General features: G+C 72.5%; 99 protein-coding genes, 1 tRNA gene and 1 pseudogene (1 of these 101 running past the window's edge). 42 read left to right on the top strand and 59 right to left on the bottom strand.

The window, feature by feature from the left end:
- The first annotated feature begins 49 nt into the window (after positions 1 to 49).
- Positions 50 to 667 carry an alpha-ketoglutarate-dependent dioxygenase AlkB gene (locus JOD66_RS19030; RefSeq protein ID WP_204838390.1) on the top strand — a complete coding sequence of 206 codons (618 nt, stop codon included), beginning with the start codon at positions 50 to 52 and terminating at the stop codon, positions 665 to 667.
- Between the two features lie 16 nt (positions 668 to 683).
- Here the strand turns inward: JOD66_RS19030 and JOD66_RS19025 are convergent, their stop codons facing one another.
- The 6 genes from JOD66_RS19025 to JOD66_RS19000 form a co-directional block, all read right to left on the bottom strand.
- Positions 684 to 1,079 carry a VOC family protein gene (locus JOD66_RS19025; RefSeq protein ID WP_204838389.1) on the bottom strand — a complete coding sequence of 132 codons (396 nt, stop codon included), beginning with the start codon at positions 1,077 to 1,079 and terminating at the stop codon, positions 684 to 686.
- 83 nt (positions 1,080 to 1,162) lie between these two features.
- On the bottom strand, positions 1,163 to 1,903 hold the full coding sequence (locus tag JOD66_RS29215; protein ID WP_204838388.1) for a hypothetical protein: 741 nt from the start codon (positions 1,901 to 1,903) through the stop codon (positions 1,163 to 1,165).
- Between the two features lie 2 nt (positions 1,904 to 1,905).
- Positions 1,906 to 2,697, bottom strand: coding sequence for a 3'(2'),5'-bisphosphate nucleotidase CysQ (locus tag JOD66_RS19015; RefSeq protein WP_204838387.1), 792 nt, complete (start codon positions 2,695 to 2,697; stop codon positions 1,906 to 1,908).
- 619 nt (positions 2,698 to 3,316) lie between these two features.
- On the bottom strand, positions 3,317 to 3,919 hold the full coding sequence (gene pth / locus JOD66_RS19010) for an aminoacyl-tRNA hydrolase (RefSeq protein WP_204838386.1): 603 nt from the start codon (positions 3,917 to 3,919) through the stop codon (positions 3,317 to 3,319).
- A gap of 95 nt (positions 3,920 to 4,014) precedes the next feature.
- On the bottom strand, positions 4,015 to 4,659 hold the full coding sequence (locus tag JOD66_RS19005) for a 50S ribosomal protein L25/general stress protein Ctc (RefSeq protein WP_204838385.1): 645 nt from the start codon (positions 4,657 to 4,659) through the stop codon (positions 4,015 to 4,017).
- Positions 4,660 to 4,859: 200 nt separating this feature from the next.
- Positions 4,860 to 5,285, bottom strand: coding sequence for a MarR family winged helix-turn-helix transcriptional regulator (locus JOD66_RS19000; protein WP_239545335.1), 426 nt, complete (start codon positions 5,283 to 5,285; stop codon positions 4,860 to 4,862).
- A 74-nt stretch (positions 5,286 to 5,359) separates the two neighbouring features.
- Here JOD66_RS19000 and JOD66_RS18995 point away from each other — a divergent pair, with 74 nt between their 5' ends.
- Positions 5,360 to 5,995 carry a maleylpyruvate isomerase family mycothiol-dependent enzyme gene (locus JOD66_RS18995; RefSeq protein WP_204838384.1) on the top strand — a complete coding sequence of 212 codons (636 nt, stop codon included), beginning with the start codon at positions 5,360 to 5,362 and terminating at the stop codon, positions 5,993 to 5,995.
- Positions 5,996 to 6,069: 74 nt separating this feature from the next.
- Positions 6,070 to 7,242, top strand: a complete 1,173-nt coding sequence (locus tag JOD66_RS18990) for an ATP-binding protein (protein WP_204838383.1) — start codon at positions 6,070 to 6,072, stop codon at positions 7,240 to 7,242.
- Positions 7,243 to 7,594: 352 nt separating this feature from the next.
- Here JOD66_RS18990 and JOD66_RS18985 read toward each other — a convergent pair whose 3' ends face one another.
- The 6 genes from JOD66_RS18985 to JOD66_RS18960 are packed head-to-tail and all read right to left on the bottom strand — an operon-like array spanning position 7,595 to position 14,124.
- The gene (locus JOD66_RS18985) at positions 7,595 to 8,575 is read right to left on the bottom strand and encodes a ribose-phosphate diphosphokinase (protein ID WP_204838382.1); all 981 of its coding nucleotides are present in this window, start codon (positions 8,573 to 8,575) and stop codon (positions 7,595 to 7,597) included.
- A 34-nt stretch (positions 8,576 to 8,609) separates the two neighbouring features.
- Positions 8,610 to 10,100, bottom strand: coding sequence for a bifunctional UDP-N-acetylglucosamine diphosphorylase/glucosamine-1-phosphate N-acetyltransferase GlmU (gene glmU / locus JOD66_RS18980; protein WP_204838381.1), 1,491 nt, complete (start codon positions 10,098 to 10,100; stop codon positions 8,610 to 8,612).
- A gap of 58 nt (positions 10,101 to 10,158) precedes the next feature.
- Complete coding sequence (locus tag JOD66_RS18975) at positions 10,159 to 10,815, bottom strand: response regulator (protein ID WP_443678781.1); 657 nt, start codon at positions 10,813 to 10,815, stop codon at positions 10,159 to 10,161.
- The gene (locus tag JOD66_RS18970; protein WP_239545333.1) at positions 10,812 to 12,035 is read right to left on the bottom strand and encodes a sensor histidine kinase; all 1,224 of its coding nucleotides are present in this window, start codon (positions 12,033 to 12,035) and stop codon (positions 10,812 to 10,814) included. Before JOD66_RS18970 ends, JOD66_RS18975 begins: the two co-directional genes overlap by 4 nt.
- Positions 12,036 to 12,049: 14 nt before the next feature.
- Positions 12,050 to 13,387, bottom strand: coding sequence for an FtsX-like permease family protein (locus tag JOD66_RS18965; RefSeq protein WP_204838379.1), 1,338 nt, complete (start codon positions 13,385 to 13,387; stop codon positions 12,050 to 12,052).
- Positions 13,384 to 14,124 (bottom strand): ABC transporter ATP-binding protein, encoded by a 741-nt coding sequence (locus JOD66_RS18960; protein WP_204838378.1) that lies wholly within the window; start codon positions 14,122 to 14,124, stop codon positions 13,384 to 13,386. The genes JOD66_RS18965 and JOD66_RS18960 overlap by 4 nt, the downstream gene beginning before the upstream one ends.
- 245 nt (positions 14,125 to 14,369) lie before the next feature.
- Here JOD66_RS18960 and JOD66_RS18955 point away from each other — a divergent pair, with 245 nt between their 5' ends.
- Positions 14,370 to 14,549, top strand: coding sequence for a DUF5999 family protein (locus tag JOD66_RS18955; RefSeq protein ID WP_204838377.1), 180 nt, complete (start codon positions 14,370 to 14,372; stop codon positions 14,547 to 14,549).
- Between the two features lie 35 nt (positions 14,550 to 14,584).
- A complete protein-coding gene (locus JOD66_RS18950; RefSeq protein WP_204838376.1) occupies positions 14,585 to 14,983 on the top strand; it encodes a DoxX family membrane protein in 399 nt (132 codons plus the stop codon).
- Between the two features lies 1 nt (position 14,984).
- On the opposite strand, the gene JOD66_RS18945 is transcribed toward JOD66_RS18950, so the two are convergent.
- From JOD66_RS18945 to cysS, 5 genes are all read right to left on the bottom strand, one after another.
- Positions 14,985 to 15,063: transfer RNA gene (locus tag JOD66_RS18945), tRNA-Gln, on the bottom strand.
- 121 nt (positions 15,064 to 15,184) lie between these two features.
- Positions 15,185 to 15,694, bottom strand: coding sequence for an LppU/SCO3897 family protein (locus JOD66_RS18940; protein WP_204838375.1), 510 nt, complete (start codon positions 15,692 to 15,694; stop codon positions 15,185 to 15,187).
- A gap of 111 nt (positions 15,695 to 15,805) precedes the next feature.
- Positions 15,806 to 17,308: a metallophosphoesterase gene (locus tag JOD66_RS18935; RefSeq protein ID WP_307823605.1), complete on the bottom strand. Its 1,503-nt coding sequence runs from the start codon at positions 17,306 to 17,308 to the stop codon at positions 15,806 to 15,808.
- Positions 17,305 to 18,279, bottom strand: coding sequence for a 23S rRNA (guanosine(2251)-2'-O)-methyltransferase RlmB (gene rlmB / locus JOD66_RS18930; protein WP_204838374.1), 975 nt, complete (start codon positions 18,277 to 18,279; stop codon positions 17,305 to 17,307). The genes JOD66_RS18935 and rlmB overlap by 4 nt, the downstream gene beginning before the upstream one ends.
- A gap of 2 nt (positions 18,280 to 18,281) precedes the next feature.
- Complete coding sequence (gene cysS, locus JOD66_RS18925) at positions 18,282 to 19,676, bottom strand: cysteine--tRNA ligase (RefSeq protein ID WP_204838373.1); 1,395 nt, start codon at positions 19,674 to 19,676, stop codon at positions 18,282 to 18,284.
- Between the two features lie 137 nt (positions 19,677 to 19,813).
- On the opposite strand from cysS, the gene JOD66_RS29590 reads away from it, so the two are divergent.
- Complete coding sequence (locus JOD66_RS29590; protein WP_204838372.1) at positions 19,814 to 21,055, top strand: C39 family peptidase; 1,242 nt, start codon at positions 19,814 to 19,816, stop codon at positions 21,053 to 21,055.
- Positions 21,056 to 21,058: 3 nt separating this feature from the next.
- Here JOD66_RS29590 and JOD66_RS18915 read toward each other — a convergent pair whose 3' ends face one another.
- Entirely contained in the window at positions 21,059 to 22,594 is a 1,536-nt protein-coding gene (locus JOD66_RS18915; protein WP_204838371.1) for a molybdopterin-dependent oxidoreductase, read from the bottom strand.
- 52 nt (positions 22,595 to 22,646) lie between these two features.
- Between JOD66_RS18915 and ispF the strand changes: the two genes are divergently transcribed.
- The 3 genes from ispF to JOD66_RS18900 all read left to right on the top strand — a co-directional run bounded on the left by ispF (position 22,647) and on the right by JOD66_RS18900 (position 24,866).
- On the top strand, positions 22,647 to 23,123 hold the full coding sequence (ispF, locus tag JOD66_RS18910) for a 2-C-methyl-D-erythritol 2,4-cyclodiphosphate synthase (RefSeq protein WP_239546563.1): 477 nt from the start codon (positions 22,647 to 22,649) through the stop codon (positions 23,121 to 23,123).
- 91 nt (positions 23,124 to 23,214) lie between these two features.
- Positions 23,215 to 24,129, top strand: coding sequence for an alpha/beta fold hydrolase (locus JOD66_RS18905; RefSeq protein WP_204838369.1), 915 nt, complete (start codon positions 23,215 to 23,217; stop codon positions 24,127 to 24,129).
- Positions 24,126 to 24,866, top strand: a complete 741-nt coding sequence (locus JOD66_RS18900) for an IspD/TarI family cytidylyltransferase (protein ID WP_204838368.1) — start codon at positions 24,126 to 24,128, stop codon at positions 24,864 to 24,866. The genes JOD66_RS18905 and JOD66_RS18900 overlap by 4 nt, the downstream gene beginning before the upstream one ends.
- On the opposite strand, the gene JOD66_RS18895 is transcribed toward JOD66_RS18900, so the two are convergent.
- Both JOD66_RS18895 and JOD66_RS18890 read right to left on the bottom strand, forming a co-directional pair.
- Positions 24,856 to 25,977 carry a sensor histidine kinase gene (locus JOD66_RS18895; protein WP_204838367.1) on the bottom strand — a complete coding sequence of 374 codons (1,122 nt, stop codon included), beginning with the start codon at positions 25,975 to 25,977 and terminating at the stop codon, positions 24,856 to 24,858. The genes JOD66_RS18900 and JOD66_RS18895 overlap by 11 nt on opposite strands.
- Complete coding sequence (locus tag JOD66_RS18890) at positions 25,970 to 26,629, bottom strand: response regulator transcription factor (protein WP_204838366.1); 660 nt, start codon at positions 26,627 to 26,629, stop codon at positions 25,970 to 25,972. Before JOD66_RS18890 ends, JOD66_RS18895 begins: the two co-directional genes overlap by 8 nt.
- A gap of 88 nt (positions 26,630 to 26,717) precedes the next feature.
- Here JOD66_RS18890 and JOD66_RS18885 point away from each other — a divergent pair, with 88 nt between their 5' ends.
- Positions 26,718 to 27,281, top strand: a complete 564-nt coding sequence (locus JOD66_RS18885) for a M15 family metallopeptidase (RefSeq protein ID WP_204838365.1) — start codon at positions 26,718 to 26,720, stop codon at positions 27,279 to 27,281.
- Positions 27,282 to 27,296: 15 nt separating this feature from the next.
- On the opposite strand, the gene JOD66_RS18880 is transcribed toward JOD66_RS18885, so the two are convergent.
- Positions 27,297 to 27,884 carry a glycosyltransferase family protein gene (locus JOD66_RS18880; RefSeq protein WP_204838364.1) on the bottom strand — a complete coding sequence of 196 codons (588 nt, stop codon included), beginning with the start codon at positions 27,882 to 27,884 and terminating at the stop codon, positions 27,297 to 27,299.
- 44 nt (positions 27,885 to 27,928) lie between these two features.
- Positions 27,929 to 28,414: a CarD family transcriptional regulator gene (locus tag JOD66_RS18875; protein ID WP_028654642.1), complete on the bottom strand. Its 486-nt coding sequence runs from the start codon at positions 28,412 to 28,414 to the stop codon at positions 27,929 to 27,931.
- A 230-nt stretch (positions 28,415 to 28,644) separates the two neighbouring features.
- Here JOD66_RS18875 and JOD66_RS18870 point away from each other — a divergent pair, with 230 nt between their 5' ends.
- The 3 genes from JOD66_RS18870 to JOD66_RS18860 all read left to right on the top strand — a co-directional run bounded on the left by JOD66_RS18870 (position 28,645) and on the right by JOD66_RS18860 (position 31,123).
- Positions 28,645 to 29,658 carry a UbiA prenyltransferase family protein gene (locus JOD66_RS18870; RefSeq protein WP_204838363.1) on the top strand — a complete coding sequence of 338 codons (1,014 nt, stop codon included), beginning with the start codon at positions 28,645 to 28,647 and terminating at the stop codon, positions 29,656 to 29,658.
- 68 nt (positions 29,659 to 29,726) lie between these two features.
- Positions 29,727 to 30,377, top strand: a complete 651-nt coding sequence (locus JOD66_RS18865; protein ID WP_204838362.1) for a copper chaperone PCu(A)C — start codon at positions 29,727 to 29,729, stop codon at positions 30,375 to 30,377.
- Positions 30,377 to 31,123 carry a phosphoglyceromutase gene (locus JOD66_RS18860; protein WP_204838361.1) on the top strand — a complete coding sequence of 249 codons (747 nt, stop codon included), beginning with the start codon at positions 30,377 to 30,379 and terminating at the stop codon, positions 31,121 to 31,123. Before JOD66_RS18865 ends, JOD66_RS18860 begins: the two co-directional genes overlap by 1 nt.
- A gap of 141 nt (positions 31,124 to 31,264) precedes the next feature.
- Here JOD66_RS18860 and JOD66_RS18855 read toward each other — a convergent pair whose 3' ends face one another.
- The gene (locus JOD66_RS18855) at positions 31,265 to 31,828 is read right to left on the bottom strand and encodes a TetR/AcrR family transcriptional regulator (RefSeq protein WP_307823603.1); all 564 of its coding nucleotides are present in this window, start codon (positions 31,826 to 31,828) and stop codon (positions 31,265 to 31,267) included.
- 106 nt (positions 31,829 to 31,934) lie between these two features.
- Here JOD66_RS18855 and JOD66_RS18850 point away from each other — a divergent pair, with 106 nt between their 5' ends.
- Positions 31,935 to 33,362 carry an MFS transporter gene (locus JOD66_RS18850; protein WP_239545331.1) on the top strand — a complete coding sequence of 476 codons (1,428 nt, stop codon included), beginning with the start codon at positions 31,935 to 31,937 and terminating at the stop codon, positions 33,360 to 33,362.
- Between the two features lie 129 nt (positions 33,363 to 33,491).
- On the opposite strand, the gene phoU is transcribed toward JOD66_RS18850, so the two are convergent.
- On the bottom strand, positions 33,492 to 34,145 hold the full coding sequence (phoU, locus tag JOD66_RS18845) for a phosphate signaling complex protein PhoU (protein ID WP_204838359.1): 654 nt from the start codon (positions 34,143 to 34,145) through the stop codon (positions 33,492 to 33,494).
- 122 nt (positions 34,146 to 34,267) lie between these two features.
- Here phoU and JOD66_RS18840 point away from each other — a divergent pair, with 122 nt between their 5' ends.
- The 3 genes from JOD66_RS18840 to JOD66_RS18830 are packed head-to-tail and all read left to right on the top strand — an operon-like array spanning position 34,268 to position 37,135.
- Positions 34,268 to 35,476: a sensor histidine kinase gene (locus JOD66_RS18840; protein ID WP_204838358.1), complete on the top strand. Its 1,209-nt coding sequence runs from the start codon at positions 34,268 to 34,270 to the stop codon at positions 35,474 to 35,476.
- On the top strand, positions 35,473 to 36,150 hold the full coding sequence (locus tag JOD66_RS18835; protein ID WP_141004123.1) for a response regulator: 678 nt from the start codon (positions 35,473 to 35,475) through the stop codon (positions 36,148 to 36,150). The genes JOD66_RS18840 and JOD66_RS18835 overlap by 4 nt, the downstream gene beginning before the upstream one ends.
- Positions 36,151 to 36,193: 43 nt before the next feature.
- Entirely contained in the window at positions 36,194 to 37,135 is a 942-nt protein-coding gene (locus tag JOD66_RS18830; RefSeq protein WP_204838357.1) for a DMT family transporter, read from the top strand.
- 9 nt (positions 37,136 to 37,144) lie between these two features.
- Here the strand turns inward: JOD66_RS18830 and JOD66_RS18825 are convergent, their stop codons facing one another.
- From JOD66_RS18825 to JOD66_RS18780, 10 genes are all read right to left on the bottom strand, one after another.
- Positions 37,145 to 38,422 (bottom strand): Glu/Leu/Phe/Val family dehydrogenase, encoded by a 1,278-nt coding sequence (locus tag JOD66_RS18825; protein ID WP_204838356.1) that lies wholly within the window; start codon positions 38,420 to 38,422, stop codon positions 37,145 to 37,147.
- Positions 38,419 to 39,261: a carbon-nitrogen hydrolase family protein gene (locus JOD66_RS18820; protein ID WP_204838355.1), complete on the bottom strand. Its 843-nt coding sequence runs from the start codon at positions 39,259 to 39,261 to the stop codon at positions 38,419 to 38,421. Before JOD66_RS18820 ends, JOD66_RS18825 begins: the two co-directional genes overlap by 4 nt.
- A 29-nt stretch (positions 39,262 to 39,290) precedes the next feature.
- Positions 39,291 to 40,301 (bottom strand): LLM class flavin-dependent oxidoreductase, encoded by a 1,011-nt coding sequence (locus JOD66_RS18815; RefSeq protein WP_204838354.1) that lies wholly within the window; start codon positions 40,299 to 40,301, stop codon positions 39,291 to 39,293.
- A 93-nt stretch (positions 40,302 to 40,394) separates the two neighbouring features.
- Complete coding sequence (locus JOD66_RS29585; RefSeq protein ID WP_204838353.1) at positions 40,395 to 42,005, bottom strand: thiamine pyrophosphate-binding protein; 1,611 nt, start codon at positions 42,003 to 42,005, stop codon at positions 40,395 to 40,397.
- A 103-nt stretch (positions 42,006 to 42,108) separates the two neighbouring features.
- Positions 42,109 to 43,467 (bottom strand): aminotransferase class III-fold pyridoxal phosphate-dependent enzyme, encoded by a 1,359-nt coding sequence (locus JOD66_RS18805; protein WP_204838352.1) that lies wholly within the window; start codon positions 43,465 to 43,467, stop codon positions 42,109 to 42,111.
- A gap of 5 nt (positions 43,468 to 43,472) precedes the next feature.
- Complete coding sequence (locus JOD66_RS18800; RefSeq protein WP_204838351.1) at positions 43,473 to 44,036, bottom strand: amino acid synthesis family protein; 564 nt, start codon at positions 44,034 to 44,036, stop codon at positions 43,473 to 43,475.
- 221 nt (positions 44,037 to 44,257) lie between these two features.
- Entirely contained in the window at positions 44,258 to 45,043 is a 786-nt protein-coding gene (locus JOD66_RS18795) for an IclR family transcriptional regulator (protein WP_204838350.1), read from the bottom strand.
- A 94-nt stretch (positions 45,044 to 45,137) separates the two neighbouring features.
- A complete protein-coding gene (locus tag JOD66_RS18790) occupies positions 45,138 to 46,013 on the bottom strand; it encodes an ABC transporter permease (RefSeq protein ID WP_204838349.1) in 876 nt (291 codons plus the stop codon).
- 1 nt (position 46,014) lies between these two features.
- Positions 46,015 to 46,935: an ABC transporter permease gene (locus JOD66_RS18785; RefSeq protein ID WP_204838348.1), complete on the bottom strand. Its 921-nt coding sequence runs from the start codon at positions 46,933 to 46,935 to the stop codon at positions 46,015 to 46,017.
- Between the two features lie 27 nt (positions 46,936 to 46,962).
- Positions 46,963 to 47,772: an enoyl-CoA hydratase/isomerase family protein gene (locus JOD66_RS18780; RefSeq protein ID WP_204838347.1), complete on the bottom strand. Its 810-nt coding sequence runs from the start codon at positions 47,770 to 47,772 to the stop codon at positions 46,963 to 46,965.
- A 265-nt stretch (positions 47,773 to 48,037) separates the two neighbouring features.
- Here JOD66_RS18780 and JOD66_RS18775 point away from each other — a divergent pair, with 265 nt between their 5' ends.
- The 3 genes from JOD66_RS18775 to JOD66_RS18765 are packed head-to-tail and all read left to right on the top strand — an operon-like array spanning position 48,038 to position 51,371.
- Positions 48,038 to 49,396, top strand: a complete 1,359-nt coding sequence (locus JOD66_RS18775; RefSeq protein WP_204838346.1) for a dihydroorotase — start codon at positions 48,038 to 48,040, stop codon at positions 49,394 to 49,396.
- A gap of 60 nt (positions 49,397 to 49,456) precedes the next feature.
- Positions 49,457 to 50,359, top strand: a complete 903-nt coding sequence (locus tag JOD66_RS18770) for a carbon-nitrogen hydrolase family protein (protein WP_141800278.1) — start codon at positions 49,457 to 49,459, stop codon at positions 50,357 to 50,359.
- 7 nt (positions 50,360 to 50,366) lie between these two features.
- Positions 50,367 to 51,371, top strand: coding sequence for an LLM class flavin-dependent oxidoreductase (locus JOD66_RS18765; RefSeq protein ID WP_204838345.1), 1,005 nt, complete (start codon positions 50,367 to 50,369; stop codon positions 51,369 to 51,371).
- Positions 51,372 to 51,438: 67 nt separating this feature from the next.
- Here the strand turns inward: JOD66_RS18765 and JOD66_RS18760 are convergent, their stop codons facing one another.
- A complete protein-coding gene (locus JOD66_RS18760; protein ID WP_204838344.1) occupies positions 51,439 to 53,562 on the bottom strand; it encodes an acetate--CoA ligase family protein in 2,124 nt (707 codons plus the stop codon).
- 114 nt (positions 53,563 to 53,676) lie between these two features.
- Between JOD66_RS18760 and JOD66_RS18755 the strand changes: the two genes are divergently transcribed.
- On the top strand, positions 53,677 to 54,711 hold the full coding sequence (locus JOD66_RS18755; RefSeq protein WP_204838343.1) for an ABC transporter ATP-binding protein: 1,035 nt from the start codon (positions 53,677 to 53,679) through the stop codon (positions 54,709 to 54,711).
- Positions 54,708 to 55,820 (top strand): ABC transporter ATP-binding protein, encoded by a 1,113-nt coding sequence (locus JOD66_RS18750; protein ID WP_204838342.1) that lies wholly within the window; start codon positions 54,708 to 54,710, stop codon positions 55,818 to 55,820. The genes JOD66_RS18755 and JOD66_RS18750 overlap by 4 nt, the downstream gene beginning before the upstream one ends.
- Before the next feature lie 81 nt (positions 55,821 to 55,901).
- Here the strand turns inward: JOD66_RS18750 and JOD66_RS18745 are convergent, their stop codons facing one another.
- From JOD66_RS18745 to JOD66_RS18725, 5 genes are all read right to left on the bottom strand, one after another.
- On the bottom strand, positions 55,902 to 56,744 hold the full coding sequence (locus JOD66_RS18745) for a bifunctional 5,10-methylenetetrahydrofolate dehydrogenase/5,10-methenyltetrahydrofolate cyclohydrolase (protein WP_204838341.1): 843 nt from the start codon (positions 56,742 to 56,744) through the stop codon (positions 55,902 to 55,904).
- 57 nt (positions 56,745 to 56,801) lie between these two features.
- Positions 56,802 to 58,277: an NAD-dependent succinate-semialdehyde dehydrogenase gene (locus tag JOD66_RS18740; protein WP_204838340.1), complete on the bottom strand. Its 1,476-nt coding sequence runs from the start codon at positions 58,275 to 58,277 to the stop codon at positions 56,802 to 56,804.
- An 11-nt stretch (positions 58,278 to 58,288) separates the two neighbouring features.
- On the bottom strand, positions 58,289 to 59,188 hold the full coding sequence (gene purU / locus JOD66_RS18735) for a formyltetrahydrofolate deformylase (protein WP_204838339.1): 900 nt from the start codon (positions 59,186 to 59,188) through the stop codon (positions 58,289 to 58,291).
- 5 nt (positions 59,189 to 59,193) lie between these two features.
- Positions 59,194 to 61,647, bottom strand: coding sequence for a GcvT family protein (locus JOD66_RS18730; protein ID WP_204838338.1), 2,454 nt, complete (start codon positions 61,645 to 61,647; stop codon positions 59,194 to 59,196).
- 94 nt (positions 61,648 to 61,741) lie between these two features.
- Positions 61,742 to 63,280, bottom strand: coding sequence for an ABC transporter substrate-binding protein (locus JOD66_RS18725; RefSeq protein WP_204838337.1), 1,539 nt, complete (start codon positions 63,278 to 63,280; stop codon positions 61,742 to 61,744).
- A 215-nt stretch (positions 63,281 to 63,495) separates the two neighbouring features.
- Between JOD66_RS18725 and JOD66_RS18720 the strand changes: the two genes are divergently transcribed.
- The 4 genes from JOD66_RS18720 to JOD66_RS18705 all read left to right on the top strand — a co-directional run bounded on the left by JOD66_RS18720 (position 63,496) and on the right by JOD66_RS18705 (position 67,441).
- Positions 63,496 to 64,698, top strand: coding sequence for a pyridoxal phosphate-dependent aminotransferase (locus tag JOD66_RS18720; RefSeq protein WP_204838336.1), 1,203 nt, complete (start codon positions 63,496 to 63,498; stop codon positions 64,696 to 64,698).
- 262 nt (positions 64,699 to 64,960) lie between these two features.
- On the top strand, positions 64,961 to 65,374 hold the full coding sequence (locus JOD66_RS18715; protein ID WP_204838335.1) for a YciI family protein: 414 nt from the start codon (positions 64,961 to 64,963) through the stop codon (positions 65,372 to 65,374).
- A complete protein-coding gene (locus JOD66_RS18710; RefSeq protein WP_204838334.1) occupies positions 65,371 to 66,537 on the top strand; it encodes an RNA polymerase sigma factor in 1,167 nt (388 codons plus the stop codon). The genes JOD66_RS18715 and JOD66_RS18710 overlap by 4 nt, the downstream gene beginning before the upstream one ends.
- 79 nt (positions 66,538 to 66,616) lie before the next feature.
- On the top strand, positions 66,617 to 67,441 hold the full coding sequence (locus tag JOD66_RS18705; RefSeq protein WP_204838333.1) for a hypothetical protein: 825 nt from the start codon (positions 66,617 to 66,619) through the stop codon (positions 67,439 to 67,441).
- Between the two features lie 50 nt (positions 67,442 to 67,491).
- Here the strand turns inward: JOD66_RS18705 and JOD66_RS18700 are convergent, their stop codons facing one another.
- The 3 genes from JOD66_RS18700 to mshA are packed head-to-tail and all read right to left on the bottom strand — an operon-like array spanning position 67,492 to position 70,075.
- The gene (locus JOD66_RS18700; RefSeq protein WP_204838332.1) at positions 67,492 to 68,322 is read right to left on the bottom strand and encodes an isocitrate lyase/PEP mutase family protein; all 831 of its coding nucleotides are present in this window, start codon (positions 68,320 to 68,322) and stop codon (positions 67,492 to 67,494) included.
- A complete protein-coding gene (locus JOD66_RS18695; protein WP_204838331.1) occupies positions 68,319 to 68,798 on the bottom strand; it encodes a type III secretion system chaperone family protein in 480 nt (159 codons plus the stop codon). Before JOD66_RS18695 ends, JOD66_RS18700 begins: the two co-directional genes overlap by 4 nt.
- Complete coding sequence (gene mshA / locus JOD66_RS18690; RefSeq protein WP_204838330.1) at positions 68,795 to 70,075, bottom strand: D-inositol-3-phosphate glycosyltransferase; 1,281 nt, start codon at positions 70,073 to 70,075, stop codon at positions 68,795 to 68,797. The genes JOD66_RS18695 and mshA overlap by 4 nt, the downstream gene beginning before the upstream one ends.
- An 89-nt stretch (positions 70,076 to 70,164) precedes the next feature.
- On the opposite strand from mshA, the gene JOD66_RS18685 reads away from it, so the two are divergent.
- Entirely contained in the window at positions 70,165 to 70,914 is a 750-nt protein-coding gene (locus tag JOD66_RS18685) for an SDR family NAD(P)-dependent oxidoreductase (RefSeq protein WP_204838329.1), read from the top strand.
- Here the strand turns inward: JOD66_RS18685 and JOD66_RS18680 are convergent.
- Complete coding sequence (locus JOD66_RS18680; RefSeq protein WP_204838328.1) at positions 70,901 to 71,974, bottom strand: nucleotidyltransferase family protein; 1,074 nt, start codon at positions 71,972 to 71,974, stop codon at positions 70,901 to 70,903. The genes JOD66_RS18685 and JOD66_RS18680 overlap by 14 nt on opposite strands.
- 294 nt (positions 71,975 to 72,268) lie before the next feature.
- Between JOD66_RS18680 and JOD66_RS28560 the strand changes: the two genes are divergently transcribed.
- The 3 genes from JOD66_RS28560 to JOD66_RS18665 are packed head-to-tail and all read left to right on the top strand — an operon-like array spanning position 72,269 to position 73,941.
- Entirely contained in the window at positions 72,269 to 72,700 is a 432-nt protein-coding gene (locus JOD66_RS28560) for a lasso peptide biosynthesis B2 protein (protein WP_275580072.1), read from the top strand.
- A 7-nt stretch (positions 72,701 to 72,707) separates the two neighbouring features.
- Entirely contained in the window at positions 72,708 to 73,694 is a 987-nt protein-coding gene (locus tag JOD66_RS18670; RefSeq protein ID WP_204838326.1) for a phosphoenolpyruvate carboxykinase (ATP), read from the top strand.
- Positions 73,687 to 73,941: a PqqD family protein gene (locus tag JOD66_RS18665; protein ID WP_204838325.1), complete on the top strand. Its 255-nt coding sequence runs from the start codon at positions 73,687 to 73,689 to the stop codon at positions 73,939 to 73,941. Before JOD66_RS18670 ends, JOD66_RS18665 begins: the two co-directional genes overlap by 8 nt.
- A 121-nt stretch (positions 73,942 to 74,062) precedes the next feature.
- Here the strand turns inward: JOD66_RS18665 and JOD66_RS18660 are convergent, their stop codons facing one another.
- Positions 74,063 to 74,752, bottom strand: a complete 690-nt coding sequence (locus JOD66_RS18660) for an aspartate/glutamate racemase family protein (RefSeq protein ID WP_204838324.1) — start codon at positions 74,750 to 74,752, stop codon at positions 74,063 to 74,065.
- A 66-nt stretch (positions 74,753 to 74,818) separates the two neighbouring features.
- Between JOD66_RS18660 and typA the strand changes: the two genes are divergently transcribed.
- Positions 74,819 to 76,723: a translational GTPase TypA gene (gene typA, locus JOD66_RS18655; protein ID WP_204838323.1), complete on the top strand. Its 1,905-nt coding sequence runs from the start codon at positions 74,819 to 74,821 to the stop codon at positions 76,721 to 76,723.
- Between the two features lie 264 nt (positions 76,724 to 76,987).
- Here typA and JOD66_RS18650 read toward each other — a convergent pair whose 3' ends face one another.
- The 4 genes from JOD66_RS18650 to JOD66_RS18635 form a co-directional block, all read right to left on the bottom strand.
- Complete coding sequence (locus tag JOD66_RS18650; protein ID WP_204838322.1) at positions 76,988 to 78,205, bottom strand: acetyl-CoA C-acetyltransferase; 1,218 nt, start codon at positions 78,203 to 78,205, stop codon at positions 76,988 to 76,990.
- A 26-nt stretch (positions 78,206 to 78,231) separates the two neighbouring features.
- Complete coding sequence (locus JOD66_RS18645; RefSeq protein ID WP_239545328.1) at positions 78,232 to 78,969, bottom strand: SDR family oxidoreductase; 738 nt, start codon at positions 78,967 to 78,969, stop codon at positions 78,232 to 78,234.
- 74 nt (positions 78,970 to 79,043) lie between these two features.
- Positions 79,044 to 80,531: a DUF6297 family protein gene (locus JOD66_RS18640; protein ID WP_204838320.1), complete on the bottom strand. Its 1,488-nt coding sequence runs from the start codon at positions 80,529 to 80,531 to the stop codon at positions 79,044 to 79,046.
- A complete protein-coding gene (locus JOD66_RS18635; protein WP_307823602.1) occupies positions 80,528 to 81,160 on the bottom strand; it encodes an ABC transporter ATP-binding protein in 633 nt (210 codons plus the stop codon). The genes JOD66_RS18640 and JOD66_RS18635 overlap by 4 nt, the downstream gene beginning before the upstream one ends.
- A 239-nt stretch (positions 81,161 to 81,399) precedes the next feature.
- On the opposite strand from JOD66_RS18635, the gene JOD66_RS18630 reads away from it, so the two are divergent.
- Positions 81,400 to 83,004 carry an ABC-F family ATP-binding cassette domain-containing protein gene (locus JOD66_RS18630; RefSeq protein WP_204838319.1) on the top strand — a complete coding sequence of 535 codons (1,605 nt, stop codon included), beginning with the start codon at positions 81,400 to 81,402 and terminating at the stop codon, positions 83,002 to 83,004.
- A gap of 59 nt (positions 83,005 to 83,063) precedes the next feature.
- Here JOD66_RS18630 and JOD66_RS18625 read toward each other — a convergent pair whose 3' ends face one another.
- Both JOD66_RS18625 and JOD66_RS18620 read right to left on the bottom strand, forming a co-directional pair.
- Positions 83,064 to 84,395 (bottom strand): phospholipase D-like domain-containing protein, encoded by a 1,332-nt coding sequence (locus JOD66_RS18625; protein WP_239546532.1) that lies wholly within the window; start codon positions 84,393 to 84,395, stop codon positions 83,064 to 83,066.
- A 420-nt stretch (positions 84,396 to 84,815) separates the two neighbouring features.
- Positions 84,816 to 90,731 (bottom strand): CLIPPER-2 domain-containing protein, encoded by a 5,916-nt coding sequence (locus JOD66_RS18620; RefSeq protein WP_204838317.1) that lies wholly within the window; start codon positions 90,729 to 90,731, stop codon positions 84,816 to 84,818.
- Positions 90,732 to 91,007: 276 nt separating this feature from the next.
- Between JOD66_RS18620 and JOD66_RS18615 the strand changes: the two genes are divergently transcribed.
- The 3 genes from JOD66_RS18615 to JOD66_RS18605 are packed head-to-tail and all read left to right on the top strand — an operon-like array spanning position 91,008 to position 95,835.
- Positions 91,008 to 93,386, top strand: a complete 2,379-nt coding sequence (locus JOD66_RS18615; protein ID WP_204838316.1) for an isopeptide-forming domain-containing fimbrial protein — start codon at positions 91,008 to 91,010, stop codon at positions 93,384 to 93,386.
- A gap of 55 nt (positions 93,387 to 93,441) precedes the next feature.
- Complete coding sequence (locus JOD66_RS18610) at positions 93,442 to 94,929, top strand: SpaH/EbpB family LPXTG-anchored major pilin (RefSeq protein ID WP_204838315.1); 1,488 nt, start codon at positions 93,442 to 93,444, stop codon at positions 94,927 to 94,929.
- Between the two features lie 6 nt (positions 94,930 to 94,935).
- Positions 94,936 to 95,835, top strand: a complete 900-nt coding sequence (locus JOD66_RS18605; RefSeq protein WP_204838314.1) for a class C sortase — start codon at positions 94,936 to 94,938, stop codon at positions 95,833 to 95,835.
- 11 nt (positions 95,836 to 95,846) lie between these two features.
- Here JOD66_RS18605 and JOD66_RS18600 read toward each other — a convergent pair whose 3' ends face one another.
- Positions 95,847 to 97,382: an MFS transporter gene (locus JOD66_RS18600; RefSeq protein ID WP_204838313.1), complete on the bottom strand. Its 1,536-nt coding sequence runs from the start codon at positions 97,380 to 97,382 to the stop codon at positions 95,847 to 95,849.
- Positions 97,383 to 97,879: 497 nt separating this feature from the next.
- Here JOD66_RS18600 and JOD66_RS18595 point away from each other — a divergent pair, with 497 nt between their 5' ends.
- The 6 genes and pseudogenes from JOD66_RS18595 to JOD66_RS28550 all read left to right on the top strand — a co-directional run.
- Entirely contained in the window at positions 97,880 to 99,340 is a 1,461-nt protein-coding gene (locus JOD66_RS18595) for a sugar transferase (protein WP_204838312.1), read from the top strand.
- Positions 99,341 to 99,378: 38 nt separating this feature from the next.
- A complete protein-coding gene (locus tag JOD66_RS18590; RefSeq protein ID WP_204838311.1) occupies positions 99,379 to 100,155 on the top strand; it encodes a DUF4422 domain-containing protein in 777 nt (258 codons plus the stop codon).
- A 110-nt stretch (positions 100,156 to 100,265) separates the two neighbouring features.
- Positions 100,266 to 100,892, top strand: a complete 627-nt coding sequence (locus JOD66_RS18585) for a pseudaminic acid biosynthesis-associated methylase (protein WP_204838310.1) — start codon at positions 100,266 to 100,268, stop codon at positions 100,890 to 100,892.
- A gap of 10 nt (positions 100,893 to 100,902) precedes the next feature.
- Complete coding sequence (locus tag JOD66_RS29580) at positions 100,903 to 102,318, top strand: DUF6418 domain-containing protein (RefSeq protein ID WP_204838309.1); 1,416 nt, start codon at positions 100,903 to 100,905, stop codon at positions 102,316 to 102,318.
- Positions 102,302 to 103,618, top strand: a complete 1,317-nt coding sequence (locus JOD66_RS18575) for a hypothetical protein (protein WP_204838308.1) — start codon at positions 102,302 to 102,304, stop codon at positions 103,616 to 103,618. The genes JOD66_RS29580 and JOD66_RS18575 overlap by 17 nt, the downstream gene beginning before the upstream one ends.
- A pseudogene (locus JOD66_RS28550) lies at positions 103,597 to 104,589 on the top strand (acyltransferase family protein); the annotation flags it as partial. The gene JOD66_RS18575 and the pseudogene JOD66_RS28550, both read left to right, overlap by 22 nt.
- Positions 104,590 to 104,655: 66 nt before the next feature.
- Here JOD66_RS28550 and JOD66_RS18570 read toward each other — a convergent pair.
- A complete protein-coding gene (locus JOD66_RS18570; protein ID WP_204838307.1) occupies positions 104,656 to 105,717 on the bottom strand; it encodes a glycosyltransferase family 2 protein in 1,062 nt (353 codons plus the stop codon).
- Positions 105,717 to 106,967, bottom strand: coding sequence for a lipopolysaccharide biosynthesis protein (locus JOD66_RS18565; protein ID WP_204838306.1), 1,251 nt, complete (start codon positions 106,965 to 106,967; stop codon positions 105,717 to 105,719). Before JOD66_RS18565 ends, JOD66_RS18570 begins: the two co-directional genes overlap by 1 nt.
- Positions 106,968 to 107,092: 125 nt before the next feature.
- Here JOD66_RS18565 and pseI point away from each other — a divergent pair, with 125 nt between their 5' ends.
- Positions 107,093 to 108,133 carry a pseudaminic acid synthase gene (gene pseI / locus JOD66_RS18560; protein ID WP_204838305.1) on the top strand — a complete coding sequence of 347 codons (1,041 nt, stop codon included), beginning with the start codon at positions 107,093 to 107,095 and terminating at the stop codon, positions 108,131 to 108,133.
- Here the strand turns inward: pseI and JOD66_RS18555 are convergent.
- The 5 genes in view from JOD66_RS18555 to JOD66_RS18535 are tightly spaced (at most 2 nt apart) and all read right to left on the bottom strand, a layout consistent with a single transcriptional unit that may run on beyond the window.
- Positions 108,084 to 109,619, bottom strand: a complete 1,536-nt coding sequence (locus JOD66_RS18555; protein WP_204838304.1) for a bifunctional UDP-2,4-diacetamido-2,4,6-trideoxy-beta-L-altropyranose hydrolase/GNAT family N-acetyltransferase — start codon at positions 109,617 to 109,619, stop codon at positions 108,084 to 108,086. The two genes, pseI and JOD66_RS18555, sit on opposite strands and share 50 nt — an antisense overlap.
- Positions 109,619 to 110,347, bottom strand: coding sequence for a cytidylyltransferase domain-containing protein (locus tag JOD66_RS18550; protein WP_204838303.1), 729 nt, complete (start codon positions 110,345 to 110,347; stop codon positions 109,619 to 109,621). The genes JOD66_RS18555 and JOD66_RS18550 overlap by 1 nt, the downstream gene beginning before the upstream one ends.
- A complete protein-coding gene (locus JOD66_RS18545) occupies positions 110,344 to 111,468 on the bottom strand; it encodes a DegT/DnrJ/EryC1/StrS family aminotransferase (protein ID WP_205126455.1) in 1,125 nt (374 codons plus the stop codon). Before JOD66_RS18545 ends, JOD66_RS18550 begins: the two co-directional genes overlap by 4 nt.
- Complete coding sequence (pseB, locus tag JOD66_RS18540; protein ID WP_204838302.1) at positions 111,468 to 112,457, bottom strand: UDP-N-acetylglucosamine 4,6-dehydratase (inverting); 990 nt, start codon at positions 112,455 to 112,457, stop codon at positions 111,468 to 111,470. Before pseB ends, JOD66_RS18545 begins: the two co-directional genes overlap by 1 nt.
- Positions 112,458 to 112,459: 2 nt before the next feature.
- Positions 112,460 to 113,189, bottom strand: the 3' portion of a protein-coding gene (locus JOD66_RS18535) for a tyrosine-protein kinase domain-containing protein (protein ID WP_204838301.1). 650 nt of this gene lie beyond the right edge of the window; only the last 730 of its 1,380 coding nucleotides appear in the window; its start codon lies off the right edge, out of view; the stop codon is at positions 112,460 to 112,462.

The raw sequence follows: 113,189 nt of genomic DNA, 5'->3' as shown, positions 1-113,189 counted from the left end.
ACTCGGCGCGCATCCGAACACCTGTTCGACCAGGCGCTATCGTGGGCGCATGACGGTCGACTTCCAGACCAGCCTGTTCGACGCCGCGGCGAGCGAGGTCGCCACCGAGCGCCGGGTGCTGAGCGCCGGCGCCTGGGTCGACGTGGCCCGCGACTGGCTGCCCGACGCCGACGACGTCTTCGCGACCCTGGTCCGCGAGGTGCCGTGGCGCGCCGAGCGGCGGGCCATGTACGACCGGGTCGTCGACGTACCCCGCCTGGTGTTCACCTACATGATCGGCGACCCGCTCCCCCACCCGGCGCTGAGCGACGCCCGCGAGCGGCTGAGCCAGCGGTACGCCGACGAGCTCGGCGAGCCGTTCCGCACCGCCGGCTGCTGCTACTACCGCGACGGCCGCGACAGCGTGGCCTGGCACGGCGACACCATCGGCCGCGGCTCCACCGACGACACCATGGTCGCGATCGTCTCGGTCGGCGATCCGCGCCGGCTGCACCTGCGCCCGCGCGACCCGGAGCGGCGCGACGAGGCGTTCGCCGTCGAGATGGGCCACGGCGACCTGGTGGTCATGGGCGGCTCCTGCCAGCGCACCTGGGAGCACGCCGTGCCCAAGGTCGCCTCGGCCGGACCGCGGATCTCGGTGCAGTTCCGGCCACTGAACGTGTTCTAGGTGTACCCGGGTACACCTAGGAGCCTTCCAGCTCGGCGAGGGAGCGGACGACGCAGAACTCGTTGCCCTCCGGGTCGGCGAGGGTGACCCAGCCGCTGCCCGGGCCGCGGATCCCGCGGTGGTCGGCGACCTGGACCGCGCCGTACCGGAGCAGCCGGTCGATCTCCTCGTCCCGGGTGCCGGAGCGCGGGCGCAGGTCGAAGTGCATCCGGTTCTTGCCGGTCTTGCGCTCGGGGACCTCGATGAACAGCACCTGGTGGCCGCTCTCGGGGTCGATGATCATGCACTCCTCGTGTCCCGGCTCGTTGGGATCGCCGGGCAGGTCGGTGTAGCCGATGACCGGCTTCCACCACTCCGAGAGCTCGAAGGCGTTGGCGCAGTCGATGGTGGTGTGCGAGATGAAGGACGTCACCTGCCCACCCTTGCCCGACCCGGGGGCGTGGGCAACCCGTTTCGGCGCAGGGAGTGGGCTCAGGGAGTGGCTCAGGGGGTGGCTCAGGGGGTGATCGCGGGGGACGGAGTGGTCGGCAGCGAGGGGGTCGGGGTCGGGGCGACGGTGTCGCTGGGCGTCGCCGACTCGGTCGGGGTCGCCGGCGTGCTCGGCGTGGCCGGGTCCGTGCTCGGCGTGGGTACGCCGGTGGTGGGCTCGGTGGGCGAGGGGGTCGGCGTCGGCGTCGGCGTCTCCTCGGCCGGGAGCTCCTGCTTCCGCGGCCGGTCCCCGCTGTCGCCGCGGTCGCCGAACACGCCGCCGATGGAGGTCCGGTCCTTGCCGTCGGTGCCGCCGGTCAGGGTCGACACGCTGCGGCCGGCGATCAGCTCGACCGCGCTGATCACGACCACCGCGATCACGAAGATCACGGCGGCGAGCAGGGCGATCCGCTTCCACGGCAGCGCCGCCCAGCGGCTGCCGGCGGGCGCCGGCACGGGCTCGTCGCCCTCGACCTGGTCGAGCACCTCGGTCGCCTCGACATGGCGGTGGGCGCGCGCCGCCTCCCGCTCCAGCGCCGCCGCCTGCACCTCAGCTACCCGGCGCCGGCTGGACTCGATCCCCTGCTTGTAGAGCGCGGTGCTGACCGTGGCGATGACGCTGCCGAGCGCGGCACCGATCAGCGTTCCGGCGGCACCCAGGGTCGACAGCAGGACGGCCACCGTGACGGCGGCCCCGGCGCCCGCGAAGGTGGCGGGCCAGTCGATGCTCGGTCCGCGTCGTACGCGCTCGTCGGTGTCGCCGGTCACCGTCAGTCGGTGCCGTTCGCGGAGATGAAGGCCAGGATCTTCTCGGACAGCTCGGGGCGGCACACGATCACGTCGGGCAGGTAGACGTCGGACTGGTTGTAGACCAGCTCGCTGCCGTCGACCCGCGAGGTGAACAGGCCCGCGGCCCGGGCGACCGCGACCGGCGCGGCGGAGTCCCACTCGTACTGGCCGCCCGCGTGGACGTAGGCGTCGGCGACGTCGCGCACCACCGACATCATCTTCACGCCGGCCGAGCCCATCGGCACCAGCTCGGCGTCGAGCTCCTTCGCGAGCGCCTCGACGAACGCCGGCGGGCGGGTGCGGGAGACCGCGATCCGCGGCCGCTGGGAGGTGCGGGCAGGGACGACCGGCGGCGTACCGGTGTTGAAGGTCTCCCCGAGCGCGGGCTGCGCGACCGCACCGGCGACCAGCTCGCCGTCCTGCCACAGCGCGACGTGGACGGCCCAGTCGTCGCGCGGCGGCTCGGAGAACTCCCGCGTGCCGTCGAGCGGGTCGACGATCCACACCTTCGCGGCGGTGAGCCGGGCGTCCTTGTCGGCCGCGCTCTCCAGCGCCTCCTCGGAGAGGACGGCGTCGTCGGGGCGGTAGGTCGCCAGCAGGTCCATGAGCAGCACGTGGGCCGCCCGGTCGCCGGCGTCCTTGAGCTCCTTGCCGACCAGGCCCTCGGCACGCACCTCCAGCAGGCGGCGGCCGGCCTCCTCGGCCAGCCAGGCGGCGAGGAGGTGGTCGTCGGCGACGACCTCGGAAGCGGGGGTACCGGGCTCGAAAGTCACGCCGCCAGCGTAGTAGGCGGCCACGAGGCGCGGCACGCGCCTCCGGCCGCGGGTCGGTCGACGCGGGAACCACGAACGCCGCAGCGCAGGGAGCGAGGAACGAGCGACCGGAGCGGAGGGGGGCGGGTTTCCGCGTGCCGACCGGCTTGCCGCCATCCCGAGGCGGGACCTACGCGACTCGACCGCGTGCGCGGCAGCGCGGCGCGAGGCACGAGCGACGCGCTCGCGCCATCCAGCCCAGGAGTCGGTCGACGCGGGAACCACGAACACCGCAGCGCAGGGAGCGAGGAACGAGCGACCGGAGCGGAGGGGGGCGGGTTTCCGCGTGCCGACCGGCTTGCCGCCATCCCGAGGCGGGACCTACGCGACTCGACCGCGTGCGCGGCAGCGCGGCGCGAGGCACGAGCGACGCGCTCGCGCCATCCAGCCCAGGAGTCGGTCGACGCGGGAACCACGAACTCCGCAGCGCAGGGAGCGAGGAACGAGCGACCGGAGCGGAGGGGGGCGGGTTTCCGCGTGCCGACCGGCTTGCCGCCATCCCGAGGCGGGACCTACGCGACTCAACCGCGTGCGCGGCAGCGCGGCGCGAGGAACGAGCGACGCGCTCGCGCCATCCAGCTCAGCTGTTGAAGCGGGACTGGGTCTTCTCGAGGCCGTCGGCGATGAGCGACTCGACGGCGTCGGCGGCCGAGTCGATCTGGAACGGCAGCTCCTTGCGCTCGGTGGTGCCGTAGTTGGACAGCACGAAGTCGGCGACGTCCTGGCGGCCCGGGGGGCGGCCGATGCCGGCCCGGACCCGGTAGAAGTCGCCGGTGCCGAGCGAGGAGCGCATCGACTTGAGGCCGTTGTGGCCGTTGTCGCCGCCGCCCTTCTTGATGCGCAGCGTGCCGAAGTCGATGTCGAGCTCGTCGTGGATCGCGATCACCCGGTCGGCGGGGACCTTGTAGAAGGTCGCGAGCGCCTTGACCGGTCCGCCCGACTCGTTCATGTACGAGCGGGACTTGGCCAGTACCACGCGCGAGGCCGGGGTGCCCGGGGCACCGAGCCGGCCCTCGACGACGTCGGCGCGGCCGGTCTTGTGGGCGCGGAAGCCGCTGCCCATCCGGCGGGCCAGCTCGTCGACGACCAGGTAGCCGATGTTGTGGCGGTGCCCGGCGTACGACGGGCCGGGGTTGCCGAGCCCGACGACGAGCCAGACGTCGGCGCTGGTCGCGTCGCTCACGGAGGTCTCCTCGGCGTCAGGTGCGGCGGGGCTCCCCGGCGCGGGGGTCCGCGCCGGGGAGATGAGTCGGCCCAGGTACCACCTGAGCCGGCCGATCACTCGGAGTCGCCACCCTCAGCGGCCTCGGCCTCGGGCTCGTCCTTCTCGATGCCGGCCTCGGCCTCGGCCTCCTCCAGCTCGGCCTCGGCCTGCTCGGCGGTCTGCGCGGCGGTCACGTTGACGACCAGGGTGTCGGCCTCGGTCAGCAGGGTGACGCCGCTGGGCAGCTCGACCTGGCCGGCGAGGATCTGGGTGCCGGCCTCGGCGCCCTCGATGCTGACCTCGAACTGCTCGGGGATGTGGGTGGCCTCGGCCTCGACCTGGATGGTGGCGTTCTCGGTGACGACCAGGGTCTCGGGGGCGGCGTCGCCCACGACGTGCACGGGGACGTCGACGGTGACCTTCTCGCCACGCTTGACCGCGACGAAGTCGACGTGCTCGAGGACGCGGCGCACCGGGTCGACCTGGACCTGCTTGGTGAGGGCGAGCTGCGACTGGCCGTCGAACTCGAGCTCGAGGACGGCGTTGGCGCCACCGTGCTTGATCGCCATCATGGTGTCGTGGCCCGGCAGGGTCAGGTGGACCGGCTCGTTGCCGTGGCCGTAGACGACGGCGGGGATCTTGTGCTCGCGGCGGATGCGGCGGGCGGCGCCCTTGCCGAACTCGGTGCGGACCTCGGCCTGGATCTTCTCGGTGCTCATGGGGATCTCCTGATCGTCGCGTGGTGGTGGCGGCTGCTCGGAGACGAGAAACGCCGCGCTTCCCTCACCCGGTGACCGGCAGGGCGCGCGGCGTCATGGAGACAGACCGGCCCAGTCGATCACGGAGTCACAGAAGCGGGTGCTCCCTCGCCGAGGCAACCGGAGAAGACTACTCGCGCGGGTGCGTCCGGGCGAAATCGTCACTGGTAGGGATCGGTGATCTCGCGCAGGTCGGCGAGCGCCTCCTTGAGGACCGCCATCCGCTCGGGGCCGAGGTGGCGTGTCCACTCCCGCTCGATCGCCCGCTCCTCGCGCCGCGCGACCCGCTGCACCTCGCGGCCGCGCGGCGCGATCACCACGAGCCGGGCTCGGGCGTCGGCGGGGTCGGGCACCCGGTCGACGTACGCCGCCCGCTCGAGCTGGTCGACGAGAACGCTCGCGCTCTGCTTGGTGATCCGCGACTGCTCCGCCAGCTCGGTCACCCGGATGCCGTCCTCGCTCAGCCGGGCGGCGACCCGGGCCATGGCGGGCGTGAGGTCGCTGAAGCCCGCGGCGGCGACGGCGTCGGAGACCCGCTGCTCGACATACCGCGCCCCGATGAACATCAACAGCGCCGGATGCGCCATCGCGCTCCCCCTTGACGAACTGGTCAGACAGACTGACTATATCAGTCAGGGAGACTGACCATCCGGGAGTCGACATGGACAAGGCCGCGATCTGGGCGCACATCCACACCGAGCGCGCCGCGCTCGCGGCCACGCTGGCCGAGCTCGACCCGGCCGACTGGGCGCACGACACGCTCTGTCCCGGCTGGACGGTCCACGACGTCGCCGCCCACGTGATCTCCACGCCGCAGATCGGCTGGGGTGCGATGCCGGGGATGATGGCGCGCAACCTGGGCCGCGGCTACAACACGATGATCTTCCGGGAGGTCAAGCGGCTCGGCGCGCGCGAGACGAGGGAGAGCATCCTCGGCGACTTCGAGCGCTTCGCGACCAGCACCCACCACGTGCCGACGACGACCTCGGTCGAGCCGCTGATCGACGCCCTCCTGCACCATCAGGACATCGTCCGGCCGCTCGGGCGGCGGCGTGCCATGGCCCCGGAGGCGGCGGCCGTCGCCGCGGACCGGGTCCGGCGCCTCGCGTTCCTCATGGGGACCGGGCGGCTGGTCCGCAGCGTCCGCCTGGTCGCCACGGACGTCGCGTGGGACCGCGGCACCGGCCCCACCATCACCGGACCGGTCCAGGAGCTGCTCATGCTCGCCTCCGGACGCATGCCCGACCCGGCCCTGGTGGACGGCGAGGGGCTGGCACTGGTCGCGGCCGGCCGCTGACGGCAGTCGCCCGTCTTCCGATACTTTCTTATACTTCAGCGAAGTATAAAGAGGTATCAAGCTGGAGGCGCGCCATGCCGAGCAATCCCTACACACCCGGTCAGGTTCCCCGCATCCTCGCCGGACGGGTCGAGGAGATGCGCCGCATCGAGGGCCTGCTCGCCCGGGTGGCGACGTACGGCGAGCTCGGCGGCCCGCTACTGGTCTTCCACGCGCCCCGCGGGATCGGCAAGACCTCGCTGCTCCGTGCGGCGCAGCAGCGGGCGAACGAGTCCGGGTTCGTCACCGCGTGGGTGGCCAGCTCCCGCGACCAGCCCCTCCTGTCGGCCATCGCCGAGAGTGTCGCCCGCTCGCTCGAGCGGGCCGACGCAGTCCCCACCGGCGCGGCCGGCGGACGCTGGCGCGGACAGCTGGACCGCCTGACCCTCGAGGTCGGCGTACCCGGGGCCAAGGTGCAGGCCCAGCTGTCCCGCAGGGAGTCGGCCGCTCCGCCGCACGCCGCGATCGCCGGGCTCGAGTCCCTGCTCCACGAGGCGGCGACCTCGGTGCGCACCCGCCGGGGCGCCGGACTCCTCCTGCTCATCGACGAGCTCCACACCGCCTCCGCCGCCGAGATGGCGGTCCTGCTCAACACGCTGCAGAACCTCGACGGCGAGCGCGCGGACAACCCGCTCGCCACCGTCGCGGCCGGCCTGCCCGTCACCCCGGAGGCGCTCACCAGGGCCGCGACCTTCGGCGAGCGCAGCAGCTTCGTCTCGCTCGACCGCCTCTCCGACGTCGACGCCCGGGCCGCCGTGGTCGACCCGGCCGCGGCCGAGGACGTCGCCTGGTCGGACAGCGCCCTGACGGCGATCGTCTCGGAGTCCCGCGGCTACCCCTACCTCCTGCAGCTGCTCGGCAGCACCACCTGGGACGCCGCCGCGCCCGCCGCCGGATCCCGCCTCACCCTGACCCACGTGAAGCGCGGACTGCCCGTCGCCCGCGACCAGCTCGATGCCATGCACCGCGCACGCTGGGGCGCGGCCTCTCGGCTCGAACAGCGCTTCCTCGCCGCGATGGCGGCCGCCGGCGACGGCAACGTCACGCGCGCGGCCATCGCCGCCGGCATGGGCGTCGACTCCCGCTCCATCAGCGTGCCCCGGGAACGGCTCATCGAGAAGGGCGTGATCGAGCCCGTCGGCCACGGGCTGGTGCGGTTCACGCTGCCCGGGTTCGGCGCGTTCGTGCGGGGGCTCGACGAGGCGTGAGGGTCGGACTGGCGCGGGGTTGGTGCGCCGCGTCAGGGACTCACGGTGTTGGTTTTGGCTCGCTGCGCTCGCATGTCGGGCGCCCTTTTGACGCGTGATCTTCCCTCGCTGCGCTCGCTTCCTCGCTAGCGCTCGGTCGCTCGCTCCGCTCAGTCCAGATCACGCGGGGCGCCCGACGACATTCAGCTGAATGACATTCGCAGGCGCATGACATTCGGCCGAGCCCCGTCGCGCGCGCCGCGTTGCCTGGACGGAGCGCAGCGAGCGACCGAGGAACGAGGGAGCGAGCGGAGCGGAGGAAGGCAACGCGCAAAAGCGCGCGCGACATGCGAGCGAAGCGAGCCAGACAAACTCACGCGTGGCCGTCGAACATCGACGTCACCGAGCCGTCCTCGAACACCTCGCGGATCGCCCGGGCCACGAGCGGTGCGATCGACAGCGTGGTGAGCTTGTCGAACTGCTTCTCCGGGGCGACGGGCAGCGTGTTGGTGATGACGACCTCGGTGGCCGAGCAGTTCTTCAGCCGGTCGACGGCGGGGTCGGACAGGATCGCGTGGGTGGCGGCGATGATGACGCCGGCGGCGCCCTCGGCCATCAGCGCCTCGGCGGCCTTCACGATGGTGCCGCCGGTGTCGATCATGTCGTCGGTGAGCACGCACATGCGGCCCTTGACGTCGCCGACGACGCGGTTGGCGACGACCTCGTTGGCGACGTCGGTGCGCCGGGTCTTGTGGATGAAGGCGAGCGGCGCGCCGTCGAGGCGGGCCGACCAGCGCTCGGCGACCTTGATCCGGCCGGCGTCCGGGGAGACGACGGCGAGCGGCTGGTCGCCGTACTTCTCCTTGATGTAGTCGGTGAGGACCGGGAGTGCCATCAGGTGGTCGACGGGGCCGTCGAAGAAGCCCTGGAGCTGGTCGGCGTGCAGGTCGACGGTGATGATCCGGTCGGCGCCGGCGGTCTTGAACAGGTCGGCCATCAGCCGGGCGGAGATCGGCTCGCGACCGCGGTGCTTCTTGTCCTGGCGGCTGTAGCCCCAGAACGGCATGACCACGGTGATCCGTTTGGCGGAGGCGCGCTTGAGCGCGTCGACCATGATCAGGTGCTCCATGATCCACTCGTTGATCGGAGTGGTGTGGCTCTGGATCACGAAGGCGTCGCAGCCGCGCACCGACTCCTCGTAGCGGACGTAGATCTCCCCGTTGGCGAACTCGTAGGCCGAGGTGGGGACCAGGTCCTGGTCGAGGATCTGAGCGACCTCGTCGGCCAGCTCGGGGTGTGCCCGTCCGGAGAAGACCATCAGGTTCTTCTCGGTCGTCCGCTTCAGACCGCTCACGCGCGTGACTCCCCCTGGTCGCCGAAGGTGGTGACTACGATTCTGCCCGCTCGGCGGGGTCGTCCCCAAGTCCGGGTCCGTTTTCGGACTGTTCACCCGTGGCCGCCGCCACAGCGGCCGCCGCGGCGTCGCCCTGGGCCGTGCCGGCGCGGCGCGACAGCACCCAGCCCTCGAGATTGCGCTGGGGGGAGGTGCTGACCGCGAGGGCGCCCGCCGGCACGTCCCGTCGGACGACGGTGCCGCCGCCGGTGGAGGCGCCGTCGCCGATGGTGACCGGCGCGACGAAGGTGTTGTTGGAGCCGGTCTTGGCGTGCCTGCCGACGACGGTGCGGTGCTTGGCGACGCCGTCGTAGTTGGCGAAGATCGTGCCGGCGCCGATGTTGGTGCCCTCCCCGATCTCGGCGTCGCCGACGTACGACAGGTGGGGCACCTTCGCCCCGTCGCCGATCCGGGCGTTCTTGGTCTCGACGAAGGCGCCGATCTTGCCGTCGGCGCCGAGCAGGGTGCCGGGCCGCAGGTAGGCGAACGGCCCCACCGACGCGCCGGCGCCGATGACGGCGAGCTGTCCGTGGGTCCGTACGACGCGCGCCCCCGCCCCGATCTCGCAGTCCTCGAGCGTGGTGTCGGGTCCGATCACCGCGTCCTCGGCGACCACGGTCGCGCCGAGCAGCTGGACCCCGGGCAGGATCGTCACGTCGGGCGCCAGCACGACGTCGGCGTCGATCCAGGTGGTCGCCGGGTCCATGACGGTGACGCCGTCGCGCATCCAGCGGGTGACGATGCGCCGGTTGAGCTCGCGGCCGAGGTCGGCGAGCTGGGCGCGGTCGTTGGCGCCCTCGGTCTGCAGGGCGTCGTCGATGGGGTGCGCGGTGACGACCAGGTCGGCGTCGCGGGCCAGCCCGATCGCGTCGGTGAGGTAGTACTCGCCCTTGGCGTTGTCGTTGCCGATCCGGGCGATGGCGTCGGCGAGGAAGGCGGCGTCGAAGGCGAGGATGCCGGAGTTGATCTCGGTGATGGCGCGCTGGTCGTCGGTGGCGTCCTTCTCCTCGACGATCGCCTGGACCACCCCGGCGTCGTCGCGGACGATCCGGCCGTAGCCGGCCGGCTTCTCGACGATGCCGCTGAGGATGCTGACCGCGGCCCGGGCCGCTCGGTGGGCCGCCGCGAACTCCCGCAGCGTCGCCGCCTCGAGCAGCGGCGTGTCGCCGTTGGCGACCAGCACGACGCCGTCGGTCGGCGCGCCGGCGAGCGCCTCGAGCGCGATCCGCACGGCGTGGCCCGTGCCGAGCTGCTCCTCCTGCACGGCGAGCACCGCGTCGGGACGCAGCTGGCTGACGTGGGGCGCGACCAGCTCGCGCTGGTGACCGACCACGGTGATCAGCCGGACCGGATCGAGGGCGCCGACGGCCGTCAGCACATGCTCGATCATCGAGCGCCCCGCGATGCGGTGGAGGACCTTCGGCGTCTTCGACTTCATGCGGGTGCCGCCGCCGGCGGCGAGGACGATCACGGTCAGGTCGGTCACGGGAACACCCTAGGCCGCACTCTCGACGGAACCGGCCACGGTGCGGCGGGGAGGCGCCCTACCGCCCGTCCAGCCAGGCCAGCACCGCCAGTACCCGCCGGTTGTCGTCGGAGGCCTGGGGCAGGTCGAGCTTGGTGAAGATGTTGTTGATGTGCTTGCCGACGGCCTTCTCGGTGACCACCATCCGCGCCGCGATCGCCGCGTTGGAGCGCCCTTCGCCCATCAGGGTGAGCACCTCCCGCTCCCGCTCGGTGAGCCGGTCCAGGGGCCGGGACCGCGCCGAGACCAGCGCGGCGACCACCTCCGGGTCGAGCACGGTGCCGCCGGAGGCGACCTGGTGGACCGCCGCGAGGAAGCCGTCGACGTCGGCGACCCGGTCCTTGAGCAGGTAGCCGATCGCGCCCTCGCCACCGGCCAGCAGGTCGCGTGCGTAGAGCGGCTCCACCCACTGGCTGAGCACCAGCACCGGGAACGCCCGCCGGGTCGTGCGCACCGCCGTGGCCGCCTCCAGGCCCTCGGTGGTGTGCGTCGGCGGGAGACGTACGTCGACCACCGCGATGTCGATGTCGTCGCGGCTCAGCGCCCGGGCCAGCGAGGGCGCGTTGTCGACCGCCTCGACCACCTGGATCCCACCGGACTCCAGGATCCGGGTCAGGCCGACGCGCAGTAGGGCCTGGTCCTCGGCGAGCACGGCGCGCAGGGGTGGCTGCGTCACAGCGGCAGGCACGGCACCTCCATCCGGACCGTGGTCGGTCCGCCGTCGGGACTGTCGACGGCCAGGGTGCCGTCGAAGGCGGCGAGTCGGCGCGCGACACCGGCCAGCCCCGACCCCGCGGCGTCGGCGCCACCGCGGCCGTCGTCGCCGGCGACCAGGCGGAGCCGGCCGTCGACGTACGTGCCGGTCACCCAGGCCCGGCTCGCCGCGGCGTGCTTGACCGTGTTGGCGAGGCACTCGGCGACGGCGAAGTAGGCGGCGGACTCGACCGGCGCGGGCAGCCGAGGCAGCTCGACCGCCACCGCCACGGGGACGGGCAGGGCGACCGCCAGCGCCTCGACCGCACCGGCCAGGCCGCGGTCGGCGAGCACGGGCGGGTGGATGCCGCGGACCACGGAGCGCAGGTCGTCGAGCGCGTCCATCGTGGTCTCGCGGGCCTCGCGCAACAGGGCGGCCGCGGCCTCCGGGTCGGTCTGGAGCAACTTCTCGGCGAGCCCGACGCTCATCCCGACCGAGGCGATCCGGGCCTGGGCGCCGTCGTGGAGGTCGCGCTCGATCCGGCGCACCTCGGCGGCGGAGTGGTCCAGCGTCTCGGCTCGGGACTCCTCGACCTGCCCCACCCGCTCCTCGAGCTCGGCGACCCGGTCGTGGCCGAGGATGGCCCGCTCGGCGCGCGCCCGGGCCCGGACCAGCGGCTCCACGGTCACCCACCACGCCAGCAGCAGCGGCCCGCTGAACACGAACAGCAGCACCCAGGCCCAGTCGCCGGCGGTGAAGGCCAGGATCAGCCAGGTGATCGGCGTGGTCAGCAGCAGCACCGGCAGCGCGGACAGCACGAAGCCACCGGTCGCGGCGAAGCAGAGGAAGCCGAAGTCGCGCCACCGGGCCGGGTCGCGCAGCCAGTACGCCGGCCGGACCAGGGCCACGCCCCGGCCCGGCGCGTACGACGCCGCGATGTCCTCCCCCAGCAGCCGGCCGCTGGAGCGGCGGTGCACGCCGGTCAGCGCCGCGGTCGCCGGCACCACGCCGAGCGCCAGCAGGAAGCCGACGCCGGCGAGGCCGAGCGGGATGCAGAGCAGGCTGAGGATGGCGAGCAGCAGCCCGGGGACGAAGGAGACGGCGTACGCGGCGGCCACCAGGCTCAGCCGCAGCCGCTCCCGCAGCCCGGCCTCGTCGACCGGCGTCACGGGCAGCGGTCGGATCGGAGCCAGCACGTCCATCGTGGCCAAGTCTGTCATCGCGCGAGCTCTCGGGCCGCGGACCGCACCGCACCACGCGCCGATCCGAGCGTCAGCGCCACGATCGCGGCGATCACGACCGGCGCCAGCCACAGCCCACCGTCGGGGACGACGCCCTCGTGCCGGGCCACCGCGAACGGGACGACCGTGGTGAGCGCGGCCAGGGTGCCGAGGACCACGCCGACGGCCGCGACCACGCCCGCCTCGGCGACCACCGAGCCGCGGACCTGGCGCGGCGTGGCGCCGAGGAGGCGGAGCCGGTGCAGCTCCTCGCGCCGATGGGCGATGGTCGCCACGAAGGCGTTGACCACCATGATCGCCGCGAACAGCGACACCATCCCGACCACGACGTTGTTGAGCAGGGTGATCGTGTCGCTGTCGGCGTTGCCGCCGGGCAGGGTGCGCCGGTCGATGTCGACCAGCATCAGGGTGCCGACGGCGGCGGAGGTGAGCACCACCACCGGGGCGAGCACCCCGGAGAGCAGGTGCGCCCGCCGCGCGGTGTTGTAGGACGCCAGGTGGGCCGTCGCGGACGAGCCCGCCAGCAGCCGCACCGGTGCGGCGCCCCAGCGCAGCAGGACCGGCGCGAGCACGGCCAGGCCGACGCCGACCAGGATCGAGCTGGAGCCGCTGGTGGACATCGCGGCGTACGGGTCGGCGTCGTGGGCGGTGACGGTGATGGTGATGACCGCCATCGCCAGGCCGTAGCCGACGAGCAGCAGCGCGATCGCGACCCGCCACCAGCGCATCCGGCCCTGCTCGCTCGCGCTCGCGCGGGCCACGATGCCGGCGGGGCCACGGGTCGCCCGCCGCGCCGCGACCGCGGCGGCCAGCGCCGAGACGGCGAGGACGAGGAGGGCGGCGCCGGCGACCGCGGCCGGCCCGCCGTCGTACCGGGTGCGCTCGGAGACCAGTCCGCCCGAGCGGATCAGCCCGAAGAGCGCCCGGCCGGAGAGCGCCGCGAGGAGGGCACCGGCCATGGCGGCGGTGACGGCGACGGCGCCGGTCTCCCGGGCGATCAGCCGCCGCGCCTGCCGGGGCGTGGCGCCGATGGTGCGCAGCAGCCCGATCTCCGTGGCGCGCTGCGTCGTGGTGATGCCGACCGTCGAGGCGACCGAGAACAGCACGATCACGGCGCCCCAGCCGCCGACGACGGCGCCGAGGATGACCAGGGTGTCGGCATCGCTGCCGGAGGCGGCGCCCGCCGACTCGGCGAGGGTGGCGAAGGAGCCGATCAGCAGGGTGCCGAGCAGGACCGCGAGGAAGGTCGCGACCGCGGCGCGCGGGCGGTGGCGCAGGCTGCGCAGGGCCAGGGCGTTCGTCGCGGTGCTCACGCCGACACCAGCTGGTCGAGGTGGGCCAGCTGACCGGCGACCGCCTCGGCGGTGGGGTGGGCCATCCGGCCCGCGACCCGGCCGTCGACCAGGAAGACCACCTCGCCGGCGTACGACGCGGCGACCGGGTCGTGGGTCACCATCACCACGGTCTGGCCGAGGTCGACGACGCTGCCGCGCAGGACGCCGAGGACCTGGCGTGCGGTGACCGAGTCGAGGGCGCCGGTGGGCTCGTCGGCCAGCAGCACGTCCGGTGTGGTGAGCAGCGCCCGGGCGATCGCGACCCGCTGCTGCTGGCCGCCGGACAGGCTGGCCGGCAGGTGGTGGGCGCGCTCGGCGAGGCCGACCCGGTCGAGCAGGTACCGGACCCGCTCCCGGTCCACCCGCCTGCCCGCGAGCCGGCTCGGGAGGGCGACGTTCTGGGCGGCGGAGAGGTACGGCAGGAGGTGGAAGCCCTGGAAGACGAACCCGATCCGCTCCCGGCGCAGCCGGGTGCGCCGCTCCTCGTCCCAGTCGGTGACGTCGGTGCCGCCGACCAGCACCCGGCCGCCGGTCGGGCGGTCCAGGCCCGCGGCGCAGGCCAGGAAGGTGGACTTGCCGGAGCCGGACGGCCCCATCACGGCGGTGAAGGTGCCCCGCCGGAAGGCGAGGTCGACGCCGGCGAGCGCGGCGACGGCGTTGTCGCCGGCGCCGTAGGTGCGGGTGAGGCCCTGGACCTCGAGTGCGATGTCGGACATGGCTGCTCCTGGGGTGCGGAATCTGGTGTCTCCGACGCTAGGAACCAGGAGCCTCCGGCTCGATGGGCCTGGCCTGCCGATCCGGGGTGGGGTTTTCCCCACCCCTCCCGCCGCCTTCTGCGCCGCGCTCCGGCTACGGGACGGCAACGGGATCTGCACAGTTCGGCGAAAGTGCGTGCATCCGCGGCCGATCAGGCGTATCACGGAAGCTGGAAGAGTTTGAACGATCGAAAGGGAGCACGACGATGTGTGACCACTCACCCGAGTGCCCGGCCGCCGGGGACCCCGACTGCTGCACCGCCCACGTGACCGCCGACCACAGCGAACAGGGCTGGTGCCGGCTGTGCAACGGCGTGATCCTGTTCGACGACGGCGCGTACCTCACGCCGGAGGGGCGAGCGATGTCCCTGCCGCAGTCCGCCTGAGGGAGTCCGCGGAGGCGGGGCGTACCGTCGAGGGCATGCGCCCGACCGCACGACGGCTCGCCCGCCTCCTGACCGGCACCACCTACCTCCTGCTCGGCCTCGACGCCCTGCGCACCCCCGGCGCCCGGGTGAGCGCCGCCGGGCCGCTGCTCGCCACCCTGCGTGGCGTCGTACCGCTGCCGGAGGACGACACCCTCCTGGTGCGCGCCAACGGCGCCGCGCAGGCCGCTGGCGGCGCCGCGATCGCGGCCGGCGTACTCCCCCGCACCGCCGCCCTCGGCCTGATCGGCTCGATGGTGCCGACCACGCTGGCCGGGCACGCCTTCTGGGCGGTGGACGACCCGGCCGTGCGCAAGCAGCAGCAGGTGCAGCTGCTCAAGAACCTCGCCATGATCGGCGGGCTGGTCCAGGTCGCGCTGGACCGAGGTGAGTGAGCTCCCCGGGTAGGAGTCGAACCTACGTCGCTTGTCCTGATTCAAAGTCAGGCGGGCCCTGCCGGCAGACCAACCGGGGATCGATCGCGCGCCCAGCCTAGAGCCCGCCAGGAATTGGTGCCGCGTCGCATCTGACGAATGGGTCACGCAGAGCGTCGATTTCCAGCCCGTTCGTCAGATGCGACGGCGTCAACTCGAGGCTCAGGCAGCCGGGCCGAGGCAGAGGAGCGTCTTCTGCGCCTTGTCCTCCAGCGGCTGGGAGCCGTTGGCGCACTCCTCGCCGGCCTTGCCGACCGAGACGACCTTGACAATCGAGGTGTTGCCGGCTCCCTCGGTGCAGGCCACCTTGGTCGCCGGGGTGGACATCCCACCGAGGTCGAAGCAGTCGCCCTTCTTGGCGTTGAGCGCCAGGCACAGGTCGGCGACGTTGCCGGAGTTCGAGGTGCCGACCGAGATCGTGTAGTTCAGCTCGGCGTCGTCGCAGTTCCCCTTGTCGCTGACGATCTTGTAGACCGCCTCGGCGTCCCCGCAGTCGACCTCCTTGTGGTCGGCGTCGAAGCTGGAGCCCGACATGACCAGGCACTCACCCACGTCGGGTGCCTTGGCCTGTTCGATCTTCTCGGTGCCGAAGTACTTGATGCCACCGATCACCGCCGCGACGATGATCGCGACGCCCACGCCGCCCAGCTTGAGCAGCAGACTCTTCCCCATTTAAGGACTTCCCTTTCCAGGTCCGGGCGATCCCGAGCCACCCACAACGAAACGGGACCTCCCTTCCCCCGGTGAACCATCACCAAACACACCCGGTGGGATCGAGCCGGCTCAGTAGGTCAGCGCCGCCCAGGGATCGACGTCGTAGCGGCCGTTGGGCTGGAGGGTGACCGACTGGATGCCCGCCGGCCGGCCGTCGCGATAGGTGACCAGGGCGATGCTCGCGGGGCGGCGCAGCTTGCTGCCGATCGCGATGGCGTACGCCGCGCCGCCGGTCGTGCCGAGCGTGTAGGTGTAGCCGATCCGGCCGTCCTCGGCGGTCACCTCGGTCGGTCCGGTCTGCACGTGGATGTGCCCGCCGAGCACCAGGTCGACGCAGCCGCGGGCGAGCGCGGGCTTGGCGATGTTGGCGTCGTGGACCAGGAGGGTGTTGACCCGGTCGCCGTCCTCGTCGGCGGCGCAGGCGGCGTCGGCGAGCAGGTCGGCGACCTCGGCGAAGCTGAGCCCGGTCTGGTCGCGCCAGTCGCCGAGACCGCTGGAGCGCGGGTCGTCGACGCCGAGGATCCGCGAGCCGCCGGGCCCGTCGATCACCTCGTCGTCGAAGTAGGTCCAGCCCAGGTCCTCGAGATGGCTGCGCACGAAGCCGCCGTTGTCGTGGTTGCCCGCGACCGCCCAGCGGCCCTCGAAGTCCTTGAACGAGGCGGCCAGCGAGTCGAGCGAGAAGGCCTCCCAGCGGCTGCCCGTCGACGTGTCGTCGCCGGCGTCGAAGACCGCGGTCGCGCCGCCCGCGTCGGCGATCGCCCGGGCGACCTTGTCCATGCCGACGTTGTCGTGGCGGTCGGAGACCAGCACCACGACGGTCTCCCCCTCCTCGGGCTCGCGCAGCTCGAGCATCGCGGCGTCGTCGGCGGCCTCGGAGTAGAACCGCAGGCTCTCGTCGTAGCTGCTGATCCCGCTCTCGATCAGCCGCCGGGACTGCGCCGTGGTCGCGTCCGCCATCACCTCGACGGAGTCCAGCTCGTCGGGCAGCGGCACCTCCGGGCCGAGGAAGTCGGCGAGCGGCGTCCAGTGCTGCGCGGGCGGGTCGCTGCGGCCCCAGCCGTAGGGCACGACGCCCGCGACGGTGAGCGCGAGCGCCAACCCGGTGACGGCGAACCCGCGCCGGGTCAGCAGGCCGGCGTACAGTTCCTGACGGCGGGCCCGGCCGACCAGGCCCCAGACCAGCAGTGGCACGGCGCCCAGCACGGCTCCCTGCACCAGCGCGGCGTACGCCATCGCCTCGACCGTACGCCGGGCGACCTCGATCTGGCCCTCCGGCTGGGAGGCGATCGCGGCGTACCGTGACGTCAGCTCCTCCAGGGTGTCCGCATCGGTCTTCCCGAGCTCGACCTCGACCCCGATCGGCACGCCCGACGGCATCCGCAGGTCGGGCAGCACCGGCCCCATCCGCGCGACGACCTCGCCGGACAGGTTCGGGCTGAGGCTCGCCTCGTGGCTGGCGATCTCGACGGTCCGCTCGCTGTGGAGGAAGATCGCGAGCGCGATCGCCGCGGACAGGACCAGCCAGGTCCCGACGTACGCGAGGACCTTGAGGAGGCGGCGGGGCGAGATCACCCGCGTGCGCGGGCCTCCGCGACGGCGTAGAGCGCCACCGACGCGGCGACGCCGGCGTTCAGCGACTCCAGGACGCCGGCCATCGGGATGGACATCAGCCGGTCGCAGCTCTCGGCGACCAGCCGGGACAGGCCCTCGCCCTCGGAGCCGACGACCAGGACCAGCGGGCCCTCGACGAGGTCGGCGTCCGCGGTCAGCTCGGGCAGCGTGAGGTCGCCGTCGGCGGCGAGGCCGATGACGAAGCACCCGGCCTCCTGGTACGCCTTGATCTGGCGGGTCAGGTTGACCGTCTGGGCGACCGGGCAGCGGGCGGCCGCGCCGGCCGAGGTCTTCCAGGCCGCGGCGGTCATCGAGGCCGCGCGCCGCTCGGGGATGACCACGCCGTGGGCGCCGAAGCCGGCCGCGCTGCGCACGATCGCGCCGAGGTTGCGCGGGTCGGTGATCGAGTCGAGCATGACGACGAGCGGCTTCTGGCCGAGGTCGTCGGCGGCGTCGAGGAGGTCGTCGGGGTGGGCGTACTCGTACGCCGGGATCCGGGCCGCGAGCCCCTGGTGGACCGCGCCGTCGGTGAGCCGGTCGAGCTCGCCGCGGCTGACCTCGAGCAGGCCGACACCGTGCTCGGCGGCGAGCCGGAACACCTCGCGCAGCCGGCCGTCGCGCTCGGCGCCCTCGGCGACGTAGACCGAGGTCACCGGCACCCGCTCGCGCAGCGCCTCTACCACCGGGTTGCGCCCGGCGATCCACTCGTCGCCCCCGCTCTTGCGCCGCGGGCCGCCGCGCTGCGCGCCGGCGCGCTTGTCGGCGCGCTTGCGGGCCTCGGCGATCTTGTGGGCCTTGTGGTACTCGCGGTCGACGGCCTTGGGCGTGGGGCCCTTGCCCTCCAGCCCGCGGCGGACCTTGCCGCCCGTCCCTCCGGTCGGCTTCTTGCTCGACTTGCGGATCGCGCCCTTGCGGCTCGAGTTTCCGGCCATGCTCAGCTCACGCTCCAGGTGGGTCCGTCGGGGGTGTCGGTGACCTCGATGCCGGCCGCCTTGATCCGGTCGCGGATCGCGTCCGCGCGGGCCCAGTCCTTGTCGGACCGCGCCTGGGCACGCTCCTCGAGCAGGCCGGCCACCAGCGCGTCGACGGCCGTGGTGAGCCGCTCCTCCGCGCCGGACGCGCCCGCGCCGGCCCACGCCGGGTCGGCCGGGTGGACGCCGAGCACGTCGACCATCGCGGCGACCGCACCCGCCGTGGCGGCGGCGTCCTCGCCGGCGGCGAGCTGGCGGTTGCCCTCGCGCACCGTGTCGTAGAGGACCGCGACCGCGGCCGGCGTACCGAGGTCGTCGTCGAGCGCGGCGGCGAAGGCCTCCGGCAGGGGGCCGGGCTCCGGGGCGCCGGCGCGGTCGAGGAAGGAGACGATCCGCTGGTAGCCCGCGGCGGCCTCGTCGAGCGCCTCGAAGCTGAACTCGACGTGGGAGCGGTAGTGGGCGGCGACCATGTAGAACCGCAGCTCCGCGCCGCTGACCCGCCGCAGCACCGACGGGATGGACAGGGTGTTGCCGAGCGACTTGCTCATCTTCTCGCCGGCGGTGGTGATCCACGCGTTGTGCATCCAGTACGACGCGAACGCGCCGCCCGCCGCGCGCGACTGGGCCTGCTCGTTCTCGTGGTGGGGGAAGCGCAGGTCGACGCCGCCGCCGTGGATGTCGAACGCGTCGCCGAGGTACTTGCCCGCCATCGCGGAGCACTCGATGTGCCAGCCCGGGCGGCCGCGGCCCCACGGGCTCGGCCAGGACGCGGTCTCCGGCTCGGAGTCCTTGCGGCCCTTCCAGAGCGCGAAGTCGCGCGGGTCGCGCTTGCCGCGCGGGTCGGCGTCGGCGGCGGGCTCCATGTCGTCGACGCCCTGGTGGGTCAGCTCGCCGTACGACGGCCAGGAGCGCACGTCGAAGTAGACGTCGCCACTCCCGTCGGCCGCCGGGTAGGCGTGCCCGCGCTCGACCAGCCGCTCGATCAGCACGATCATCTCGGGGATGTGACCGGTCGCCGCGGGCTCGTAGGTCGGCGGCGCGACGTTGAGCGCGGCGTACGCCTTGTCGAGCTCGATCTTCATCGCGTAGGCGAGGTTGTACCAGGGGCGACCCTGCTCGGCCGACTTCGCCAGGATCTTGTCGTCGATGTCGGTGATGTTGCGGATGAACGTGACGTCGTAGCCGCGGTGGCGCAGCCAGCGCTGGAGCACGTCGAAGTTGACCGCCGAGCGGACGTGACCCACGTGGGGCTCGCTCTGGACCGTCAGCCCACAGACGTAGAGACCCACCCTGCCCTCCTGGAGGGGCACGAAGTCACGTACTTCGCGGGTCGCGGTGTCGTAGAGCCGGATGGTCACCCCGCCAGTCTAGGGATCCGTGCGGGTCCGCCTCACATCGTCGCTCGCGGTTGTGACCAAGGGCGGGTTCAGGGGGTCGTGCCCACCCGGGCGACGTCCGTGTGACGCAAGTGACGGATGTGACGTACCGTTGACCGGTGCGCCGGTCCTTCCCCGTTCCCGTCGTGTCCCTGTCCCTCGCGCTGGTCGCCTGCCTGGCGGCCGGGCTCGCCGTGGTCGCCGACCGCTCCGGCAACGATCACGCGAGACGACACGGCTCCGAGGCGGTCGCCGCGGCCGCGGTGTCCGAGCGGCAGGTGCACCTGCAGCGGCTCACCCCGCAGACCTGGAAGCCGACGGCGACCGAACGACGCTACGGCCGCAGCTACCTCGGCACCCGCTGGAAGAGCCCGTGGGTCTCCCCCGGCTTCGACTACACCGAGCTGATCGCCTCCTGGTCCGCGCGGACGCCCGGCTCCAGCTGGATCGAGGTCGAGGTCCGCGGCCGCACCGCCGGTGGCGCGCGGACGTCGTGGGACTCGCTGGCCCGGTGGGCCGCGAAGGACAAGGTCGTCAAGCGGCGCTCCGGTGGCGCCCAGACCGACGACGGCACCCGGCTCGCGACCGACACCTGGAAGACGCCCGGGCTGGCGGCGTACCGGATCCGGGTCACGCTGCGCCGCGAGGCCGGCCGGAAGGCGCCGCGGGTGGACCTCGCGACCGTGCTGACCTCCCGCCTGCCCGCCACCCCCGGCGCGGTCTCGGCGCCCGGCGTGGCCCGGGGCGTCGAGCTCGCCGTCCCCCGCTACTCCCAGATGATCCACACCGGCCACTACCCGCAGTGGGGCAACGGCGGCGAGGCGTGGTGCTCGCCGACGTCGACCTCGATGGTGCTCGGCTACTACGGCCGGCTGCCCGGTCCGGGCGGCTATGCCTGGGTGCCGGCCGGCCACCCCGACCCGTGGGTCGACGCGGCGGCCCGGCTGACCTACGACCACGCCTACGAGGGCACCGGCAACTGGCCCTTCAACACCGCGTACGCCGCCCGCCGGCTCGGCGCGGGCGGCGAGGCCTTCGTCACCCGGCTGCGCGACCTCACCGACGCCGAGCTGCTGGTGCGCTCGGGCATCCCGCCGGTGATCTCGATCGCGTTCGCCCGCGGCGAGCTGTCGGGCGCGCCGATCTCCGCGTCCAACGGGCACCTGCTGGTCATCGTCGGGTTCACCGCGACCGGCGACGTGATCGTCAACGACCCGGCGGCGGCCAACGCCGACGGCGTCCGACGGGTCTACCCCCGGGCCCAGCTCGAGCGGGTCTGGCTCCAGGCGTCCGGCGGCACGGCGTACGTCATCCACGACGCCGCCCACCCGCTGCCGGCCGCGCCCGGCGGCAACTGGTGAGGGTCAGCCCGACACGCTGATGTCGATGGTGTGCCACCCCGTCGCGCCATCCGGTACGACGTCGGCGACCGCGCCGGTCTGGATCCGCCCCTGCTCGTCGATCGCGCGCACCCGGAGCTGGTGCTTGCCGGGCGCCACGTCGACGACGGCGCGCCACTGCACCCAGGTGTCGGCGTTCGGCGTCGCCGCGAGGACCGCACGCTGCCAGCGTCCGCCGTCGACCTGCACCTCGACGCCGGAGATCCCGGTGTGCTGCATCCAGGCCACGCCCGCGCAGACCAGCTCGCCGGCCGGTACGTCGGCCCCGTCGCCGGGCACCTCGATCGTCGACGCGATCTTGACCGGTCCCTGCGCGGACCAGCCCTTGTCGGTCCAGTACGCCGTGAAGTCGTCGAAGCGGGTGACCTCCATGTCGACCACCCACTTGCAGGCCGAGACGTAGCCGTAGAGGCCCGGGACGATGGTGCGCACCGGGAAGCCGTGCTCGATCGGCAGCGGCTCGCCGTTCATCGCGACCGCCAGCATCGCGTTGCGCTCGTCCATCAGCGCCGCCAGCGGGGTCCCGCAGGTCCAGCCGTCCTCGGAGGTCTGCAGCACCGCGTCGGCGCCCGGCAGCGGCTTGGCCTGGGCGAGCAGTCCCGCCAGGCGCACGCCGCTCCACCAGGCGTTGCCGATCAGGTCGCCGCCGACCTCGTTGGACACGCAGTTGAGGGTGATCCAGTCCTCGGTGATCTCGCGAGCCACCAGGTCGGCGTACGTCAGCCGGATCTCGCGCTCGACCATGCCGTGGATCCGCAGCTCCCAGTCGGCCGGCGCCACGGTCGGCTTGATGATGGCCGTGTCGATCAGATAGAAGTCGTCGTTCGGCGTCTGCCAGGCCTTGACCCCCTCGACGCCGACGGTCACCCCGTCGGGCACGGCCGGAGCGGTGACCCCCTCGATGCGCAGCAGCCGGCGGCTCTGCTCGGCCCGGCGGCGCGCGTTGCCGGCGATCCGACCGGCCAGGCCGCCGGCCACCGACACGGCCGCGATCGCGCCGGAGAGCAGCAGGAACCGGCGCCGGGTCGGGAGCACGTCCTCGCGGGTCGCGGCGTCCTCGGCGAGCTCCCAGCGCCGCAGCCACTCCGCGAGCAGCGCGAGCACCACCAGCCAGCACAGCAGGCCGACCACGACCGGCGCGAGGTCGATCAGGCTCGGCGTCGGCTTGGCGAGGACCGCGACCACGGCGACGCCCGCGAGCACGACGTACCCGGTCACGGCGGCCCACCAGCGCCGGTGGGCCAGCCGGCCGAACCAGCCGAAGAGCAGCGCGAGGAGCACCAGGATCCCGACGACCAGCACCTTCTTGTCGGAGGTGTCGAAGGTGTCGATCGCCCACTTCGCGACCGGACCGGGGGTCAGCGCGATGACGCCCTCGGCGACCGCGACGAGCGGCGAGTCCCGGACGTGCAGCAGGGCGGCCGCGGCGTAGCTGACCGCCAGGCCGACGGCCCCGGCGAGCAGCCCGGCGACCGGCCACCAGGCGCGGGAGGTCCTCACCCGGCCGATTCTCTCTCACGGCCCGGGTCTCGGGCATGATCGGGCCGTGAACCTGCGCATCGGCATCGGCTCCGACGTCCACCGCCTGGTCCCCCGCGGCCCGCAGGACCCGCCCCTCGCCCTCGGCGGCCTGACCTGGCCCGACGAGGAGGTCCGCCTCGACGGGCACTCCGACGCCGACGTCGCCGCGCACGCGGCGTGCGACGCCCTGCTCTCGGCGGCCGGTCTGGGCGACCTCGGCAGCAACTTCGGTACGGCGGAGCCCGCGTGGGCCGGCGCGAGCGGCGCCGCGCTGCTCGGCGAGACCCGCCGGCGGGTCGAGGCGGCCGGGTTCTCGGTCGTGAACGTGGCGGTCCAGGTGATAGGGAACCGGCCCAAGGTGGGCCCGCGCCGCGCGGAGGCGGAGGCCGCGCTCGGCGAGGTGCTCGGCGCCCCCGTCTCGCTGTCGGCCACCACCACCGACGGGCTCGGCCTGACCGGGCGCGGCGAGGGGGTCGCCGCGATCGCGACCGCACTGCTGTCCGCCTGACGGCTCGCTCTTCCCGCGACATGCTGTCGCAAGGCGGTCCCGGCATGGCAGGGTGGGGCGCCGACACCGACCGGGCGACATGGGGGAAGCGATGTCCGAGCACACCGTGATCACCGAGGACGGCCTGCGCCTCCACGTGACCGTCCGCGGGCGTGACGACGCGCCGCTCTCGGTGCTCCTCGCGCACTGCTGGACCGCCGAGGAGTCGGACTGGCACTACCAGGTCACCGACCTGCTGGCCCGCTACGGCCGCGACGTCCGGGTGATCACCTGGGACCACCGCGGACACGGCCGCTCCGACCGCGCGCCCGAGTCGGCCTGCACCATCCCCCACCTCGCCCGCGACCTCGGCCTGGTCGTCGACACCTATGCTCCCGAGGGGCCGCTGGTGATCGCCGGGCACTCGGTCGGCGGGATGACGATCACGGCGATCCCCGAGGAGCGGCCGGACCTGATGCCCCGCATCGTCGGCGCGCTGTTCGTCAGCACCACCAGTGGCGAGCTGTCGAAGGTGACCCTGGGCCTGCCCGCGGTGGCGGGCGCGCTGCTGCGCGACCGGCTGCCGTTCCTCCTGGCGAACCGGTCGCGGATGCTCAGCCTGAGCCGGCGGGAGAAGTTCCCGACCATCGAGCGACAGATCACCCGGCGCTTCCTGTTCGGCCGCCCCGCCCGCTCCCGCGACGTGGCGCACGTCGTCGACCAGCTGGTGCACGCGGCGCCGGACACGATGTCCGGCTTCTTCAAGGACATGATGGGTCACCACCGGATCGGCAACCTGTCGGCCTTCGACGACATCCCGACGACCGTCCTGGTCGGCACCCGCGACCTGCTCACCCCGCCCGAGCACGCCGCCAAGATCGCTCGCGGCATCCGCGGCGCCCGGCTCCTGGTCGCTCCCGACGCGGGGCACTACCTGCCGTTCGAGCGCCGGGCGCTGGTCAGCGACGAGCTGTTCACCCTCGTCGACCGGGCGCTGGCGCGGTCCTCACTAGGCTTCGCGGGGTGAGCACCGACCCGACCGGCCCGACCGACCCGACCGGCCCGACCGCGGCCGTCGTCGTCCTGGCCGCGGGCAGCGGCTCCCGCGTGGGCGCCGAGGTCAACAAGATCCTGCTCCCGCTCCGCGGCCGGCCGGTGCTGGCCTGGTCGGTGCTGACCGCGCTCGAGGTGTCGGGCGTGGACCCGGTCGTCGTGGTCCACCGTCCGGGCGAGCGGGCCGACGTCGGGACCGCGCTGCTGCCCGTGATCGGCGAGCGGGAGGTGCTGCTCGTCGAGGGCGGCGCGACCCGGCAGGAGTCCGAGCAGGCGGCGCTGGCGGCGCTCGCCCCGCGGGTGGCCGAGGGCCGCGTCGACGTCGTCGCGATCCACGACGGGGCACGACCGCTGGCGGGGGTGAGTCTGTTCGAGGTGGCGATCGCGACCGCGCGGGCGTACGGCGGCGCGGTGCCCACGCACGCACTGGGCGGCCTGCTCCCCCGCGACCCGGCCGCCGCGCCCGCCCCGGGCGGGCCGGACGCCCGACTGGTCGGCGTCGCCACCCCGCAGGCGTTCCGGGCGGCCCCGCTCGTCGAGGCCTACCGGGCCGCGGCCGCCGCCGGCTTCGACGGCACCGACACCGCCGCGGCGTTCGCGCGGTTCGCGCCCGCGGAGCACGAGGTGCGGGCCGTGCCCGCCGACCCGGGCAACATCAAGGTGACCTTCGCCGAGGACCTCGCGATGGCCGCCCGGCTGCTCAGCCCGTAGCCGGCCGCGCGGTCGGCAGCCGCACCGTCGCCAGCAGCCCGCCGGTGGGCAGTGCGGCCAGGGCCAGGGTGCCGTCGTGCGCCTCGGTGATGCTGCGGGCGATCGCGAGCCCGAGCCCGACGCCGGCGTGCGCCTGCTGGGTGCGCGCCCGGCCCCGCTGGAAGGGCTCGGTGAGGGTGTCGACCAGGTCCGGGTCGAGGTGCGGCCCGGTGTTGACCACGCTGAGGACGGCGGCCGCCGGCTCGTGCCGCGTGGTGATCCGGACGCTGCCGCCCTCGGGGAGGTTGTGGACGATCGCGTTGTGCGCGAGGTTCGTCGCCAGCTGCAGCAGCAGCGCCGGCTCGCCCTGGGTGACCGCGAGCTCCCCGGCCGTCTCCAGGACGACGCCACGCTCCTCCGCGAGCGGGAGCAGCGTCTCGGCCGCCTCCTCGGCGACGAGCGAGAGGTCGACCTCCTCCCGGGGGAACGAGCGGCGGTCGGCCCGGCTCAGCACGAGCAGCGCCTCGGTGAGCTCGATCGTGCGGGTGTTGACGGCGTACAGGCTCTCCACCAGCCGGGTGCGGTCGCGGGTCGGGTCCTTGCGGGCCAGCTCCAGCAGGGTCTGGGTGATGGTCAGCGGCGTGCGCAGCTCGTGGGAGGCGTTGGCGGCGAAGCGCTGCTGCTCGGCGAGGTGCGCCTCGAGCCGCGCGAGCATGCCGTCGAAGGCGTCCGCCAGCTCGCGGAACTCGTCGTCGCGCCCACGCAGGCCGATCCGATGGCTGAGCGAGCCGCCCGCGGCCCGGCGGGTGGCCTCGGTGATCCGGCCGAGCGGCGCCAGGATCCGCCCGGCGAGCAGCCAGCCGCCGCCCAGCCCGCAGACCAGCAGGAAGCCGAGCACCGCGGCCGCCTTGGGCCAGAACGCGGTCCACAGGTCGGAGCGCCCCGGGATGAACAGGTACGGCGCGCGCGGGTCGTCGTACGGCGTCGTCACGGCCTGGTCCGGCACGTAGCGCAGCAGGAATAGCCACACCACCGCCAGCAGCAGCGCGCCGGCCAGCAGCACCAGGCCGGCGTAGCTCAGCGTCAGCTGCAGCCGGACGCTCGGGCCGCGCCGTCGCGCGGGCCTAGACATCGATCCGGTAGCCGACGCCCGGCACGGTCGCGATCACCCACGGCTCGCCGAGCCGCTTGCGCAGCGCCGAGACGGTGATCCGCACGGCGTTGGTGAACGGGTCCGCGTTCTCGTCCCAGGCCCGCTCCAGCAGCTCCTCGGCACTCACCACGCCACCCTCCGCACCCATCAGCACCTCGAGGACGGCGAACTGCTTCCGGGTCAGCCCGACGTAGCGTCCCTCACGCTGGACCTCGCGGCGGAACGGGTCCAGGCGCAGCCCCGCGAGCTCGCGCACCGGCGGCCGGTGGTGCGCGCGACGCCGGTCGAGCGCGCGCAGGCGCAGCACCAGCTCCGCCAGCTCGAACGGCTTGGTGAGGTAGTCGTCCGCGCCGAGCGCGAAGCCCGACGCCTTGTCGTCGAGCCGGTCGGCGGCGGTGAGCATCAGGATCGGCATGCCGCTGCCGGACGCGACGATGCGGCGCGCGATCTCGTCACCCGACGGGCCGGGGACGTCGCGGTCGAGGACGGCGATGTCGTAGGCGTTGACGGCCAGCAGGTCGAGCGCCGCGTCGCCGTCCCCGGCGACGTCGGCGGCGATCGCCTCCAGGCGCAGCGCGTCCCGGACGGCCTCGGCCAGCAGAGGCTCGTCCTCGACGATCAGCACCCGCACCTCGCCGATGCTACGAGGCGGCGGATATCGCCGGCATATCGGAAAACCGATACGCCCCGGCAACGTCGCTCTCCCTTGACTGCTCGTCATGGCCTCCTTCCCCGCCCCCCGCTCCGCCTTCCTCCTGCTCCTCGTGGTCCTCCTGCTCGGCGCCGTCGGCTACCGCTCGCTCGGCTCGACCTCGTCCGCGGCCGACTCGGGACCCGTCGGCGACGGCGAGCTGCCCGACGGCACCTCGGTGTACGACGACGAGCACGCCGGCGTGACCGAGCTCGACCCGGACCTGCTGCGCGCGCTGCGCCGGGCCGCGAACGACGCGGTCGACGACGACGTCGACATCGTGGTCAACAGCGGCTGGCGCTCCCGCGCCTACCAGCAGCGGCTGCTCGACGAGGCGGTCGCGACCTACGGCTCCCGGGCCGAGGCGGCGCGCTGGGTCTCCACGCCGGACGCCTCCCCGCACGTGTCCGGCGACGCCGTGGACGTGGGGCCCGCGCGGGCGGCCGCCTGGCTGGACCGGAAAGGCGCCCGCTACGGCCTGTGCCGGATCTACGACAACGAGGCCTGGCACTTCGAGCTGCGGCCGGACGCGGTCGACGAGGGCTGCCCGCGGCGCTATCCCGACCCGACGTACGACCCGCGCAACCGCTGAGCGCGCTCAGCGGGCTCAGCGGGGATCGGTCAGCGCCTCCAGCACCCGCAGGTCCGCGTCGGAGGCGACCCGCCGGGCCTCGGGCGGCGCGTCGACGAGCAGCACCCGGTCGTCGCCGTACCGCTCACGCAGGTCGCTCACCAGTGTCACGAAGTCGGTCGACGGGAGCTCGCCGCCCAGGTCGGCGACCACCGCGGCGGGCAGCACCACGGGCGAGCAGACCGCGACCAGGGCGGCCCGGTCGACCGTCGTACCGACCACGTCGCCGTGCAGCTCCTTGACCGTGTCGGTCACCGGGCGCACGCCGACCACGATCCGGTCCTCGACCGCGGCCCGCTCGGCGCAGCGGCGCAGGAAGTCCGGCGGCGTCATCGGGCACAGCGGATCGTGGAGCAGCAGCGGCTGCTCGAGCTCGACCACCGCCTCCGCCGGCACGGTCTGGTCGAGCAGGTCGACGCCCGCCTCGCCGGCCGCCCACGCGGCGGCGGCCACCAGGGACTCGCCGTGGATCAGGTGGAAGGGCAGGGCACCGCGGCCCTCCTCGACCACGATCCCCGCGACGGGGGCGAAAACGTCGACGGCGTCATACGGATGCGGGTTCATCGGAACCCACCGTATGACGCCGTCGGCGTACTGCTACAGGTGCGTCAGGACGCGAGCACCTCGTCGAGGATGGTCTCGGCCTTGTCCTCGTTGGTGTTCTCGCAGAGTGCGAGCTCGGAGACCAGGATCTGACGGGCCTTGGCGAGCATCCGCTTCTCGCCTGCCGACAGACCGCGGTCGCGCTCGCGGCGCCACAGGTCGCGCACGACCTCGGCCACCTTCATGACGTCGCCACTGTGGAGCTTCTCGAGGTTGGCCTTGTAGCGCCTCGACCAGTTGGTCGGCTCCTCGACGTGCTCCGCGCGGAGCACTCCGAAGACCCGGTCCAGCCCGTCCTTGTCCACGACATCCCGAACACCCACGAGATCGAGGTTGTCAGCCGGAACGCGGACCACGAGGTCCTGCTGGGCGACAATCCGAAGCACGAGGTACTGCCGTTCCTGGCCCTTGATCGTCCGCATCTCGATGTTCTCGATGACAGCGGCCCCGTGATTGGGGTAGACGACCGTTTCGCCGACGGTGAAAGTCATATGAGCAAAACCCCTTCCTAGGGTGTCCTATCTTACCACGCCTTCAACGACTCTCCGAATGCGTTTGCGCAGGTCAGGGGCACAATCGGCGGCTTGACAACGGGGCGGTCCTGTGGTGCGACCTTGTCGCCCGGCTGTGGGACAGGTCACCTGGAGGGGTACGACGACCGGTCCCGCCCGATCGGCGGGCCCGCCCCCATGCTGGTCGGTCGTGGTCAATACTGCTCGCCATGGCGAAGATGCAGCGCTGGCGACGCGGCCGCACCTCGGAGGAGGGGACGCTGGTCGAGGAGTCCCCCGTGGAGGCCTCCGCGGAGGCGTCCGCGGAGGCTTCGGAGGAGACCGCTGAGGAGCCCGCCGAGGAGACCCTCGTGGTCGATCTCGACGACGTCTCCGAGGACGAGGCGGTGGTCGAGGAGGCCGAAGAGGCCGAGGAGGAGGCCGAGGATGAGGCCGTCGAGCCCGAGGCCGAGCGGCCCCCGCTCCCCCACGTCCCGGACCGCTCGGGCGCGAGCGGCTGGCTGTTCGGCGGCCGCAACCCCGCCGACGTGGTCCCGCTGCAGTTGCTCCAGGCCGCGCACGCCAAGCAGGCCGTCACCACCGCCCTGGCGATGGGCCTGGTCGCCGCGGTGGCCGGCCGCCCGGCGCGCGAGGCGGGCGTGGTCCTGCTGACGGTGCTGGTCGGCCAGACCATCCTCGGCTGGCACAACGACATCGTCGACCGTCAGCGCGACCAGGCGCACGGCCTCGCCGGCAAGCCCGTCGCCGCGGGTCGGCTCGAGGTCGGGACCGTGTGGTACGCCATCGTGGTCGCCTTCCTGCTGCTCATCCCGCTCGCCACGACGACCGGCGTGCGCGCCGCCGCCTACTACCTCGGCTCGGTGGCGGTGGCGATGCTCGGCAACATCATCCTGCGCACCGGCTTCTTCTCCTGGTGGTCGTGGGCGGCCTCGTTCGCCCTGCTGCCGGCGTACCTCTCCTGGGGTGGGTGGGGCGGCAAGGCCGTGGGCAGCGCACCCGAGCCGGCGATCGTCGCGCTGGCGGCGCTGCTCGGCGTCGGCATCCACTTCATGCGGGCCGTGTGGGGCCTGGTCGCCGACCACGAGGACGGGTGGACCTACCTGCCGCTCAAGCTCGGACTCAAGCTCGGCGCCACCCGCCTGCTCGCGCTGTCCACGCTGTTCACCGTCGGCGTCGTCGTCGCGCTGGTCGTCGTCGGCGCCCGGGTGGGCCTGAGCCGCTGACCGGCCCGGCGCCGCACAACGCTAGAGTGAGCCCGCTTCGACCCAACCTGACCCGGAGGCCTTCCGACATGCCCCACCTGCGCCGATCCGCGCTCGCCGGACTGCTGCTGGCGGTCGTCCCCGCCACCGCCCTGAGCGCGTGCGGTTTCGACTACCCCACCGACCGGGTCAACACCATCGCCGGCGGCGTCAACGACCGCACGGGCGACGTCGACGCGCTCGGCATCCGGGTGCTCGCCACCCAGAAGGGCGAGGGCCGGCTGATCGGCGCGCTGTCCAACAACGTGCGCAAGGACATCTCGCTCGACGCCGTCTCGTCCACCGAGGGCGTGTCCTCGGGCGACTTCGAGCCGGTCGAGGTCGCGGGCCGCGGCACGGTCAACCTCGCCACGTCGGCCGTCGTACCGCTGAGCGGCAACTTCACCGCCGGCGACGTCATCGCGCTGGACCTCGGCTTCAGCGACGGGACGACGCTGAGCCTCGACGTACCCGTCGTCAAGCCGTGCTTCCAGTACACCCAGGTCCCCACCGACCTGCCCAGCGAGACCGCCTCCGCGAAGGCCACCGGCAGCGCGGCCACCGGCAGCGCGGCCACCGGCGGCGCCGCCGCCGACGCCGCCGCCAAGGACGAGGAGAGCGACTCCGCCCACGCCGAGGAGACCGGCGACGCGACGTTCAGCTGCGCCGACGAGGCTCCCGAGCCCGAGAGCGCGCACTGATGACGTTCACCCTCGTGCTGCTCCGCCACGGCGAGAGCGAGTGGAACGCCAAGAACCTCTTCACCGGCTGGGTCGACGTCGCGCTCACCGAGAAGGGTCGCGGCGAGGCGGTGCGCGGCGGCGAGCTGCTGGCCGAGGCCGGCATCCTGCCCGACGTCGTCCACACCTCGCTCCAGCGCCGGGCGATCAACACCGCCGCCCTCGCACTCGACGCCGCCGACCGCCACTGGATCCCGGTGCGTCGCTCCTGGCGCCTCAACGAGCGCCACTACGGCGCCCTGCAGGGCAAGGACAAGGCCCAGATCCGCGACGAGTACGGCGAGGAGCAGTTCATGCTGTGGCGCCGCTCCTTCGACACCCCGCCGCCGCCGCTGGCCGACGACGACCCGTACTCCCAGGCCGCCGACCCCCGCTACGCCGACCTCGGCGACGAGCTGCCCCGCGCCGAGGCGCTCAAGCAGGTCATCGACCGGCTGCTCCCCTACTGGGACGCCGGGATCGTGCCCGACCTGCGTGCCGGCCACACGGTCCTGATCGCCGCCCACGGCAACAGCCTCCGCGCGATCGTCAAGCACCTCGACCAGCTCAGCGACGCCGACATCACCGGCCTCAACATCCCGACCGGGATGCCGCTGGTCTACGAGCTCGACGAGGACACCCTCGCGCCGACCGTCCCGGGTGGGCGCTACCTGGACCCCGAGGCCGCGGCGGCAGCCGCGGCGGCGGTGGCCAACCAGGGCCGCTGACCCGGCACAAAGTGGCTCTGGTTTTGCGCCGACCCGGCAGAAACTAGCCCCGAAATCGCGCCGACCCGGCAGAAAGTAGTCTCGCTGAGGCCACTTTCTGCCGGGTCGGCGACTTTTTCGAGCCAGTTCGGGCCGGGTCGGTCAGCCCGCCAGCACCCCGTCGGCGACGACGGCCAGCATCGACCGAGCCGCGGCGGGATCGAGCTCGCTGTTGTCGACGACGGCGGCGACGCCGCCGACCAGCCGACACAGCTGCAGCGCGTCGACCTCGCCCCGCAGCGCGCCCTCGGCGCTCAGCGCGTCGATGACCCGCTGGTTGGCGTTGAGGTAGGTGCGGCACTTCGCGGCGAAGGGCGAGCCCTCGTCGCCGAGCGCGCTGGTGATCCGCCAGGCGGCGCCCTTGTGGCGGGTGAGGAACTCGACGTACGCGTCGAACCAGGTGAGCATCCGCTCACGGGGGGTGCCCTCGCCGGCGAGGGCCTTCTCGGCCGCGGCGTTGACGGTCTCGACCCAGGCCTGGATGGCGGCGTCGTAGAGCGCCTCCTTGGTCGGGAAGTGGCGGTAGAGCGTGCCGACGCCCACGCCGGCGGTCTTGGCGACCTCGTCCATCGAGACGGCGTCGTAGCCCTTCTCGCGGAACAGCTGGCGGGCGATGTCCGCGATCCGCTCACGGTTGCGTACGGCGTCGGCGCGCACTCGGATCACCTTTTCCCTTGCTAAACGGAGACACCCTCCGTATCGTGGAGGACTAACCGGAGTCATCCTCCGCTAAGTGTACGTCGGCCGCCCCGGCCAGAACAGGACAGCACCCTTGTCTCCCACCACGCTCACCCCCGCGGCACCCCGGGCCACCGCCCGGACCACGTCCGCAGGCATCGCCATCGTCCTTCTCGCCCAGCTCATGCTGGTCCTCGACTCCGCCGTGATGAACGTCGGACTCCCCCACATCGCCACCGACCTCCACTTCGGCGCCGCGTCGCTGTCGTGGGTCCTCAACGGCTACGCGCTCGCCTTCGGCGGCCTGCTGCTCCTCGGCGGCCGGCTGGGCGACGTCCTCGGCCGGCTCTCGGTCTTCTGGGCCGGCCTGGCCGTGTTCACTCTCTTCTCGCTGCTCGGCGGCCTGGCCACCGAGCCCTGGATGCTCGTCACGGCCCGCGCCCTGCAGGGCGTCGGCGCCGCGATCGCCGCGCCCGCGGTACTCGCGCTGATCACCACGACCGCCCGCGACGACGCCGCCCGCAACCGGGCCCTCGCCGCCTTCACCGCGGTCTCGTCCGGCGGCGCCGCGCTCGGCATGCTGCTCGGCGGCGTCCTCACCGACCTGCTCAACTGGCGCTGGACGCTGTTCATCAACGTGCCGATCGGCCTCGCGGTCCTGCTGACCGTACGCCGGCACGTCGTCGACACGCCCCGCCGTCCCGGTCGCTTCGACGTCGTCGGCGCGATCACCTCGACCGGCGCCGCCGCCACGTTGGTCTGGACGCTCATCAAGGCGCCCGAGCACGGCTGGCTCTCCGCGCCCACCCTGATCGGCCTGGCGCTGGCCGCCCTGCTTGCCGTCGTCCTGGTCGTGACCGAGGCGCGGCACAGCCACCCGCTGCTGCGCCTGGGCCTGCTCCGCAGCCGCACCCGGGTCGCCACCCTGCTCACCATGGCCGCGCTGTACGGCGGCATGATGGCCACCTTCTTCCTGATGGTGCAGTACTTCGAGGACGACCTCGGCTACGGCCCGCTCCAGACCGGGCTGGCGTTCTTGCCGATCCCGCTCAGCGTGTTCACGATGTCGCGGATCACGCCGCGGCTGATCGCCCGGTTCAGCCAGCCGCCGATCATCGTGGCGGGGGCGATCGGCGTACTCACCGGCTTCGTGATCCTGAGCCGGATCGACGCCTCCACGGGCTACTGGACCGGCGTGTTCCCGGCCCTGCTCGCGATGGGCATCAGCATGGGCGGCAGCTTCATGCCGATCACCTCGCTGGCCCTGCAGGGCGTCGAGCCCGAGCACGCCGGCTCGGCCTCGGGACTGCTGCAGACCATGCAGCAGCTCGGCGGCGCGGTCGGCCTGGCCGTGATCGCGTCGGTGTACGCCTCGCACGCCGTCCCCGGCGACTTCCTCGCCGGCGCTCACGCGGGCTTCGCGGCGGCCTCGGTCATCGCGGCGATCGGGCTGGCCAGCGCGGCCACGCTCCTCGCCCGGCCGCGCATGGTCGCCGTGGAGGCGCGACCCGTCACGAACTAGCCCGAAAATCCCGCCGACCCGGCAGAAAGTTGCTTCGCGCACGAGGCGACTTTCTGCCGGGTCGGCGCAATTCCGGAGCTACTTTCTGCCGGGTCGGCGCAAAACCCGAGCCAGCTTCTGCCGGGTCGGTCAGGCGGCCGGAGCGGGGTTGTGGCCGGTGACGACGAAGATCACCCGGTTGGCCACGGAGACGGCGTGGTCGGCGATCCGCTCGTAGTAGCGGCCCAGCAGCGCGATGTCGACCGCGGCCTCGACGCCGTGGACCCACTCGTCGCCCAGCAGCTCGGTGAAGCTGCGGCGGCGCAGCTGGTCCATCTCCTCGTCGTCGCGGCCCAGGGCGATGGCGGCCTCGACGTCGCGCCCGGCGATCACCTCGGTGACCCGGGCGACCATGTCCTCGGCGACCTCGGCCATCCGCTCGAAGGTCGGCCGCACCTCGTCGGGTACGGCGACATCGGGCACCCGGAGGCGGGCGATCTTGGCGACGTGGACCGACAGGTCGCCCATCCGCTCGAGCTCGGCGACCATCCGGAGGGCGGCGACGACAGTGCGCAGGTCGCCGGCGACGGGCTGCTGGAGCGAGAGCAGGGCGAAGCAGGAGTCCTCGACCTTCTCGCGGGCCCGGTCGATCTCGGCGTCCTGGCTGATCACCTTCTCCGCGATCGAGGAGTCGCCGGTCATCAGGGCCTCGGTGGCCTCGCCGACGGCCGCCTGGACGCGGCGGGAGATCCCGGCCAGGTCGTCGAAGATCGCGTCGAGCTGGTCGGTGTAGGCATCACGCATGGGCCCGAGCGTACGGAGCCGAGGTGTCCAGCAAGCGAGGTGCGGTGAACGCGGGATGAACATCGCGAAGCACGGGCTCGCTGATTCGGAACCCGGGCCCGCGCTCGCCGTACGATCGAGGTGTGGACCCGACGACGCAGGCCTTCCTGGCCGCGCTCCTCGGCGCCCTCGTGGCGGGCGGGGCCATGCTGGCATGGCATCTCAGCGACCGCCAGCAGCGGGTCTACCTCGCGCCCGAGGAGCCGCTGCTCCCCGACGGGGTGGCGGCGGTGCTCTCGGTGCTGCGCAGCAGCGCGGTGGTGGTCGACGAGTCGGACGCGGTCGTGAAGGCGTCCGCGCCGGCGTACGCCATGGGCTTCGTGCGCGGGACCACGCTGCTCTCCGACGAGCTCGGCGGCCTGATCCGTCAGGTACGACGCGACGGCCAGATCCGCGAGACCGAGCTGATCGTGCCGCGCGCGACCGGTACGCCGCGCCATGTCACCGCCCGGGTGGCGCCGTTGGGCTCGCGGCTGGTGCTGGCCCTGGTCGAGGACCGCACCCGCGAGCGCCAGGTCGACGCCGTACGCCGCGACTTCGTCGCCAACGTGAGCCACGAGCTGAAGACGCCGGTGGGTGCGATGCGCCTGCTCGCCGAGGCGGTGCAGGACGCGTCCGACGACCCGGAGGCGGTCTACCGCTTCGCCTCGCGGATGCTCACCGAGAGCGACCGCCTCTCGCGGCTGATCCAGCAGATCATCGAGCTCTCCCGGCTGCAGGGCGACGAGCCCCTGGACTCGCCGGTGCCGGTCTCGATCGACGACGTGGTGGCGTCCGCGGTCGACTTCGTCGACATGAACGCCAACGCCAAGGACATCCAGCTCATCGCCGAGGGCGAGGAGGGGCTGAAGGTGCTCGGCAGCGAGAAGCAGGTCAGCGCCGCCGTCTCCAACCTGGTGGCGAACGCCGTGGCCTACTCCGAGCCCAACTCGCGCGTCGTGGTGACCCGCAAGCGGGTCGGCCACAGCGTGGAGATCTCCGTCATCGACCAGGGCATCGGCATCCCCGAGGCCGAGGTCGAGCGCATCTTCGAGCGGTTCTACCGGGTCGACCCGGCGCGGCACCGCTCGACCGGCGGCACCGGCCTGGGGCTGTCGATCGTCAAGCACGTGGCCGCCACCCATGGCGGCGAGGTGCGCGTGTGGTCCGTGGAGGGGCAGGGCTCGACCTTCACCCTCTCGCTGCCGCAGCACCAGCTCCACGAGCCGGACGGGCCGTACCTGCGGCTCGCGCCGCTCGCGTCCACCCCGGAAGCGCCGGGCGGACGCACGAAAGATCAGGAGGACGCATGACCCGGGTACTTGTCGTCGAGGACGAGGAGAGCTACAGCGACGCGCTGGCCTACCTGCTCCGCAAGGAGGGGTTCGAGGTCGCGATCGCGGCCGACGGCAACGAGGCGCTCAAGGAGTTCGACCGCAACGGCGCCGACATCGTGCTGCTCGACCTGATGCTCCCCGGCATCCCCGGTACCGAGGTGTGCCGCACCATCCGGCAGACCTCGAACGTCCCGGTGATCATGGTCAGCGCCAAGGACGACGAGGTCGACAAGGTGGTCGGGCTCGAGCTGGGCGCCGACGACTACGTCACCAAGCCGTACTCCCCGCGCGAGCTGGTCGCCCGGATCCGCGCGGTGCTGCGCCGCGGGATCGGCGACGAGCTGCTCCCCGACACCCTCGAGGCCGGGCCGGTGCGGATGGATGTCGAGCGCCACGTCGTGACCGTCGACGGCACCGAGCAGCGCCTGCCGCTCAAGGAGTTCGAGCTGCTCGAGATGTTCCTGCGCAACCCGGGCCGGGTGCTGACCCGCGGTCAGCTGATCGACCGGGTGTGGGGCTCCGACTACGTCGGCGACACCAAGACCCTCGACGTGCACGTCAAGCGGCTGCGGGCCAAGCTGGAGCCGGAGCCGAGCGAGCCGAAGTTCCTGGTGACCGTGCGCGGCCTGGGCTACAAGTTCGACGTCTGAAACTCGCGCGACCCGCGGGGTCCTCGCCCTCTACGGTGGGCAGGTGCCCGACACCCCGACCGAGACCGGTGACGCCAGCCTGCTTCCCCTCGCCGCGGTCGGGGTGACGCTCGTGCTGTGGGCGAGCGCCTTCGTCGGCATCCGGCATCTCGCCCACGACTTCTCGGCGGGACCGCTGTCGCTCGGCCGGCTGGCGGCCGGCGCGCTCGCGCTGGCCCCGGTCGCGCTGGCGCAGGGCCTGCCGCGGCCCACCCGGCGCCAGTGGGTCTCGATCGTGACCATCGGCGTGCTCTGGTTCGGCATCTACAACCTCTCGCTCAACGCCGGCGAGCAGCGCGTCGACGCCGGTACGGCCTCGATGCTGCTCCAGGTCTCCCCCGTCCTCATCGCGGTCCTGGCGGCGCTCTTCCTCGGCGAGCGCTTCACCGCCCAGCTCGCCGCCGGGCTGGCCCTGGCGTTCGCCGGTGTCGTGGTGATCGGCCTGTCCACCTCGGGCGGCGACGACAGCGGCGACCTGCTGGGCGTCGTGCTGTGCCTGGTGCCGGCCGCCGTCTACTCCATCAGCGTGATCCTGCAGAAGCCTCTCGTCGCCGAGCTGTCCGCGGTCCACGTCACCTGGCTGGCCTGCACCATCGGCGTCGTGACCTGCCTGCCGTGGGCGGGCCGGCTGGTCACCGAGGTGGGCGACGCGCCGGTGTCCTCGACGCTGTGGCTGGTCTATCTCGGGGTGTTCCCCACCGCGATCGCGTTCACCACCTACGCCTACGCCCTGCGCCACATGACGGCCTCGGCGCTCGGCGTCACGACGTACCTGGTGCCGCCGCTGACCATCGTGATGGGGCTGGTATTCCTCGACGAGGTCCCGCCCGTCATCGCGTACGCCGGCGGCGTGCTCGCGCTGCTCGGCGTCGGGGTCGCGCGCCGGGCCCCGGCCCGCAAGGCCGTCGTCGCGCCGGCGGTGCCGGGTCGGGACCCGGTGGCCTGAGCGCCCCGCTCAGGGGTACAGCCCGCGTCGCCGGTGGGCCTGGGCGACCGCCTCGACGGCCAGGCAGGTGGCGGCGGAGCGCAGCGACAGGTCGCGTGCGGCGGCGTAGTGCCGCACCCGCTCCCATGCGCCGAGCATCCGCTCACGCAGCCGGGCCTCGACGTCGTCCTCGCTCCACCAGTAGGCCTGGTTGGCCTGCACCCACTCGAAGTAGGAGACGACCACGCCGCCGGCGTTCGCCAGGATGTCCGGTACGACGAGCCGCCCGGCGGCCTCGAGGATCCGGTCGGCCTCGGGGGTGGTGGGCCCGTTGGCGCCCTCGACGATGACGGCGGCCCGCACCCGTGCCGCGTTGTCGGCACGGATCACGCACTCCACGGCGGCCGGCACCAGCAGCTCGACGTCCTCCTCGACGAGGAGCTCCCCGTCGAGCGGCTCGGCGCCCGGGAAGCCGACGACCGTCCCGGTCCGGTCGACGTGGTCCTCGAGGGCCGCGAGGTCGAGGCCGCCCGCGCAGCGGATCCCGCCGTACTGGTCGGACACGGCGGTGACGGCGACCCCGGCCTCGGCGAGGAAGCGGGCCGCGCCGCGGCCGACCTTGCCGAAGCCCTGGACCGCGGCGCGCGAGCCGGCGGCGTCCAGTCCCCGCTCGGCGAGCGCGGCCAGCGCGACGTGCACCACGCCGCGCGAGGTGGCGCTCGCCCGGCCGAGGGAGCCACCCAGCGAGATCGGCTTGCCGGTCACGACGCCCAGCACCGTGTGGCCGGAGCTGACCGAGTAGGAGTCCATGATCCAGGCCATGGTCTGCTCGTCGGTGCCGACGTCGGGAGCCGGGATGTCCTGCTCCGGCCCGATGATCGGCATGATCTCGCTGGTGTAGCGGCGGGTGACCCGCTCGAGCTCGCTCGTCGAGTAGAGCCGGGGGTCGATCCGGACGCCGCCCTTCGCGCCGCCGTACGGAACGTCGAGCAGGGCGCACTTCCAGGTCATCCACATGGCCAGCGCGCGCACCTCGTCGAGGTCGACGTCGGGGCTGAAGCGCAGCCCGCCCTTGGCCGGTCCGCGGGACAGGCTGTGCTGCACCCGGTGGCCGGTGAGCACCTCGACGGTGCCGTCGTCGCGCCGCAGCGGGACGCTCACCGTCATCTCGCGTCGCGCGGTCGCGAGCATGTCGTAGAGGTGGTCCTCGTAGCCGAGGACGTCGATCGCCGCGCGCAGCCGGCTGTGGGCGTCGGCCAGCGGGTCGGCGGCCTCGGTCACCGTGGGCGCGGGACCGACCGTGGTCACGACCGCTCCGTGGGTGCTGTCTGGGCGCCGCTCACCCGGCCGTAGAGCTCGGGCCGGCGATCGCGCAGGAAGGGCCGGCGCCGCCGGATCTCGTCGACCTGGGCCAGGTCGACCTCGGCGATCGCGAGCCCGTCGGCGTCGTCGGGCGCGGTCGCGAGGACCTCGCCGTTGGGCCCGTAGACGGCGGAGAGGCCGAAGTACTCCTTGACGCCCTCGACCCCGTGTCGGTTGGCGCAGACGACGAACATCGAGTTGAACACCGCGTGGGCGCGCAGCTCGAGCTGGAAGACCTCCTTCATCGGCGCACTGGCCGAGGCGACCGGGACACACAGCACCGAGCCGCCGTCGAGGGCGACGGTGCGGCTCAGCTCGGGGAAGTGCCGCTCGTAGCAGATCACCGTCCCGACCCGGGTCTGTCCGGTGTCGACGACCTCCGGCGGGGTCTCCCCAGGGCGGAAGTAGAACTTCTCCGGGAAGCCGTTGGAGAACGGCAGGTGGGACTTCCGGTAGACCGAGCGGCGCTCGCCGTCGACATAGGTGCAGGCGGTGTTGTGGTAGACGCCGGGAACCGCACTGGCCTCGAACACCGACGACACCACGGTGATCCCGTGGCGCCGGGACGCCTCGGCGGCCATCGAGTTCGACGGCCCGTCGAGCCCCTCGGCGTGGACGAAGTAGTCGGGGTCGGGCTCGGGCTGCACGAACGGCACCGCGAACATCTCGGGCAGCAGGACGATGTGGGCGCCCTGGGCGGCGGCCTCGTCCACGAGGGCCCGCGCCCGGCTGATGGTCTCGGACCGGTCGGCGCCGGCCTTGAGCTGGACTGCGGCGAGCTTCATCGCGAGGTTCTCCCGTCGAGGTCGAGACGTCAGGCCCGCGCGGCCTGGGCGAGGCGGGTGAGCGTGCGCTCCTTGTCACCCAGGGTGGAGATGATCGGGCAGCGCACGCCCGCTTCGTGGTAGGAGACGAGCTTCTCGAAGGCCTGGTCGGTCGTGCCGCACGCCGTCACGTTCTGCACCAGCTCGTTGGGCACCAGCGTCATCGCCTTCTTGATCTGCTCGGGCGTGGCGGGCCAGCCGGCGATCTCCTGGAGCCGGTCGACCAGCTCGCGCTCGACACCGCAGTGCTCGGCGATGTGCGGCTGCTGGCACAGGTAGAGGGTCAGGAACGCCTTGCAGGCGTCGATCGCCTCCTGCGGGTCGTCGTCGTTGACGCTGCAGGACACGATCTGGGTGAGGTCGATCGAGGTACGCCCGTCGGTCCGCTTCGCGAGACCGCGGTCGATCGCGGCCACCGCCCCCTCCATGTACGACGGCGGCAGCAGGAAGTCCATGTGCACGCCGTCCGCGATCTCGCCGGCGAGCTCGAGCATCCTGGGCCCGACCGCCCCGATGTAGATCGGTACGTCGACCGGCCGGTTCTCCCGGTACATCGAGTCGAAGCGCACGCCGCGCATCTGGACGAACTCGCCCTCGAACTCGACCAGCTCGTTGCGGAAGAACGCCTGGCACACGCCGATGTACTCGCGCATCGCCTTGATCGGCTTGGTGACCGGCTGGCCGACCTTGGTCGCGAGCGGCTCCCACCAGGCGCCGATGCCGAGGATGGCGCGGCCCGGGGCGACCTCGTCGAGGGTCTTGAAGGTGACCGCCATCAGCGCGGCGTTCCGGCTCTTGTTGTTGAGGACGCCGGTGCCGATCTTCACGTTCTCGGTGCGGCTGGCGATGATCGCGGCGGGGACGATCCCGTCCCGCGACAGCCGCCCCTCGGCGACCCAGACCGACTCGAAGCCGTTCTCGTCCGCGACCTGCGCCTGCCAGTAGGTCTGCTCGAGGCTGAGCCGCTCACCGACGTGGATTCCCAAGGGCAGCGATGTCATGGTCACTCCTCCACTCGTGGTTCGATAGTTGAACCATTGGTTCGTAATATGGTGGTGCGCGCCCGATCTGTCAACACCCTCGGGCGCGGCGGCTCAGCCGGGATCGGCCACGTCCACGTCGGGATCGCAGCGCACGTCCAGCAGCAGCGGCCCGGCGCCGTCGGCGCCGAGACCGGCCACCTGCGCGGCCACGAGCTCCAGGTCCGCGCGGGTGCGCACGGTCGCGGCGCGGGCGCCCAGCGCCCGGGCCACCTCAGCGAGGTCCGGCCACGCCCGCCGGGCCGGCGCCGGGTCCTCGCCGTCGAGACGCAGGTGCCGGTACTCCATGCCGTAGGCGCCGTCATTGCAGACCACCACCAGCAGCGGGAGCCCGAGCCGGACCGCCGTCGCGAGCTCGACCAGGCTCATCACGGCGCCGCCGTCGCCGAGCACGGCCACGGTGGGTCGCCCCGAGCCGACGGCCGCACCGAGCGCGGTGCCGAGCCCGAGACCGATGGAGGCGAAGCCGCAGGTGTGGGCGAAGCGCTCCGGGCTGCCCACCGACAGCAGTCGCCACGGCGCGTAGACGAAGCGCCCGGTGTCGGTGACCACCACCCGCTCCGCGGGCAGCACCCGGTCCAGCCAGCGCATCACCGGGCGCGGGTCCAGGGTGTCCGGGCCGTCCGCTCCGGCGACCGGCCGCTCGGCCGCCGCACGCAGCAGCCGGTCCAGGTCCGCGCGGTGCGCGGTGGCGGGCCGGTGCTCCGCGGCCGTGAGCTGCTCGCGCATCGCCACCACCGTCCGGCGTACGTCGCCCACCAGGCCGACCTCGGCGGCGGTCGAGATCCGGGCCGGGTCCCGGTCCACCTGGACGACGGGGCGGCCGCGCACCAGCGCGCCGTCGACCGTGGTGTAGCGGTTGAGCCCGGCCCCGAGCACCAGCAGGCAGTCCGCCGCCTGCACGGTCTCGAGCGCGACGTCGGTGGCCAAGGTCCCGACGACGCCGAGGTCGAGGGGCTCCCCCGCGAACAGGCATTTCCCGAGCAGCGTGGTCCCGAGGGGCGCGCCGAGGATCCGGCCGAGGTCGCGGATCTCCTCCCGGGCGTCCAGCGCACCCCGCCCGGCGAGCACGACCGGGCGCCGGGCGCCGGCCAGGACGCCGAGCGCCCGGTCGAGCTCATCCTCGTCCGGCACCCCCGGCCGGGGCGGCGGGACGAGGCGCACGGGCGGCCCGTCGGCGACGTCGATCCGCTGGAGGGGCACCGGGAGGTCGAGGACCACGGGCCGGCACTCCCGCTGCGCCCGGTGCACGGCCCGGGCGACGTCGGCGGCCGCGTCCGCCGCGGCGCCGACCCGGAGGTAGCCGGCCCCGGCGAGGCCCGCCAGGCCGCGCAGGTCGAAGCGCTGCAGGTGGTCGTCACGGGGAGGCGTGTCGCCGGTCAGCAGCAGGAGCGGCGTCCGGGCCCGCACCGCCTCGGTCAAGGCGGTCAGCGCGTTCGTCGCACCCGGACCGTGCGTGACCGACGCGACCCCGAGCCGGCGGCCGACGCGGGCGTAGCCGTCGGCCATGCTGACGGCCGCACCCTCGGTCGTCGCCGCGACCACGACGCCGCCGAGCCGGTCGAAGTCGATGAGGGGGCGCAGGTTGCCCTCGCCCATCAGGCCGAAGATCCGCTCGACGCCGAGCTCTCGCAGCGCCAGGGCGACCCGCTCGTGCGCCTGCACGCTCACCCCTCGCTCGCGGCGGCTCGGTCGTCGTGGCCCACGGTGGATCCCTCCTGGTCGGTCGGCTGCCCGGCCGACGGCCGGGCAGCCTCGAGGCGCTCGCTCAGGACACCCCGGCGGCGTCCGCGTGCACCAGGACGTCGTCGAGGATGTCGAGCGCGAGGTCGATGTCCTCGGCGCCGATCACCAGCGGCGGCGTCAGGCGCACCACGTTGTTGTTGGCCGACAGGTAGAGACCGCGCTTCTTCGCGGCGGCCACCACGGCCTGCATCGGCGCGCCGGCCTCGCCGACCGGGTTGAACGGCACCAGCGGCTCGCGGGTGGCCCGGTCCCGGACCAGCTCGAGGCCCTGGAACAGCCCGAGCCCACGCACCTCGCCGATGGAGGGGTGCCGCTCGGCCAGCCGGTGCAGGCCGGCGTTGAGCCGGGCGCCCATCTCCCGGGCGTTCTCGATGATCCGCTCCTCGCGCATGGCCTCGATCGAGGCGACGCCGCTCGCGCAGGCCAACGGGTGGCCGGCGTAGGTCAGCCCGCCCCAGAACTTGTTGCTCATCAGCCAGTCGGAGATCCGCTCGTTGACGGTCATCGCGCCCAGCGGCACGTAGCCCGAGTTGAGGCCCTTGGCCGTGATCAGGATGTCCGGCGTGACATCCCAGTGGTCGCAGGCGAACCACTCGCCGGTGCGCCCGAACCCGGCCATCACCTCGTCGAAGATCAAGATGATCCCGTAGCGGTCGCAGACCTCGCGGATCGACCGGAGGTAGCCCGGCGGCGGCGGCAGGATGCCGTTGGTGCCGGTGACGGTCTCGAGGATCACCGCGGCCACGGTGTTCGGGTTCTCGTACTGGAGGATCTCCTCCAGGTGGGGGGCTCCCGAGCAGACCGGGCACGGGTCGGGGTGCCCGGCCGGGCACCGGTAGGTGTAGGGGTCGAACATCCGCACCACCCCGGTGGGGCCGGGCTCGGCGTACCAGCGACGGGGGTCGCCGGTCAGCGCGATGGCGCCGGCGGTCGCGCCGTGATAGCTGCGGTAGCGCGCGACCACCTTCTGTCGTCCGGTGACGTGCCGGGCGAGCCGGATCGCGTTCTCGTTGGCCGCCGCGCCGCCGGTGGTGAAGAAGGACATCTTCAGGTCACCGGGCGTCACCTCCGCCATCAGCTCGGCGAGCTGGGCCCGCGAGCGCTCGGCGTAGTTGGGGCCGATGTAGCACATCTCGGCCGCCTTGGACCGGATCGCCTCGACGATCCGGGGGTGCTGGTGGCCCAGGTTCATGTTGACCAGCTGGGACTGGAAGTCCAGGTAGCGGTTGCCCTCGTGGTCCCAGAACCACGCTCCCTCGCCCCCGGCGATCGGCGTCGCGTTGACGGCGCCCTGGTTGGACCAGGAGTGGATCACGTACGCCTTGTCCGCGGCGCGGATCCGGTCGGCGTCCCAGGTGGTGGCCACCTCGCTCGTCGTCATGGCCGTCAGCTCGCCGCGGTCTCGGCACCGAAGGTCGCGAGGCGGGACAGCGGACGGCCCGTGCTGGCGGCGACGCAGCCGACGAGGATCTCGTTCGGGAGCGGGGCGCCCGGCACCTGCAAGGTCACCGTCTGGTGGTGCGAGCGGGTCTTCGCGTCGGTCTTGTGCTTGAGGGGTACGTCGATCGGGTCGCCGGGCAGGCCGACCTTCTCCGCCGCCGGCAGCAGCTCGGTGCCCTCGGCCGCGTTGCGGAAGACGTTGCCGAAGCGCAGGTTGTGGATCAGGGCCGAGCCGTGCTCGACCTCCCCGCCGATGCCGACGAGCGCGACCTTGCCGAAGGCCTCGACGGGCGCGCCGAGCAGCTCGACGCAGGCCGGGCCGGTGAGCTGACCGATCTCCTCGGCGATCTCGTCGGCGAGGGTCACCAGGTCCTGGACGTAGCCGGAGCCGTACGGGTTCTCGATCACGATCCCGACGAAGGCCAGCCGGTGAGTGGGCGAGACGTCCTGCCCGTTCTCCCGCTCGGTCACCTCCAGGTGCCGGATCGTCTTCCGCACCTTCAACGTCATCTCTCTTCACCTCTCGCCTCGCTGGTTCGTTAGTCGAACCGATGGTCCAGATACTGACGATGCGGCGAGGCCTTGTCAAGTGACTTCGCGGACACACCGCGGATACCTCGGCGATACCTGTCACGCCGCCCGGACGACACCCGCCCGACACCGCGACCGGCGTCCGGGCGCGCGAACGCGGCCCGGCCGGTTCCCCGGCGGGCCGCGGTCGGTCCGGCGCGCTACACGCGCAGGTCGGTGGGCAGCTGCAGGTCGGTGTAGGTCAGCAGCTCGCCCAGCTTGCGGGACGCCTCGAGCAGCCGGGGCGACACCTCGGCCACCCATTCGGGGGTCAGCCGGAAGCTCGGGCCGCCGATCCACACGGCGTACGGGTAGCTGTCGCCGACCCGCACCGGCGCGGCGACGGACGTCGCGCCCTCCTCGAGCTCGTCGCGGGAGTGGGCGTAGCCGCGCTCCCGGATCTCCTGGAGCATGGCCACGAACGCCTCGGCACCGCCGAGGGACGCCGGGCCGTGGCGGTCGATGTCCTCGACGTACTCGTCGAGCTTGGCCTTGTCGAGCATCGCCAGCAGCACCTTGCCGGTCGACGTCGACCAGACGGGCTGGGTCCGTGGCACCGGCTTCATGGTCTGCCCGATCAGCCGCGGGCCGGCGGCCTGCGCGACGACCATGACGTTGGGCGGGTGCAGCACGTCGAAGCCGCAGGTCTCCTGGGTGTCGGCCGCGAGGTCGGCGAGCACCTGGCGCATGTGCCGGTAGCCGCCGTTGCTGTCGAGGAAGCCGCCGACGATCGAGAGCAGGCCGAGGGACACCTTGTAGCGGCGGGTGTCGGGGTCGAGGGTCAGCCAGCTCTCCCTCTCGAGGACGCTGAGCACGCGGTAGCAGGTCGCCTTCGGGATGCCCGACTCCCGCGCGATCTCGCTGAGCCCGACGCCGTTCGGGTGAGCGGCGACGGCCCGCAGGACCCAGATCGTGCGGCGCACGAGTCCCGATTCGTTGGCTGCCATGAGGTCCCTCCATGGTGATGTCGGCCGAACACTAGCGCAGGTGAGCCAACGCGCCGCCCGATCGGCAGGTTCCGACAGCACGTCGTCAGCGGCATCACCGCAGGGTCGGATCGAAGGTGTCGCGCAGGCCGTCGCCGACCAGGTTGAGGCTCAGCACGGTGATCAGGATGGCGATTCCCGGGAACACGCTGATGTGCGGCGCGGAGGCGACGTACTGCCGTCCACTGGCCAGCATCGCGCCCCATTCCGGGCTCGGCGGCTGCGCGCCCAGGCCCAGGAAGCTCAACGAGGAGATGCCCACGATCGCCAGCGCCAGGCCCACGGTGGTGATCACGATGATCGGCGCGTTGATGTTGGGCAGCACGTGTCGCCACGCGATCCGCGGCCCGCGTACGCCGGAGGCGTGGGCGGCCTCGATGTACTCCTTGCTCATCACCTCGAGGGTCGCGCCGCGCACCACCCGCGCGTACTGCGGGATGTAGGTGATCCCGATCGCGATGGCGGCGTTGCGCAGGCTAGGACCGGCGACGGCGACCACCAGGATCGCGAGCAGGAAGTAGGGGAAGGACAGCACCAGGTCCATGGTGCGCATCAGCAGGCTGTCGGCGACACCGCCGCGATAGCCGGCGAGGACGCCGATCAGGGTGCCGACGACTCCGCTCAGCGCGACCGAGCCGACCGCGGCGAGCAGCGTCGAGCGGGCGCCGATCATGATCCGGCTCAGGATGTCGCGCCCGAACTCGTCGCGGCCCAGCCAGGCGTCGCCGCTCGGTCCGGCCCGGCGCAGGTCGAGGTGCTGGGTGGCCGGGTCGTGCGGGGCGATCCAGGGGGCGAGCACCGCGGCGAGCACCAGCAGGGCCAGGACCACCAGTCCCACGACCGCCGCGCGGTTGCGCGCGAAGGTGTGCCAGGTCTCCGCCCAGCGCGTCGGCTCCGCCGCCGGCACGCTGACGTTCGTTGCCTGCGTCATCTCACAGTCCCCTCTGCCTCGGGTCGACCCACTTGTAGAGCACGTCGACAGCCAGGTTGAGCAACACGAACACGACGGTGCCCAGGAGCACCGCGCCGCGCACGATCGGGTAGTCGCGGCCCTCGATCGCGGTGACCATCAGCCGGCCCATGCCCGGGATGCCGAAGATCGTCTCGGTGAGGACCGCGCCGCCGATCAGCGCTCCGAACTGGAGGCCGATGACGGTCAGCACCGGCCCCAGCGCGTTCTTCAGCGCGTACTTCAGCACGACGGTCCGCTCGGGCATCCCCGCCGCGCGGGCGGTGCGGACGTAGTCGCTGCCCAGCACCTCCAGCATGCTGGAGCGGGTCAGCCGGGTGATCACCGCCAGCGGGTAGGTGCTCAGCGCCAGGGCCGGCAGCACCAGGTGGCCGTAGGTCCCCCAGCCGAAGGCGGGGAAGATCGAGATCTTCACCGAGAACGCGATGATGAGCAGGATCGCGAGCCAGAACACCGGCATCGAGACCAGGGCCAGGACGCCGACGCGGACCACGTTGTCGATCCACGAGTACTGCTTGACCGCGGTGAGGATGCCGACGCCGACGCCGACCGTCACGGCGAGCAGCATCGCGGTGATCGCGAGCGTCGCGCTGACCGAGGCGGTGCGGCCGAGCTCGGAGACGACGTCCCGGCCGCTGCGGTAGGACTCGCCGAGGTCGCCGCCCAGGGCGTCGCCCACGAACGACAGGTACTGGACGACGATCGAGCGGTCCAGTCCCAGCTCGTGGTTGAGCCGCGCGACCTCGTCGGGCGTCGCGTTCTGCCCCAGCAGCAGGGTCGTGGGATCGCCCGGCGCCAGCGAGAGGGCGACGAAGACGACGAAGGCGATGACGAGCAGCAGCGGCACGAGCTGCGCGACGCGCTTGCAGATGTAGAGAGCCATGGCTCCTCCTGTCCGGGACTCGGTCGGTCAGCTCGTCTGGTACGGCGTGTCGCGGGCCGCGAGGAAGGCCCGGAAGCCGTCCTTGGCCCGGATCTCCCGCAGCCGGTCCCGCTCGGGCAGCCCGGTCGAGTCGAGCACGAGGGTGTCGGCGAAGCGGTGCCCCATCTGCAGGCCCTTGAAGCCCTGGGTGTCGAGCATCATCCGCACCGACCGCTTGACCGACTGCAGGGTGAGCAGCGGCGCGTTCGCGATCCGGTGCGCCAGGGCCAGCGCCTCGCGGTCGACCGCGTCGTCGGCCACCACCCGGTTGACCAGGCCCAGGCGGTAGGCCTCCTCGGCGTCCACGCTGTCACCGGTGAGGTACATGTGGTTCATCAGCTTGAAGTGGGTGAGCCACGGCAGGAGCAGCAGCGGCGACAGCGTCCCGTGCCGGATCTCCGGCTCGCCGAAGGAGGCGGAGCGGCCGCAGATGGTGAGGTCGCCGATCAGGGCGAGGTTGCAGCCGGCGGCCAGCGCGACGCCCTTGACCGCGGTGATCAGCGGTTTGTCGAGGTACCACAGCCGCTCGATCATCCGCGCGTTGCGCTGGGCGATCGCGTCGACCTCCATGGTGGAGGTCGGCGCCGGGTCGTTGACCAGGTCGACGCCGGAGGAGAAGGCACGCTCGCCGTCGGCGGCGAGGACCACGACCTTGACGGCCGGGTCCGACTCGACGTCCTCGATCGCGCGGTTGAGCTCGGCGACCGTCTGCTGACGCAACGCGTTCAATGCGGACGGACGTGCCAGAGTGATCACCGCGACCTGGTCGTCGCGCTCCACCCGGATGTCCTCGAACACTGGCTCCACCGTCCCGCTCTGGTTCGATCATCGAACCGTCGATTCGTTTTGGCTCAATGAACGCCACGACGGACTCCGCTGTCAAGAGTTTGGGCCGGACCGACCGTCGATCCGCACTCCCCAGGCGGGATTCAGGCCAGGTCGATGCGGACGGATCGCCGCGAACTCATTGACACGCCCCGGGGCTATTGGTTCACTGACTGACACTGGTAGTTCAGTCAGTGAACCGATGTCCGGCTCTCGGCCGGGAGGAAGGGCGCAGCGCATGGAGTTCGACATCGCCATCACGGGAGCCGAGCTGGTCGACCCCCAGTGGGGTCAGCGCCAGGCTACGCTCGCCATCCGCGACGGGCGGATCGCGGGGTGGCTCGACCCGGCGGTCCCCGTCGAGGCCCGCGAGGTGATCGACGCGAGCGGGCAGGTCGTGCTCCCCGGCGTGATCGACCCCCACACCCACTTCGGCTACGCGCAGTCCTTCGAGGCCGACGTCGCGAGCGAGACCCGGTCCGCCGCGCTCGGCGGGGTGACCTCGATCCTGTCCTTCTACCGGCAGTACCATGGCCTGGCCCCCGCGCCGTACGCCGAGCTGCCCGAGCTCGCGGCGGCGATAGACCAGTCGGCGCACGTCGACGTGGGCCTCCACTTCGGCATGCTCGCCGAGACCCAGGTCGAGGAGATCGAGAAGTACGCCGGCCAGGGCGTCACCTCCCACAAGTTCTACATGGCCTACCGCGGCCCCGACGGCGCGACCGTCGGCATGGTCAACGAGTGCGACGACGGCCTGCTCCTCGAGGGCCTGGCGAGGATCGCCGCCATCGACGGCGTCGCCTGCATCCACGCGGAGAACACCGACATCGTCAACCGGTCGATGCGGCAGGTGCGGGAGGCGGGCGAGCAGGGCCTGCGCGCCTGGTCGAACGCCCGTCCCGCCTTCGCCGAGGCCGAGAACATCCGCCGGGTCGCCTTCCTCGCCGACCACGTGGACGCGACGATCTACCTGGTCCACATCGGCTCGCGCGAGTCCCTCGACGCCGCCCGGTACGTCCGCGCCAGCGGCAGCCGGGCCTGGGTGGAGACCTGCCCCCACTACCTGACGCACACCTACGACAGCCCGGTCGGCTCACTGGCGAAGATCAACCCGCCGGTGCGCAGCGCCGACGACGTCGAGGCGCTGTGGCAGGGCCTCATCGACGGCTCGGTCGACACCGTCGGCACCGACCACTGCGCCGTACCCCGGGAGAAGAAGGAGGCCGACATCTGGTCGGCCGCCGCCGGCTTCCCGGGCATGGCGACCACTCTCCCGGTGCTGCTCTCCGAGGGCCACCACCGCCGCGGCATGACCTTGCAGCGGGTCGCCCAGGTCCTGTCGGGCAACGCGGCCTCGATCTTCGGCATGCCGCAGAAGGGCACGCTGCGCCCCGGCGCCGACGCGGACGTGGTGATCTGCGACCTCGGCCTGGAGCGCACCGTCCGCCACGAGGAGCTGGGCAGCCTGTGCGACTACAGCATCCTCGACGGCCAGAGCCTGCGCGGCTGGCCGGTCCGCACCCTGGTCCGCGGCGTCACCGTCGCCGTCGACGGCGAGGTCGTCGGCGAGCCGACCGGCGCGTTCATCCATCGCTGATCCGCCTCCCGCGGACGGTGCCCCACCCCTGATGAGGAAGAAGAAGAGGTAGTCCCAGCAATGAAGGCAAAGGTACTGCTGATCCAGAACGGACCGGCGACCACGGACCCCCAGAAGAACGTCGACGACAACCTGGCCCTGGTGGCCGAGGCCACCAAGGACTTCAAGCCCGACTTCGTCCTGTTCAGCGAGCTCTCGAGCACCCAGTACTTCTGCGGCTACAACACGCCCGAGCACTTCCAGCTCGCCGAGCCCATCGACGGTCCCTCGGTCCGCCGCCACCAGGAGCTCGCCAAGGAGCTCGGGGCCTACGTCATCTTCCCGTTCTACGAGAAGGGCGAGGTCAAGGGCGAGTTCTACAACAGTGCGGCCGTCATCGACCGCGAGGGCAACCTGATCCCCGGCGACCTGCCGGACGGGCGCCAGGTGCGGGTCTACCGCAAGAACCACATCCCCGACCAGTGGTCCTACTCCCCCGGCCTCAACGAGCGGTACTACTTCAAGGAGGGCCCGGGCCTGGCGACCTTCAAGACGGAGTACGGCAAGATCTCGATCCTCATCTGCTACGAGCGCTCGTTCCCGGAGGCGTGGCGGGTGCTGGCCCTGCAGGGCTCGAAGATCATGTTCGTGCCGGTCGCCGCCTGGGGACCGAACCGGGCCGACTCGTGGGGCGGGGAGCTGCGCACCGCCGCCATCCAGAACGGCCTGTTCGTGGTCGCCTCCAACAAGGGCGGGCTCGAGGAGACCGAGGGTCCGCGCCACATGTTCGGCGCCAGCCGGATCTTCTCGCCGATGGGCGAGGAGCTCGCGGCCGGCCCGTCCGGCGAGGGCCCGTTCGTGCTCACCGCCGAGCTCGACCTGGACCAGGTCGACCAGCACGGCGTGCGGTACACCTTCTTCCGCGACCGTCGTCCCGAGCTCTACGGCACCCTGAGCGACGACGTCGCCCGCGGCGTCCTCTGAGGCCGCGATGGACGTCGGAGTCTTCCTCGGGTCTCAATACGCGGCCAACGAGGACATCGCGGGCGCGGTCGCCGGCCTGATCGAGCAGACCAGGCTGATCCGCGACACCGGGTACGACGCGATCTGGCTCGGGCAGCACTTCCTGAGCCACCCGGAGCAGTACCTGCAGACGACCCCGCTGCTGGCCCGGCTGGCCGCGGAGGCCGGCGAGATGAACGTCGGCACGAACCTGCTGCTGCTGCCGATGCTCAACCCGGTCGACGTGGCCGAGCAGTACGCGACCATGGACGTCATCACCGGCGGCCGGCTGATCCTCGGCGTGGGCCTGGGCTACCGCGCCGAGGAGTTCGCCGCGATGCAGCTGGACAAGAAGGACCGCGTCGGGCGGCTCGTCGAGGGGGTCGAGATCCTCAAGCGGCTCTGGACCGAGGACCACGTCTCCTTCCAGGGCAGGCACTTCACCCTCGACGACGTCAGCATCGCGCCCAAGCCGCTGCAGAGCCGGCCGCAGATCTGGTTCGGCGCGACGGCGGACAAGGCGATCGAGCGGGCCGCCACCCATGCGGACGCCTGGATCGCCACGTCGATGACCGAGTGGGGCGAGATGAAGCGCCAGGTCGACCTCTACCACCAGGCCCGCGCGGAGGCCGGCCTGCCGCGGGAGGTGCGCTTCGCCAAGTGCGTCGAGCTCTACGTCGGCGACGACAAGGAGAGCGCGCTGCGCGAGGCCGAGCCGTTCATCGGCGCCAAGTACAAGGCGTACTACTCGTGGGGCATGGGCGACAACGTCCCCGGCGAGAGCGGCGCCAACATCAGCGACTTCGCCGAGCTGACCAAGAACCGGTTCATCGTCGGCGGCCCGGAGGACGTCATCGCGGACTGCCTCCACCACCGCGACGTGCTCGGGGTGACCGACCTGATCGTCCGGCTGAACTTCCCGGGCATGCCCAAGGAGCTGGTCCACCGCAACATCGAGCGGTTCGCCACCGAGGTGATCCCCCACATCCGCTGACCCCCCTGCAGCGGCTGGCGCGCCGCGGCACCGCACCCTCGGGTACGGCGCCGCGGCGCTCGTGGGTTCAGGCCCCGGTCGCGTCGTCCTCGCGGATCAGCAGGCAGTCGACGGCGAGCACGCCGCGCTCGCCCACTAGCAGCGGGTTCATCTCGGCGGCCGCGAGGTCGGGCAGTGCCGCGGCCAGCCGGGAGAAGCGCAGCGCGGCGTCCACCAACGCCGACCGGTCCAGCGCCGGTCCGCCCCGGTACCCGGCCAGCAGGACGCCGAGGGCCGAGCCGTCGATCAGCTCCTCGACCTCCGCGGCGCTCACCGGGACCGGTCGCGAGCCGACCGGGCCGAGCAGCTCGGCGAGCACGCCGCCCGGCGCGATCGACAGGCAGCGGCCGACCTGCGGGTCGGCGGTGACGCCGACCAGGCACTCGAGGCGCTCACCCTCGGCCATCGCCTGGACCAGGATGCCGTCGATCCGCGCGTCCGGCTCGGCGCGGGCCACCGCGGCCAGCAGCGCCGCCGCCTCGGCCTCGGCGCTCGCGGGCTCCACCCGCAGCCGCACGCCCCCCGCCTCGGTCTTGTGCGCGATGTCGGGCGACTCGATCTTGAGCACGACGGGGCCACCGAGCTCGCGGGCCGCCGCGGCGGCCGCGGCGGGCGTCGCGACCAGCCGGTACGGCGCCACCGGGATGCCGGCGTCCTCGAGCGCGGCCAGCGCGTCGGCGCCCGCCGCCACCGACGTCGGCGCCGGCCAGTCCCGGGCCGTCACGGGCGGCTCGGACGGGCGGCCGCCCCGAGCCGGCCAGGTGAGCCACGAGCGCAGCGCTGCCAGCGCCGGGCGGATCCCGAGCAGCACCGGTACGCCGGCCGCCCGGGTCGCCTCGGCGATGCCCGGGTCCAGGGCGCCACCGGTCATCGCGACCAGCACGACCGGCTTCGTCGACGTCCGCGCGGCCTCGGCGAGGATCCGCGCCTGACCACGGTAGAAGTCCTCCTGGCCGGGACCGGCCAGGCCCACGTTCATGGCGAAGACGACCACGCCGACGGCCGGGTCGTCGGCGGCGGTGCGCAGCGCGCCGGCCAGGATCGACGGATCCTCGGCCGCGGCGCCGGTCACGTCGAGCGGGTTGTTGACCGCGGCGAAGTCGGGCAGCCCCGCGACCAGGGCCCGGGTGGTCTCCGGGGCGAACCCGGGCAGCGCGACTCCGACCTGGTCCGCCATGTCGGCGGTGAGCCCGCACGCGCCACCGGAGATGGACAGGGCGGCCACCCCCGGCGCGCTCGGACCGGGGCGCCCGGCCAGCGCGGAGAGCAGCAGCAGGGTCTCGCGGAGCTCGTCGAGGTCGTCGACCCGGATGGCACCGACCGAGGCCAGGAGCCCGTCGAGTGCGGCGGCCGCACCGGCGATCGCGCCGGTGTGGGCCAGGGCGGCGCGCCGGCCGGTCTCGGACCGGCCCGCAGCCAGGACCACGACCGCCTTGCCGCGCTCCCGGGCCCGCCGGCAGGCGGCGGCGAACCGGTCGGCGTCGCGCAGACCCTCGACGAAGACGCCGATCACCTCGGTGACCTCGTCCTCGGCGTACCAGGCGAGGTAGTCGCTGACCGTCGCCGAGAGCTCGTTCCCGGTCGTGACGATGGCCGAGAGCCCCAGTCCGCGGCCGATCGCGGAGTCGGTGACGGCGTGGGTCAACGCGCCGGACTGCATGACCAGGGCGACATTGCCGGGCTGGAGCGGGTCGACGATCCGGCCGGAGTAGGCCGCGACGCCGCCCGCGACGTCGAGCACGCCGTAGCAGTTGGGCCCGCACAGGACCAGGTCGTGCTTCGCGACCAGCTCGGCCAGCGCGGCGCCGCGCTCCCCGCCGTGCTCGCCCTCGCCGAACCCGCTGCCGATGACCAGGACCCCGCGGATGCCGCGCTCCGCGGCCTCGCGGACCACGTCGAGGACCCGGTCGGCGGCCACCGCCACGACGACCAGGTCGATCCCGTCGGGGAGCTCGCGCACGGAGGGCACGGCCGGCCGGCCGAGCACCTCGTCGTACCCGGGGTTCACGACGACCACCGGGCCGGCGTAGGCGAAGCGCGCCAGGTTCTCCAGGACCCGGCTGCCGCGGTTGCCCCGCGGCGAGGCGCCGACGACGGCGATCCCACGGGGTGCCACCAGGGGCTGGACGTCGCGGAAGGGCGTGAGAGCCATCGATCTCCGATCTTTTCCGGGCCTACGCTTGTGGGGCTCCGGAACTACGGTTATGTTGATCCAACGGTTTGCCTAGTGAACCACATCGTGATCTGATCCGGCCAGGGAGAGACCATGCCCGTCCACGTCGAGACATCCGGGGTCGTCCTCGAGCTGCGCAACCTCCGCAGTCGGATCGAGACCCAGCGCGGGCCGGTCTTCCCGGTCAACGACGTCAGCCTCGAGTGCCATCGCGGCCGGACCCTCGCCGTCGTCGGCGAGTCCGGCTCCGGCAAGTCGATGACCTTCCTCTCCGCACTCGGCCTGCTGCCGGCCGGCGGAGCCGTCGAGTCCGGCGAGATCGTCTTCGAGGGCCGCACTCTCGACACCTCCACCGTCGCCGAGCAGCGCCGGCTGCGCGGGAAGTCGGTCGGCATGATCTTCCAGGACGCCCTCGCCGGCCTGAACCCCGCCTTCACCATCGGGCAGCAGATCGGCGACGTGATCCGCCACCACGACAAGGTCTCGCGCAAGGCCGCCCGCGCCCAGGCGATCGAGACCCTCGGCCTGGTCGGCATCCCCGAGCCCGCGCAGCGCGTCGACTACTACCCGCACCAGCTCTCCGGCGGCATGCGCCAGCGGGTGATGATCGCGATGGGCATCGCGCTGCGCCCGCAGGTCCTGGTCGCCGACGAGCCCACCACCGCCCTCGACGTCACCGTCCAGGCCCAGATCATGGAGCTGCTGGACCGGCTGCGCACCGAGCTCGGCATGTCGCTGGTCATCATCACCCACGACCTCGGCGTCGTCGCCCGGTACGCCGAGGAGGTCGCGGTCATGTACAGCGGCCGGGTGGTCGAGCGCGGCACCGTCGAACAGATCCTGCAGTCCTCGCTCCACCCCTACACCCGGGCCCTGCGCGACTCGACGCCCCGCCCCGACGCCGACGACGCCGGGCTGCGCGCGATCCCCGGCCAGCCGCCCAGCATCCGCAGCCTGCCGGACGGCTGCGCCTTCCATCCCCGCTGCTCGGTGGCCCGCGACCGCGCGGTGTGCTTCCAGGAGGTGCCGCCGCTGCGCCGGCTGGCCCCCGACGGCCAGCTCACCGCCTGCCACCATGCCGAGGAGCTGCTGCCCATGCCCGTCGTCCGTGAGGGGGTGGGCGCGTGACCGCCCTCGACCCGGAGCTCCAGGACCTGCCCTTCGTCGCCGGCGAGGACGCCGTCCTCCACGTCGAGCACCTCACCAAGCGGTTCGGCCGCACCAGCCGCTGGAGCCGGTCGAGCCGCACCGTGACGGCCGTGGACGACGTGTCCTTCGACCTGCGCCGCGGCGAGACGCTCGGCCTGGTCGGCGAGTCCGGCTGCGGCAAGACCACGCTGAGCCGGATGCTGCTGCGGCTGATCGAGCCCACCTCCGGCAGCGTCGTCGTCGACGGCCAGGAGGTCACCGGCCTCGGCGGCGCCGACCTGCGCCGGTTCCGGCAGCGCGCCCAGGTGGTCTTCCAGGACCCCTACGCCTCCCTGGACCCGCGGCAGCGGATCGCGGCCACCATCGCCGAGCCGCTCACGTCGTCGTCCAAGACCAGGGCGGAGAAGCAGGAGATCGTCACCGGGCTGATGGAGCGGATGGGCCTGCTGCCCGGGCACGCCCACCAGTTCCCCCACCAGTTCTCCGGCGGCCAGCGCCAGCGCATCGGCATCGCCCGGGCGCTGTCGGTCACTCCCCAGCTGCTCATCCTCGACGAGCCGGTCTCCGCCCTCGACGTCTCCATCCAGGCCCAGGTGCTCAGCCTGCTGCAGGACCTGCGCAGCGAGTTCGACCTCAGCTACATCCTGATCTCCCACGACCTCTCCGTCGTACGGCACGTCAGCGACCGGGTGATGGTGATGTACCTCGGCCGCCTGGTCGAGGTCGCCGACAAGCGCGACCTGTTCACCGCGCCACGGCACCCCTACACCGTGTCCCTCCTCTCCGCCGCCCCCGTGCCCGACCCCGCGGTCGAGCGCACCCGCGAGCGCATCGTCCTGCGCGGCGACCCCCCGAACCCCGCCAACCCGCCCTCCGGCTGCGCCTTCCACCGCCGCTGCTTCCACGCCACGGCGATCGCGTCGGGGATGTCCGACGGGGAGGTCACCCAGCTCGACGACGGCAGCCGGGTGCCGACGGCGTGCGTCAGCACGGTGCCGCTGCTCGCGCCGCAGGGGTCCGGGCACTGGTCGGCGTGCCACTTCCCGGTCACCGACGCGGCGGCCGCCGGGGTCACCAGCGCCCTCTGACCGCGGCCGCCGGGCAGGCACGGCTCAGCCGTGCCTGCCCGGCTCAGCCGTGCCTGTCCGGCTCAGCCGTGCCTGCCCGCCTCAGGCGTGCCGGCGCTCCGCGCCGTCCATGGTCTGCGCCAGCAGCGTCGCGATCGTCATCGGCCCGACGCCACCGGGCACGGGGGTGATCCACGACGCCCGGCTCGCCGCGGCGGCGTACTCGACGTCGCCCACGTTGCCCGGGTTGTAGCCCGCGTCGACGACCACGGCGCCGGGCTTGATCCACTCCCCGCGGACCAGCTCCGGCCGGCCGACCGCGGCGACCACGAGGTCGGCCTCGGCGACCCGGTCGGCGAGGTCGCGGGTGCGGGAGTGGCAGAAGGTGACGGTCGCGTCGCGCTCGAGGAGCAGCATCCCCACCGGCTTGCCCAGGATCCGGCTGCGCCCGACCACGACGGCGTGCCGCCCCGCGAGGGGCAGCTCGTAGGCGTCGAGGAGCCGGATGATGCCGCCCGGGGTGCAGGAGGCGAAGCCGGGCTCGCCGAACGACATGGCGGCGAAGCTGGCGAGGGTGACCCCGTCGACGTCCTTGGCGGCGCCGATCGCCTCGAACGCCGCGTGCTCGTCGACGCCGTCGGGGACGGGGTGCTGGAGCAGGATGCCGTCGACGGCGGGATCGGCGGCCAGGGCGGCGATCCGCTCGACCAGCTCCTCGGTCGTCGTCCCCTCCCCGAGCTCGACCCGGACCGACTCCAGGCCGGCCTGGCGACAGCGGTTCTGCTTCATCCTGACGTAGGTGTGCGAGGCGGGGTCGTCACCGACGAGCACCGTGGCGAGCGTCGGGGCGCGACCGACCCGCGCGGCGAAGCGGGCGGCCCGCTCCGCGACGTCGGCGAGCAGCTGGGCGGCGACGGCCTGGCCGTCGAGGATCCGGGCAACCATGAGGGTCCTTCGGGTGCGGCGAGGTCGGGCGAGGTCGGGCGAGGTCAGGGGGCGAGGTCAGGCGGTGAAGGGGTCGGCGATGCCGACGTAGCGCACGTCGAGGTACTCGTGGATGCCCTCGGCGCCGCCCTCCCGTCCGAGACCCGACTGCTTGATGCCGCCGAAGGGCGCGGCGGCGTTGGAGATGACGCCCAGGTTGATGCCGAGCATCCCGGAGTCCACGGTCTCGGCGAGCCGGAGCTGCCGCGCGCCGTCGCGGGTGAACGCGTAGGCGGCCAGGCCGTACTCGGTCGCGTTGGCGAGCGCGACCCCCTCGGCCTCGTCGGCGAAGGTCACGATCGGCGCCACCGGCCCGAAGATCTCCTCGGTGAGCACCCGCGCCCCCGCGGGTACGTCGACCAGCACCGTCGGCGGGTAGAAGTGCCCGGCGCCGTCCTCCGGCGCGCCGCCGGTGAGCACCCGCGCGCCGCGCTGGACGGCGTCGTCGACCAGCTCCTGGACCTTCTTGCGGCTGGGTCCGTCGATCAGCGGTCCGATGTCGACGCCGCTCTCGGTGCCGCGGCCGGTGCGCAGCGCGGCCATCCGCCGAGCCAGCCGGTCGGCGAACTCCTCGGCGACCGAGCGCTGGACCAGCAGTCGGTTCGCGGCGGTGCAGGCCTGGCCCATGTTGCGCAGCTTCGCCGCGAGCGCGCCCTCGACCGCGACGTCGAGGTCGGCGTCCTCGAACACCAGCAGCGGCGCGTTGCCGCCCAGCTCCATCGAGGTCCGCAGCACCTGGTCCGCGGCGTCGCGCAGCAGCCGGCGCCCGACCTCGGTCGAGCCGGTGAAGGAGAGCTTGCGCAGCCGGGGGTCGGCGACCAGCGGGGCCACGACGCGGCTCGCGCTGCTGGTCGGTACGACGTTGAGCACGCCCGCGGGGAGCCCACACTCCTCGAGCAGCTGGGCGAAGAGCAGCGTGGACAGCGGCGTGAGTGCCGGCGGCTTGATGACCATGGTGCAGCCGGCGGCGATCGCCGGGGCGACCTTGCGGGTGACCATGGCCAGCGGGAAGTTCCACGGGGTCACGAACAGGCAGGGCCCGACCGGCCGGTGGTGGACCAGCAGCCGGCTGCGACCGTCGGGCGCGGGCACGTACCGGCCGTCGATGCGCACCGCCTCCTCGGAGAACCAGCGCAGGAACTCGGCCGCGTAGCGGACCTCGCCCAGCGCCTCGGCGAGCGGCTTGCCCATCTCCAGGGTCATCAGCAGTGCGAAGTCGTCGGCCCGCTCCATGGTCCGCTGGTAGGCGAGCCGGAGCAGCTCACCGCGCTCGCGCGGCGGCGTCCGGCCCCAGTCCTGCTGGGCGCGGTGGGCGGCGGACAGCGCGGCCGCGCCGTCCTCGGCGGTGGCGTCGGCGACCTGGGCCAGGACCTGCTCGGTGGCCGGGTCCTCGACGGCGAAGGTCGCGCCGGAGCCGGCGGCACGCCACTCCCCCGCGACGAACAGGTCGGTCCTGACGGTGGCGAGCAGCTCGCGCTCGCGGTCGGTGCTCACGTGGTTCCCTCTCAGCGGAAGACGATGGTGCGGTGCCCGTTGAGCAGCACCCGGTGCTGCACGTGCCACAGGACCGCCCGGGCCAGGGTGTGCGCCTCGGTGTCCCGACCCAGCGCCACCAGGTCCTGGACCGACGCCTGGTGGTCGACACGCGCCACGTTCTGCTCGATGATCGGGCCCTCGTCGAGGTCGGAGGTGACGTAGTGGGCGGTCGCTCCGACCAGCTTCACGCCGCGCTCGTGCGCCTGCCGGTACGGGTTGGCGCCCTTGAAGCTCGGCAGGAACGAGTGGTGGATGTTGATCGCCCGGCCGTCGAGCTCCTTGCACAGCTCGGTCGACAGGATCTGCATGTAGCGGGCGAGCACCACCAGGTCGATGTCGTGGCGGTCGACGAGGTCGAGGAGCGCCGCCTCGGCCTCGGGCTTGGTCTCCCGGGTCACCGGGACGTGGACGAACTCGATGCCGTACCAGGCGGCGATCGGCGCGAGGTCGGGGTGGTTGGACACGATCACCGGGATCTCGATCGGGAGCAGCCCGCTGGACCAGCGGTAGAGCAGGTCCTGCAGGCAGTGGTCGAACTTCGAGACCATGATCAGCACCCGCATCGGCCGGCTGAGCTCGGCGAGGCGGTAGTCCATGGCGAACTCCGCGGCGATGTCGGCGAACGCGTCGTCCAGGTCGGCCAGGGCCGGCGTCGCCTCGGAGCGGCGCATCTGCACCCGCATGAAGAACTGGCCCGAGCCGGTGTCGCCGAACTGGTTGCTCTCCACGATGTCGCAGCCGTGGCGGTAGAAGAAGTCCACCACCGCGCGCACGATGCCAGGACGGTCCACGCACGACAGGGACACCACGATCTCGTCGGAGACCGCAGCCACGGCGCGCTGGGGCGCGGTCAGGTTGCTCTCGCTCATCGACCTCAGCCCTTCAGCCGCGCGCCGGTCGGGTCGAACGGGGCCTTGAGCCCCACCTCGGCGTCGAAGACGACGCCCGCGGCCTCCACCTGGTAGCGACCGGCGCGGACGTAGGCGGCGTCGGCGACCTCGACCTCCGGCTCGACGTACGCCATCGCGGCGAACCGGCCCAGGACGGCGCTGTACGCCGCCGACGTGACGAATCCGCGTGGCTCACCGTCGCGGAGCAGCAGCTCGCCGCCCCACAGCACGGCCTCGGGCGCGTCGACGGTGAGCGACACCAGGCGGCTGCGCGGCCCGGCCTGCTTGGCCTTCTCGACGGCCTCGCGGCCACGGAAGTCGATCCCACCGGCCAGCTTGCAGGTGAAGGTCATGCCGGCCTCGACCGGTGTGCGGTCGGGGGTGAGCTCGCGGCCCCAGGCCCGGTAGCCCTTCTCGATCCGCATCGCGTCGACGGCGTAGTGGCCCACCGCGGTCAGGCCGAGGTCGGCGCCGGCGTCGACCAGGCGCTCGTACGCCGTGACGGCGTACTCGGTGGGGATGTACAGCTCCCAGCCGAGGTCGCCGACGTAGGAGACCCGGGTCGCCCGCACCGGCACCGGGCCGATGTCGATGCGCTGGCTGGTGTAGAACGGGAAGGCCTCGTTGCCGAGGTCGCTGCGAGTCAGCCGCGAGAGCAGGGTGCGCGACTGCGGACCCATGATCCCGAGCACGGCGTACGACGAGGTCACGTCGACGATCTCGGTGCGCGAGCCCTCGGGCAGGTGCCGGTTCAGGTAGTGCTCGTCGCGGGCGGCCTGCGCGGAGCCGGTCACCAGGAGGTACTCGTCCGGCGCGGTGCGGGTCACGGTCACGTCGGACTCGTAGCCGCCCCGGTCGTTGAGGATGCCGGTGTAGACCGTCGTCCCGGGGGCCACGGCCAGGTCGTTGGCGCAGATGTACTGCAGGGCGTCCTCGGCCCCGGGACCGCGCACCAGGAACTTGGCGAACGCCGTCTGGTCGAGCAGGGCCACGCCGTCGCGGGTGGCGCGGTGCTCGGCGTCCACCTGCGGCCGCCAGTTCTGGTGCCCGAAGGAGTACTCCGTGACCCGGGGCGTGCCCTCGGGTGCGAACCAGTTGGGGCGCTCCCAGCCGTTGCGGCTGCCCATCACCGCGCCCCGCTCCTCGAGCAGGTGGTGGATCGGCGAGCGGCGCAGCGGGCGGCCGGACTCGGGCTCGCGGTTCGGCCACGGGATGGCGTAGTGCAGCCCGAGGGTCTCCTTGGTCCGCTCGCGCAGCCAGGACTCGTTGCTGTTGAAGGGCGCGAACCGCCGGATGTCGACCGGCCACAGGTCGCGCTCCGGCTCGCCGGCGACGATCCACTCCGCCATCGCCATGCCGGCGCCGCCGGCGGAGGCGATGCCGGTGGAGTTGAAGCCGGCCAGCACGTACATGTTCGGGACCTCGAGCGACTCCCCCATGATGAAGTTGTTGTCGGGGGTGAAGCTCTCCGGGCCGTTGTAGAACTTCTTGACCCCGGCCCGCTCCAGGGCCGGCACCCGGGTGATGGCGTTCTCCATCAGGATCTCGAACTGGTCCCAGTCCTCGTCGAGCAGCTGGAAGACGAAGGGGTCGGGGATCTCGTGGGGACCCACCCACGGCTTGGCGTCGGGCTCGAAGCCACCCATCACCAGGCCGCCGACCTCCTCCTTGAAGTAGATGAAGCCGTCCTGGTCCCGCATCACGGGCAGGTCCCGGTGCACGCCCTCGATCGGGTCGGTGACGATGTAGAAGTGCTCCACGGAGTGCAGCGGCACCCGGACGCCGGCCATCGCGCCGACCTGCGCCGCCCACTGTCCGGCGCAGTTGACCACCGTCTCGCACTCGATCGGTCCCCGCTGGGTGTGCACCGTGGTGATCCGCCCGTCGTGCAGGTCCATGCCGACGACCTGGGTCTCCTCGCACACCACGGCGCCGCGGCTGCGGGCGCCCCGCGCCAGGGCCTGGGTGAGGTCGGTCGGGTTGGCCTTGCCGTCACCGGGGAGCCACACCGCGCCGACCAGGTCGTCGGTGCGCATGAGCGGCCACTTCGCCCCGGCCTCCTCCGGCGTCAGCCGGTGCGCCTCGACGCCGAACGCGCGGGCCGTGGCCTGGGTGCGGAGCAGCGAGGTCATCCGCTCCTCGGTGCGGGCCACCGACAGGCTGCCGCAGCGCTTCCACCCGGTCCCGAGTCCGGTCTCCTCCTCGAGCGTCGCGTACAGCTGCGTGGAGTACTGGATCAGCTTCGTCATCGCGTCGGTCGGGCGGAGCTGGCCCACCAGGCCGGCGGCGTGCCAGGTCGTCCCTCCCGACAGCTTGCCCTGCTCCAGCACCACCACGTCGGTGACGCCGAGCTTGGTCAGGTGGTAGGCGACGCTCGTGCCGATGATGCCGCCGCCGATGATCACGACCTGTGCTCGGGACGGCTGGGGGGAGACCATGCGCTTCTCTTTCTCGTGCGCTCGCGGAAGTGGGTGCTGAGGTGGGTGGAGGGTGGAGGTGGGGTGCCGGGCGGGAGTCCGGCACCCCACCCGCTCAGTCGACCGTCGTCTTGCTGAGGTCGATGAGCTCGGAGGTGGTCGTGTGGAAGTCCTCGACCCCCTTGCGGGCGGCGAAGGAGTTCACCATGTGGTAGATCGGGATCACCACGGCGTCGTCCTCGACCAGCTGGCGCTGGACGTCCTGCATCACCTGGTTGCGCTCGTCGCTGCCGACCTCCAGGGTCGCGAGCGAGTCGATCTCCTGGTCGACCGCCGGGTCCTTGAACTGCGACATGTTGTTGACGGCGTCGCTGCGGAAGACCCGGACCAGCATGTCTCCCGGGTCACCGGAGCTCATCCCCCAGCCGAGGTAGTACATCTCGGTCTTGTGGTCGAGGAGCGACTGGTACCAGGTGCCGGGCTCCTGGACGTCGAGCTTGAGCTCGATGCCGACCTCGGCCAGCTGCTGCTGGACGACCTCGCCGATCTCCTTGTCCTTGAGGTAGCGCGCCGAGGGCATCGTCAAGGTGAGCTTCGGGTTCGGCTCCCCCGCCTCGGCCAGCAGGCGCTTGGCCTCCTCCGGGTCGTAGTCGAGCTTGATCGGCGGGTCGTTCTCGAGGAACTCGGGCGAGACCAGGCCGGCGTCGGCCGCGTTGCCGACACCCTCGAGGACGTCGTCGACGATCGCCTTGCGGTCGATGGCGTGCGCCACGGCCTTGCGGATGAGCGGGTTGGGGACCGTCTGCAGGTTGAAGCCGAGGAAGATCGGGCGGGCCTTCGGCTCGGTGATGGCGTAGAAGTCGTCGCCGAGGTCCTTGAGCTGGTCCGGCGGCGGGTTCTCGATCACGTCGATGTCACCGGCCTGCAGCGCGCTGAATCGGGTGCTGGCCTCGGGGATCGGGACGAACTCGACCTTGTCCACCTTGGGCTTGGTGCCCCAGTAGTCGGGGTTCACCTGGAAGGACATCTTGGTGTCGGGCACCCAGTCGACGAAGGTGTAGGGACCGGTGCCGACCGGCTCCTTGGCCAGCTGCTTCTCGTCCTTCTCCGCCAGCGCCTTGGGGCTGATGATGGCCGAGACCAGCACGGTCAGGTTGTTGAGGATGCTGGAGAACGGCTTGGTGAGCACGATCCGCGCCGTCATCGGGTCGGGGGTCTGCACCTCCTTGATGACGCCGAGGAAGCCCTTGCCCTGGGACTGGGTCGCGGCCCGCTCGAGGCTCTGCTTCACCGCCGCGCTGTCGAAGTCGGTCCCGTCGTGGAACTTCACGCCCTCGCGCAGGGTGAAGTCCCACTCCGTCGGGGAGGCCTGCTCCCAGGACGTCGCCAGGCCGGGCTCGAAGCCGCCGCTGTTGGTCAGCTTCACCAGGGTCTCGTAGACGAGGTTGTCCCGGGTGAAGTCGCCCGCGAGGACGAAGTTCGGCGGATCGAGGCTCTGCGCGTCAGATGCCATGCCGATCCGGAGGACCTGGTTCTCGTCGCCATCCGAGTCACTGCTGCCGGAGAGCCCGCCACAGGCACTGATCACCAGTGCGCCGACGCACAGGCCGACGAGCACCGCGCTGCGCCGGAGTGCGTGCGAAAATCGCGCCATCGCCTCACCTTTCAAGTCGCCCAGGCAACCACGCCCGATTGCGGCCGCTGGTTCATTAGATAAACCGTTGATCCGAAATAGTGATCTCGCCCACCGCCCGTGTCAATAGGTGGCGCCGGATTGCCCGAACCGCCCGAGGGAGCCGGTGCCGAGCCGCATCCGGCGAATGTGAACCGATGGTTCATTTTTTTCGCAGCAGCCCCTAGGCTGCCGCCATGAGCCTGGAGCGCCCCCGGATCTCCGCCCGCGTCCGCGCCATCGCGGAGTCCGCCACCCTCAAGGTCGACGCCCGGGCCAAGGCCCTGCGCGCCGAGGGCCGACCGGTCATCGGCTTCGGCGCCGGCGAGCCGGACTTCCCGACGCCCGCCCCGATCGTCGGGGCCGCCGTGGCCGCCTGCCGGGACCCGCGCTTCCACCGCTACACGCCGGCGAGCGGGCTCCCCGAGCTCAAGGACGCGATCGTGCGCAAGACGCTGCGCGACTCGGCGTACGAGATCGACGCGAGCCAGGTCCTGGTCACCAACGGCGGCAAGCACGCCGTGTACGGCGCCTTCGCCACCCTGCTCGACCCGGGCGACGAGGTGCTGCTGCCCACGCCGTACTGGACGACCTACCCCGAGGCGATCCGGCTCGCCGGCGGCGTCCCGGTGGAGGTGTTCGCCGACGAGACCCAGGACTTCAAGGTCACCGTCGAGCAGCTCGAGCGCGCCCGGACCGAGCGCACCAAGGCGCTGCTGCTCACCTCGCCGTCCAACCCGACGGGAGCGGTCTTCACCGTCGAGGAGCTCACCGCCATCGGCGCCTGGGCCGTCGAGCACGGCCTGTGGGTGGTGACCGACGAGATCTACGAGCACCTCGTGTACGACGACCTGCCCACCGCCTCCCTGCCCGTCCTGTGCCCCGAGCTGCGCGAGCGCTGCATCGTGGTCAACGGCGTCGCGAAGACCTACGCGATGACCGGCTGGCGGGTCGGCTGGATCGTCGGCCCCCGCGACATCGTCGCCGCGGCGGCCAACCTCCAGTCCCACGCGACCTCGAACGTCGGCAACGTCAGCCAGGTCGCCGCCGCGGCGGCGCTCGACGGCGGGCTGGAGGCCGTCGAGGAGATGAAGGCCGCCTTCGCACGCCGGCGCCGGGCCATCGTCGACCTGCTCAACGAGGTGCCCGGCATCGTGTGCCCCGAGCCGCAGGGCGCGTTCTACGCCTTCCCGTCGGTCCAGGGCCTGCTGGGGCGCACCCACGGCGGCGTGGAGATCGCGACCTCCTCCGAGCTCGCCTCCTACATCCTCGACCACGCCGACGTCGCCGTCGTCCCCGGCGAGGCCTTCGGGGCGCCCGGCTACCTGCGGCTCTCCTACGCGCTCGGCGACGACGCGCTGCACGAGGGGATCACCCGGATCCAGAAGCTCTTCGCGTAGGGCGTGTCTCCCGAGTCCGCGCCGTCGCGAGCGGCGTTTCCGGCCGATCTGACAAGGCGGCGGAGCGATGTCGTGCCGGGTCGCCCTTCGAGCGACGCCAACGCAGCCAGATCGAGTCGGAAACGTCGCGCAGCAGGCGGGGACTTGGGAGACACGCCCTGGGAGTTCCTTCTTTCTCCTCGGCCGATGTCGAGAAGCCGCCGGCGGCTCCGTCCCAGGAGTGAAGGCGGCAAGATGGCCGTCTCGGACGAAGGAGACCACCATGGCGAAGTACCTCTTGCTCAAGCACTACCGCGGCGACCACGCGATCGCCAAGGACGATCTCGCCCCGATGGACCAGTGGACGCCGGAGGAGGTCACCGCCCACATCGCGTTCATGCGGCTGGTCGCCGACGAGCTGCGCGAGCGCGGCGAGTTCGTGGACGAGCAGGCGTTGTCCCCCGAGGGCACCTTCGTCAGGTACGACGGTGAGGGCCGCCCGCCGGTCACCGACGGCCCGTTCGCGGAGACCAAGGACCTGATCGCGGGCTGGATGGTCATCGACGTCGACAGCCAGGAGCGGGCCTACGAGGCCGCCGCGCGGCTCTCGTCGGCGCCCGGCCCCGGCGGGAGGCCGATCCACGAGTGGATCGAGGTCCGCCCGTTCTACGGCGAGCCGCCGGTCGTCACCGAATGACCGAGGGACCGGGCCTGGGCGAGCTGCTGCGCGACCTCACGCCCCAGGTCCTCGGCATCCTCGTCCGCCGCGGAGCCGACTTCGCGGCGGCCGAGGACGCCGTCCAGGAGGCGCTGATCGAGGCGCTGGAGCACTGGCCGGCGGACCGCCCCGAGACCTGGCCGACCAGCCCGCGCGGCTGGCTGGTGACGGTGGCGGGACGCAAGCTGATCGATGCCCAGCGCTCGGCGTACGCCCGCGAGCGGCGCGAGCTACGGGTCCACCTCGAGCCGGAGCCGGGCCCCTCCGAGCAGGCCGACGACACTTTGCTCCTGCTCAGCCGGTGCTGCCATCCCGCGCTCACGCCGGCGTCGGCGATCGCGCTCACCCTGCGCGCGGTCGGCGGGCTGACCACCGCGCAGATCGCGCAGGCGTTCCTGGTGCCGGAGCCGACCATGGCGCAGCGGATCAGCCGGGCCAAGCGCACCGTCAGCGGTGAGCGCTTCGACCGGCCGGGCGAGGTCGGCGCGGTGCTGCGGGTGCTCTACCTGATCTTCAACGAGGGCTTCAGCGGCACCGTCGACCTCGCCGAGGAGGCGATCCGGCTGACCCGGCAGCTCGCGGGCGCCACCGACGACCCCGAGGTCGACGGCCTGCTCGCGCTGATGCTGCTGCATCACGCGCGACGCCGGGCCCGGCGTACCTCCACGGGGGTGGTGGTGCCGCTCGCCGAGCAGGACCGCTCGCTGTGGGACACCGCGATGATCTCCGAGGGCGTGGCGGTGCTGCAGGCCGCGCTGGCCCGCGACGCGCTGGGCGAGTACCAGGCGCAGGCCGCGATCGCCGCGCTCCACGACGACGCCGCGAGCGCCGAGGAGACCGACTGGCCCCAGGTCCTGGAGTGGTACGACGAGCTGCTGCGCCTGGCGCCGAGCCCCGTGGTCGCGCTCAACCGCGCCGTCGCGGTCGGCGAGGTCGACGGACCGCTCGCCGGCCTGCGCCAGGTCGAGGGGCTGCCGGCCGACCTGCCCCGCCGCGACGCCGTGGCCGCCTGGCTGCACGAGCGGGCCGGCGACCGCGCCGAGGCGGCCCGGCTGTACCGGCTCGCCGCCGAGCGGGCGAGCAATGTCGCCGAGCGCGACCACCTCACCCGTCAGGCGAGCCGGCTGCACGCGGGCGGGTAGCCGGAACTCGGCGTATCAGGGCCAGGGGTCCGCGGGTCTGGAGGAGGTCAGCACCACCCCCCTCGGAAAGGTTCCAGCCATGCGCCGACTCGCGCTGATGACCGCAGGCGTCATCTCCCTCGGAGGCCTCGCCGGCCTCGCCACCAGCACGCCCGCCCAAGCGGCCGTGCGCACCGTCACCCACCCGCCGGCGATCGTCGTGCCCGACGTCTCGAGCACGAGCGCCACGGTGGACGTCGCCAACCTGCCCGGCCGGGTCACCGACGTCGACGTGGTCCTCACCAACGTGTCCCACACCTTCCCCGACGACCTCGACATCTTCCTGCGGGCGCCCGGGTCGACCCAGGTGGTCCGACTGATGTCGGACGTGTGCGGCAGCGCCGACCTGGTGGGCGTCACGTTCACCATCGACGACGACGCCGGCACCACCCTGCCCGACAACGGGCCCTGCCCGAGCGGCTCCTACCGGCCGAGCGACACCGGCACGGCCGAGGTGCCCCCGCCCGGGACCACCCTCGCCGACAGCCTCGCCGCCTTCGACGGCATCGACCCCAACGGGACCTGGACGCTGATCGCGAGCGACGACCTCGCCGGCGACACCGGGCAGCTCGCGGGCGGCTTCTCCCTGACCGTCACGACCGACGACGCCCCCGGCGTCACGACCATCACCAGCCGGCCGAAGAAGTCGACCAAGGCCCGCAAGGCGACGATCGGGTTCACCGCCGACAAGGCGCACGTGACCTTCCAGTGCAAGGTCGACGCCAAGGAGTGGAAGGCGTGCAACTCGCCGCTCACGCTCAGGCACCTCAAGCCCGGCAAGCACAAGGTCCGGGTGCGCTCGGTCGGCGAGTCCGGCCAGTTCGAGGCCACGCCGGCCCTGGTGAAGTGGCGGGTCCGCCGCTGAGCCTGGCTCCAGGCTCACCAGGCCGGCCCTCCGGGGACACCGGAGGCGGGTCAGCCCGGCTGGCCCGCCTCCGGGCGGTCACCGAACAGGGCGTTGAGGTCGGCCCCCGCGGCCACCCGGCCGTAGCCGTCGAACCGGCCCTCGGCCAGCGCGGCCGCGGCCTCCTGGAAGCCGCCCCAGGCGGCCCGGGCGAGCGCGCCGCCCACGCTCACCCGGCGTACGCCGAGCGCGGCGAGGTCGGCGAGGGTCCGCTCGCTGCGTCCTCCGACGAGCACGTTGACCGGCGTCGGCCCGGCCGCCTCCACGATCGCCCGGATCGCGACGGGGTCGTCGACGCCGGGGGCGTACAGGCAGTCGGCGCCGGCGGCCGCGAAGGCGCGCATCCGGGTCAGGACGTCGGCCAGGTCGGGACTGCCGTTGACGAAGCCGTCGGCCCGGCCGACGAGGAGCACGTCGTGCCCGCTCGCGTCGATCGCCTCCCGCGCGGCGCGCAGCCGCTCGACGGCGACCTCGAGGTCCAGGGTGACCCCGTCGGTGGCGTCCTCGATCGAGAGGCCCGCCACGCCGGTCCGCACCGCCAGGGACACGCTCTCGGCGACCTGGTCCGCGGTGGCGCCGTAGCCGTCCTCGAAGTCGGCGTTCACCGGCAGGGTGGTGGCGGCGACGATGTCGGCCAGATGGTCCAGCGCCTCGTCGCGGGTCGCGGAGCCGTCGGGACGACCGCGGCTCCACGCCGCCCCCGAGCTGGTGGTGGCCAGCGCCGCGAAGCCGAGGTGCTCGAGATAGCGGGCCGAGCCGCGGTCCCACGGGTTCGGCAGCACGAAGCAGCCCCGCTCGTGGAGGGCGCGGAAGGCGGCCCGGCGCTCCGCGAGGTCGCTCACCGCTCGAGCCACCCGCGGAAGGCCTCCAGGTTGGCGGTCGACTCCCCGCGCTCGATCCGCCACGCCCACTCCTTGCGGATGGACGACTCGAAGCCGAGCTCGAGGATGGTGTTGAACGCCTCGTCGGCATAGGTCAGCACCGAGCCGAGCAGGCGGTCCAGGTCGTCGGAGGTCACCGACGACAGCGGCAGCCGGGCGTCGAGGTAGATGTCGCCGTGGTGGTCGAGGCCGAAGGCGACGGCGTACATCCGCAGGTTGCGCTCGAGCAGCCAGCGGTAGACCCGCTCGAACTCCTCATCGGGGCGGCGGCACACGAACGCGTGCACGCCGAGCGCGTGCGGCCCCACGTCCAGCCGGACCGGGGTCTGCAGCTTGCGCTCACCCGGGAGCGAGAAGCTGAAGGTGCCGTCCTCGGACTCCTCGAACTCGATCTCGTTGTCGACCAGCCAGGTGCGTACGACGTCCACCGGGTTCATCCGACGCGGGCCTCCTGCCGCAGGAGCGCATGGGCACGCTCGTAGACCTCCACCGTACGGGCGGCCGTCGCCTCCCAGGAGAACTGGCGCGCCTGCTCGAGGGCGCCGGCCGCGAGCCGCTCGCGGTACGCCGGGTCGAGGACCACCCGCTCCAGCGCGAGCGCCCAGTCGTGGGGCTCGTGGGTGTCGACGAGCAGCCCGCTGCGACCGTCGCGGACCACGGTCGTGAGGCCGCCGACGGCCGCGGCGACGACCGGCGCACCACTGGCCTGCGCCTCGGCGGCGACCAGGCCGAAGGACTCGTTGTAGGAGGGCACGGCGACCAGGGTGGAGGCGGCGTACCAGCCCGCGAGCTCGTCCTGCGGCACCGGCGGCACGAACCGGACCACGTCGTCGATGCGCAGCTCGGCGGCCAGGTTGGCGAGCGCGGTCGGGCGCTCCAGGCCGCTGCCGGACGGCCCACCGACCACCGGCACGACCAGCCGCGAGCGGAGCTCGGGGCGCAGCACGAGCAGCTCCGCGACGGCGCGGAGCAGGACGTCGGGCGCCTTGAGCGGCTGGATCCGGCCGGCGAAGAGCAGCACGAGGGCGTCCTCGGCGAGGTCGCGGCGGCGGCGCTCGCGGGCCTGCTCGGCCGGCGTACGGGCGCGGAAGACGTCGGTGTCGACGCCGGGGTGGACCACCTCGACCCGGCCCGGGTCGGCGTCGTAGAGGTTGATCAGCTGCTTGGCCTCGAGGTCGGTGTTGGCGATCAGCACGTCGGCCGCCTCGACCACCTGCTCCTCGCCGATCACCCGGGCCTGCGGCTCCGGGGTGTCCCCGGCGGCCAGCGCCTCGTTCTTGACCTTGGCCATGGTGTGCATGGAGTGGACCAGCGGGACGCCCCAGCGGTCGCGGGCCAGCGCGCCCACCTGCCCGGAGAGCCAGTAGTGGGAGTGGACGACGTCGAAGTGGCCGGCGGGGTGCGCGGCCTCGGCCCGCAGCACCTCGCGGGCGAACACGCACAGCTGACCGGGGAGCTGCTCCTTGGTGAGCCCCTCGAACGGTCCGGCGTGGACATGGTGGACGGTGACCCCGTCGCGCACCCGGACCACCGGGTCGAGGCGCGAGCTGGTCGCCCGGGTGAAGATGTCGACGGCGGTGCCCTGGTCGGCCAGGCGCCGTGCGAGCTCGACGACGTAGACGTTCATCCCGCCCGCGTCGCCCGTACCGGGCTGGTCGAGCGGCGAGGTGTGCAGGCTGATCATCGCGACCCGGCCGATCGCCGACTCCCCCATCACGCCTCCCGCTGTCTGCCGCCTGTTCCTGGTCAGTCGGTCAACCCTTTCAGTGTGCCCGGCATTCCCGGTCGGACAGGATGGGGGTCATGAACACGCGCATCGCCGTCGTCACCGGCGCCTCCAGCGGCATCGGGGCCGCCACCGCCCGCCACCTCGCCCGCGCCGGCTTCGAGGTCGTCTGCGCGGCCCGCCGCACCGACCGGATCGAGGCGGTGGCCGCCGAGATCGGGGGCCGGGCCGTGGCCTGCGACGTGACCTCGCCCGAGTCGGTCGCCGCGCTCGCCGCGGAGGTGGGGCCGCGGCTCGACGTCCTGGTCAACAACGCGGGCGGCGCCTTCGGCCTGGCCCCGGTCGCGGAGGCCGACGCCGACGACTGGCGCCGGATGTTCGACGTCAACGTGCTCGGGCTGATGCAGGTCACGAAGGCGCTGCTGCCGGCGCTGGTGGCCAGCGGCGACGGGGTGATCGTCAACCTGGGCTCGACCGCCGGCCGGGTCGCCTACGAGGGCGGCGCCGGCTACACCGCCGCCAAGCACGGCACCAAGGTGGTCACCGAGACGCTGCGCCTCGAGCTGTTCGACCAGCCGGTGCGGGTCTGCGAGGTGGCGCCCGGGATGGTGCGCACCGACGAGTTCGCGCTGGTCCGCTTCGAGGGCGACCAGGCGCGCGCGGACGCGGTCTACGCCGGCGTCCCTGAGCCGCTCGTCGCCGACGACATCGCCGACGCGATCACCTGGGTCGCCACCCGGCCCGCCCACGTCAACATCGACGAGCTGGTCATCAAGCCGCGCGCCCAGGCCGCGCAGCACAAGGTGCACCGGGTCAGCGCCGACTGACCAGCCGGCGGGTGCGCAGCGCGAAGGCGCGCGGCAGCCCGCCCCAGGCGGTGGCGGAGCGCACGGGCAGCGCCGCGTGCGCCGGCAGGACCAGGGTCATGGCCAGCTGCTGGACGTCGCGCGGGCCCCGGACCGCGGCCATCCCGTTGCGCACCTCGCGGGCGGCGTGCGCCCCACCGAAGATCGCGACCGGCACCTCGTGGTCGGCGCGGGCGCGCGCGAGGACGGCGTCGGGGATCCGGTCGAGCGCCGCCCGTACGCCGGCCGGCACCGTCGCCGGCAGGCCGACCGTCGCGCGGGCCACGGCGAGCGAGACCAGCGCGGGCGCCGGCAGGTCCTGGTCGAGGACGGCCGGGTCGCGGGCCAGCCGCCGCAGGTCGACCAGGGTCCGCAGCCAGATCCAGCCCTCGCGGTGGCCGGCCAGGTGCCGGAAGGCGTCCGCGGGCGCCAGCGTCGGGATCGGGGTGGTGCCGACGGTGACGCTCGTGCTCCGGGCGAGCAGGGCGGTGGTCTCCGGCTGCGCGCCCGGCATCGCGTCGAGGCGCCAGTGCAGGTCGACGTCGGCTCCGGCGCCCAGGTAGGTGAGGCTGTGGCCCCAGCGCTGCACGTGCCGCCAGGCCCACATGTCCGGCTCGATCCGGCCCCGCTCGTGCAGCGCCCAGCCGGCGCCGGTCAGCAGCCGGTGCGCCGTGGCAGCCGCCTCGGGCCGCACCAGCAGGTCCACGTCGCCCGCGCCCCGCGCGTCGGGCCGCCCCGTCGTCAGCAGCGCGAGGGGGATCCCCTTGAACACCAGCGCCTCGATGCCGGCGGCGTCGAGGAGCCGCCAGGCGCGCACCGTCTCCAGGGAGTGCACCAACCGCCGCTGCCGGGAGCCCGCCACCATCGCGTCCAGCACCCGCACCACCTCGTCGGGCAGGCCCAGCTCGGGCGCGTGGGCACCGAGCAGCTCGGGGACCCGGTGCCGTCGTACGGCCTCGATCAGGTCGCGGGGCGGCACGTCGCCGAGCGGGACCGGCTCGACGGTGCGCCCCTCCTCGGCATCGAGAGCACTGCTCACCATGCGGCAGAGCAGATCGAGAGCAGTGTTCACCCGGTGAGCGTGGCACGCGCCCGGCGCCGCCCGCGGAGGAACGGAACGGGCCGGAAGGTTAAAACTTCAGCAAAGCGAGCACGGAGGCGTGTCCTGCGGGAGGACAGTTGCGTTGCACCGCTGACGGAGTACTCCCTCCCTCCGTCCTGCACCCCTTGGAGCTCACATGAAGCCGACCTACGCCGCACCCGTCCTGGAGACCCTGAGCGTCACGGCGACCCAGGGCATCGACATCGACATCGACATCACCCTCGGGCTCGGCAGCTGACCCTTCGTCTCGCTGCCGCCACGGCGCTCGCGTGGTGCCTGCTGGGCATCACGCGGCTGCTGACGGTCGTCCTGCCGTTCGGTGCCGTACGTCGCCTCCTCGGCGAGTCCGTCGTACCGGACGCGGCAGGGCCCCCGGCGCCTCCGGACGCGTCCGCACGAGACGTCGCGCGCGCCCGGGCGGTCGGGCGGGCGGTGCGGTACGCCGCGACGCGGACGCCGTGGACGTCCGACTGCTACCCGCAGGCCCTGACCGCGCGCATCCTGCTGCGCGGCGCACGGGTGCCGCACTCCGTGGTGTTCGGGGTGCTGCGCGACCCGGCCGGCGCCCTGCTCGCGCACGCCTGGGTCACCGTCGGCCCGGTCACCGTCACCGGCGGCTCGGTGCGCGAGTGGACCCCCGTCGGCAGCTTCAGCTGGCGCCCCTGACCTCCCGATGACCATGCACTCCGGCTACGGACTCCTCATCGACAGCGAGCTCCCGCTGCCCGACCTGGCGCCGGCGCCCGCCGCCCCCGCGCGGCCCGACGTCGTCGTCCGGCTCGGCGCGGTCGCGCCACCCTCGGCGGACGCCGTGCTGCTGCCCCGCGGGCTGTGGCTCGACGGCGAGCGGATCGGGATCGACGTACCGGAGGTCGGGCGGTACGCCTGCGCCGGCGGCTCCCGGATCACCGTCGCCGCGGCGCCCGGCGCCACGCCGGAGGCGCTCCGCCTGTTCCTGCTCGGCTCCGCGCTGGGCTGCCTGCTGGCCCAGCGCGGCCTGCTGGTGCTGCACGGCAACGCCTTCGTCGTCGACGGCGGCTGCGCGATCGTCCTCGGCCACTCCGGCGCCGGCAAGTCGACCCTGGCCGCCGAGATGCACCGTCGGGGCCAGCTCGTCCTCAGCGACGACGTCGTCCCCGTCGACGCCACCGCTCACGCCCTCCCCGGCTGGCCCCGGATCAAGCTCTGGCAGGACGCGCTCGACCGCCTCGGCCGCGACTCGGCCGGCCTGGCCCGGGTCGACGGGCGCTTCGACAAGTTCCACGTCCCACTGGATCGCTCCGGGTCCGTGGCGCCGGTGCCCGTCCGCTGGATCTACGTCCTGGACCGGCACCACGGCCCGCTGCGCGTCGTACCGGTGACGGGGGCGGCGGCCTTCGCGAGCCTGCACGAGCACACCTACCGCAACGAGATCCTGGTCGGCGACCTGCGGCGTACCCATCTCGCCCGCGGCGCCGACCTGCTCCGCACCGCCCGCCTCGCCCGGCTCGACCGCCCGACCGGCGTCGACTCGGTGGCGGCGTCCGCCGACGCGATCCTGGCCGACATCGCGGCCACCCCCACTCCCATCCCCATCCCCCAGGCGCCCTCGGGTCGGCGCGCGATCCGAGAGGAGCAGCAGCATGCAGCGAGCAGACCGACCCGAAAGGTGGGTGCGTGACCCCGGCCTCCATGCCGTGGAGATGGGCGAGGAGTTCGTGATGATGGGCGTCGACCAGGGCGAGTACTACGCCGTCAAGGGCGTCGCCGCCACCCTGTGGCGCCATCTCGCCGAGCCGCGCGACCTCGGCGAGCTGTGCGCGCTGGTGGCCGAGGAGTACGACATCACCGCCGAGCTGTGCCGCGACGACATCGTGGCCTTCCTCGAGCAGCTGCGCAGCCGGCGGATGGTGCGCGCGGCGTCGTAGTCCCCGTCACTCCTGGCTCACCCGTCGCACTGGGCGGGCATTTCTTGCACTTGTCGGGCGTTGCAACGGCCGACAAGCGACGGAATCGCCGGTCGACCGGCGATTCCTGCGGCCCCGAACCTCAGGCCAGCGCCCGGTCCAACGCCGCCGTGACATGCAACGTCGTGCACGGGAAGACCGGAATCTCCGAGTCGGCCTGCCGGATCAGCAGCTCCAGCTCGGAGCAGCCGAGGATCACCCCGCCGGCGCCGGCGTCCCACGCCTCGCTGATCATGCCGACCACGGCGCGGCGGGAGTCGTCGACGACCTTGCCGTGCACCAGCTCGTCGTAGATGATCCGGTTCAGCTCGTCGTGGTGGGTCACCTCGGGGACGAGCACCGACAGCCCGTGGCTGGCGATCCGGTCGGTGAAGAAGGTGCGCGACATCGCGAACTTGGTGCCGAGCAGGGCCACGCTCTCGACGCCCTCGGCCTTGCATGCCTCGGCCACGACGTCGCCGAGGTGGAGCAGCGGGATCGAGACGGCGTCCTGGACCTGCTCGGCGACCCGGTGGAAGGTGGTGGTGCAGAGCATCAGGAAGTCGGCGCCGGCGCGCTCGACCGACTCGGCGGCGGCGCGCAGGATGGCGGCGACGCCGTCCCAGTCCTCGTCCTCCTGGAGCCGGGTCACCTCGGCGAAGTCGACCGACGCCATCACGCTCTGGGCGGAGTGGAGGCCACCGAGACGCTCCTCGACACCGCGGTTCAGCGCTTCGTAGTACGCCGCGCTGCTCTCCCAGGACATGCCGCCGACGAGGCCGATGGTCTGCATGGGGGGAGTCTAGGGTGCAGCCGAGGATGCGAGCAGGAAGGTCCGACGCAAGTAGGCTGAACCCTCGTGTCCCAGACTCGTCGTACCGATCTCCGCAACGTCGCCATCGTCGCCCACGTCGACCACGGCAAGACGACCCTCGTCGACGCGATGCTGCACCAGGCCGGTGCCTTCAGCGCGCACCAGGCCGAGGGCGTCGCCGAGCGCGTGATGGACTCCGGTGATCTCGAGCGCGAGAAGGGCATCACCATCCTCGCGAAGAACACCGCGGTCCACTACCGCGGCCCCTCCGCCCAGGAGATGGCCGACGGTGACATGGTCATCAACATCATCGACACCCCGGGCCACGCCGACTTCGGTGGCGAGGTCGAGCGCGGCCTGTCGATGGTCGACGGCATCGTGCTGCTGGTCGACGCGTCCGAGGGCCCGCTCCCCCAGACCCGCTTCGTGCTGCGCAAGGCGCTCAACGCCGACATGCCGGTGATCCTCGTGGTCAACAAGACCGACCGCGGCGACGCCCGGATCGACGAGGTCGTCGACGAGACCTACGAGCTGTTCATGGACCTGCTCGACGACTCCCACTCGCAGGACGCCCTCGACTTCCCGGTCGTCTACGCCTCCGGCAAGGCCGGCATCGCCTCGCTGACCAAGCCCGAGAACGGCACCCTGCCCGAGGGCAGCGACCTGGAGCCGCTCTTCCGCACCATCCTGGAGACCATCCCCGCGCCGGAGTACGACGACGAGGCCCCGCTCCAGGCCCACGTCACCAACCTCGACGCCTCGCCGTTCCTCGGTCGCCTGGCGCTGCTGCGGATCAAGCAGGGCACGCTCAAGAAGGGCCAGAACGTCGCGTGGATCAACCGCGACGGCGTGGCCAAGAACGTCAAGATCACCGAGCTCCTCATCACCGAGGGCCTCGAGCGCAAGCCCGGCGAGTCCGCGGGCCCCGGCGACATCGTCGCCGTCGCCGGCATCCCCGACATCACCATCGGCGAGACCCTGGCCGACCCGGAGAACCCGGTCGCGCTGCCGCTGATCCACGTCGACGAGCCGGCCATCTCGATGACCATCGGCACCAACACCTCCCCGCTGGTCGGCAAGGGCGGCAAGGGCCACAAGGTCACCGCCCGCCTGGTCAAGGACCGTCTCGACTCCGAGCTGGTCGGCAACGTCTCGCTCCGCGTCCTCCCCACCGAGCGTCCCGATGCGTGGGAGGTCCAGGGCCGCGGCGAGCTGGCGCTGGCGATCCTGGTCGAGCAGATGCGCCGCGAGGGCTACGAGCTCACCGTCGGCAAGCCGCAGGTCGTCACCCGGGAGATCGACGGCAAGCTGCACGAGCCCTTCGAGCGGCTCACCATCGACGCCCCCGAGGAGTTCCTCGGCACCATTACCGAGCTCCTCGCCAACCGCAAGGGCCGGATGGAGGGGATGACCAACCACGGCACCGGCTGGGTCCGGATGGAGTTCATCGTCCCCGCCCGCGGCCTGATCGGCTTCCGCACCGACTTCCTCACCGAGACCCGCGGCACCGGCATCGCCCACTCCATCTCCGAGGGCTACTTCCCGTGGGCCGGCGAGATCCGCAGCCGCCAGTCCGGCTCGCTGGTGGCCGACCGCGCCGGCGCGGCGACGGCGTACGCCATGACCTCGCTGCAGGAGCGCGGCGTGCTCTTCGTCGAGCCGTCGACCGAGGTCTACGAGGGCATGATCGTCGGCGAGAACTCCCGCGCCGACGACATGGACGTCAACATCACCAAGGAGAAGCAGCAGACCAACATCCGGTCCGCCACCTCCGACAACTTCGAGAAGCTCATCCCGCCGAAGAAGCTCTCCCTGGAGCAGTGCCTGGAGTTCTGCCGCGAGGACGAGTGCGTCGAGATCACGCCCGAGACGGTCCGCATCCGCAAGGTCAACCTCGACGCCAACGAGCGCGCCAAGGCCGCCAGCCGCGCCAAGAAGGCCAACCGGTAGCACCCGCGCCGTCGTACGGCGGCGAGAACGTTCCAGACCCCGCCTCGGGTTGCCCGGGGCGGGGTCTGGCGTTCGCGGTGGCGCGGGCCGACGCGCGGGGTCGCGCGGGCCGGCGTTCCGGGGGCGGGCGCTGGGCTGTAACACGCTGTCCACCCGACTACCCGCCACTTCTCAGCAGCAGGTACGGCGTGTCGCCGGCGTATCGTGCTGACAACCGCCGCCCAGACGGGCGGACAACGTGTTACAGCTCCCCGGAGCCGCCGGTCAGCTGAGCCGCTCGAGCACCATCGCCATGCCCTGGCCGCCGGCGGCGCACATGGTCTCCAGTCCGAACTGCGCGTCGCGCTCCTGCAGGCCGTGGATCAGCGTGGTGGCCATTCGGGCGCCGGTGGAGCCGAACGGGTGGCCGAGCGCGATCGCGCCGCCGTTGACGTTGACCCGGTCCAGGTCGAGGCCGAGCTGGTCGATGCAGGGCAGCACCTGGGCGGCGAAGGCCTCGTTCATCTCGACCAGGTCGACGTCGCCGACGGACAGCCCGGCGCGCGCGATCGCCTGGCGGCTGGCCTCGACCGGGCCGAGGCCCATGATCTCGGGGCTGAGCGCCGAGACGCCGGTCGACACGACCCGGGCGAGCGGGGTGATGCCGAGCTCGGCGGCGCGGGTGTCGCTCATGATGACGAGCGCCGCGGCGCCGTCGTTGAGCGGGCAGCAGTTGGCGGCGGTGACGGTGCCCTCGGGGTGGAAGACGGGCGCCATCGAGGCGACCTTCTCCAGCGTCACTCCCGCGCGCGGGCCGTCGTCGGAGTCGACTACGGTGCCGTCGGCGAGGGTGACCGGCGTGATGTCGGTCTTCCAGAAGCCGCGCTGGGCCGCGGCCTCGGCGAGGTTCTGGCTGCGGACGGCGTACTCGTCCTGCGCCTCGCGAGAGACGTCGCAGTAGCGGGCGACGTTCTCGGCGGTCTCGCCCATGGCGATGTAGACGTCGGGGAGCTCGCCGAGCGAGCGCGGGTCCACCCAGGGCTCGCGGGCCAGGGCCTTGGCGGCGGCGCGCTCGGCGGCCGCGGCGTACAGCGGGTTGCGGGTGTCGGGCATGCCGTCGGCCTTGCCGAGCTGGAAGCGGGAGACGGTCTCGACCCCGGCCGCGACGAAGACGTCGCCTTCGCCGGCCCGGATCGCGTGCAGCGCCATCCGGGTGGCCTGCAGGGAGGACGCGCAGTAGCGGTGCACCGTCGTGCCCGGGACGCCGTCGAGGCCCAGGCGCAGCGCCACCATCCGGCCGATGTTGTAGCCCTGCTCGCCCGCGGGCTGCGCGCAGCCCATCATCAGGTCCTCGACGAGCGTCCGGTCCAGCTCGGGTACGGCGGACAGCGCCGCGTCGACCATCTGGGCGGCCAGGTCGTCGGGGCGCATCTCGCGCAGCGAGCCCTTGTAGGCGCGGCCGATCGGCGAGCGGGCGGCGGAGACGATGACTGCTTCGGGCACGGAGGACTCCTGCTGGGTGGGTGGGATCAGGCGTTGGGCGTGTGCTGGAGGAAGGCGGGCCACTCGCCGCCGCCGTCGACGTTGAGGACGGCGCCGGTGATGTGGCTGGCCAGCGGCGAGGACAGGAAGACGCAGGCCTGCCCGACCTCGAGCGGCGTGGCGAAGACGCCCCGCGGGATGGTGGCGGCGACCCGCGCGAACTGCTCGGCGTCGCCGTAGTGGTCCGCCGAGCCGGGCGTCTCGACCAGGCCGCAGCTGACCGCGTTGACCCGGACCTCCGGCGCCCACTCGACGCCGAGGCTGGCGGTCAGGCTCTCCAGCGCGGCCTTGGCGGCGCCGTAGACGGCGGTGCCGGGGCTGGCGCGCCGGGCCGAGATCGAGGTGATGTTGACCAGCGAGCCGCCGGTCTCCTTCAGGTGCGGGCGCACCGCGAGGGCGACATAGGCCGCGGACATGAAGTTGAGGTCGTTGATCTTCGCGTGGAAGCGGGCCGACGCCGAGTCGAACTGCGCGAACGGCGAGCCACCGGCGTTGTTGACCGCGACGTCGATCCGCTCGCGCCGGCGTACGACGTCGTCGACCCAGGCCGCGACCTGGTCGGCCTCTCGCACGTCGACCGGCGTGAAGTGCACGCCGTCGCGCACGGACTCCGGCGTGCTGCGACCGCAGATCTCCACCGAGGCGCCGGCCTCGAGGTAGGCCCGCACGATGCCGTCGCCCACACCCCGGCCGCCTCCGGTCACGAGGACCACCTGACCGGTCATGTCGATGCTGTACGCCACGGAATCCCTTTCGTCGTCCTCCGAACGAGGATCATAAGGGAAGAACCAAGCAAGTGCTAGGTTGCCCCTCGCGAGCACAGGTAGCCGATGACGCCGACCGACACCGCCAGCGAGACCGTCGCTCCCCCGCCGGTCGGGGCGAACAGCATCGGCAGCGCGGTCAGCACGGCGATGTCGAAGCCCCGCAGCACGCTGCCGTAGAGGTTGGTCGGTACGCCGCCCGCCGGCGTCGAGACCAGCGGCCGGCCGTAGTCGGGCGGACGGCCGGTCACCCAGCGCACGCCGGCCGCCAGCCCGGCGACGCCCGACGCGACGCCCAGCAGGGCGAGGTCGCTCGCGGGAGCCGTCAGCGTGCGATGCAGCGCGGGGGCGCTGAGCAGGCCGTGGACCACCAGCAGCGCCCCCGGTACGACGACCGCCGCCGCCCGCGTGGGCCCCAGCGGGGTCGGGAACATCCGCGACATGCCCGCGGACCTGGTCAGCACCCGCAGCGCGACCAGGAAGGGCACGACGAGCACGAAGCACACCAGCACCTCGACGAGCACCACCACGACCCGGCCGCCGACCGTGGCGACGGCGTACGGAACGAGGAGGGAGCCCGCCAACAGCACGAGTCGGCCGGGCTGCCGGCGCAGCCGGACCAGGTCCCGCCAGGCCAGGGCGGCCAGGCCGGCCGGACCACCGCGCCGGGGCCGCAGCGCGCCGCGCCGGCTGCTGGCGTGGGCGACGAGGACGTCGAACATCAGCGCCAGGTCGAGCGTCGCCAGCGCGCCGCCCAGGCCGGGCACGAGCACGCCGCCCGGAGCCACGTCGCGCCGGCGCAGGCGGGCGGTGAGCACCCGGGCCCGCACCAGCCCGACCAGCACGCCCACCCAGACCAGTCCGGTCGCCACCAGCCCCGCCCAGCGCACCGCCGGCGACACCGAGACCACCGGCGCGCGCGACGCCGCGATCGTGGCCAGCCCCACCCCGACCGCGAGCAGGCTGACCGGCCCGAGCAGCAGCGCCGGGTGCCGCGACCGAGCAGCTGCTTGGGCAGCGGTCAGCGCCCCCACGCCGTACGACGCCAGCCCGGCCGCGCCCACCGTGAACACCACCAGCGGGGCGACGCCGAAGCCGGCCAGGGTCGCCGCGCCGGCGGCGACGGGAGCGACCAGTGCCGCCGCGAGCAGCGCGGTGCCGCGGGCGCGGCCGCGGAGCAGGTCGCCGCGGTCGACCGGGCTCGGCAGCAACCACGCGGCGACGCCGGGGCCGACCGCCACCGGACCGACCATCCGGGCGAGCGACCAGAGCAGCGCGAGCAGGGTGCCGACGACCAGCCACGGCAGTAGCGAGCGCGCCGCGGCGCAGTCGGAGGCGACGCAGGCGCGGTCGCCGACGTCGGAGAGGTTGACCAGGACGCTGACCAGCATCGAGCCGAGCATGAGCACCGCGAAGACGCCGATGTACAGGTCCTGCAGTGCCTCGCCGAGCGAGAGGGTGCGCCGGCTGCGCCGCCAGAAGCGGATGTCGGCGCGCAGCTCGCCCGCCTCGGTCCTCCTCACGGGCGCGCCAGGCTGACCACGTCGTCGGCGACCGCGTCCACGAGCGCCGGCGCATGGCTGGCCAGCACGATCGCCAGCCCCGACGCCTTCTCGGCGACCAGGCGCTCGGCCAACCAGGCCAGCCCCTCCTGGTCGAGCCGCTGCTCCGGCTCGTCGAGGACCAGCAGGCGGCGCGGCCGGACGAACGCACTGGCCAGTGCGAGCCGGCGCCGCTGGCCCGAGGAGAGCGAGGTCGGCAGCAGCCCGGACTGCGCGGTCAGCCCGACCTCCTCCAGCACGTCGTCGACGACGGTGTCGGCGTCCGGCGTCCGGTGCGCGCGGGCGAACAGGTCGAGGTGCTCCACGACGGTGAGGTCGGGGAAGAAGTCGAGGTCGTCCATGACCACCGCCATCGCGGCGCGGATGGTCGCCGACCGCTCGTCCAACGTCTCCCCCAGCACCTCCACGGTGCCGGCATCGGCCTGGTCCGCACCCGTGATGCAGCGCAGCGCGGTCGACTTGCCCGATCCGTTGGGCCCGACGAGCACCGCCGCCCGCCCGGGGGCCAGCTCGAGGTCGAAGTCCGCGAGGACCTGGTGGTCGCCGTACGAGCGGGCCAGGCCGCGTACCGAGAGGACTGCTTCGCTCACCCGCTCAGGATGGCAGGCGCGGCCTGACCTACCCTGGTGGAGTGCTGATCGAGGTCGACAGACGCTAGCCGCCCGGACCGGGCGGCGGATCCGTGGCCGGCGCCCCCGCTGGAGGCGTGGCCGCTGCCTGCCCGCGCACCGGTCCGGCCCCGACGTCATCCTCATCGGCCCGACGACGCCGCGCGCCGCCACGTGCGAGCGACGCCGTACGTCGGGCGTCCTCACGAACGGACTCAGCCATGTCCCCTGTCATCACCCTGCGCGACGTCACCTTCGAGTGGCCGGACGGAACGGTCGCGCTCTCCCACCTCGACGGCTCCCTGAACGCCGGGCGCACCGGCCTGGTCGGGCGCAACGGCGCCGGGAAGTCGACCCTGCTGCGCCTGGTCGCCGGGCTGCTGCGGCCCACGTCCGGCCAGATCACCACCGCCGGCGACGTCGGCTACCTGCCCCAGACCCTGACCCTCCAGGCCGCCACGACGATCGCCGACCTGCTCGGCATCCGCGACGTGGTCGACGCCATCGACGCGATCGAGCGGGGCGAGGTCGACCAGCGACACTTCGAGACGATCGGCGACGACTGGGACATCGAGTCCCGCGCCGCCGAGCTCCTCGACCAGATCGGCTTCGGAGCCCAGGATCTCGGGCGCCGGGTCGCCGAGCTGTCGGGCGGCGAGGCGATGCTCATCGCGATCACCGGCATGCGGGTGCGCCGCACGCCGATCACCCTGCTCGACGAGCCGACGAACAACCTCGACCGCCCGACCCGGGCCCGGCTGGCGGAGTTCGTCGACCAGTGGCCCGGCACGCTCGTGATCGTCAGCCACGACCTCGACCTGCTGGGGCACGTCGACCACACGGCGGAGCTCCACGGCGGCGAGCTGTCGACCTACGGTGGCCCGTACAGCTCCTGGCGCGCGCACGTCGAGCGGGAGCAGGCGGCGGCCCAGCAGGCGGCCCGGTCCGCGCAGCAGGCGCTGAAGGTCGAGCGCAGGCAGCGGGCCGAGGCGGAGACCAAGCTGGCGCGTCGCGAGCGCACCGCCCGCAAGACCCAGAAGGACGGCGGCATTCCGCGGATCCTGGCCGGCAACCGGGCCAGCAAGGCCCAGAACGCGGCCGGCTCGCTGCGCTCGACCCTCGACGACAAGGTGCTCGCCGCCCAGGCCGCCGTCGACTCCGCCGACGCCCGGGTCCGCAGGGAGGAGCACATCAGCCTGGCGCTGCCCGACCCCGCGGTCCCCCGCAGCCGGCGCCTGCTCGAGCTGAGCCAGGAGGGCCGCACGCTCGTGGTCCAGGGCCCCGAGCGGGTGGCGCTCGTCGGGCCGAACGGTGCCGGCAAGTCGACCCTGCTGGCGCATCTCGTCCACGGCCGATCCCCCGCGCCCGGCGCACCCACCGGCCGGGTCCTGACCGACCGGGTCGGCTTCCTGCCCCAGCGCCTGGACGGGCTCGACGAGGACGCGGACGCGGTCGCGAACGTACGCCGGGTCGCACCGGGCGCGGCGGACGGCGCGATCCGCAACCAGCTGGGGCGGATGCTGCTACGCGGCTCGAGCGTCGACCGGCCGGTCGGCTCGCTGTCCGGCGGCGAGCGGTTCCGCGTGTCGCTGGCGACCCTGCTGCTCGCCGAGCCGCCCGCCGAGCTGCTGATCCTCGACGAGCCGACCAACAACCTCGACGTGGCCAGCGTGGCGCAGCTGACCGAGGCGCTCTCCGGCTACCGAGGAGCGCTGCTGGTCGTGAGTCACGACCATCGGTTCCTCGACAGCCTCGGCCTGGACCAGGTGCTGGCCCTCGACGCATCCGGCCGGCTCTCCCGGCAGGCGTCCCTCGACGGCCGCTGACGCACCACGCCCCGCGCACCGGAGGGTGCGCGGGGCGTGGCCTCGCCTGGGTGATCCGCTCAGTCGAGCTCGGCCTCGAGCTCGTGGAAGGGATAGTCCTTCGGGCCGAGGTAGCCCTGGTCGTGGTAGCGGTCGGGCCGCGGGTCCGGGTCCGGGTCGGCGGAGTTGACGTAGTTGCTCAGGGTGCGCGGCGCCTCGCGGTAGATCAGGTCGACGTGCGCGACGTACTTCGCGGTCATGGCGGCGTCGTCGCGGATGATGATGTTCTCCTCGTCGGAGTGCCAGCCGAGCTGGGTCCAGTTCTCGCTGCTCGACAGCACGACGTTGCCGTCGGTGCGGCCGTCGACGTTGCCCTGGACGGCGAGGCCCTTCATGTGGACGTAGCGGTCCTTGAACTTGTTGGCCGTCAGCCCGGTGATGTAGACCATCTGCTTGGCGCGCATCCCCTTGAGGATGCCGCGGATGTGGCGCTGCATCATCATGAAGACGATCTCGACGTCGCAGCCCTGGCGGTCGAGCTGACGGGCCTTCCGCGCGATCCGGGCGCCCCGCGCCTCGCCCCAGACCGCGTTCGCGATGCGGACCTTGGTGCGGCCGCTGGCGGTGTTGGTGGCACCGAGGCACTGCACCTTGTTGAGCACGCTCAGCGCCGGGTCGACCTCCCGCTTGTGGGGGGCGAACATCGTGGTGATGTTGCCGGTGGTGAACCTCAGCGCCGGGAAGTTGCGGTCCTGGGTCGCCTGGTCCCACATGTGCATCCAGCCGTCGTAGAGCGCCTGGTTCTCGGTGACCGTGGTCCAGTCGTTGAACTGCTGGACGGCGGCCGCGCCGGTGAAGTTGCCGGAGCCCTGCATCACGATCCAGTTGCTCGCGCCCGAGTGGTCGACCAGCATCAGCTTGGAGTGCATCGAGCCCTTCTTGCCGCGGCAGGTCTGCTTGCACGTGCGGATCCAGCTCTTCAGCTCCGCCGGCCGGTCCGCGTCGCCGCGGGCGAAGGCGCGCATCATCATCGGGTACGAGCGGGCCAGGTTGCCGCCCTGGGAGCGGGCCAGCCCGCGAGACATGATGATCTGCACCGAGACGCCGCGCTCGTGGGCGGCGATGAACTTGCGCGCGAGGTACGGCGAGTCGAAGTTCCAGGTGATCACCCGGACCCGACCCCCGGCCGGGACGTTCTTGAGCGTCTTGACGATCTTGCGGTGGATCTTGCCCCGCTGCCCGTCGCGGAACGGGTGGTTGAAGGTGATGCCGGGCTTGACGACGTACGCCGGGTTCGGCTTGTTCGCGGCCGGGAGCCGGACGACCGCCGGGGTCGTGGGTGCGGCCTGGGCCGGGGCGAGGGTGCCGTGCCCGGCGACGAGCAGGGTCACCGCGACGAGCAGCGCCGACATCGACGCCACCAGCCTTCGGCCTCGTCTCCCGATCGACGCCGTCCCCCAGGCTGTCATCACGATCCTGCATCCCCCTACCTCAGCCGGCCTGACCCGACGGAGCCTACCCAACGGTTCGGTCGCTCGAACTCCGGACGCGGGATCGGCTTCGACCGGTGGCGTCCTGCGGGCCGTACGACGAGGGGACGCGGCCCGCCACGCTCGCGTCCGACGGCCGGGCGCGGTCGAGGCAGGCGAGCAGGAGGAGGAGCCCCAGTCCGGGCAGGAGGACCAGGGCTCCCGGCAGCGCTCCGGCCCAGGACATCAGGGTCGGGCCCACCCCCAAGGTGAGCACGCCCGCGGTCACGAAGACCGGCGAGGTGCGCGGCCGTCGGGGCGTGGCCGTCGGGATCCTCCGCGGGACCCACCGCTCCCGACCCATCAGCGCCGACGATGCCGGGACAGGATGCCCCCGCCCGCCAGCAGCAGGAGCAGGCCCAGGGCCAGCACCGGCCAGCCCACGGGGGAGCCCGTGTCGGGGAGTCCGCCACCGGACGTGGTCGCCTTGCCCGGCTTCCCCGGCCCGACCGGCTCGAGACGGACCGAGGAGCGAGCGCTGTCCACCCGGACGCCCCCGCCCGTCGACCCGCTCGCCGACGCGGTGTTGCGCAGGTCGGAGTCGAGGTCGGCGGCACTCACCCGGTAGCTCGCCGTGCACACCACCTGCTGCCCGGGGGCGAGCCCACCGGTGAGGTCGGGGCACCGCACGGCGCCCAGCTTCCCGGAACCGGAGAACCTCACCTCGTGCACCGCGACGTCACGCAGGGTCACGTTGCCGGTGTTGGTCACCACGAAGGAGTACTGGACGCGATCGCCGGCCCGGATCTTGCGGACGTCGGCACTCTTGACCAGCGTCAGGGACGGCTTCGGGTCGGCCGGCAGCTCGACTCCCGCCGGTGGCGACGTCACGGCCGGGCCGCGCGGGGGCGTTCCGGTCGCGGCCGCCGTGTTGCGCAGCCTGCCGGCATCGACGTCGGCCTGGGTCGGCACGTAGGTGGCCGTGCAGGTCATCGCCGCGCCCGGCGCCAGGGTCGTGCCCGGACAGCTGATGGCGGACAGCTTTCCCGACCCCGAGAACGCCGTCTCCGTCACGACGATCTCGCGCAGCCGCACCGTTCCGGTGTTGGTCACGACGAACGAGTAGGTCACCGTCTCGCCCGCGCGCAGCACCGTGCGGTCGGCCGTCTTGACCAGGGTCAGTGCGGCGGTGCCGGCCTCCTCGATCGTCACCGACGACGGCGGCGAGGTGACCGGCTCGCCCCTGGGCGGCGTACCGCTCGCGGTGGCGGTGTTGGTCAGCGCGCCGGCGTCGACGTCGTCCTGGGTCACCGTGTAGGTCGCCACGCAGGTGAGCTGCGCTCGCGGCGCGAGGTCGCCCGGCGGACACGTGATCGGCGACAGCTCGCCGGAGCCGGAGAATTCCTCCTCCTGGACGCGCACGTCGCGCAGCGTCACGTTGCCGGTGTTGGTGACGGCGAACGAGTAGGTCACCACCTGGCCGACCTCCAGGCCGGTGGCGTCGGAGCTCTTGACCAGGCTCAGTGCCGGCCGCGCCGGGATCGGCAGCGTCTCGGTGTCGGGCGGCGAGGCGACCGGTTCACCGTGGGGCGGGGTCGCGCCCGCCGTGGCGGTGTTGGTCAGCGACCCGGCATCGACGTCGGCCTGGGTCACCGTGTAGGTCGCCGTGCAGGTGACGGACGCACCCGGCGCCACCGGCTCCGTGGGACAGCTGATCGCCGACAGCGTGCCGCTGCCCGAGAAGTCGCCTTCGGCGATGGTCACCTCGCGCAACGTCACGTTGCCGGTGTTGGTGACCGCGAAGGAGTAGGTCAGCTCGGTTCCGGCCGCCACGTCCTGCGTCGGGGAGACCGACTTGTCCAGGGCGACCGCGGGCGCCTGGTCGGCGGGCAGCGACACCGACGAGGGCGGCGACACGACCGGCGCGTCGGCACCGGGCGGGGTGCCCGCGGCGGTCGCCGTGTTGTCGAGCGTGCCGGCGTCGACGTCGGCCTGGGTCACGGTGTAGGTCGCCGTGCACGTCGTCTGCGCCCGCGGCGCGAGGGTCGTGACCGGGCAGCTGATCGCCGAGAGCTCGCCCGAACCGGAGAACGAGGTGTCGCGCACGGCCAGGTCGCCCACGGTGACGTTGCCGGTGTTGGTGACCGCGAACGAGTAGGTGATCGTCTCGTTCGCGACCAGCTCGGTCGTGTCGGCCGACTTGACCATGGCGAGCGACGGGTCGGACACGACCGGCACGGCGGCGGCGTCGCGGTTCGACGCGACGTCGGCGCCACCCGGCGCCGTCCCGCCGGCGACGGCGGCGTTGGTGAGCCGGCCCCCGGCGTCGACGTCGGCCTGGGTCGTCTCGTAGGTCGCCGTGCACAGCACGGTCGCGCCGGGCGCCAGCCGCGGCCCCGGGTCGGCCGGCGGGTCGGTGGTGGTGCGGCAGGTCAGCGGACTCATCGTGCCGGACCCGCTGAACGCGACCTCGTCGACGTGCCAGTCGGCGATGGTGACGTTGCCGGAGTTGGTGAGCGCGAACGTGTAGGTGATCGTCTGCCCGGCCGCGGTGATCTCGTCGCGGTCGGCCGACTTGACCAGGTGGAGGCGCGGGTCCGGGTCCTGCGGTACGGCGGCCTCGGCGGGCCCCGAGCCGTACTCACCGCCCTGCGGGTCGCGCCCCCAGGCGTTGGCCGCGTTGTAGACCCGGCCCGCGTCGACGTCGGCCTGCTGGACGACATAGGTCGCCGTGCAGGTCATCTGCTGGCCCGGCGCGAGGGTGCTCGTCGGGCAGTCGATGTCGCTGAGGCGGCCGGCGCCGGTGAACTGGGTCTCGGTGACGTCGACGTCGCGCATGGTGGTGTTGCCGGCGTTGGTGACGACGAACGAGTAGCTCAGCGTCTCTCCCGCGGTGAGCCGGTCGTCGGGGGTCACCGACTTGGTCAACGTGAGAGCCGGGTTCTGGACGACGCCGACCGCGACGTCGTCGGGCGGCGAGGTGACCGGGTCGCCCTGGGGCGGAGTCGCGCCGGCCGTCGCGGTGTTGGTCAGGGGTACGTCGGCGTCGATGTCGGCCTGCGTGACGGTGTAGGTGGCCGTGCAGGTCGTCGAGGCGCCCGGGATGAGCGCGGCGGGCTCAGCTGGGCAGGCGATGGCCGACAGGTCGCCGGCGCCGCTCAGGTCGGTGTCGGAGACGGTGATCTCGCGCAGCGTCACGTTGCCGGTGTTGGTCACCACGAACGAGTAGTCGATCACCTCGCCCGCCCGGGTGACGACCTGGCGATCGGCGCGCTTGTCGATGCTCAGCCGCGGCGCGGGAGCCTCGGTGAGCCGGGCCCGGCCGGGGTCGGAGGTGACGGCCGGGCCGTTCGGCGGCGTGCCGCTCGCGGTCGCGGAGTTGTCGAGCGTGCCGCGATCGACGTCGGCCTGCTGGACGACGTAGGTCGCCGTGCAGGTCATCGACGCGTCCGGCGCGAGCGTGGTCTCCGGGCAGCTGATCGCCGACATCGGGCCGGCCCCGGTGAAGTCGCCCTCGGTGACGACGACATCGCGCAGCGTCACGTTGCCGGTGTTGGTGACGACGAAGGAGTAGCCCACGGTCTTGCCGACCGGTGCCAGCGTGCGGGTGTCGGCGGACTTGGCGATGGTGATCGCCGGCGCCGCCTCGATGTCGACCAGCGCGGTGCTCGGCGGCGAGACGACCGGCTCGTTGCCGGGGTCGCTCGCGGTGGCCCGAGCGGTGTTGGTCACGTCGTCGCCGCGGTCGATGTCGGCCTGGGTCAGCGTGTAGCGCACGAAGCAGGTCACCGAGCTCCCCGGCCGAAGCGAGGCCGCGGCGGGCGGGCAGTAGACGTCGGGCCGCGCACCCCGCCCCGAGAATGCCGTCTCGTCGACACCGACGTCGTGGACGGTGACGTTGCCGGTGTTGGTGATCTTGAACTGATAGCTGACCACCTCGCCGGCGCGCGTGGCCGCGACCGGCAGCGCGGTCTTGACCAGCTCGAGGCGCGGCGCGTTCTCGATCGGCTCACCGGTCGTGGACGGCGGCGAGGTGACCGGCCGGTCACTGGGGTCGGTGCCGGTCGCGACCGCGGTGTTGTCGACCTTGCCGGCATCGACGTCGGCCTGGGTCAGCGCGTACGTCGCCGTGCAGCTGAGCTGGCGTCCCGGCGCCAGCGGCCCGGTGGAGGGGCAGTCGATGGGCGAGAGCGTGCCGGTGCCGGTGAACTGCTGCTCGTCGATCGCGATGTCGTCGATGGTCACGTTGCCGCGGTTGGTGACCCAGAACGTGTAGGTGATCACGTCGCCGGCCGTCGGTACGCCGTCGGGGCCGAGGTCGATCCGGTCGACCTTCTCGAGGTCGAGCTCGGGGTCGGCCGGCACCCGGACCGTCGCCGAGGACTCCTCGGACCTGGCCGGCGCGCCGCCGGGCGTGGTCGCCCCCGCGGTCGCGGTGTTGACCAGCGCGACGCCCGCGTCGACATCGGCCTGGGTCACGGTGTAGGTCGCCGTGCAGGTGGTGGTGGCCCGCGGGGCCAGGCTCGTCACCGGGCACGTGGCGGGCGAGATCGTGCCGCTGCCGTTGAACGCCGACTCGTCGATGGTCAGGTCCCGCAGCGTCACGTTGCCGGTGTTGGTGACCCGGAACGAGTAGGTGATCACCTGGCCGGCACGCTGCGCCTCGGCGCGGTCGGCGGTCTTGACCAGCGTCATCCCCGGCAGCGGATCCTGGGGGACGCTCGCGTCGTCGGGCGGTGAGGTGACCGGGTCGCCGCCGGTGGTCGGCGTACCTGTCGCGGTCGCGGCGTTGGTGATCCGGCCCTTGTCGACGTCGGCCTGCTGGACGACGTACGTCGCCGTGCAGGTCACCGACGTGGTGGGCGCCACCTCGCCTTGCGGGCAGGAGACGGCGGAGACCTCGCCGGCCCCGTCGAAGGAGGTCTCGTCGACCCGGATGTCGCGCAGCGGGGTGTTGCCGGTGTTGGTCACCTCGAACGAGTAGGTGATCGTCTCCCCGGCCACCAGCTCGTTGCGGTCGGCGGTCTTCTCGATCGTCAGGGCCGGCCGGAGTGCTTCGTTGGCGAACGTGCACAGCGCGGCCACGCCGTCGTTGCCACCGTCGGGCATGACGAAGCTGCCCGTCGTACCGGTGCCGGAGGCGATCACCGCATCCCCGGCGTTCTGGTCGACGCAGGTCCAGCGACTGCGGTAGTCGGGCAGCCCCGAGCCGCTTCCCGTCTCGGTGATCGTGTAGCGGGTGCCGGTCAGCGCCATCACCGGGCCGGCCACCTGGGGCTGCACGCCGTCGGCGTCACCCGCCGTGGTCGCCGTGTTGGCCCGGCTGATCCCGCCGCCGGTGACCGAGAGGGTGACCTGGTCGCCGGCGTCCTTGCGGCCGCCGGGGAAGTCCTTGGCCACCTCGATCGTGTTGGGCGCTGCGCACGAGCCCAGGTCGCCGAGCCGGTTGGCCTCGGGCATCGGCGCGCTGTGCACCACGACGCCGGTGGTGGGATTGACCTGGAAGATGGTGGCCCGGCTCGCGACGTGGAGGTAGCCGGTGCCGGCGAAGGCGAGCCCCACGATCGGCTGCCCCGCGGTGGTCTGGACGCGGGCGAGCTCGGTCGGCCGGATCGTGAGGGGGGTGCCGACCCGGGTGGTGGGCAGGGCGTCCTTGATGACGTGGACGATGTTGTTGCCGTTGCTGTCGCCGGCCGACAGGTAGAGGTTGCCCTGGGCGTCGAAGGCCATGTCGCCGTTGCTCCCGCCCGGGATCGACCCGGTGGCGACCAGGCCGAGGTCGGTGTTGGTGGCCGGGTTGTAGCCGTAGAGCCGACCGACGCCCGCGGAGTCGATGCCGCCGTAGTAGTAGATCCCGGTCGCGGCGTTGAACGCTCCGTGCGTGTACTGCAGCCCGTTGGCGACCCGCAGCAGCCGGTAGGAGTCGGTGGCCCGGGTGTAGGTCGCGACGTAGCGCTGGTTGCCGTCGCTGGCGTTGGTGGTGGCCAGCACCGCGTAGACCGCGCCGCCGTCGCCGGAGACGCCCATCGCGTTGAAGCCGTAGGTCTGGTTGGACCAGTTCATCCGCCCCACCGGGTTCTGGGCGCCGCTGATCGTGTCGACCTGCCAGATCGTGTAGGGGTAGGGGATCTGGAGGCCGTAGACCTGGCTGCAGTCGAGTGCCGGCGCCGCGACCGCCCGCGGGGCGCTCGTCACGGCGACCACCACGAGGCCGACCAGGAGTACCGGCACGCAGGCGAGGAGCATCGCCGCGCGTCGTGTGAACCGAGACTTCGACATGCGTCCCCCCATCGAGCCTGCCGTCGAGCGCTGCACCGGGGCGACGATTCCGAGAACACCGGAGACGCCACCAGCATCGAGCGAGAACTCTTCGCAGATCGTCGACCGCCGCCGCGCAATCGACGTTCTGCGCAACCAGGCGGCTCTGGGCTTCGTTCAGCGTGCCGCCCGAGGCGAGATTGGAGCCGCGCCCCCGGATCCCCCCTTCCCCGGTGGCGGACGTCATCGCCGACGTCTCCGAAGCCATCTCATCGACTCATCGGGGATCACAGCCACATGCGGACCTCTCGCCCTGCCCGGCGAGCACACACCGGTGCGATCGCACTGGCCGTGCTCGTCGCCGTCGGGCTGCTCGCGCTGCCTGCCGCGGCCACGCCATCGCGCGGAGCCTCCTTCGTCACCACCGCCGCAGCGGCCGCCGCCGCGCCCGGCCCCTACTGCCAGCCCGGTCTCTACTACGCGCTGACCTTCCCCGGCACCATTCACCGGGCGCAGATGACCGGCAGCCCCCCGGTGCCGCCTGCGGCGCTCACGACCGTCGGCGCGCTCGGCGTCACCACGCCGATCGACAACGGCCCCCAGCAACCGACCACCAGCGCCTACGGCGCCGCCAACGCGCTCGGGGTGGCGCCCGACGGCACGTTCTACGCCGTGCAGCCACGGGTGGTCCGCAGCACCGTCGCCGCGCAGGACCGGTGGCTGGTCGACGTCTACCGGATGGCGCCGGGCGCGACGAGTGGGACCCGCGTGGCCACCAACTACTGGTACGACACGGGGCGCTGGACCAGTGCCAGGGAGCAGAAGACGTTCAAGACCATCGGCGGCGCGGTGCACCCCCTCAACGGCGCCTACTACTTCATGAACGTCCAGGACCGGCCGGGTGACAGCCGGTTCCCGAGCGGCTGGGCGATCGACGTCTTCGAGTACAAGCCGGCCACCGGCGTCGGGCTGCGGGCGACGATCGCGCTGCCGGCCGGCGTCGTGGTCAGCAACGGCGCCATGAACGGCGACATCGACTTCGACGACCAGGGCAACTTCTACTTCCTGTTCTCCGGCAACGGCCGCTCCCAGCTGCTGTCCGTGACCCGCGAGCGCGGTGAGAGCGCCCCGACCAACGGTGACCCGATCTACCCGTCGGCGGTCTCCGAGACGATCGACACGCCGCCGAACATGTCCTACAACGGCATCGCCTTCGACTCCACCGGCGCGATCGTGGCCCAGGCCCTCGACCCGGACACCCAGGTCACGAGCCACCGCACCTTCGACCCCAACACGCTGCGGCCGATCTCGCCGCTGGTGCGGACCAATGTCACCTGGGGCTCCGACCTGGCCTCCTGCCAGTCCCCGGGCACCCTGCGGCTCGAGAAGGACGTCGTGGGCCGCGACCTGCCCGACGACCAGTTCCGGCTGAGCATCCACCGGATCACGAACGCGGGCGAGACCACCGCCGCGACCGCCACGACGACCGGTACGGCGACCGGTGTCCAGCCGGTCCTGGCCGGCCCGGTGCCGGGGTTCACCGGGGCGACCTACGAGCTGCGGGAGGCCTCCACCCGCGCCGGCGGCCTCGCTGACTACACCACGACCTGGCGCTGCGCGAACGCCGACACCGGGGCGACGTACTCGTCGGGGACGGGCGCCACGATCCGGATCACCTCGTTCCCCGCGAGCACCCGGCTCACCTGCCGCTTCACCAACACCCCCGTCGAGCGGCCGATCGCGCTCACCAAGTCCGTCGATCCCCGTGCCGGCACCGCGGTCTCCCCCGGCCAGCTGGTCACCTACACGCTGGGCTTCGACAACACCGCCGGGCGCCGGGCGGCACCCGTCGACCACACCGACGTGCTGACCGGCGTCCTCGACGACGCCGAGCTCGTCGACGGCTCGCTGACGCCGCAGGCCCCGCTCACCGCGACCCGCGCGGGCGACCGGATCCGGATCGGCGGCTCGGTGCCGGCCGGCCAGACACGGACGGTGACCTACCAGGTCCGCGTGAAGCGGGCCGTCGACCTCGGTGACCGGGTGCTGCGCAACCTGCTCGTGCCCGGCAACCCGACGAACCCGCCGTGCACGCCGGCCAACAACTGCACCGAGAACCCCGTCCAGGACGCTGCCTGGAGCGTGGGCAAGACCGCCGAGCCGGCGAGCGGCACCGAGGTGCAGCCCGGCTCCGTGGTGACCTACCTCGTCGACACCTCCGTCAGCCGGGGGGTCGTTCCCGACGTCGTGCTGACCGACGACCTGAGCGCCGTCCTCGACAGCGCGTCGTTCGTCGCGGGCTCCGCGACGCTGACCGTCGACGGCGGCGCTCCGATCGCGGTTCCCGACCCGAGCGGGACCACGCTGCGCACTGCCTCGTTCCGGTTGCGCGCGGGGCAGACCGCCCGGCTGCGCTACCAGGTGCGGGTCGACGACGACGCCTGGGCCCGCACGCTGCGCAATGTCGTCACCGGCGAGGGCGCCACGCCGCCCGAGCGGTGCGCCCCCGGGGCCGACCCCGCCGGCTGCACCACCGACCACCCCACGCCCGCGCCGACGATCGTCCTCCCGGCGACCGGCGGCGGTGGGGTCGCACAGCTGCGCCTTCTCGGGGCGCTGCTCCTGCTGACCGCCGCGGTCGGCACCGCCCTGCGTCGTCGAGCGCGTCGTGCCTGACCTCGCGGACGAATCCGCCTCACCCACCCGTCACACCATCCCGAGGAGTCATCCCGTGCCCACCTCTCTCCGCCGCGCGTTGAGCGCGGTCCTGCTGGCCCTGCTGGGCATCGGCGCGACCGGACTCGGCGGCTTCGGCACCGCCCAGGCGGCACCCGTCGTCGACATCGACCCGGACGCGACCGCCTCCCTGCACCTCCACAAGTTCGAGCAGCCCGACGACTTCGGCCCTCCGGCCAACGGGCTCGAGACCGACATGACCGGCCAGAAGCCGATCGCCGGCGTCGAGTTCACCGTGCAGCGGGTCTCGGGCATCGACCTGACCACCAACGCGGGCTGGCGCGAGGCGGCCGCCCTGACCGAGGAGCAGGCGGCGGCACGCGCCGAGACCCCGGGGCGCACCGGCACGACCGATGCCGCGGGCGACGTCGACTTCACCGACCTGCCGCTGGGCCTCTACCTGGTGACCGAGACCAGCTATCCGGCGGGCGTCACGCCGTCGAAGCCGTTCCTGGTGACACTGCCTCTGACCCACCCCACGGACCGGGACACCTGGCTCTACGACGTCCACGTCTACCCCAAGAACGCCGTCACCGGCGCCACCAAGACCGTCGAGGACAGCGACTCGGTCAAGCTCGGCGACGACGTGAGGTGGACCATCACCGCCGACATCCCCCGCGTGGCGGAGATCGACCTCTACCGCATCGTCGACCGGCTCGACGAGCGGCTCGACTACCGCTCCGCCACGGTGCGGCTCACCAACGACGCCGCGTTGACCGAGGGCACCGACTACACGATCACCCACGACGCCGCGACCAACACCGTCACCGTCGAGTTCACCGCCGCCGGTCGCGAGATCCTCGCCGCGAACGCGCCCGACGCCCAGGTCGAGGTGGTCCTCACCACCACCGCCAATGCCACGGGCACGATCACCAACGAGGCGATCGTCTACCCCAACGAGGCCAGCACCGAGCACCAGCCGGGCGAGCCCGGCGGACCCGTCGTCACGCCTCCGGTCGACAGCCGCTGGGGCGTGATCGTGATCGAGAAGGTCGCCGACAGCAGCAGCGGCGGCGCCGCCCTCGCCGCCGGGAACCCGCTCGCCGGCGCGGAGTTCCAGGTCTACGCCAGCGAGGCCGACGCTCGCGCCCAGCGCGACCCGATCGTCATCGACGGCGTCGACACCTGGACCACCGGTGCCGACGGCCGCGCGGTGATCAGCGGCCTGCGCTACTCCAGCTATGCCGACGGCCGAGCGCTCGAGATCGGCGACCCCGACTACCGCTCCTACTGGCTGGTCGAGACCAAGGCTCCCGACGGCTTCGAGCTCCTCGCCGAACCCGTCCAGGTCGACGTCACCAGCGCCGACCCCGCCACCGTCAGCATCACGATCGAGAACGTGCCCCACAACGCCGGCTTCGACCTCCCCCTGACCGGCGGCGCCGGCACGACGCTGATCACGGTCCTCGGCCTGCTCCTGCTCGCCGGCGGCGTCCTGTTCGCGGTGCTCCGTGGGCGCCGTCGTACGCACGCGGAGGCCTGACCCGTCGTGTCCGTGCGGATCCCACCGGCCCGCGCCCGCCGACGGCGCGCGCGGGTCCGGTGGGACCTCCTCGTGGTCCTGGTGGTGGTGTGGAGCGGCCTGGGCCTGCTGCTCCTGCCCGCCGCCGCCACCTGGTACGCCGACATCGGGCACCGCGCCGACGTCACCGGCTACGCCCGCGAGGTCGAGCAGATCCCGGCCGCGAAGCGGTCCGCCCTGCTCGCCGACGCGCGGCGCTACAACGCGACGCTCCCCCAGGGCCGGCTGCGTGACCCGTGGACGAGTACGGACACTGCCCCCGGGCTCGACCCGGGCAGCTACGAGAGGCAGCTCGCCATCGCCGACGCGAGCGGGGTGATCGGCCGGATCTCCTATCCCCGCCTCGACATCCGGCTGCCCGTCTACCACGGCACCGCCCCGGCGATCCTGCGCAAGGGCGCCGGCCACCTCTTCGGGTCCAGTCTCCCGGTGGGCGGCGCGGGCAGCCACTCCGTGCTCACCTCGCACTCCGGCTACACCCACAAGCTCTTCGACGACCTGCACCGGGCCCGCCGGGGCGACGTCTTCTCCGTCAACGTGCTCGACCGGACCTTCTACTACGAGGTCGACCTGATCGAGACGGTGCTGCCCGACCAGACCGAGTCGCTGCTGATCGAGCCGGGCAAGGATCTGCTCACGCTCGTGACCTGCACGCCGATCGGCGTCAACTCCCACCGGTTGCTGGTGCGCGGCCACCGGGTCGCCGCTCCGGCCGAGCCGCCGCCCGGGACCACGATCGTCGGTCCCGGCGCCGGTGGCAGCGCGATCGCCTTCCCGTGGTGGCTGGTCCTCCTCCTCGGCGGCGGCGGGGCGAGCACGGTGGCCGGGCACCGGCTGCTGAGGCCCCGCGCCGCCGACGACCGATGAGGGCGGCCCCGTCAGCGGGCGCGGCGCAGTGTCAAGGCAGCGAGCGGAACCGACGCCGCACTGAGGCCGACCCCGATCAGTGAGGTGATGGCCACGCCCGAGCCGAAGGCGTGCTGCGCGGCGACCATGAGCGCGTCGGCCATGCCCGCCGGCAGCTCACCGGTCACCTGGACGGCGCCGGCGAGGGTCTCCCGGGCGGCACCCGCCTGGGCCACGGAGAGGCCGTCGGGGACACGCAGCCGGTCGGAGTAGGTGGTGGTCAGGATGGTGCCGAGGATCGCGGTGCCGAGCACGGTGCCGACCTCGTACGCCGTCTCCGAGATCGCGGAGGCGGCGCCCGCACGCGCTTCCGGGACCGCCGAGACGATCAGGTCGTTGGAGACGGTCTCGGCGGCGCCGACGCCGGCGGCGAGGAGCACGAACGCGACCACGATGGTCCCGACCCCGACCGTCGTGGATCCGCCCGCGGCGCTGAGCGCCATCACCAGGTAGCCCGCCCCGGACGCGGCCAGCGCCACGCACACCACCACGACCGGGCGGACCCGCTTGACGAGGGGGACGACCGCCAACCCGGCGAGGATCATCGCGAGCACACCGGGCAGCAGCATCAGGCCGGCCCGCATCGGCGCGAACCCGTGGACCAGCTGGAGCTGCTGGGAGACGAAGAACAGGAACCCGATCAACGAGAACACCGACAGCAGGTTGACCAGCACCGCGCCGCTGAACGGGCCCGTCGCGAAGAGCCGGACGTCGATCATCGGGTGGGCCAGGCGCAGCTGGCGACGTACGAAGACGACGATGACCACCGAGCCCACGACCAGCGCGGTCGACCCCCAACCGGTGACACCGCCCTTGGCGACGGTCTTGATGCCGTAGACGATCGCCAGCATCGAGACGAGCACCAGGCCGGCGGACCACAGGTCCAGCGGATGGCCGTGGGGGTCACGGGACTCGGGCAGCACGAACGGCGCCAGGGCGAGGAACAGCACCAGCACCGGGACCGCCATCAAGAACACCGAACCCCACCAGAACTGCGCGAGCAGGAAGCCGCCGACGATGGGTCCGAGCGCCGACCCGGAGGCGAATCCGGCCGCCCAGACGGCGATGGCGGTGCGGCGCTGGGCGCGGTCGGTGAACAGGGCACGGATCAGGGACAGCGTCGAGGGCATCAGCATCGCACCGAAGACACCCAGGCCCGCGCGCGCGGCGACCAGCGCCTCCCCGGTGGGTGCGTAGGCGGCGACCACGGACATCGCCGCGAAGCCGACGCTTCCCAGCAGCAGCATCCGGCGACGGCCGTAGCGGTCGGCGAGCGCGCCCATCGGCACCAGCAGCCCGGCGAGGACCAGCGGGTAGACGTCGACCATCCACAGCACCTGGGTCGCGCCGGGCTCCAGCGCGAGCGAGATCTGGGGCAGCGCGAACGCCAGCACCGTGTTGTCGATCGACACCAGCAGCACCGGGAGCAGCAGGACGGCGAGCGCGGCCCACGGGCTCCTCACGGCACCGCGGTCCTCGATGGTGGCGCGAACGGCCTCCTGGTTCACCACTCCCCCTCGGGATATGCCGGTCGCCGCTGCCTGCGGCGAGCCCGACGATCTCAACGCAGTCCGCCGGGACGTCGCGCCATCGGAGCCCCGCTCCTGCGCAGAACGACGATTCGTCGCTCGCGGACGTGCGAGGTCCCCGAGCCCTCGCCCTGTGGCCGACGCGACGACGAACGGCGCGGTGGGGCTCGACCACAGAGCAAGGGCTCCCTCTGCGGACCCGGAGGCGTTGAGCGGGTCGGTGGAGGGCGCCGGGGACGAAGGCCTCCGCCACCCACCCGTCAGGCTCGGGGACGGCCCATCTCAGCACGGCGCGGTCGTCCTGCCCAGAACCCCCGCGCTCGTCTGCGCAATCCGACGACCAGGAATCTCGCGACCGTCAATCTGCGAAGTGATCGCCGCGCTCGGATGCGGGACACCGGCGCGGATGGCTTGGATCGCCCTGGATCGATCGCCCGCATCGATCGATGCATCGTCACGGAACGAGGGGCTCCGCAGTGTCGGTCGTGGATGGTTCTCGGGTCGCCGCCCCCGCCGTCGGCGGCCGGCGCGCGACCCGGCGTACCCCTCGCCTGGCGTTGCCGGTCCTCGACGCCGTCCTGATCCTGGCCGCCTGCGCCATCGCACTCGTCGGTCAGGCGAGCATCCCGATCTTCATCGCGACCTCGGCCGTCCGCGATCACATCGGCGTCTCGGGCCCGGCCATCGCGCTGGGCTGGCTCGTGGCGCTCCAGGTGACGGGCAGTCGCCAGCCCTCGGTCCTCGGCGCCGGCACCGAGGAGTTCAAGCGGCTGCTACGAGCCACCGCCGTCACGGCCGGCATCACGGGCATCGTGTGCTACCTGTTGAAGTACCAGCTCTCCCGTGGCTTCTTCCTCCTCGTCTTCGTCGTCGGAGGGCTGCTGCTCCTCCTCGGCCGGCTCGTCGCCCGGCGCGTCCTGCACGGGCTGCGGCGTCGGGGCCGGTTCCAGGTGCCGACCCTCATCGTCGGCACACCCTCCGGGATCGACGCGCTGGCCGCCCGGCTGCGCAAGGACGACGGACAGGGCTATGTCGTGACCGGCGGGCTGACGATCACCGACGACCGATCCGAGGAGACGCCGGGCGGCACGCCCGTGCTGGGTTCGGCCCACGACGTCGAGACGATCGCCGAGCTCGTCCGGCCCGCCTTGGTCGTCTTCGCCAAGGACGCCAACCGGATCCCCCGCCAGCTCAACCAGTGGATCTGGTCGCTCGAGCAGCGCCACATCGAGGTCGCCCTCGCACCTGACCTCGACGACATCGCCCAGGAACGGGTCACGATGCGACCGGTCGACGGAGCACCTCTGCTCCTCATCGAGCACTCCCGCTGGACCCAGGCCGGCCGCATCGGGAAGCGCGCGTTCGACCTCGGGGCCTCGGCGGCCCTGCTGCTGCTGGCCTCGCCCGTACTCGCCCTCGCCGCGCTGTGGATCCGGCTCCACGACCGCGGCCCGGTCCTGTTCAAGCACACGCGCGTCGGACGGCTCGGCAGCTCGTTCGACTGCTGGAAGCTGCGGACGATGGTGGTCGACGCCGCCGCGCTCGACGACTCCCTGCGGGCGAGCAGCGACCAGACGGCGCTGCTGTTCAAGCTCAAGGAGGATCCGCGGGTCACCCGCCCGGGCCGCTGGCTGCGGCGCTACTCGATCGATGAGCTCCCCCAGCTGGTCAACGTCCTCCGCGGCGAGATGAGCCTGGTCGGTCCCCGCCCCCAGGTCACCGACGAGGTGGAGCTCTACGACGACGACATGGCCCGCCGCCTGCTCGTCCGACCCGGCATCACCGGGCTGTGGCAGGTATCGGGCCGCAGCGACCTCTCGGCCGAGGAGGCCATGCGCCTCGACCTCTACTACGTCGACAACTGGTCGATGGTCCGCGACCTCGCCATCCTCGCCCACACGGCGAATGCCGTGCTCAGCTCGCGGGGTGCGTATTGAGCACCACCCACCTTCCGCGCCACCGGCGCGAGGCTCGGATGCTCGTCGCCACCCATCGTCCCGAGAGCGAGGTCCCCAGCGACGACTTCCACCTTCCCGTCCACGTCGGCCATGCCCTGGACCCCGTCGCGACCGGTCACCAGCCCGACGACGTCGGCGACAACATCTCCCACCTCAACCGGTCCTACTGCGAGCTGACCGCCCTGTACTGGGCCTGGAAGAACCTCGACAGCGACGTCGTCGGCCTCAGCCACTACCGCCGCTACTTCCGCGGATCGCACCCCGGCCCCGCGGGCAAGGGGATCCTGTCCCGGGACGAGGCCACGGCGCTGCTCGCGAGTCACGACCTCGTCCTGCCCCGGCCGCGCAACTACTACGTCGAGACGATCGAGTCCCACTACCGCAACGGACACCACGGTCGCGACCTCGACATCCTCCGCGACGTCGTCGCCGACCTCTCCGCCGCCTACCTGCCGGCGTACGACCGGGTCTTCGGCGGCCGCCGCCTCTCGCTCTACAACATGCTGCTCACCCGCCGCGACGTACTCGACGCCTACGCCGCCTGGCTCTTCCCCCTGCTGGCCGCGACCTCCGCGCGGATCGGCGACCAGGGCGAGCGCACCGACTACCAGCAGCGCACCGTCGGCTACCTCGGCGAGCGTCTCCTCAACGTCTGGGCCACCCACCACGGCACCGACCTGCGCATCGCCCACCGGTCGGTCGTCAACACCCAGGGCGAGCCCAGGCTCCGGAAGGCCGCGGGCCTCGTCCGCCGCAAGGTGGGCGCCTACGACCCCGCCTCACGGACCCGATGAGTGGGACGCCGTCGTCGACCGACCGCCAGGACACGCTGCATCGACGATCCGCGCACAGGTCACTCGCGGAACAGGTCCGGGCTCCGCGGCCGCTGCTAGCGTCCGACGCCGTGACCGAGTTCAAGACCCAGCAGGAGTCGTTCTGGGCCGGGGATTTCGGAAGCGAGTACATCTCACGCAACGTCGACGCGTCGTACCTCGCGGCCAACCTCGCCTTCTTCGCGCCGATCCTCGAGCGCACCGCAGGCGTCTCCTCGATCCTCGAGCTCGGCGCCAACGTAGGCATGAACCTGCGTGCCCTGCGCCAGCTCCTGCCGGCCGCCTCGCTCGCCGCGGTCGAGATCAACGCCACGGCGGCCGCGGAGCTTCGGTCCTGGGGCGAGGCGACCGTCCACGAAGGCAGCATCCTCAGCCACGTCCCGGACGAACCGGTCGACCTGTCCTTCACCAAGGGGGTGCTCATCCACATCGCCCCCGACCAGCTCCCCGCCGCCTACGACAGGCTCGTCGCCGCGAGCCGGCGCTACGTCCTGGTCGCCGAGTACTACAACCCCTCACCTGTCACGGTGTCCTACCGCGGACACGACGACCGTCTGTTCAAGCGCGACTTCGCCGGCGAGATCCTCGACCGCCACCCGGAGCTGTCCCTCCTCGACTACGGCTTCGTCTACCGACGGGACCGCAGCTTCCCTCAGGACGACATCACCTGGTTCCTGATGGAGCGTCCGTGCGGCTGAGCAGGAGATCGTGACGCCGACCGCGCCGACGAGCGAGCGTGGGCGGACGGACCGTGGGCTCTATCCTCTCGTCTTCGCCTGCCTCGGGGGCGCCGTCGCCTGCCTGTCCCTCCAGTCAACGCTTCTCCCGCTCGCGCTCGCGTTCCTTGCTCTCGGCGTGCTCGCGGTTCAGGACCTGCGAGTAGTCATGGTTCTCAGCTACCCCATCTACGCCCTGTTCGGGGCGCTCACCTCCGTCGCCGTCATCGAGCATGGCGCCTACGTCACCGAGCAGTTCCGCTACGGTTCGGCCAACGGAGCCACCGCCGCGCTGGCGGTCTACGCGATCTCCTTCGTCACCGCCGGCCATCTCGCGATCTCCAGCCTCAGCGGGCGTGGTGGACACGGCGCAGCCGTGACGGCCATGCGTCTGCGTCGCCTGATGATCGGCATCTGCCTCGGCTCGGCTGTCTTCTACGGCATCGCCATCACGATGGTCGGGACCGGCTTCGCCTATGTCGATCTCAGATTCGGATGGGCCCGCGCACTGCCCGGGCCGCTGGCCGTCGTCCACAACATGTTGGTGGGATTCCTCATCCCGGCTGCCTTCGCGATGGCCGGGATCTGCGCCACCATCCGGCGGCGGATCGACCGGGGGCTCGCCGTCCTGCTGCTGCCCGTGCTGTCGATGATCCTGATCGGCACGAAGTTCTCCGCCTTCAACATCCAGGTCACCATGGCCGTGACCGGTGTCGGCGTCGGTTGGCTGCTGACCGATCGGAAGCCGGCGCTCCGGGTGCGGCACTTCGGCTACGCGGTGCTCTTCGCGGCGATCATGTTCGCGAGCATCCTGATCGGCTACCGGGCAGCCGGCAGCGACGACCCGATGCGCTCGTTCGAGCAGCGGATCGCCCTGCAAGGGCATGTCTGGTGGGGCGTCTACGACCGGTACGACGGTGAGCCGGCAGTTCAGCTCAGCCGGCTCGTCGCGCCCAACACCCTCGACCGACCTGCCGGCCTGGACCTGCTGTCGTATCTCGTCAGCCCGCCCGAGTACGTGTACCAGCACATCAGCCAGGGGATTCACTTCACCACGGGCGGGGCGGCCGGCGTGCTCGCGGTCTTCGGGCTGCTTCCCGGGCTCGTCGTCTACGGTCTTCTCGGCGCGCTCTACGGACCGGTGATCCGATATCTCAGGCACACCCTCGAGGACGCCAGGCCGGCCTTCACCGTCGCGGGGCTGGTCATGCTGACCATCTGGTCGTATGCCACGCAGACAGGAGACTGGTCGATCTCCTATCAGTACCTGTCCCTGATCTGCTACGTCGCCGTCGGGACCTATCTGCTCACCCACCGACGCCGTTCCCACCTGTCGGCACGCCTCGCAGGCGAGGAACCCCTCCGCCGCGCTCGCGAAGGAGTTCGCCCACGTGCCGCCACGTCGTAGCCCTCACCTTCGCAGGCCCGCCGCTCTCGTCTTCTACGACCATCCCGAGAGGGAGCACGGCGCACTCACCGCCTTGTACGACGAGCTGGCCCCGACCTGGAATGTCGGCTTCCGCTCCATCCACTTCGAGACGGCGAGCGCCGCGCTCTGGGCCCTCCGGCACCGACCGCGGGTCATCGTGCTTCCCCAGTGCTACGGGCCGAGCCATCTCGAACGCATCCTGCCCGTCCTGGCCGCCGCACCGAGTGCGCAGGTGCTCATCACGCACGAAGAGCAGCTGACCATCCCGATCTTCCACGACTTCCTCTGGCCGTCCGACCCGGCGTCACTAGCCGTCCTGCGCGCATGCGGCCATGTCGTGTGGAACGACGACAGCGCACGGATCCTCGACGGGCAGGGCATCGGTGGCGACCAGATCTTCGTCTGCGGGCACCTGCGATCGGCCGTGCGAGATCATGCCCGGTCGCCCGAGAACAGGTCACGGCTCGCAACCCGGTGGGGCGTCGACCCCGCGAAGAAGTGGATCCTGTTCGCGGAGAACCGCACCGCGCTCCTCGCGATGAACGACCACGACCGAAGGGAGTTCACCGCCTCAGGTGTCTCCGACTCCGATCTGACGCAGCTCCTCGAGGAGGCGCGTGCCGGTGTCGACTCCTTGATGCACGACCTCGCCGAGCTCGGCCGGCTACGGCCCGACCTGCTCGACCATGTCGAGTTCATCTATCGCCCCCACCCGGGCAAGAACGTCGCCGTGGACCTTCCCGACTGGGCGCACAGCATCGGCGATGGCGACATCCACGACTGGCTCTCAGCGGCCGACGTCTACGCGACCCATCAGTCGACGTCGATCTTCGAGGCCGCGTTGTACGAGCTCCCGTGCTTTCGCGTCGGGCCGAGCACGCCCGCGTACACCATCCGGTCCCTCGCCGATATCCCCGTCGCCCACGAGGGAATCCGGACCGTGTTCGAGGCGGCCGGGACGCCGCGCGACGACCTGCTCAGGACCACGGAGGTCGCGCGTGTGGCGCGGGACACTCTCGGCGACCCCGGCCGGGTCATGGCGAACTACGTGCAGGCGTTCACCTCGATCTCCAAGCGATCGAGTCCCGCCCGGCTGCGAGGTCGCGGGTTCAGCGTCCTCCGAGGAGTTCTGCTGATGCCTCGACGGCTCTCCTATGAGCTCGCCTCCTGGCTCACCGTGCGCAGTGGCCTGATCCGACTGATCGGGTTCCCCCGATCGACGGCACGGGCGCTCTCCCAGGTGCCGTACGCCGGCTCGTGGAAGTGGCCGGGCACGTGACGAGGCGCCCGGTCACGCTGGGAAGCACCTTCGACCCACGACGCAACAGTCTCAACGTGCTTCGCCTGGCGATGGCCGCCGCCGTCGTCTACTCCCATGCCGATCCGCTTCGCGGGCTCGGACGCGAGCCGACGCTGTTCGGGACCAACATCGGCACCTGGGCGGTCATTGGCTTCTTCGTCGTCTCGGGTGCCCTCATCACGCGGAGCCGTCTCTCCCGCACGACGTGGGAGTACGGCCGTGACCGAGTCTTGCGGATCTTCCCCGCGTTCTTGTGGGTGACCGTTCTCATCGCGTTCGTGGCGTCGCCGCTGTCCCTGCTGCTGAACGGCGGTGACCGTGCGTGGAGCTGGCCGAGCGCCATCACCTACGTGGTGACGAACCTGCCGCTGGGAGGAGGCTTCGAGTTCCGGCAGGACTCCGTGGGAACGACTCTCGCGGGACTTCCGATCGAGGTGTGGAACGGCGCGACCTGGACGCTGATCTATGAAGCGCTCTGCTACGTAGCCATCGCCGTAGTCACGGCCGTCGTTCCCCGGCGCCTCCTGGTGGGGACGCTCTGCCTGGCCTGGCTCGCGATGGCCTCGGTGGCTCAGGTCGGCATGTGGATCACCCTGCCCAAGATGGCAACGGACCTCGGCACGATGGGCGGGGCGTTCTGCGTCGGTGCCATCTTCTGGCTGGAACGGGACCGGGTCCCGGCCGGTGGCAGTGCCGCCACGATAGCCGGCATCGTCTTCGCCTCGGCCGCTCTCCTCGGCTTCCCCTTCTCCGTGGCGCCGGTCGCACTCGCGATCGTGATCTTCTACCTGTCGTGGCGAATTCCGGTCGACCAGATCGGCGCACACGACCTGTCCTACGGGGTCTACGTCTGGGGCTGGCCGGTGCAGCAGCTGGTGATGCTGACCCTGGGCACCTCCTTGTGGCCCGCCGCCGACCTGGCCGTGGTCCTCGCGGCGACGACTCTCCTGGCGTGGGCCAGTGCCGTCGTGGTCGAGGAGCCTGCTCTCCGGCTAAAGCAGCCGCGGAGCCGCGGATCAGCACGATCGCCGGGTGCGACGAGCCAGTCGCCTTCCCAGCGTCAAGACCCGAAGCGGGCCGTGCCACCGCCGCCTGATGACGACGTAGAGGAGCCTGCGCGACAGCGGCGCCCCTTGCAGCGCCCCCAGCCGCCACAGCGGAAGGTCGACTGACAGCTCATCTCGAAAGGCGAGGTAGGCGTCCCGGCCGTGCATCCGGCGCGGAGCATCCGGGTGGGTGAACACCGCATTGATGGCATCCTTGATCAGCTCGACCTTGTAGAGCTGCCGCAACTCGGCCGACACCGTCGAGAATCCGTCGAGTCGCCGGCCGATCTCGACGTGCCCCGCCACGATTCGCTCGTCATAGCGTCGCGAGCCCGAGCCGGCCACCCCGTAGCGATAGTCCACGAACCTGCTGTGGGACACCGCGATCCGGTCGGTCGCGTGGAGGACGCGCAGCATCCACTCGGCGTCCTCCCGCTTGACGAGTGTCTCGTCGAACCACAGCCCGCTGCCCCGGAGGAAGTCGACACGGAAGACCTTCGCCCAGGTCACGGCCACGAGGAAGGAGGACGACTCTCGGCCGTGATTGAAGATCGCGAGCAGGTCGGCGACGACCGTTGCTGGATCCGGGCGCTCGGGGAAGCCGGTGAGGTCGTAGGCCTCGGTACCGGTCCCCGACGCGGCGAAGCCACCCGCGGAGGCCAGCAGCACGTCCACGTCCGGTGCCAGCCCGTGGAGCACGTCAGCCGCGGCGGAGGCGACGCGGTCGTCCGGATCGAGAATGGTGAGCCACTCCCCTCGCGCCGCCCTGAGCGCGGTGTTCCGGGCTCCGTTGAGTCCCCGGTTCTCCTGCCGCAGCAGCCGCACCCGCGGATCCGAGCTCGCGAGTCGGTCCACGCAGGCAACGACCTCGCGCCGGGTCGACCCGTCGTCCACGAGAACGACCTCGATGGGGAGTCGAAGTCGCAGAGCGGATCCGACCGCCTCCTCGATGAGCTCGGGGGCGACGTTGAACACCGGGACGGCGATCGTCAGCCGGGGGCGACCTCCGATCGGCGATGCGCGCTCCACCATCAGGCCGCCGCTCCTTCGTGGCTTCGGATCGAGTCACGCCACCGGCCGGACCGCCGGGCGGCGGCCACGGACTTGGCGGCCGCGAGCAGCACATAGGACGACGCCAGCGCGATGCACACCGCCCGGGCGCCCTCGACACCGAGGCCGCGGTCGAGGGCGGTGGCGAGCCCGACGAAGACGGCCAGACCGAGCGCCGCGCTGGCGAGGATGACCCGATCGCCGTCGAGGGCATAGAGCACGTAGTGCGGCACGAGGGAGAGGTTGAAGATCGCCGTCGCGCCCAGCACCCAGGGCAGCATCCAGATCTGCCGGGCGTAGGTCGCGTGACCGATGAACCCGAGGGCGAACGGCATCAGGACGGCCACCGCCCCGCACGTGGCCAGGACCACCACCAGTGTCTGGGCCAGCATCCGGCGGGCCTCTCGCCGCAGGCCACGGGGATCGCGCCGGGCGGCGTGCCGGACGAGCCGCGGGTAGGCGAACTGGTGAACTCCGGCGTACACGATGCTGGACATGCCGGCGGCGATCGCCATGAAGACCGAGTAGGCGGCGACGACGTCCAGGCCGGCCCACACCTTCAGGAGGTGGCGGTCCAGCGTCGCCAGCGCCCGCAGGCAGAGGGTGCCGGCCAGGAGCGGCGCCGCGATCCGCATGCCCCGCCGTATCCACGGCCAGTCGACCCGAGCCCGGCCGGCTCCGCGCAGCTCGCGGCGCACGAAGCCCGCCCCCAGGGCAGCCCCCACCAGGTTGCAGCCGAGCCAGCACGACAACACCGTGCTCAGGGTGCGCAGGTCGGGAGAGAGCGCGACGAGAGGCACCGCGGTCAGCGGCATCAGTCCCTGGCGGACGAAGATGGTCACGCTCGCCTGCAGTTGGCGGCCGGTCGCGATGAGCACCCGTTCGATCTCCATGCCGAGGTGCTCGCTCGGCACCAGCAGGAGCAACCAGGCGACGCCGGACCAGGCCAGCTGCCCGGTAATCAACGGAACGACGATCAGGGCAAGGGCGAGGGCGTACAGCACCGCCGCGAACGCGGCGTGCGAGCGGAGGAACGTCGGCCACCTCTCTCGCTCGCCGCGCAGCAGCTCGCGGGTCGAGTAGGTGTAGAAGTCGAACCCGAGCGGATAGATCAGGTAACCCACCGTGACGACGATCAGGCCGTACCTGCCGACATCCTCGACGCTGAGGAAGCGTGCCAGGACGATCGTCTGCGACGACCTCGCGGCGAGAGCCCCCAGCCGCAGGCCCACCGGTGCGATGCGCGCCGCCGTCCCCGGGGAGGTCGTGCCGGTCAGCTGCCCGCTCCTCTTCGACGAAACGCGAAGCGGCTGCCGAGACAGCGGCTCTTCGCCATGATTGTTCCTACGCTGCCGCCATGACTGCGCAGGACGAAGCTCGTGACCCCCGACCGCCCTTCGTGATCGCCGAGATCTCGGGCAACCACAACGGCAGCCTCGAACGGGCGCTCACCCTGGTGGACGCGATCGCGACGACCGGCGCCCGAGCGGTCAAGATCCAGACCTACACCGCCGACACGTTGACGCTCGACGCCGATCTCCCGCGGTTCCGGGTGCGCGCCGACCATGACCTGTGGGGCGGACGGACCCTGCATGACCTCTACGAGGAGGCGCACACGCCGTGGGAGTGGCATCGGCCGATCTTCGATCGGGCTCGGGACCACGGCCTGACGCCCTTCTCGACCCCCTTCGACCCGAGCAGCGTGGAGTTCCTCGAGTCCCTCGACGTCGAGCTCTACAAGACCGCGTCGGCGGAGATCGTCGACCTTCCCCTGTTCCGCGAGATCGGCCGCACGAGGAAGCCGATGATCATCTCGACGGGGATGGCGTCGTTGCGGGAGATCGAGGACGCGGTCGAGGCCGCTCGTGACGGCGGCTGTCCCGACATCACCCTGCTGGTCTGTACGGCGTCGTACCCGGCCGATCCGGCGGAGGCGCGGCTCGGGAACATCGAGGTGCTGCGGAAGGCGTTCGGGCTGCCGATCGGCCTCTCCGACCACACTCTCGGCCTCGGCACGGCGCTCGCCGCGGTCGCGCTCGGAGCCACGGTGATCGAGAAGCACGTCACGCTCCGCCGCGGCGACGGCGGCGTCGACGCCGCCTTCTCCGCCGAGCCCGAAGAGCTGCGACAGCTGGTCGCCGAGGCGCGGTCGGTTCAGGTCGCGGCCGCGAGCCCCGTCCAGTTCGGCCCGACGCCGGGCGAGCAGGCCGTCCTGGAGCTGCGCCGCTCGCTGTGCGTGGTCGCGGACGTGAAGGCGGGCGAGGCCGTGACCACCGCCAACGTGCGGTCGATCCGTCCCGCGGGCGGCCTGGCGCCCGCGGCCTTCGACCTGGTCGCCGGCCGTCGCTTCAGGCATGACGTCCCCCGTGGGACGGCGCTGACGTGGGACCTGATCTGACGGGCCACCGCGCGTACTGGCCGAAGCCTTGCGCGTCGGGCGGCGCGAACGGCAGGTAGCCCGCTCCCGCGAACAGGCCCCGGGAGGCCCGGTTGTCGTCGTGGATCGTCGCCAGGACCACCGGGACCCGACGCAGGGTCGCGACCAGCTGGGCGTGCGCGGCCTCCAGGATCGCACCGGCGCGGTGCTGTCCTCGGGCGTGCGGGGCCACGGTGATGGAGATCTCCCAGTGGTCGCCGAGCCGCTGGTCCCAGCGGACGACGGCGATCGGGTCGGGCGACAGCGCGAGCCACAGGTGTCGGTCGGGCCGCGTGAGCGTGTGACGTAGCCACTCCTGGTGCGTGTCGCGATCGACGGGCGCACTGGAGCGCGACCACTGCCGGGTCACCGGGTCGTTGCGCCACGCCAGGAGCAGGTCCGCGTCGTCGCGCGTCGCGTCGCGCAGACGCACGGCAGTGGAGGCGGTCGGCCGGTCCGCGACGACCCGACCCGCGCTCTCCCAGGCCGAAACGGTGCGCCAGGCGCCCCGGCCGTCGACCAGCTCGAAGGCCCGGTCCGCCGCGGTGCGGAGCGGCCCCGGGTCGTCGAGCACGCCCGACAGTGCCCTACGGACCCGACCGCTGCCCAGGTCCGCGGACCGCCCCAGCCCGATCGCCGCACCGGTCGCGACCACGGCCTCATAGCCCGGCTCCTGGTTGTCGCTCACGCACAGGACCCCCATCGGGACACCCAGATGGCACAGCTCCCACACCGAGGAGCCCGCCGCCGTCACCACCAGGTCCTGCTCGACCGCCAGCGCCGCGAGCTCGTCGGTGAACGGTACGACGGCGACCCGGTGCGGTCCGGCCGCGGCGCGAACGGCCTCGTGCTGTGCCTGCGGGGCCACCACGGTCACCTCCCGCCCCCGGACCGCCCCGGCGAGCTCGGTCACCACGCGGGCCGACAACCCCCACGCGTCGGTGCCGCCCATGACGACCAGCACCCGGCGTACGTCGGTGGGGGCGATCGGCACGCGGGGCCGCGCGAATCGGACGGCCGATCGCAGCGCGACGTAGTCCAACCCCGGCAGGACCCAGCGCGCCTCGGGCGGCTGCGTCGCGAGCCGCTGCTGCGCACCGAGGTTCGGGTCGATCACGAGGTCCGCGGGACGCCGGCCGTGGGGATGGTCCTGGGTGGCGCTGACCAGGCCTGCCGCCCATCGCTCCCGCGTCGGCGCCAGGTCGTAGCTGTCGATGTGGAGGACGTCCGGGGCCAGCTCGGCGACCAGCGAGACCGGACTCGACTCGAGACCGTCGGGCGCGAGGCGGTGGAGTCGATCGGGGTGGTGGCCGAACCGGAGGAGCGTGGCCGCCGCGGACTCGTCCCATCGACCACACCAGGACACCTCGTGGCCGCGTCGGCCGGCCTCCTCGGCGAGCGCGACGGAGCGCATGAGGTGGCCCATCCCTCGGCGGGCGCCGCCGTCGGCGTGGATCAGGATGCGCATCACTCGCCCGGCTCCCGCTGCTCGACGTGGGCGTTGAGGGCGGCCAGCTCGGGATGCCGGCGCAGCAGCTCGACCAGCTCGTCGCCCGACATCGCGGCGCCGCCGTGGTCCTCGATCAACGCGCGGATCAGGGCGAGGTCGTCAGCGGTGTCGAGCGTGAGCCGCAGGTTCGCCGCGTCGTCCGCACGGCGCATCGACCGCAGCCGCATCCGGCCCGACCCGTTGCCTCGCAGGTACGGCGTCACGTGCTCGCGATGTCCGGGGTCGGTGGCGTGGGTGTCGGCGTCGAAGAGCGCCTCCGCCCCGAACACCTCGAAGTCCAGGCCGCGCGGATAGGTCCGCTCGACGGTGTTGGACAGGTAGAGCCACGGGTCGCCCGCGGCGCGGAACAGCTCGACCGCCTCGGCCACCAGGTGACCGTCGATGAGGGGGCAGTCCGAGGTCACCCGGACCACGGCGTCCAGGTCGTAGGAGCGCGCCGCGACGGCATAGCGCCCGAGTACGTCGTGCTCGCTCCCGCGGACCACGCCCACGCCGCGCTGCGCCGCGAGGTCGGCGACCCGGTCGTCGGCCTGGTTCGTGGTGGTCGCGACGACCAGCACGTCCCCCACGCCGGCGAGCCGGCCCAGGTGGAGGTCGAGCAGCACGCGGCCGCCGACCTCGATCAGCACCTTGCCCGGTAGCCGGGTGCTGGTCATCCGTGCCTGCGTGACGACGCCGACCTTCATCGCAGGCTTTCCGACAGGACGTCGACGACCCGGTCGACCTGGGCATCGTCGAGCCCGGGGTGGATGGGCAACGACAGCTCCTCGGCGTAGAACTGCTCGGCCCGAGGGCAGCTGCCGCGCTGGTACCCGGCGCGCGCGTAGACGGGATGCCAGTAGACCGGGAGGTAGTTGACCTGGACGCCGATCCCGGCGGCCCGCATCCTCTCGAACACCTCCCGCCGGCGGCCGCCCAGGACGCGCACCGGGTACAGGTGCCAGACCGGGTCGACGCCCTCGCGCACGGCGGGAGTGCGGACGCCGTCGACGCCGGCCAGGCCCTCGGCGTACCGCGCGAAGATCTCGGCCCGGCGGCGCTTGAAGGTCGCCAGCCGGCGCAGCTGGGAGAGGCCCAACGCGGCGCCGAGGTCGGTCAGTCGATAGTTGAGCCCGAACTCGTGCACCTCCTGGTGCCACGGCCCCTCGTCGCGGATCTCGAACCGATCCGGATCACGCACCAGTCCGATGTTGTGGAGCTCCTGCGCCCGTCGCGCCAGCGCCGGGTCCTTGAACAGCGCCGCTCCCCCTTCACCGGTGGTGAGGTTCTTCGTCGGGAAGAAGGACATGGTGGTGATGTCGGCGAGGTCGCCGACCGGTCGCCCGCGGTCGGCACCGCCGACGGAGTGGGCGGCGTCGGCGAGGGTGAGCGCGCCGACGCTGTCGGCGACGGCCTGCAGCCGGTCGTAGTCCGCCGGCTGGCCGGCGTAGTCGACGGCGGCGAGCACCTTCGTGCGGCTGGTGACCACCGCGGCCGCGGCGTCCGGGTCGAGGAGGGCGGTCTCCGCGTCGACGTCGGCGAACTCGACCCGCGCCCCCAGGATCGACGCGGCGCTCGCCGTCGCCACGAAGGTCATCGGCGTGGTGACCACGACGTCGCCCGGCCCGACACCGGCGGCGGCATAGGCCACGTGCAGCGCCGCCGTCCCCGACGTCGCGCTCACGGCACGGTGTCCACCGGCGTGCGCGCCGAGAGCCCGCTCGAAGTCGGCGACGTAGGGACCCGTGGTCAGCCAGTCGCCACGCAGCACCTCCACCACGGCGGCGATGTCGTCGTCGTCGATGCACTGCCGGCCGTAGGGCAGCATCACGCGTCCGCCTTCAACACCGCGGCGATGTCGTCGACGGAGTACCACAGGTCGTTCTTGTCGGAGGCGCAGTGGAAGCCCTCGGGAACGGGCACGCCGTCGGCTCGGCGCCGGTAGCCCCAGCCGTCGGTCTCCGGCTCGAGCACGTAGTACCTGCCGTCCATGACCATGACCGCCCGACGGCCCTCCTCGACACTGATCATCTCCTCGTGCAGCTTCTCGCCGGGACGGAGTCCGATGTCGTGCATGGCCGCTCCGGGCGCGACGGCCTGGGCGAGGTCGACCACCCGGTGGGAGGGGATGTGGGGGACGACGAGCTCACCGCCCTGCATGAGATCGAAGGTGTCGACGACCATCTGGACGGCCTCGGGAAGCGTGATCAGGAAGCGGGTGCAGCGCAGGTCGGTGATGGGCAGCGACTCGCCTCGCGCCGCCATCGCCCGCCACTTCGGGATGATCGAGCCTCGCGACCCGGTCACGTTGCCGTAGCGGACGACGGCGAAGCGGGTGGGATAGGCCGCGGCGTAGCTGTTGCCGAGGACGAAGATCTTGTCGGCGGTCAGCTTGGTCGCGCCGTAGAGGTTGATCGGGCTCGACGCCTTGTCCGTCGACAGCGCCACCACCCGCTTCACCCCGGCGTCGATCGCGGCCTCGACGACGTTCTGGGACCCGGTGACGTTGGTCTTGATGAACTCGAACGGGTTGTACTCCCCCGTGTCGACCTGCTTGAGCGCCGCCGCGTGAACGACGTGGTCGACGCCGTGCATGGCTCGCAGCAGCCGCTGCCGGTCACGGACGTCGCCGAGGAACCAGCGCATCCGGGGGTCGTCGCCGAACAGCTGGCGGGCCTCGAACTGCTTGAGCTCGTCGCGCGAGTAGACGATCACCCGCTGGGGGTCGAGATGGGCCAGGGCATGGGCGATGAACGCCTTGCCGAAGGAGCCCGTGCCTCCGGTGACCAGGATGTTGGATCCCTCGAGCAGCGACATCGTCATTCCTCCGTCTGCGCGGGCACCTGGGGTGCGTACCCGTAGCCGTATCCGTAGCCGTATCCGTAGGACCCGCTCTTGGCCGGCACCTTGTTGAGGACCAGGCCGGCCAGCTGGGCATCGACCTGGGCGAGCCGGTCGATCGAGAGCCGGACCTGGTCACGCGTGACCTGTCCGTGGCTGAGGACGACGAGGGCGCCGTCCGACTTCGCGGCCAGCAGGGCGGCGTCGGTGACCGGCAGCAGCGGCGGGGCGTCGATCACGACGACGTCGTAGCTGTCGCGGGCCCGGGCGAGGAGGTCCTCCATCGCCCGCGACTGGAGCAGCTCGGCGGGATTGGGTGGCACCGGCCCCGCGCCGACGACGTGAAGTCCCGATGCGTCGTCGACGAGGACGACGTCGTCGAGCGCCAGCCTGCCGACCAGGACGTTGGTCAGCCCGACGGCATTGTCGAGTCCCAGCCGCTGGGCCGCCATGGGCCGACGCAGGTCGGCCTCGACCAGGAGCGTGCGCGATCCCCCTTGGGCCAGGCTGATCGCCAGGTTGACCGCCGTCGACGTCTTCCCCTCACCGGGCACGGCCGAGGTCACGACGAAGACCTTCCGGGCGCTGTCGACGTCGATGAACTGCAGGTTGGTCCGCAGCACGCGGAAGGCCTCCGCGCGCGGCGAGTGGGAGGCGATCTGGGTCAGCAGCGGCGACTTGGCCGTCGTCGCGTCGAACACGATCGTG

It is taken from the genome of Nocardioides nitrophenolicus, from assembly GCF_016907515.1.
GTDB lineage: Bacteria > Actinomycetota > Actinomycetes > Propionibacteriales > Nocardioidaceae > Nocardioides > Nocardioides nitrophenolicus.
Note: the sequence above shows the minus strand (reverse complement) of the source record. Positions and strands in the feature narration are given on the sequence as shown.

What these genes read in the sequence shown, in the direction of transcription:
- JOD66_RS18570 (WP_204838307.1), bottom strand. Translation starts at nt 105,717, where the DNA reads ATGGTGGAGCGCGCATCGCCGATCGGAGGTCGCCCCCGGCTGACGATC.
- JOD66_RS18795 (WP_204838350.1), bottom strand. Translation starts at nt 45,043, where the DNA reads ATGGCAGCCAACGAATCGGGACTCGTGCGCCGCACGATCTGGGTCCTG.
- JOD66_RS18880 (WP_204838364.1), bottom strand. Translation starts at nt 27,884, where the DNA reads ATGAACCCGCATCCGTATGACGCCGTCGACGTTTTCGCCCCCGTCGCG.
- JOD66_RS18815 (WP_204838354.1), bottom strand. Translation starts at nt 40,301, where the DNA reads ATGACATCGCTGCCCTTGGGAATCCACGTCGGTGAGCGGCTCAGCCTC.
- JOD66_RS18725 (WP_204838337.1), bottom strand. Translation starts at nt 63,280, where the DNA reads ATGGCGCGATTTTCGCACGCACTCCGGCGCAGCGCGGTGCTCGTCGGC.
- JOD66_RS18805 (WP_204838352.1), bottom strand. Translation starts at nt 43,467, where the DNA reads ATGACGACGAGCGAGGTGGCCACCACCTGGGACGCCGACCGGATCCGC.
- JOD66_RS18860 (WP_204838361.1), top strand. Translation starts at nt 30,377, where the DNA reads ATGACGTTCACCCTCGTGCTGCTCCGCCACGGCGAGAGCGAGTGGAAC.
- JOD66_RS18865 (WP_204838362.1), top strand. Translation starts at nt 29,727, where the DNA reads ATGCCCCACCTGCGCCGATCCGCGCTCGCCGGACTGCTGCTGGCGGTC.
- JOD66_RS18720 (WP_204838336.1), top strand. Translation starts at nt 63,496, where the DNA reads ATGAGCCTGGAGCGCCCCCGGATCTCCGCCCGCGTCCGCGCCATCGCG.
- JOD66_RS18835 (WP_141004123.1), top strand. Translation starts at nt 35,473, where the DNA reads ATGACCCGGGTACTTGTCGTCGAGGACGAGGAGAGCTACAGCGACGCG.
- rlmB (WP_204838374.1), bottom strand. Translation starts at nt 18,279, where the DNA reads ATGGCCGGAAACTCGAGCCGCAAGGGCGCGATCCGCAAGTCGAGCAAG.
- JOD66_RS18590 (WP_204838311.1), top strand. Translation starts at nt 99,379, where the DNA reads ATGCTCGTCGCCACCCATCGTCCCGAGAGCGAGGTCCCCAGCGACGAC.
- JOD66_RS18950 (WP_204838376.1), top strand. Translation starts at nt 14,585, where the DNA reads ATGCGCCCGACCGCACGACGGCTCGCCCGCCTCCTGACCGGCACCACC.
- JOD66_RS18875 (WP_028654642.1), bottom strand. Translation starts at nt 28,414, where the DNA reads ATGACTTTCACCGTCGGCGAAACGGTCGTCTACCCCAATCACGGGGCC.
- JOD66_RS18775 (WP_204838346.1), top strand. Translation starts at nt 48,038, where the DNA reads ATGGAGTTCGACATCGCCATCACGGGAGCCGAGCTGGTCGACCCCCAG.
- JOD66_RS18760 (WP_204838344.1), bottom strand. Translation starts at nt 53,562, where the DNA reads ATGGCTCTCACGCCCTTCCGCGACGTCCAGCCCCTGGTGGCACCCCGT.
- JOD66_RS19030 (WP_204838390.1), top strand. Translation starts at nt 50, where the DNA reads ATGACGGTCGACTTCCAGACCAGCCTGTTCGACGCCGCGGCGAGCGAG.
- JOD66_RS18660 (WP_204838324.1), bottom strand. Translation starts at nt 74,752, where the DNA reads ATGCAGACCATCGGCCTCGTCGGCGGCATGTCCTGGGAGAGCAGCGCG.
- JOD66_RS18680 (WP_204838328.1), bottom strand. Translation starts at nt 71,974, where the DNA reads ATGGTGAGCAGTGCTCTCGATGCCGAGGAGGGGCGCACCGTCGAGCCG.
- JOD66_RS18800 (WP_204838351.1), bottom strand. Translation starts at nt 44,036, where the DNA reads ATGACGTTGAAGGTGCGGAAGACGATCCGGCACCTGGAGGTGACCGAG.
- JOD66_RS18615 (WP_204838316.1), top strand. Translation starts at nt 91,008, where the DNA reads ATGCGGACCTCTCGCCCTGCCCGGCGAGCACACACCGGTGCGATCGCA.
- JOD66_RS18785 (WP_204838348.1), bottom strand. Translation starts at nt 46,935, where the DNA reads ATGGCTCTCTACATCTGCAAGCGCGTCGCGCAGCTCGTGCCGCTGCTG.
- JOD66_RS18820 (WP_204838355.1), bottom strand. Translation starts at nt 39,261, where the DNA reads ATGAAGCTCGCCGCAGTCCAGCTCAAGGCCGGCGCCGACCGGTCCGAG.
- JOD66_RS18730 (WP_204838338.1), bottom strand. Translation starts at nt 61,647, where the DNA reads ATGGTCTCCCCCCAGCCGTCCCGAGCACAGGTCGTGATCATCGGCGGC.
- mshA (WP_204838330.1), bottom strand. Translation starts at nt 70,075, where the DNA reads ATGGGGGAGTCGGCGATCGGCCGGGTCGCGATGATCAGCCTGCACACC.
- JOD66_RS18620 (WP_204838317.1), bottom strand. Translation starts at nt 90,731, where the DNA reads ATGTCGAAGTCTCGGTTCACACGACGCGCGGCGATGCTCCTCGCCTGC.
- phoU (WP_204838359.1), bottom strand. Translation starts at nt 34,145, where the DNA reads ATGCGTGATGCCTACACCGACCAGCTCGACGCGATCTTCGACGACCTG.
- JOD66_RS18550 (WP_204838303.1), bottom strand. Translation starts at nt 110,347, where the DNA reads ATGAAGGTCGGCGTCGTCACGCAGGCACGGATGACCAGCACCCGGCTA.
- JOD66_RS19005 (WP_204838385.1), bottom strand. Translation starts at nt 4,659, where the DNA reads ATGAGCACCGAGAAGATCCAGGCCGAGGTCCGCACCGAGTTCGGCAAG.
- JOD66_RS18705 (WP_204838333.1), top strand. Translation starts at nt 66,617, where the DNA reads ATGCGCCGACTCGCGCTGATGACCGCAGGCGTCATCTCCCTCGGAGGC.
- JOD66_RS18990 (WP_204838383.1), top strand. Translation starts at nt 6,070, where the DNA reads ATGCCGAGCAATCCCTACACACCCGGTCAGGTTCCCCGCATCCTCGCC.
- JOD66_RS18790 (WP_204838349.1), bottom strand. Translation starts at nt 46,013, where the DNA reads ATGACGCAGGCAACGAACGTCAGCGTGCCGGCGGCGGAGCCGACGCGC.
- JOD66_RS18630 (WP_204838319.1), top strand. Translation starts at nt 81,400, where the DNA reads ATGTCCCCTGTCATCACCCTGCGCGACGTCACCTTCGAGTGGCCGGAC.
- JOD66_RS18885 (WP_204838365.1), top strand. Translation starts at nt 26,718, where the DNA reads ATGGCCTCCTTCCCCGCCCCCCGCTCCGCCTTCCTCCTGCTCCTCGTG.
- JOD66_RS18745 (WP_204838341.1), bottom strand. Translation starts at nt 56,744, where the DNA reads ATGGTTGCCCGGATCCTCGACGGCCAGGCCGTCGCCGCCCAGCTGCTC.
- JOD66_RS18960 (WP_204838378.1), bottom strand. Translation starts at nt 14,124, where the DNA reads ATGTCCGACATCGCACTCGAGGTCCAGGGCCTCACCCGCACCTACGGC.
- JOD66_RS18695 (WP_204838331.1), bottom strand. Translation starts at nt 68,798, where the DNA reads ATGAACCCGGTGGACGTCGTACGCACCTGGCTGGTCGACAACGAGATC.
- purU (WP_204838339.1), bottom strand. Translation starts at nt 59,188, where the DNA reads ATGAGCGAGAGCAACCTGACCGCGCCCCAGCGCGCCGTGGCTGCGGTC.
- JOD66_RS18770 (WP_141800278.1), top strand. Translation starts at nt 49,457, where the DNA reads ATGAAGGCAAAGGTACTGCTGATCCAGAACGGACCGGCGACCACGGAC.
- JOD66_RS18715 (WP_204838335.1), top strand. Translation starts at nt 64,961, where the DNA reads ATGGCGAAGTACCTCTTGCTCAAGCACTACCGCGGCGACCACGCGATC.
- JOD66_RS18940 (WP_204838375.1), bottom strand. Translation starts at nt 15,694, where the DNA reads ATGGGGAAGAGTCTGCTGCTCAAGCTGGGCGGCGTGGGCGTCGCGATC.
- JOD66_RS18670 (WP_204838326.1), top strand. Translation starts at nt 72,708, where the DNA reads ATGACCATGCACTCCGGCTACGGACTCCTCATCGACAGCGAGCTCCCG.
- JOD66_RS18685 (WP_204838329.1), top strand. Translation starts at nt 70,165, where the DNA reads ATGAACACGCGCATCGCCGTCGTCACCGGCGCCTCCAGCGGCATCGGG.
- JOD66_RS18955 (WP_204838377.1), top strand. Translation starts at nt 14,370, where the DNA reads ATGTGTGACCACTCACCCGAGTGCCCGGCCGCCGGGGACCCCGACTGC.
- JOD66_RS19000 (WP_239545335.1), bottom strand. Translation starts at nt 5,285, where the DNA reads ATGGCGCATCCGGCGCTGTTGATGTTCATCGGGGCGCGGTATGTCGAG.
- JOD66_RS18710 (WP_204838334.1), top strand. Translation starts at nt 65,371, where the DNA reads ATGACCGAGGGACCGGGCCTGGGCGAGCTGCTGCGCGACCTCACGCCC.
- JOD66_RS18905 (WP_204838369.1), top strand. Translation starts at nt 23,215, where the DNA reads ATGTCCGAGCACACCGTGATCACCGAGGACGGCCTGCGCCTCCACGTG.
- JOD66_RS18895 (WP_204838367.1), bottom strand. Translation starts at nt 25,977, where the DNA reads ATGTCTAGGCCCGCGCGACGGCGCGGCCCGAGCGTCCGGCTGCAGCTG.
- pseI (WP_204838305.1), top strand. Translation starts at nt 107,093, where the DNA reads ATGACTGCGCAGGACGAAGCTCGTGACCCCCGACCGCCCTTCGTGATC.
- JOD66_RS18555 (WP_204838304.1), bottom strand. Translation starts at nt 109,619, where the DNA reads ATGCGCATCCTGATCCACGCCGACGGCGGCGCCCGCCGAGGGATGGGC.
- JOD66_RS18995 (WP_204838384.1), top strand. Translation starts at nt 5,360, where the DNA reads ATGGACAAGGCCGCGATCTGGGCGCACATCCACACCGAGCGCGCCGCG.
- JOD66_RS18765 (WP_204838345.1), top strand. Translation starts at nt 50,367, where the DNA reads ATGGACGTCGGAGTCTTCCTCGGGTCTCAATACGCGGCCAACGAGGAC.
- JOD66_RS18870 (WP_204838363.1), top strand. Translation starts at nt 28,645, where the DNA reads ATGGCGAAGATGCAGCGCTGGCGACGCGGCCGCACCTCGGAGGAGGGG.
- JOD66_RS18645 (WP_239545328.1), bottom strand. Translation starts at nt 78,969, where the DNA reads ATGACCGGTCAGGTGGTCCTCGTGACCGGAGGCGGCCGGGGTGTGGGC.
- pseB (WP_204838302.1), bottom strand. Translation starts at nt 112,457, where the DNA reads ATGTCGCTGCTCGAGGGATCCAACATCCTGGTCACCGGAGGCACGGGC.
- JOD66_RS18625 (WP_239546532.1), bottom strand. Translation starts at nt 84,395, where the DNA reads ATGTCGGCGCTGCTCGTCGCGGTGACCCTGCTCGTCGCCGGGCACGGC.
- JOD66_RS18970 (WP_239545333.1), bottom strand. Translation starts at nt 12,035, where the DNA reads ATGGACGTGCTGGCTCCGATCCGACCGCTGCCCGTGACGCCGGTCGAC.
- JOD66_RS18755 (WP_204838343.1), top strand. Translation starts at nt 53,677, where the DNA reads ATGCCCGTCCACGTCGAGACATCCGGGGTCGTCCTCGAGCTGCGCAAC.
- JOD66_RS18545 (WP_205126455.1), bottom strand. Translation starts at nt 111,468, where the DNA reads ATGCTGCCCTACGGCCGGCAGTGCATCGACGACGACGACATCGCCGCC.